Origin of the sequence: Rhizobium sp. CG5 (assembly GCF_023701945.1) — a bacterium.
Lineage (GTDB): Bacteria > Pseudomonadota > Alphaproteobacteria > Rhizobiales > Rhizobiaceae > Allorhizobium.
On sequence record NZ_JABAEF010000001.1, the window covers coordinates 1 to 113,844 of the forward strand.

At 63.0% G+C, this 113,844-nt stretch carries 101 protein-coding genes and 1 tRNA gene (1 of these 102 only partly in view); 39 read left to right on the forward strand and 63 right to left on the reverse strand.

Annotated features, from left to right (window positions below; all coding sequences use genetic code 11):
• Positions 1 to 332: 332 nt before the first annotated feature.
• Positions 333 to 1,238: a LysR family transcriptional regulator gene (locus HGO38_RS00005; protein ID WP_250953871.1), complete on the reverse strand. Its 906-nt coding sequence runs from the start codon at positions 1,236 to 1,238 to the stop codon at positions 333 to 335.
• Between the two features lie 94 nt (positions 1,239 to 1,332).
• Here HGO38_RS00005 and HGO38_RS00010 point away from each other — a divergent pair, with 94 nt between their 5' ends.
• Positions 1,333 to 2,373, forward strand: a complete 1,041-nt coding sequence (locus HGO38_RS00010) for an NAD-dependent epimerase/dehydratase family protein (protein ID WP_250953872.1) — start codon at positions 1,333 to 1,335, stop codon at positions 2,371 to 2,373.
• Positions 2,374 to 2,660: 287 nt separating this feature from the next.
• On the opposite strand, the gene HGO38_RS00015 is transcribed toward HGO38_RS00010, so the two are convergent.
• The 4 genes from HGO38_RS00015 to trxB all read right to left on the reverse strand — a co-directional run bounded on the left by HGO38_RS00015 (position 2,661) and on the right by trxB (position 6,582).
• Positions 2,661 to 3,761: an alkene reductase gene (locus HGO38_RS00015; protein ID WP_250953873.1), complete on the reverse strand. Its 1,101-nt coding sequence runs from the start codon at positions 3,759 to 3,761 to the stop codon at positions 2,661 to 2,663.
• A 77-nt stretch (positions 3,762 to 3,838) separates the two neighbouring features.
• Positions 3,839 to 4,132, reverse strand: a complete 294-nt coding sequence (locus HGO38_RS00020; protein WP_352230455.1) for an ArsR/SmtB family transcription factor — start codon at positions 4,130 to 4,132, stop codon at positions 3,839 to 3,841.
• Positions 4,133 to 4,691: 559 nt separating this feature from the next.
• Entirely contained in the window at positions 4,692 to 5,588 is an 897-nt protein-coding gene (locus HGO38_RS00025) for a LysR family transcriptional regulator VtlR (RefSeq protein WP_250954486.1), read from the reverse strand.
• 19 nt (positions 5,589 to 5,607) lie between these two features.
• Positions 5,608 to 6,582 carry a thioredoxin-disulfide reductase gene (gene trxB / locus HGO38_RS00030; RefSeq protein WP_250953875.1) on the reverse strand — a complete coding sequence of 325 codons (975 nt, stop codon included), beginning with the start codon at positions 6,580 to 6,582 and terminating at the stop codon, positions 5,608 to 5,610.
• A 244-nt stretch (positions 6,583 to 6,826) separates the two neighbouring features.
• Here trxB and HGO38_RS00035 point away from each other — a divergent pair, with 244 nt between their 5' ends.
• Positions 6,827 to 7,294 (forward strand): Lrp/AsnC family transcriptional regulator, encoded by a 468-nt coding sequence (locus tag HGO38_RS00035; RefSeq protein WP_250953876.1) that lies wholly within the window; start codon positions 6,827 to 6,829, stop codon positions 7,292 to 7,294.
• Between the two features lie 13 nt (positions 7,295 to 7,307).
• Here HGO38_RS00035 and HGO38_RS00040 read toward each other — a convergent pair whose 3' ends face one another.
• Both HGO38_RS00040 and HGO38_RS00045 read right to left on the reverse strand, forming a co-directional pair.
• Positions 7,308 to 8,285 carry a mitochondrial fission ELM1 family protein gene (locus HGO38_RS00040; protein ID WP_250953877.1) on the reverse strand — a complete coding sequence of 326 codons (978 nt, stop codon included), beginning with the start codon at positions 8,283 to 8,285 and terminating at the stop codon, positions 7,308 to 7,310.
• A gap of 1 nt (position 8,286) precedes the next feature.
• Positions 8,287 to 9,477, reverse strand: a complete 1,191-nt coding sequence (locus tag HGO38_RS00045; RefSeq protein WP_250953878.1) for a glycosyltransferase family 4 protein — start codon at positions 9,475 to 9,477, stop codon at positions 8,287 to 8,289.
• 246 nt (positions 9,478 to 9,723) lie between these two features.
• On the opposite strand from HGO38_RS00045, the gene HGO38_RS00050 reads away from it, so the two are divergent.
• Positions 9,724 to 10,455: a hypothetical protein gene (locus HGO38_RS00050; protein WP_250953879.1), complete on the forward strand. Its 732-nt coding sequence runs from the start codon at positions 9,724 to 9,726 to the stop codon at positions 10,453 to 10,455.
• 4 nt (positions 10,456 to 10,459) lie between these two features.
• Here the strand turns inward: HGO38_RS00050 and HGO38_RS00055 are convergent, their stop codons facing one another.
• The 3 genes from HGO38_RS00055 to HGO38_RS00065 all read right to left on the reverse strand — a co-directional run bounded on the left by HGO38_RS00055 (position 10,460) and on the right by HGO38_RS00065 (position 13,925).
• A complete protein-coding gene (locus tag HGO38_RS00055) occupies positions 10,460 to 11,566 on the reverse strand; it encodes a glycosyltransferase family 10 domain-containing protein (protein ID WP_250953880.1) in 1,107 nt (368 codons plus the stop codon).
• A gap of 143 nt (positions 11,567 to 11,709) precedes the next feature.
• A complete protein-coding gene (greA, locus tag HGO38_RS00060) occupies positions 11,710 to 12,186 on the reverse strand; it encodes a transcription elongation factor GreA (RefSeq protein ID WP_250953881.1) in 477 nt (158 codons plus the stop codon).
• Between the two features lie 182 nt (positions 12,187 to 12,368).
• Complete coding sequence (locus HGO38_RS00065) at positions 12,369 to 13,925, reverse strand: MFS transporter (protein ID WP_502941475.1); 1,557 nt, start codon at positions 13,923 to 13,925, stop codon at positions 12,369 to 12,371.
• Between the two features lie 164 nt (positions 13,926 to 14,089).
• Between HGO38_RS00065 and HGO38_RS00070 the strand changes: the two genes are divergently transcribed.
• Both HGO38_RS00070 and HGO38_RS00075 read left to right on the forward strand, forming a co-directional pair.
• Positions 14,090 to 15,325, forward strand: a complete 1,236-nt coding sequence (locus tag HGO38_RS00070; protein ID WP_250953882.1) for a putative DNA modification/repair radical SAM protein — start codon at positions 14,090 to 14,092, stop codon at positions 15,323 to 15,325.
• Positions 15,322 to 16,785: a UdgX family uracil-DNA binding protein gene (locus HGO38_RS00075; protein ID WP_250953883.1), complete on the forward strand. Its 1,464-nt coding sequence runs from the start codon at positions 15,322 to 15,324 to the stop codon at positions 16,783 to 16,785. Before HGO38_RS00070 ends, HGO38_RS00075 begins: the two co-directional genes overlap by 4 nt.
• Positions 16,786 to 16,859: 74 nt before the next feature.
• On the opposite strand, the gene HGO38_RS00080 is transcribed toward HGO38_RS00075, so the two are convergent.
• The 5 genes from HGO38_RS00080 to HGO38_RS00100 form a co-directional block, all read right to left on the reverse strand.
• Complete coding sequence (locus tag HGO38_RS00080) at positions 16,860 to 17,327, reverse strand: SRPBCC family protein (protein ID WP_250953884.1); 468 nt, start codon at positions 17,325 to 17,327, stop codon at positions 16,860 to 16,862.
• Positions 17,324 to 17,776, reverse strand: a complete 453-nt coding sequence (locus HGO38_RS00085; RefSeq protein ID WP_250953885.1) for an SRPBCC family protein — start codon at positions 17,774 to 17,776, stop codon at positions 17,324 to 17,326. The genes HGO38_RS00080 and HGO38_RS00085 overlap by 4 nt, the downstream gene beginning before the upstream one ends.
• Complete coding sequence (locus HGO38_RS00090; protein WP_250953886.1) at positions 17,769 to 18,122, reverse strand: ArsR/SmtB family transcription factor; 354 nt, start codon at positions 18,120 to 18,122, stop codon at positions 17,769 to 17,771. Before HGO38_RS00090 ends, HGO38_RS00085 begins: the two co-directional genes overlap by 8 nt.
• A gap of 530 nt (positions 18,123 to 18,652) precedes the next feature.
• Positions 18,653 to 22,141 carry a carbamoyl-phosphate synthase large subunit gene (carB, locus tag HGO38_RS00095; protein WP_250953887.1) on the reverse strand — a complete coding sequence of 1,163 codons (3,489 nt, stop codon included), beginning with the start codon at positions 22,139 to 22,141 and terminating at the stop codon, positions 18,653 to 18,655.
• 290 nt (positions 22,142 to 22,431) lie between these two features.
• Positions 22,432 to 22,620, reverse strand: coding sequence for a hypothetical protein (locus HGO38_RS00100; RefSeq protein ID WP_250953888.1), 189 nt, complete (start codon positions 22,618 to 22,620; stop codon positions 22,432 to 22,434).
• Between the two features lie 148 nt (positions 22,621 to 22,768).
• Between HGO38_RS00100 and HGO38_RS00105 the strand changes: the two genes are divergently transcribed.
• On the forward strand, positions 22,769 to 23,434 hold the full coding sequence (locus tag HGO38_RS00105; RefSeq protein ID WP_250953889.1) for a glutathione S-transferase: 666 nt from the start codon (positions 22,769 to 22,771) through the stop codon (positions 23,432 to 23,434).
• 124 nt (positions 23,435 to 23,558) lie between these two features.
• The gene (gene ypfJ / locus HGO38_RS00110) at positions 23,559 to 24,485 is read left to right on the forward strand and encodes a KPN_02809 family neutral zinc metallopeptidase (RefSeq protein ID WP_250953890.1); all 927 of its coding nucleotides are present in this window, start codon (positions 23,559 to 23,561) and stop codon (positions 24,483 to 24,485) included.
• 66 nt (positions 24,486 to 24,551) lie between these two features.
• Here the strand turns inward: ypfJ and HGO38_RS00115 are convergent, their stop codons facing one another.
• Positions 24,552 to 25,550: an aldo/keto reductase gene (locus HGO38_RS00115; protein WP_250953891.1), complete on the reverse strand. Its 999-nt coding sequence runs from the start codon at positions 25,548 to 25,550 to the stop codon at positions 24,552 to 24,554.
• Between the two features lie 117 nt (positions 25,551 to 25,667).
• On the opposite strand from HGO38_RS00115, the gene HGO38_RS00120 reads away from it, so the two are divergent.
• Both HGO38_RS00120 and HGO38_RS00125 read left to right on the forward strand, forming a co-directional pair.
• Positions 25,668 to 26,585, forward strand: a complete 918-nt coding sequence (locus HGO38_RS00120; protein WP_250953892.1) for a LysR family transcriptional regulator — start codon at positions 25,668 to 25,670, stop codon at positions 26,583 to 26,585.
• 167 nt (positions 26,586 to 26,752) lie between these two features.
• Positions 26,753 to 28,159 (forward strand): MATE family efflux transporter, encoded by a 1,407-nt coding sequence (locus HGO38_RS00125; protein ID WP_250953893.1) that lies wholly within the window; start codon positions 26,753 to 26,755, stop codon positions 28,157 to 28,159.
• 45 nt (positions 28,160 to 28,204) lie between these two features.
• On the opposite strand, the gene HGO38_RS00130 is transcribed toward HGO38_RS00125, so the two are convergent.
• Positions 28,205 to 28,939 (reverse strand): hypothetical protein, encoded by a 735-nt coding sequence (locus HGO38_RS00130; RefSeq protein WP_250953894.1) that lies wholly within the window; start codon positions 28,937 to 28,939, stop codon positions 28,205 to 28,207.
• A gap of 84 nt (positions 28,940 to 29,023) precedes the next feature.
• Complete coding sequence (gene carA, locus HGO38_RS00135; RefSeq protein WP_250953895.1) at positions 29,024 to 30,232, reverse strand: glutamine-hydrolyzing carbamoyl-phosphate synthase small subunit; 1,209 nt, start codon at positions 30,230 to 30,232, stop codon at positions 29,024 to 29,026.
• A 326-nt stretch (positions 30,233 to 30,558) separates the two neighbouring features.
• On the opposite strand from carA, the gene HGO38_RS00140 reads away from it, so the two are divergent.
• The gene (locus tag HGO38_RS00140; protein ID WP_250954488.1) at positions 30,559 to 31,008 is read left to right on the forward strand and encodes a GatB/YqeY domain-containing protein; all 450 of its coding nucleotides are present in this window, start codon (positions 30,559 to 30,561) and stop codon (positions 31,006 to 31,008) included.
• A gap of 55 nt (positions 31,009 to 31,063) precedes the next feature.
• On the opposite strand, the gene HGO38_RS00145 is transcribed toward HGO38_RS00140, so the two are convergent.
• Entirely contained in the window at positions 31,064 to 31,396 is a 333-nt protein-coding gene (locus HGO38_RS00145) for a BrnA antitoxin family protein (protein WP_250953896.1), read from the reverse strand.
• Positions 31,362 to 31,652 carry a BrnT family toxin gene (locus HGO38_RS00150; RefSeq protein ID WP_250953897.1) on the reverse strand — a complete coding sequence of 97 codons (291 nt, stop codon included), beginning with the start codon at positions 31,650 to 31,652 and terminating at the stop codon, positions 31,362 to 31,364. The genes HGO38_RS00145 and HGO38_RS00150 overlap by 35 nt, the downstream gene beginning before the upstream one ends.
• A gap of 240 nt (positions 31,653 to 31,892) precedes the next feature.
• On the opposite strand from HGO38_RS00150, the gene dnaG reads away from it, so the two are divergent.
• The 3 genes from dnaG (at position 31,893) to HGO38_RS00165 (ending at position 37,801) form a co-directional block, all read left to right on the forward strand.
• Positions 31,893 to 33,893 (forward strand): DNA primase, encoded by a 2,001-nt coding sequence (gene dnaG, locus HGO38_RS00155; RefSeq protein ID WP_250953898.1) that lies wholly within the window; start codon positions 31,893 to 31,895, stop codon positions 33,891 to 33,893.
• 563 nt (positions 33,894 to 34,456) lie between these two features.
• Complete coding sequence (gene rpoD / locus HGO38_RS00160) at positions 34,457 to 36,505, forward strand: RNA polymerase sigma factor RpoD (protein WP_250953899.1); 2,049 nt, start codon at positions 34,457 to 34,459, stop codon at positions 36,503 to 36,505.
• Positions 36,506 to 36,676: 171 nt separating this feature from the next.
• Positions 36,677 to 37,801 carry a DUF930 domain-containing protein gene (locus tag HGO38_RS00165; RefSeq protein ID WP_250953900.1) on the forward strand — a complete coding sequence of 375 codons (1,125 nt, stop codon included), beginning with the start codon at positions 36,677 to 36,679 and terminating at the stop codon, positions 37,799 to 37,801.
• Between the two features lies 1 nt (position 37,802).
• Here the strand turns inward: HGO38_RS00165 and HGO38_RS00170 are convergent, their stop codons facing one another.
• Together HGO38_RS00170 and HGO38_RS00175 are read right to left on the reverse strand one after the other, a co-directional pair.
• Entirely contained in the window at positions 37,803 to 38,951 is a 1,149-nt protein-coding gene (locus HGO38_RS00170; RefSeq protein ID WP_250953901.1) for an amidohydrolase, read from the reverse strand.
• A gap of 83 nt (positions 38,952 to 39,034) precedes the next feature.
• The gene (locus HGO38_RS00175; protein WP_250953902.1) at positions 39,035 to 39,637 is read right to left on the reverse strand and encodes a LysE/ArgO family amino acid transporter; all 603 of its coding nucleotides are present in this window, start codon (positions 39,635 to 39,637) and stop codon (positions 39,035 to 39,037) included.
• Positions 39,638 to 39,751: 114 nt separating this feature from the next.
• On the opposite strand from HGO38_RS00175, the gene HGO38_RS00180 reads away from it, so the two are divergent.
• Both HGO38_RS00180 and HGO38_RS00185 read left to right on the forward strand, forming a co-directional pair.
• On the forward strand, positions 39,752 to 40,645 hold the full coding sequence (locus HGO38_RS00180) for a LysR family transcriptional regulator ArgP (RefSeq protein ID WP_250953903.1): 894 nt from the start codon (positions 39,752 to 39,754) through the stop codon (positions 40,643 to 40,645).
• Between the two features lie 83 nt (positions 40,646 to 40,728).
• The gene (locus HGO38_RS00185) at positions 40,729 to 41,100 is read left to right on the forward strand and encodes a nuclear transport factor 2 family protein (RefSeq protein WP_250953904.1); all 372 of its coding nucleotides are present in this window, start codon (positions 40,729 to 40,731) and stop codon (positions 41,098 to 41,100) included.
• Positions 41,101 to 41,121: 21 nt separating this feature from the next.
• Here HGO38_RS00185 and HGO38_RS00190 read toward each other — a convergent pair whose 3' ends face one another.
• A complete protein-coding gene (locus tag HGO38_RS00190; protein ID WP_250953905.1) occupies positions 41,122 to 41,595 on the reverse strand; it encodes a heme-degrading domain-containing protein in 474 nt (157 codons plus the stop codon).
• A 207-nt stretch (positions 41,596 to 41,802) separates the two neighbouring features.
• Between HGO38_RS00190 and HGO38_RS00195 the strand changes: the two genes are divergently transcribed.
• The gene (locus tag HGO38_RS00195) at positions 41,803 to 42,225 is read left to right on the forward strand and encodes a secondary thiamine-phosphate synthase enzyme YjbQ (RefSeq protein WP_250953906.1); all 423 of its coding nucleotides are present in this window, start codon (positions 41,803 to 41,805) and stop codon (positions 42,223 to 42,225) included.
• 146 nt (positions 42,226 to 42,371) lie between these two features.
• The gene (locus HGO38_RS00200; RefSeq protein ID WP_250953907.1) at positions 42,372 to 42,764 is read left to right on the forward strand and encodes a hypothetical protein; all 393 of its coding nucleotides are present in this window, start codon (positions 42,372 to 42,374) and stop codon (positions 42,762 to 42,764) included.
• A gap of 120 nt (positions 42,765 to 42,884) precedes the next feature.
• Here HGO38_RS00200 and HGO38_RS00205 read toward each other — a convergent pair whose 3' ends face one another.
• Positions 42,885 to 43,622: an SIMPL domain-containing protein gene (locus HGO38_RS00205; RefSeq protein ID WP_250953908.1), complete on the reverse strand. Its 738-nt coding sequence runs from the start codon at positions 43,620 to 43,622 to the stop codon at positions 42,885 to 42,887.
• Positions 43,623 to 43,818: 196 nt separating this feature from the next.
• Between HGO38_RS00205 and HGO38_RS00210 the strand changes: the two genes are divergently transcribed.
• The 3 genes from HGO38_RS00210 to HGO38_RS00220 all read left to right on the forward strand — a co-directional run bounded on the left by HGO38_RS00210 (position 43,819) and on the right by HGO38_RS00220 (position 47,286).
• Positions 43,819 to 43,894 (forward strand) — tRNA-Ile (locus tag HGO38_RS00210).
• 155 nt (positions 43,895 to 44,049) lie between these two features.
• Positions 44,050 to 45,747 carry an O-linked N-acetylglucosamine transferase, SPINDLY family protein gene (locus HGO38_RS00215; protein ID WP_250953909.1) on the forward strand — a complete coding sequence of 566 codons (1,698 nt, stop codon included), beginning with the start codon at positions 44,050 to 44,052 and terminating at the stop codon, positions 45,745 to 45,747.
• Between the two features lie 360 nt (positions 45,748 to 46,107).
• The gene (locus tag HGO38_RS00220) at positions 46,108 to 47,286 is read left to right on the forward strand and encodes a hypothetical protein (protein ID WP_250953910.1); all 1,179 of its coding nucleotides are present in this window, start codon (positions 46,108 to 46,110) and stop codon (positions 47,284 to 47,286) included.
• A gap of 97 nt (positions 47,287 to 47,383) precedes the next feature.
• Here the strand turns inward: HGO38_RS00220 and HGO38_RS00225 are convergent, their stop codons facing one another.
• From HGO38_RS00225 to HGO38_RS00290, 14 genes are all read right to left on the reverse strand, one after another.
• Positions 47,384 to 48,910 (reverse strand): ABC-F family ATP-binding cassette domain-containing protein, encoded by a 1,527-nt coding sequence (locus HGO38_RS00225; protein WP_250953911.1) that lies wholly within the window; start codon positions 48,908 to 48,910, stop codon positions 47,384 to 47,386.
• A gap of 455 nt (positions 48,911 to 49,365) precedes the next feature.
• A complete protein-coding gene (locus tag HGO38_RS00230) occupies positions 49,366 to 49,536 on the reverse strand; it encodes a hypothetical protein (RefSeq protein ID WP_250953912.1) in 171 nt (56 codons plus the stop codon).
• Positions 49,537 to 49,688: 152 nt separating this feature from the next.
• Positions 49,689 to 51,206, reverse strand: coding sequence for a tripartite tricarboxylate transporter permease (locus HGO38_RS00235; RefSeq protein WP_250953913.1), 1,518 nt, complete (start codon positions 51,204 to 51,206; stop codon positions 49,689 to 49,691).
• 12 nt (positions 51,207 to 51,218) lie between these two features.
• On the reverse strand, positions 51,219 to 51,710 hold the full coding sequence (locus HGO38_RS00240; protein WP_250953914.1) for a tripartite tricarboxylate transporter TctB family protein: 492 nt from the start codon (positions 51,708 to 51,710) through the stop codon (positions 51,219 to 51,221).
• The gene (locus HGO38_RS00245; RefSeq protein ID WP_250953915.1) at positions 51,707 to 52,651 is read right to left on the reverse strand and encodes a Bug family tripartite tricarboxylate transporter substrate binding protein; all 945 of its coding nucleotides are present in this window, start codon (positions 52,649 to 52,651) and stop codon (positions 51,707 to 51,709) included. The genes HGO38_RS00240 and HGO38_RS00245 overlap by 4 nt, the downstream gene beginning before the upstream one ends.
• A 271-nt stretch (positions 52,652 to 52,922) precedes the next feature.
• Positions 52,923 to 53,771 (reverse strand): sulfite exporter TauE/SafE family protein, encoded by an 849-nt coding sequence (locus HGO38_RS00250; RefSeq protein WP_250953916.1) that lies wholly within the window; start codon positions 53,769 to 53,771, stop codon positions 52,923 to 52,925.
• A 177-nt stretch (positions 53,772 to 53,948) separates the two neighbouring features.
• A complete protein-coding gene (locus tag HGO38_RS00255; protein ID WP_250953917.1) occupies positions 53,949 to 54,755 on the reverse strand; it encodes an ABC transporter permease in 807 nt (268 codons plus the stop codon).
• Between the two features lie 13 nt (positions 54,756 to 54,768).
• Positions 54,769 to 55,704 (reverse strand): ABC transporter permease, encoded by a 936-nt coding sequence (locus tag HGO38_RS00260; protein WP_250953918.1) that lies wholly within the window; start codon positions 55,702 to 55,704, stop codon positions 54,769 to 54,771.
• A gap of 30 nt (positions 55,705 to 55,734) precedes the next feature.
• Positions 55,735 to 56,856 (reverse strand): ABC transporter ATP-binding protein, encoded by a 1,122-nt coding sequence (locus HGO38_RS00265; RefSeq protein WP_250953919.1) that lies wholly within the window; start codon positions 56,854 to 56,856, stop codon positions 55,735 to 55,737.
• Positions 56,857 to 56,929: 73 nt separating this feature from the next.
• Positions 56,930 to 58,108, reverse strand: a complete 1,179-nt coding sequence (locus tag HGO38_RS00270) for an ABC transporter substrate-binding protein (RefSeq protein WP_250953920.1) — start codon at positions 58,106 to 58,108, stop codon at positions 56,930 to 56,932.
• A 103-nt stretch (positions 58,109 to 58,211) separates the two neighbouring features.
• Entirely contained in the window at positions 58,212 to 60,197 is a 1,986-nt protein-coding gene (locus tag HGO38_RS00275; protein ID WP_250953921.1) for a primary-amine oxidase, read from the reverse strand.
• 254 nt (positions 60,198 to 60,451) lie between these two features.
• A complete protein-coding gene (locus HGO38_RS00280) occupies positions 60,452 to 61,147 on the reverse strand; it encodes a helix-turn-helix transcriptional regulator (RefSeq protein WP_250953922.1) in 696 nt (231 codons plus the stop codon).
• A gap of 17 nt (positions 61,148 to 61,164) precedes the next feature.
• Positions 61,165 to 61,521, reverse strand: coding sequence for a hypothetical protein (locus tag HGO38_RS00285; protein ID WP_250953923.1), 357 nt, complete (start codon positions 61,519 to 61,521; stop codon positions 61,165 to 61,167).
• A 49-nt stretch (positions 61,522 to 61,570) separates the two neighbouring features.
• Positions 61,571 to 62,248: a spermidine synthase gene (locus HGO38_RS00290; protein ID WP_250953924.1), complete on the reverse strand. Its 678-nt coding sequence runs from the start codon at positions 62,246 to 62,248 to the stop codon at positions 61,571 to 61,573.
• Between the two features lie 143 nt (positions 62,249 to 62,391).
• Between HGO38_RS00290 and HGO38_RS00295 the strand changes: the two genes are divergently transcribed.
• The 3 genes from HGO38_RS00295 to HGO38_RS00305 all read left to right on the forward strand — a co-directional run bounded on the left by HGO38_RS00295 (position 62,392) and on the right by HGO38_RS00305 (position 66,464).
• Entirely contained in the window at positions 62,392 to 62,808 is a 417-nt protein-coding gene (locus HGO38_RS00295; protein ID WP_250953925.1) for a hypothetical protein, read from the forward strand.
• 80 nt (positions 62,809 to 62,888) lie between these two features.
• Positions 62,889 to 65,405: a protein translocase subunit SecD gene (gene secD / locus HGO38_RS00300; RefSeq protein WP_250953926.1), complete on the forward strand. Its 2,517-nt coding sequence runs from the start codon at positions 62,889 to 62,891 to the stop codon at positions 65,403 to 65,405.
• A gap of 129 nt (positions 65,406 to 65,534) precedes the next feature.
• On the forward strand, positions 65,535 to 66,464 hold the full coding sequence (locus HGO38_RS00305) for an alpha/beta hydrolase (RefSeq protein ID WP_250953927.1): 930 nt from the start codon (positions 65,535 to 65,537) through the stop codon (positions 66,462 to 66,464).
• A gap of 16 nt (positions 66,465 to 66,480) precedes the next feature.
• On the opposite strand, the gene HGO38_RS00310 is transcribed toward HGO38_RS00305, so the two are convergent.
• From HGO38_RS00310 to HGO38_RS00360, 11 genes are all read right to left on the reverse strand, one after another.
• Positions 66,481 to 68,478 (reverse strand): CocE/NonD family hydrolase, encoded by a 1,998-nt coding sequence (locus tag HGO38_RS00310; protein WP_250953928.1) that lies wholly within the window; start codon positions 68,476 to 68,478, stop codon positions 66,481 to 66,483.
• A complete protein-coding gene (locus tag HGO38_RS00315) occupies positions 68,475 to 68,921 on the reverse strand; it encodes a PIN domain-containing protein (RefSeq protein WP_250953929.1) in 447 nt (148 codons plus the stop codon). Before HGO38_RS00315 ends, HGO38_RS00310 begins: the two co-directional genes overlap by 4 nt.
• A complete protein-coding gene (locus tag HGO38_RS00320; protein ID WP_250953930.1) occupies positions 68,921 to 69,169 on the reverse strand; it encodes a type II toxin-antitoxin system Phd/YefM family antitoxin in 249 nt (82 codons plus the stop codon). Before HGO38_RS00320 ends, HGO38_RS00315 begins: the two co-directional genes overlap by 1 nt.
• Before the next feature lie 55 nt (positions 69,170 to 69,224).
• Positions 69,225 to 70,856: an ABC transporter ATP-binding protein gene (locus HGO38_RS00325; protein ID WP_250953931.1), complete on the reverse strand. Its 1,632-nt coding sequence runs from the start codon at positions 70,854 to 70,856 to the stop codon at positions 69,225 to 69,227.
• Positions 70,849 to 71,676, reverse strand: coding sequence for an ABC transporter permease (locus HGO38_RS00330; protein ID WP_250953932.1), 828 nt, complete (start codon positions 71,674 to 71,676; stop codon positions 70,849 to 70,851). Before HGO38_RS00330 ends, HGO38_RS00325 begins: the two co-directional genes overlap by 8 nt.
• Positions 71,673 to 72,680, reverse strand: coding sequence for an ABC transporter permease (locus tag HGO38_RS00335; protein ID WP_168474917.1), 1,008 nt, complete (start codon positions 72,678 to 72,680; stop codon positions 71,673 to 71,675). The genes HGO38_RS00330 and HGO38_RS00335 overlap by 4 nt, the downstream gene beginning before the upstream one ends.
• Before the next feature lie 101 nt (positions 72,681 to 72,781).
• Positions 72,782 to 74,371 (reverse strand): ABC transporter substrate-binding protein, encoded by a 1,590-nt coding sequence (locus tag HGO38_RS00340; RefSeq protein ID WP_250953933.1) that lies wholly within the window; start codon positions 74,369 to 74,371, stop codon positions 72,782 to 72,784.
• 659 nt (positions 74,372 to 75,030) lie between these two features.
• On the reverse strand, positions 75,031 to 75,930 hold the full coding sequence (locus HGO38_RS00345; protein ID WP_250953934.1) for an amino acid ABC transporter substrate-binding protein: 900 nt from the start codon (positions 75,928 to 75,930) through the stop codon (positions 75,031 to 75,033).
• A gap of 40 nt (positions 75,931 to 75,970) precedes the next feature.
• Positions 75,971 to 76,867 carry an amino acid ABC transporter substrate-binding protein gene (locus HGO38_RS00350; protein ID WP_250953935.1) on the reverse strand — a complete coding sequence of 299 codons (897 nt, stop codon included), beginning with the start codon at positions 76,865 to 76,867 and terminating at the stop codon, positions 75,971 to 75,973.
• 89 nt (positions 76,868 to 76,956) lie between these two features.
• Positions 76,957 to 79,116 carry a putative bifunctional diguanylate cyclase/phosphodiesterase gene (locus HGO38_RS00355; RefSeq protein ID WP_250953936.1) on the reverse strand — a complete coding sequence of 720 codons (2,160 nt, stop codon included), beginning with the start codon at positions 79,114 to 79,116 and terminating at the stop codon, positions 76,957 to 76,959.
• A gap of 359 nt (positions 79,117 to 79,475) precedes the next feature.
• Entirely contained in the window at positions 79,476 to 80,039 is a 564-nt protein-coding gene (locus HGO38_RS00360) for a nucleoside 2-deoxyribosyltransferase (protein WP_250953937.1), read from the reverse strand.
• Positions 80,040 to 80,262: 223 nt separating this feature from the next.
• Between HGO38_RS00360 and HGO38_RS00365 the strand changes: the two genes are divergently transcribed.
• The 3 genes from HGO38_RS00365 to HGO38_RS00375 all read left to right on the forward strand — a co-directional run bounded on the left by HGO38_RS00365 (position 80,263) and on the right by HGO38_RS00375 (position 81,397).
• Complete coding sequence (locus tag HGO38_RS00365) at positions 80,263 to 80,499, forward strand: hypothetical protein (protein ID WP_250953938.1); 237 nt, start codon at positions 80,263 to 80,265, stop codon at positions 80,497 to 80,499.
• A gap of 109 nt (positions 80,500 to 80,608) precedes the next feature.
• Positions 80,609 to 80,827, forward strand: a complete 219-nt coding sequence (locus tag HGO38_RS00370; protein WP_250953939.1) for a hypothetical protein — start codon at positions 80,609 to 80,611, stop codon at positions 80,825 to 80,827.
• A 114-nt stretch (positions 80,828 to 80,941) separates the two neighbouring features.
• The gene (locus HGO38_RS00375; protein ID WP_250953940.1) at positions 80,942 to 81,397 is read left to right on the forward strand and encodes a hypothetical protein; all 456 of its coding nucleotides are present in this window, start codon (positions 80,942 to 80,944) and stop codon (positions 81,395 to 81,397) included.
• Positions 81,398 to 81,425: 28 nt separating this feature from the next.
• Here the strand turns inward: HGO38_RS00375 and HGO38_RS00380 are convergent, their stop codons facing one another.
• Positions 81,426 to 82,682, reverse strand: coding sequence for an AGE family epimerase/isomerase (locus tag HGO38_RS00380; protein ID WP_250953941.1), 1,257 nt, complete (start codon positions 82,680 to 82,682; stop codon positions 81,426 to 81,428).
• Between the two features lie 182 nt (positions 82,683 to 82,864).
• Between HGO38_RS00380 and metH the strand changes: the two genes are divergently transcribed.
• Positions 82,865 to 86,641, forward strand: coding sequence for a methionine synthase (metH, locus tag HGO38_RS00385; protein ID WP_250953942.1), 3,777 nt, complete (start codon positions 82,865 to 82,867; stop codon positions 86,639 to 86,641).
• Between the two features lie 350 nt (positions 86,642 to 86,991).
• On the opposite strand, the gene HGO38_RS00390 is transcribed toward metH, so the two are convergent.
• The 6 genes from HGO38_RS00390 to bcoG all read right to left on the reverse strand — a co-directional run bounded on the left by HGO38_RS00390 (position 86,992) and on the right by bcoG (position 95,263).
• Positions 86,992 to 87,879, reverse strand: coding sequence for a PP2C family serine/threonine-protein phosphatase (locus HGO38_RS00390; RefSeq protein ID WP_250953943.1), 888 nt, complete (start codon positions 87,877 to 87,879; stop codon positions 86,992 to 86,994).
• Between the two features lie 79 nt (positions 87,880 to 87,958).
• A complete protein-coding gene (locus HGO38_RS00395) occupies positions 87,959 to 88,744 on the reverse strand; it encodes a carnitinyl-CoA dehydratase (protein WP_250953944.1) in 786 nt (261 codons plus the stop codon).
• A gap of 250 nt (positions 88,745 to 88,994) precedes the next feature.
• Complete coding sequence (locus HGO38_RS00405) at positions 88,995 to 91,058, reverse strand: acetate--CoA ligase family protein (protein WP_250954489.1); 2,064 nt, start codon at positions 91,056 to 91,058, stop codon at positions 88,995 to 88,997.
• 250 nt (positions 91,059 to 91,308) lie between these two features.
• Complete coding sequence (locus HGO38_RS00410) at positions 91,309 to 92,469, reverse strand: acyl-CoA dehydrogenase family protein (protein WP_250953945.1); 1,161 nt, start codon at positions 92,467 to 92,469, stop codon at positions 91,309 to 91,311.
• Between the two features lie 201 nt (positions 92,470 to 92,670).
• Positions 92,671 to 94,161, reverse strand: coding sequence for a carnitine 3-dehydrogenase (locus tag HGO38_RS00415; protein WP_250953946.1), 1,491 nt, complete (start codon positions 94,159 to 94,161; stop codon positions 92,671 to 92,673).
• Positions 94,162 to 94,360: 199 nt separating this feature from the next.
• Positions 94,361 to 95,263 (reverse strand): 3-dehydrocarnitine:acetyl-CoA trimethylamine transferase BcoG, encoded by a 903-nt coding sequence (bcoG, locus tag HGO38_RS00420; RefSeq protein ID WP_250953947.1) that lies wholly within the window; start codon positions 95,261 to 95,263, stop codon positions 94,361 to 94,363.
• 115 nt (positions 95,264 to 95,378) lie between these two features.
• Between bcoG and HGO38_RS00425 the strand changes: the two genes are divergently transcribed.
• On the forward strand, positions 95,379 to 96,350 hold the full coding sequence (locus HGO38_RS00425) for a GlxA family transcriptional regulator (RefSeq protein ID WP_250953948.1): 972 nt from the start codon (positions 95,379 to 95,381) through the stop codon (positions 96,348 to 96,350).
• A gap of 9 nt (positions 96,351 to 96,359) precedes the next feature.
• On the opposite strand, the gene HGO38_RS00430 is transcribed toward HGO38_RS00425, so the two are convergent.
• From HGO38_RS00430 to HGO38_RS00450, 5 genes are all read right to left on the reverse strand, one after another.
• Complete coding sequence (locus tag HGO38_RS00430; protein WP_250953949.1) at positions 96,360 to 97,418, reverse strand: ABC transporter ATP-binding protein; 1,059 nt, start codon at positions 97,416 to 97,418, stop codon at positions 96,360 to 96,362.
• A gap of 13 nt (positions 97,419 to 97,431) precedes the next feature.
• Positions 97,432 to 98,214 (reverse strand): ABC transporter permease, encoded by a 783-nt coding sequence (locus tag HGO38_RS00435; protein WP_250953950.1) that lies wholly within the window; start codon positions 98,212 to 98,214, stop codon positions 97,432 to 97,434.
• The gene (locus HGO38_RS00440) at positions 98,211 to 99,104 is read right to left on the reverse strand and encodes an ABC transporter permease (protein ID WP_250953951.1); all 894 of its coding nucleotides are present in this window, start codon (positions 99,102 to 99,104) and stop codon (positions 98,211 to 98,213) included. Before HGO38_RS00440 ends, HGO38_RS00435 begins: the two co-directional genes overlap by 4 nt.
• A gap of 98 nt (positions 99,105 to 99,202) precedes the next feature.
• Positions 99,203 to 100,312 carry an ABC transporter substrate-binding protein gene (locus HGO38_RS00445; RefSeq protein WP_250953952.1) on the reverse strand — a complete coding sequence of 370 codons (1,110 nt, stop codon included), beginning with the start codon at positions 100,310 to 100,312 and terminating at the stop codon, positions 99,203 to 99,205.
• Between the two features lie 161 nt (positions 100,313 to 100,473).
• Positions 100,474 to 101,346 carry a MurR/RpiR family transcriptional regulator gene (locus tag HGO38_RS00450; protein ID WP_250953953.1) on the reverse strand — a complete coding sequence of 291 codons (873 nt, stop codon included), beginning with the start codon at positions 101,344 to 101,346 and terminating at the stop codon, positions 100,474 to 100,476.
• 175 nt (positions 101,347 to 101,521) lie between these two features.
• Here HGO38_RS00450 and HGO38_RS00455 point away from each other — a divergent pair, with 175 nt between their 5' ends.
• The 8 genes from HGO38_RS00455 (at position 101,522) to HGO38_RS00490 (ending at position 109,915) form a co-directional block, all read left to right on the forward strand.
• Positions 101,522 to 102,292: an N-formylglutamate amidohydrolase gene (locus HGO38_RS00455; protein ID WP_250953954.1), complete on the forward strand. Its 771-nt coding sequence runs from the start codon at positions 101,522 to 101,524 to the stop codon at positions 102,290 to 102,292.
• Positions 102,293 to 102,412: 120 nt separating this feature from the next.
• Positions 102,413 to 103,978, forward strand: coding sequence for an amino acid permease (locus HGO38_RS00460; RefSeq protein WP_250953955.1), 1,566 nt, complete (start codon positions 102,413 to 102,415; stop codon positions 103,976 to 103,978).
• A gap of 106 nt (positions 103,979 to 104,084) precedes the next feature.
• On the forward strand, positions 104,085 to 105,455 hold the full coding sequence (locus HGO38_RS00465; protein ID WP_250953956.1) for a glutamine synthetase family protein: 1,371 nt from the start codon (positions 104,085 to 104,087) through the stop codon (positions 105,453 to 105,455).
• An 82-nt stretch (positions 105,456 to 105,537) separates the two neighbouring features.
• Positions 105,538 to 106,020: a helix-turn-helix domain-containing protein gene (locus HGO38_RS00470; protein WP_250953957.1), complete on the forward strand. Its 483-nt coding sequence runs from the start codon at positions 105,538 to 105,540 to the stop codon at positions 106,018 to 106,020.
• Positions 106,013 to 106,429, forward strand: coding sequence for a type II toxin-antitoxin system VapC family toxin (locus HGO38_RS00475; protein WP_250953958.1), 417 nt, complete (start codon positions 106,013 to 106,015; stop codon positions 106,427 to 106,429). The genes HGO38_RS00470 and HGO38_RS00475 overlap by 8 nt, the downstream gene beginning before the upstream one ends.
• Before the next feature lie 17 nt (positions 106,430 to 106,446).
• Positions 106,447 to 107,832, forward strand: coding sequence for an aldehyde dehydrogenase family protein (locus tag HGO38_RS00480; protein ID WP_250953959.1), 1,386 nt, complete (start codon positions 106,447 to 106,449; stop codon positions 107,830 to 107,832).
• A complete protein-coding gene (locus HGO38_RS00485) occupies positions 107,829 to 108,974 on the forward strand; it encodes an iron-containing alcohol dehydrogenase (RefSeq protein WP_250953960.1) in 1,146 nt (381 codons plus the stop codon). The genes HGO38_RS00480 and HGO38_RS00485 overlap by 4 nt, the downstream gene beginning before the upstream one ends.
• Positions 108,975 to 109,195: 221 nt before the next feature.
• Positions 109,196 to 109,915: an AAA family ATPase gene (locus HGO38_RS00490; RefSeq protein WP_250953961.1), complete on the forward strand. Its 720-nt coding sequence runs from the start codon at positions 109,196 to 109,198 to the stop codon at positions 109,913 to 109,915.
• A gap of 107 nt (positions 109,916 to 110,022) precedes the next feature.
• Here the strand turns inward: HGO38_RS00490 and HGO38_RS00495 are convergent, their stop codons facing one another.
• Positions 110,023 to 111,375 (reverse strand): L,D-transpeptidase family protein, encoded by a 1,353-nt coding sequence (locus tag HGO38_RS00495; RefSeq protein ID WP_502941476.1) that lies wholly within the window; start codon positions 111,373 to 111,375, stop codon positions 110,023 to 110,025.
• 221 nt (positions 111,376 to 111,596) lie between these two features.
• On the opposite strand from HGO38_RS00495, the gene HGO38_RS00500 reads away from it, so the two are divergent.
• From HGO38_RS00500 to HGO38_RS00510, 3 genes are all read left to right on the forward strand, one after another.
• Positions 111,597 to 112,430, forward strand: a complete 834-nt coding sequence (locus HGO38_RS00500; RefSeq protein ID WP_250953962.1) for an aldose 1-epimerase family protein — start codon at positions 111,597 to 111,599, stop codon at positions 112,428 to 112,430.
• 78 nt (positions 112,431 to 112,508) lie between these two features.
• The gene (locus HGO38_RS00505; RefSeq protein WP_250953963.1) at positions 112,509 to 112,847 is read left to right on the forward strand and encodes a protein tyrosine phosphatase family protein; all 339 of its coding nucleotides are present in this window, start codon (positions 112,509 to 112,511) and stop codon (positions 112,845 to 112,847) included.
• Positions 112,848 to 112,940: 93 nt separating this feature from the next.
• Positions 112,941 to 113,282 carry a RidA family protein gene (locus HGO38_RS00510; protein WP_250953964.1) on the forward strand — a complete coding sequence of 114 codons (342 nt, stop codon included), beginning with the start codon at positions 112,941 to 112,943 and terminating at the stop codon, positions 113,280 to 113,282.
• A gap of 64 nt (positions 113,283 to 113,346) precedes the next feature.
• On the opposite strand, the gene HGO38_RS00515 is transcribed toward HGO38_RS00510, so the two are convergent.
• Positions 113,347 to 113,844, reverse strand: partial view of an SDR family oxidoreductase gene (locus tag HGO38_RS00515; protein ID WP_250953965.1) — the 3' portion only. It continues 327 nt past the right edge of the window; only the last 498 of its 825 coding nucleotides appear in the window; its start codon lies off the right edge, out of view — the gene reads right to left on this strand; the stop codon is at positions 113,347 to 113,349.

Consider the following 113,844-nt stretch of genomic DNA (forward strand, 5'->3'; position numbering starts at 1 on the left):
ATCCTCGTCGCCATCATGCGCAAGCTCATCGTCTTGGCCAATTGCCTGCTCGCCCAAAACCGCCTCTGGACACCAACTCCACCTTGACAGTAAACACAGATGCTCTGCCCTGCCGGGCATCTCCCCCTCAAGGGGGGAGATCGGATTGAGGGGCTACCCGCTCGATCCCAAAGCATTCAAGGACTTTGGCACATGAAAGGATGAGCGGTTTCGGCTGATCCGATCTCCCCCCTTGAGGGGGAGATGCCTGGCAAGGCAGAGGGGGGTAAACCGCACGCGCCTACGCAAGCCGCATACGGCGGTCCAAGGCGCAACGCCCCGGCCGGACCGGCCTATCCGTGGCTTGCCGATGCGACATAGGCGCCAAGGCCTTTTACCAGCGCATCGAAGGTGGCGCGGCAGCGGGGGGCGGTTTTCAGGGTTTCGTGCATCACCACGAAGGTTTCCAGCGACAGGTCGAGGGCGCCGGGCAGGACCTCGACCAGATCGGGATCGCGCCGGCCAAGCGACAGCTGGCACATGCCGATGCCGCCGCCGGCGCGGATGGCGGCCAATTGCGCCAGGTTGCTGTCGGTCCGGAACGAAAAGCGGATATCGGAGAGATCGGGGCGGTGCTTGAGGATGGCGCGCACATAGGTCAGCTGCCGGTCGAAGCCGATCAGCCGATGGGTGGCAAGCTCGCCCTGGATCTGCGGGGTGCCATGCTTTTCGAGGTAGCGCCGGTGGGCGAAGAAGCCCAAGGGGATGCGGCCGATGCGGCGGCTGATGAGAGCGCCCTGGGCCGGCTCGACCATGCGCACGGCAATGTCTGCCTCCTGCTGCAGCAGATCCTCCACGGCATCCGACAGGGACAGTTCGATGCTGAGATCGGGATGGGTATCCTGCAAGTCTGCCAGCATCGGCGGCAGGACCTCGATGCCGATCACTTCGCTGGCACTGATGCGCACCGTGCCGCTGACGGCGGTGGCCGAGCCCGAGGCCATGCGGGCAAGCGCGGCGACCGTGGCCGCCATGGTCTCGGCATGACCCCGCATCAGTTCGGCGGTTTCGGTCGGCAGCAGGCCCTGCTGGGTGCGCAGGAACAGGGACGCGCCGCTGATCCGTTCCAGCGCATCGATATGGCGGCCGACAGTCGGCTGGGTCAGGCCCAGATCGCGGGCGGCGGCCGAGAGCGATCCGTGCCGCAGCACGGCAAGCAGAGTGCGGTAGTGATCCCAGCTGGGTGCGGTGTCGTTCATCTATTTCCGTATAGCATGGATAGAATAATAGGCAATTCCGTATGATCCGCTTCGGGCGGATACTGGCTCCATCGCAACACGAAGGAGATCCGACATGACCCATTCCACCGAAGCCGCCCATCCCACTGCTCTCATTCTCGGCGCCACCGGCGGGATTGGCGGGGCGGTGGCCGCCAAGCTCCACGCGCGCGGCTATCGCATCCGCGCCCTGCATCGCAACGCTTCCGAAATGCAGACCCGCATGCCGGCTTATGACTGGGTTCCAGGCGATGCGATGCGCCGCGACGATGTGATGCGGGCGGCCAAGGGCGTCAGCCTGATCGTGCATGCCGTCAACCCGCCGGGTTATCGCAACTGGGGCCAGCTGGTTCTGCCGATGATCGACAATACGATCGCGGCGGCCAAGGCGAGCGGCGCGCGCATCCTGATGCCGGGCACGGTCTATAATTACGGGCCGGATGCCTTTCCTGTCCTGCGCGAGGACAGCCCGCAGAATGCCGTGACCCGCAAGGGCAGGATCCGCGTCGCGCTGGAGCGCCGGCTGGAGGCGGCAGCCGACGCGGGCGTGCCGGTCATCCTGGTTCGGGCCGGCGATTTCTTCGGGCCCAAGGCCGGCAATAACTGGTTTGCGCAGGGGCTGGTGACGCCGGGCAAGCCTGTGACCGCAGTCACCAATCCCGGTGCAAAAGGCGTCGGCCATCAATGGGCCTATCTGCCCGACGTGGCCGAGACCATGGTGCGGCTGGTGGAGCGCGTCGACGCGTTACCAACCTTTGCACGCTTTCATATGGACGGCGTGTTCGATGAAGACGGCCAGCAGATGATCGCGGCGATCCGCCGGGTGACGGGACGGGCCGATCTGAAGGTCAAGGCCTTTCCGTGGTGGCTGGTGCGGCTCGCGTCGCCCGTCGTGCCGTTGTTCCGGGAGTTGAGCGAAATGCGCTATCTGTGGCGCGAACCGCTGCGTTTGGACAATGGCCGGCTGGTGGCGGTGCTGGGCGAAGAACCGCGCACGCCACTCGATCAGGCGGTGCGTGCGACGCTGGAAGGCCTCGGCTGTATGGAGGTCAGGGATGCGGCCGTGGCACAGCCGGTGCGTCTGCTGACCGCGGCGTCTGGAAGGGCCGGGGCCTGAGCGCGCCCCAAGGGGGAGCCGAATAGCGGCCTGCACGTCGCTCTCCGTCATCCCAGCCTTGAGTCGGGATCCAGCGTGATCATGTCTTTGATCACGAAAGACTTTTTCACGGCGCAGACGCGCCGTGGCTGGATTCCCGCTTTCGCGGGAATGACGGAAGAACCACGGGAATGACGGAAGAGGGAGGTCGCTTGTGTCGAGGATGACTTTGCCGGCCGTAAAAAGATCCGCCGCAGTGTGATGAACTGCGGCGGGTTTCTGTCGTGTTCGGTCAGCCGATCAGCAAATCAGCCGAGGGTCGGGTAGTCCGTATAACCCGGCGCGCCGCCGCCGTAGTAGGTGTCGCGGTTGCCCTGGTTAAGGGGGGCGTCCTGCTTCAGGCGGGCGACCAGATCAGGGTTGGCGATGAAGGCGCGGCCGAAGGCCACCATGTCGGCCTTGCCGGAGGCGATGGCGTCCAGCGCCATGGCGCGGTCGTAGCCGTTGTTGACCATCCAGGCGGCCTTGCCGCCCTTGGCGCGGTAGGCCTCGCGTAGCGCATCCCAGTCGAAGGGCACGTTGTCGCGCGGGCCGCCGGTCGCACCTTCGATGACATGGATGAAGGCGAGATCGAGCGGTGCCAGCTTCTCGACGAGATAGGTGAACAGCGGCTGCGGATCGGGATCGGACACGTCGTTGGCGGGGGTGACCGGCGAAATGCGGATGCCGGTGCGGCCGCCGCCGATTTCCTTGGCGACGGTCTCGGCCACTTCGATGGCGAGGCGGGCGCGGTTCTCGATCGAGCCGCCATAGGCGTCGGTGCGCTGGTTGCTGCTTGAGCGCAGGAACTGGTCGATCAGATAGCCGTTGGCGGCGTGGATCTCGACGCCGTCGAAGCCGGCATCGATCGCGGCGCGGGCGGCCAGACGGTAATCTTCGAGAATGCCGGGGATCTCATCAAGCGTCAGGGCGCGCGGCTCCGAGGTTTCGGCAAAGGAGCCATGGCCTTCGGCATCGATCAGGTAGGTCTTGGTCTTGGCGGTGATCGGCGAGGGAGCGACAGGCTGGCCGTTGTCGGGCTGCAGGCTGGTATGCGAAATGCGGCCGACATGCCAGATCTGCGTGACGATCTTGCCGCCTGCCTTGTGCACGGCATCGGTGACGCGCTTCCAGCCGTCGAGCGATTCTTTTTTGTAGAGGCCGGGCACGTCGGCATAGCCTTGGCCCTGCTGGGTGATCGGCGTGCCTTCGGTGATCAGCAGGCCGGCGCTGGCGCGCTGTTCGTAGTAGGTGACGTTGAGGTCGTTGGGCACGGCCTTCGGCGAGCGGTTGCGGGTCAACGGCGCCATGGCGATGCGGCTCGAGAGCTGCATGTCACCAACGGTGATGGGATCGAACAGGGTTGTCATGAAATGTCCTTTCAAGGGGTCTTGGCGAGGTGTCGGGGAGGGAATGAAGGTGGGAATGGCGGGGGGCACGCGGCCGGTCAGAGGGCCGCGTTGAGCTTTTTGAGAAAGGCGTCGATGGTCTCTTCGTCGCGCTTGTAGAAAATCCACTGGCCGACACGGGACGATTTGATCAGGCCGGCGCGCTGCAGGGTGGCCAGATGGGACGACACCGTCGATTGCGACAGGCCGCAACGCTCGAACTGTCCGGCGCAGACGCCCATCTCCAGCGGATGGGCCTGCTCGCTGAAATGGTTTTGCGGTTCCTTCAGCCATTGCAGCATCTCGACGCGGGTCGGATGGGCCAAAGCTTTGAGGATCTCGTCGGTGTTCACGTCGGCTCTCTCGGGCTCATATCGTCCATAGCAGATATATGTATCGACGATCATCGATATTCAAGGCCAAGCCGAAAATTGGCGTCGCCCGAACGCTGACAAAAAGAACACTGGACAAAAAGAAAGGGCGACCAGCAGATGCCGGCGCCCTTGAGGGGTGAAGGTCAAGGACCTCCAGAGGGGAACAGCTAACGCGGCGTAAACGATAAGTATACGCAGGATGCATCAGCTGCACTCTCATATGGTGCAGGGCTTGGGAGATGCAAGGGCTTTCAATAGCGGCCTATGGATTTTTTTGTCGCAGGCACTGGAACTCGGGTGGAGGTTGCTCAGTCCCGGCCAAAAAAAAGGGCCACCGGATTTCTCCAGGGCCCATAAAGTGTGAAGGTCAAATAACCTCCAGAGGGGAACAGCTGCTGCGGTGGAACTGGGAGGAAAAAGCCACCATGTGCATCAGCTGAGTGCGATATGGTGGTTTTTTGTGCAGCGAACAATGCTTTTTTATGCATGTCTGGCATGCGCTGTCAGCAGGTCTGTGCGAAAGTCATGCTTTTCGCGCCTAAAAGTTCCAATTCCGGGCCTTTGCGACGATAAAGTCGCGGAAGACCTTCAGCTTGGCGGCGTTCTTCATCTCGTCCGGATAGCAGAAATAGGTGTCGAAGGACGGAACGTCGGCGCTGATGGCGAGCTGGATCAGGCCGGGATCGCGTCCGACGATGTAATCGGGCAGCAAAGCGACACCGATTCCCAGCAGGCAGGCGCGCTTGATCGAGGTCTGGCTGTTGATCTGCAGATGCGGCACGCGCGGATTGTCCGACGAGCGGCCGGCGCCTTCCAGCCAGTTGACGTCGAGAAGATAGTTGGGCGCCGGTTCGCCGAACGAGATGATGCGGTGCTGGTCGAGATCCTCGATCGACTGCGGCTCGCCATGGCGGTTGATATAGGAGGGTGCTGCATAGACATGCATATGCACCGTGAACAGCTTGCGCTGGATGAGGTCCGACTGCTGCGGCTGGCGCAGGCGGATGGCGCAGTCGGCATGGCGCATGTTGACGTCGAGTTCCTCGTTGTCGAGGATCAGCTGGATCGACATGTCGGGATAGAGCTGCAGGAATTCCTGCACCTTGTCGGTCAGCCAGCCCTGGCCGAGGCCGACCGTGGTGGTGACGCGCAGCTTGCCGCTCGGCTTTTCCGTGGTCTCGGTCAGCTGCATCTTGACGGTTTCAAGCTTCAGCAGCACGTCATGGGCGGTGCGATAGAGCAATTCGCCCTGTTCGGTGAGGATCAGGCCGCGGGCGTGGCGGTGAAAGAGTTTGACCCCCACGTCCTGTTCCAGCGAACTGACCTGCCGGCTGATGGCCGATTGCGAAAGATGCAGCTTGTCGGCTGCATGGGTGAAGGAGCCTGCTTCGGCCGCTGCGTGGAAAATGCGCAGCTTATCCCAGTCGAGCGGCATGCCTCCTCCTCTCATGATCTCACTCCGCGGCTTCGGCCGGAGCCAGTTGGGTCGCCATATAGCGTTCGGCTTCGAGCGCTGCCATGCAGCCCATGCCGGCCGCGGTGATCGCCTGCCGGTAGATGTCGTCGGTGACGTCGCCGGCGGCAAAGATGCCGGGCACGTCGGTGGCCGTCGAATCAGGCGCGGTCCACAGATAGCCGTTGGATTTGATCTTCAGCTTGCCCTTGAACAGTTCGACCGCCGGCGCATGGCCGATCGCCACGAAGACGCCGTGGATCGGCATTTCGGTGATCTGACCGGTCTGGGTATCGCGGATGCGCACGCCGGTGACCGAGGGCGGAATCGGCGGCTTGGCGGCATCGCCGATGATCTCGTCGACGGCCGAGTTCCACAGGACCTTGACATTGTCCTTGGCGAACAGCCGTTCCTGCAGGATCTTTTCCGAGCGGAAACTGTCGCGGCGATGCACGACGGTCACCGACTTGGCGATATTGGAGAGATAGAGCGCTTCCTCGACGGCCGAATTGCCGCCGCCGACCACCATCACATCGCGGTTGCGATAAAAGAAGCCGTCGCAGGTGGCGCAGGCCGAGACGCCGAAACCCTGAAAATGCTGTTCGCTCTCGATGCCAAGCCATTTGGCTTTGGCGCCGGTGGCGATGATCAGCGTGTCGGCCGTCCATATGGCGCCCGAATCGGTCTTGACCGTGAAGGGGCGGCGGGTCGTCTCAACTTCGGTGACGAGATCGTTGACCACTTGCGTGCCGACATGGATCGCCTGCTTGAGCATCTGCTCCATCAGGAACGGTCCCTGGATCGGATCGGCAAAGCCCGGATAATTTTCCACATCGGTGGTGATCATCAACTGGCCGCCCTGTTCCATTCCGGCGATCAGGACGGGTTCGAGCATGGCGCGGGCAGCATAGATCGCGGCGGTATAGCCGGCCGGGCCGGATCCGATGATCAGCACCTTGGCGTGACGGGCAGACATTGTTCTTCCTTTCAGGTCGGCAGCAAACAGACATGTTGCGTGGGTGAGCGCTATATAATGTGTCCACCCTGCCTGTACGCGGCTCCATTTATGATTGATGCATGCATTTATTCAAGGGCAGCCTTGCATTAACAACAGGGCAAATCGGCGCATGGCAATTTTCGGTCTTGGCCGGGACAGATTCTTGCGTATTCTACCGTCTCCTATACAAGACGCGCATCGAAATCCACGAAAGGCACATGCCGTGTTTCGCGCCGAGCTGGACGCTATCGACCTGAAGATTCTCCGGGAACTGCAACGGGACGGGAGAATGACCAATGTCGAGCTGTCCGACCGGGTCGGCATCTCGGCGCCGCCCTGCCTGCGGCGCATGCGCAAGCTGGAGGAGGCCGGCATCATCGAGGGCTATCACGCGCTCTTGAGCGCCCCGAAACTCGGCTTCGATCTGGTCGCCTTCTGCATGGTCGGGCTGAAGCACCAGTCGGAGGCCAATCTCAAGGCCTTTGCCGCGGCCACCAATGGCTGGCCGCTGGTGCGCCAGGCCTGGATGGTCAATGGCGACAGCGATTTCCTGCTGCATTGCGTGGCGGAAAACCTGACCTGCTTCCAGGACTTCGTCATCGAGACGCTGACCGCCTACGAGCATGTCGACACGGTGCGCACCATGCTGACCATCCGGCAGGTGAAGCGGCTCGGTCTGGTGGAAATCTGAGCCGGAGTGGCCGTTACCGTTCGATCCGCGCCCGCCAGGCGGACAGGATTGCCGCGGCAATGCCGGGCGTGCTGTTGACGGCCTCGTAGCCGTCGTGGGCTTCGCGATCCGGGAAAGTCCCGATGGCGGCCTGCTGGCCAAGCGATGCCAGGAAACGGCTGACCTTCGGGTGGCCGCCGGTCGGATGAAAGACCTGGACGGGCCTGCCGGTCGCCGCCGCCTCGCCGATCATATTGGTCGAGTCGGCCGTGACGATCACCGCATCGGCCAGCGCCAGATAGGCGACAAGCGGGTTGTCCCCGGTTCCATCCCAGAACACCGTGTTGGGTCGTTTCGACAGGTCGGTCAGGGCTGTTTTCAACGCATCGGGGGTGCGACGCGAGGCGGTGATCATCAGCGATGCGCCGGCGTCGAGCCGGTCGGCAAGTCCGGAGATCAGCCGGTCAATGTCTCCCGGCTCAAAGCGGTGATGACGGCTGTTGCCGCCGATCAGCACGGCCAGGCGCGGCGCGGGCAGGGCGGCAAGGCTTGTCGGCGGCGCCTGTCGAATGGCATCCAGTCGCGCCACCGAGATCCGGTTCGGTGCGGTCGTCACCACCATCACATCCCGGCCGGCCAGCCGATCATGGCTCTGCACGACGACCAGATCGGCGCCGTGCCGGCGGGTGCGGGGATCCTTGACGAAGACGGTCAGGGTGCCGGGCGACCTGCGCTTCAGGGCGCGCAGATAGGCGACGGCGCGGCGGCCGGTGGCAAGGCAGATGTCGGGGGCGGGGCCGGTCAGCGGCGAGCCGGGCTTTCCTGGGTGGTCTTTCGGGTCGATCGGCCCCCAGGGCATCAGCAGCGCGAAGGGCTTGCGCGGCGCCACATGCCGCAGGGACGGCACGACGCCCATCTGCTCGGCGATGCCGATCAGCGGCTGTTCGTCGCCGGCCTTGCCGTCGGTCAGGATCCAGACGGTCGGTCCGGGTAGGGTGACAGGGTCTGGCATGTCAGTGCGCGGTGTCCGGCGACAGGACACGCTGGTAGGCCGAGAACTCGTTGTCCAGCATGGTCGCCGTGGTGAACTTGTCCATGACATGGGCGCGGGCGGCCCGTCCCATGGCCCTGAGGCGCTCGCGGTCGGAAAACGCGTCGGTCATGGCGGCTGCCAGGGCCGGCGCATCGCCGGGCGGCACAAGCCAGCCGGTGACCCCCGGCATCACGGTTTCCAGGCTGCCGCCATGGGCGGTGGCGACCACCGGGACCTCCATGGCCTGGGCTTCGATGGCGGCGCGGCCGAAGGCTTCGGGGAGCGTCGATGCCGATATGGCGAGATCGCTGGCGGCCAGGATTGCCGGAATATCGCGGCGGCTGCCGGTCAGCATGACCCGGTCGCCAAGGTCGAGGGCGGCGATGCGCTGGCAGAGGTCGGCCACCGCCGTATCCACGCCGCCGCCGACAATGGCCAGACGGGCATTCTTGGCGGCGAGCCGGGCGAAAGCGTCGATCAGCACGGCATGGCCTTTCCAGCCGGTGATGCGGCCGACCATGACGACCAGCGGTCCGTCAGGCAGGCCACCGAGATCGGCGCGTATCGCGTCGCGGGACTGGCGAGAATAGAGAGCTGGATCGAACAGGGCAGGATCGATGCCGCGTGGCGCGACGATGATCCGGCTGTCGGGATAGCCGTAGACCTCGGCGATGTGATGGCGGATGAACTCAGAATTGGCAATCACCGCGCGGCCGCGCAGCATGGCGCTATTATAAAAGCGCTTCAGGGCGTTGCGGTGGCCATAGACGCCATGAAAGGTAGTCAGGAAGGCGGGTTTGCGACGCGCCAGGCGCAGGGCCAGCAGGGCGACCCAGGCGGGCATGCGGCTGCGGGCGTGGACGATATCGATCTTCTCGGCATCGATCAGCCGGGCCAGAGACCAGGCGGAGGACAGCAAGGCAACCGGCGATTTGCGGCCGACATCGAGGGTCACATGGCGGCCACCGGCCGCCTCGACATGGGGCACGAGCGGGCCGCCGGCGCTGACCACCCAATTGTCCAGCTGACGGGCCGACAGGTATTCCGCCATCTCGACGGCGCTGCGCTCGACGCCGCCGTCGCCCAGAGCCGGCAGCAGTTGCAGAATGCGGGGTGCCGACGGCCGGGAATTCCCGACATCCCCCAATGTGCCTGTCGCAGCCGCTACCATCTCACCATCCTTGTAGGGTGACACCCATTTTCTGGAAACCCTATATAGGATCGCCTATCAGGTGCAAATCCCGCGTGGGCAGCCGGCACTGCCGATTGTCCGGGTCGATTGTCCGGCGAGCCCTCTGCTTTTCGCGGGGACTGCAGTGCGGCCGGCTACCCATGGCCGGCGATCTGGTCTATGGACGAGCCACTTGGTGTCCGAGACGGTTTGACGGACATGGCCGGAATGACAGGAGCTTGATGAATGCAGACCATCGTGTGCATGAAATGGGGAACGCGCTATCCGAGCGATTTCGTGAACCGCTTGTGGTCGATGATCAAACGCCACACCCAGCGGCCGACCCGGCTGGTCTGCTTCACCGAAGACGGTGCCGGCATCGATCCGGAAGTGCAGATCTTTCCCCTGCCGCCGATCACCATTCCTGAAAGAGTGGCCTGGAAGCCGTGGCGGAAGATTTCGCTGTGGCAGGTGCCGCTCGGCGACCTCGAAGGCGATGTGCTGTTCGTCGATCTCGATGTGGTGATCACCGGCCCGCTCGACGATTTCTTCGACTATGCACCCGGTCAGTTCTGCATCGCGGAAAACTGGACGCAGCCGGGCATGGGCATCGGCAATACCTCGGTCTATCGCTGGCGGATCGGCACCTATACCCATATCTACGACGACTTCGTGCGCGACCCCGAAGTGCCGCTGGCGAAATATGGCATATCGCAGCGTTACGTGTCCGGCTCGATCGGCAACCTGACCTATTGGCCGGCCGAGTGGTGCGTCAGCTTCAAGCATACGCTGCTGCCGAAATGGCCGATGAATTTCTTCAAGGTGGCGCCGCTGCCGCCTGCCACCCGCATCGTCGCCTTCACCGGCAAGCCGGACCCGGACGAGGCAGTGATCGGACTATGGCCCGTCACCGCCTGGTGGAAGAAGCTTTACAAGCATGTTCGCCCGACCCCGTGGATCGACGAACACTGGCGCTAAACGGTCAAGAGACGAGATTTGCGAGGCGATTGCGCAGATGCAGCGCCTCGCGGAACAGGAAGTCGCCCAATGCTGCGAGCGGATGGGCGCGTTTGGCCGCTGCCTGGCTCATGATCGTACCGCGAGTGCCTGCGCCCGCACTTGAGCTGGCGATGACGCGCGCGACCAGCGGAAACAGGCTGTGTTCCTCAATCACCCGGCGGCGAGCCTCGCGGATGGCGGGCAATCGGCGTTCATATTCGTTGCCATCGATGGCCTCGCGCATGATGCGGATGGCCTCGTCCGGCTTGCGGATGTCGATGGCGATGAAGCTGTCGGCCGGGAAATAGTCCGCAGCATTCGGCGCGCCGAAATAGAAGGGCAGCGCCAGGCCCAGGAACGGATCGGCGAGCTTTTCGGTGAAATGGTGCGGGGCGACGTGGTTTTCGATCGCCAGGTGGTACTTGTAGGCGTCGACCGCCTCGGCCTTGTCGTCGAGCGGGCGGTGTCCCCGTCCGAACACGTCCATTTCCGGCAGGCGGGCTGCGGCAAGCTGGGTGAAATCGTAGCGCAGCCGGTGCAGGGTATGTCCCTGGCGCTTGGTCGAGCAGACGGTCGACAGGACCGCGGTCTTTTCCGGTTCATGGCCGGCGATTTCATCGGCCGTCATGGCATGGTCGGTGCCGTCGCCGTAGAACCAACGCAGGCCGGCCTGGCTCCAGATGCGGCCGGGATGGCGCAGCGCAAAGGGCTCCTGGCTGGTGACGACATGGCCGAACTGGCGGATATAGGCCCGGCCGTAAATCTTGATGGCGCTCGGCTCGGTGGTCAAAAGGACGGTGTTGGCCTGCGGGCAGTCGAGCTGCTCGATGCGCATCGGCCGCCGCTCGCCCTGTTCGGCCGGCAGGTTTTCATAGACCACCAGCCAATCATAGCCGCGCGCCGCCGGATCGAAGGTGAAGCGCAAGCCTTGTGCCTCCGCCCAGCCATCCAGCAGCTGGCGCGACAGGCGGCTGACGCCGTTGAGGTCGCCGCCCCGGCTCATCACCTTGACGAGCAAGGGAGGTCCCGGCGGGTGGTCGTTGGTCGAGCCCGCTGCGGGACTGGTCTTGTGATCAAGGTCTGCTGTCATGTCCGTCTCATTCCGGTCTCCGGTCCGCCGGGGCCCATTCAAGACAAAGCCGGCGTTCGGGGTAAACCAATCGCCGGCATGTCTGTTGTCTCAGCCGATCTGCGACACGCCCAAGGGCCTGGTCGCGGATCTATCGTCAGGGCTCAGCCCCAATTGACCGCGAGGATCTCGTAGGCCTTGGAGCCGCCGGGGGCGACGACCTCGATCGAATCGCCGACTTCCTTGCCGATCATCGCGCGGGCGATGGGCGAGGAGATCGAGATGCGGCCCTGCTTGACGTCGGCTTCCTGGTCGCCGACGATCTGATAGGTCTTTTCCTCTTCGGTGTCCTCGTCGATCAGCTTGACGGTTGCGCCGAACTTGATCTTGCTGCCGGACATTTTCGACAGGTCGATCACCTCGGCGCGGGCGATGAAATCTTCCAGCTCGCCGACGCGGCCCTCGTTGTGGCTCTGGGCTTCCTTGGCGGCGTGATATTCGGCATTTTCGGAAAGGTCACCATGGGCGCGCGCCTCGGCGATCGCCTCAATGATTCTCGGACGCTCTTCCTGCTGACGCCAACGCAGTTCTTCCTGCAGCCTGGCGAAGCCGTTCTGCGTCATCGGTACCTTTTCAACCATGTCCTCTTCCTTCACTCTCCCATGACCGCATCGGCGGGCACAAAGAAAAACAGGTTCCGAAGCAGAGCCCCGGAACCATGTTTCAAATCAGATCTGTGACGACTATAGCAGATAGGCTACGGCAATTTCCAGAAGTTTCGTGGAGGCTTTGATCCGGGCGGCAATCGCGGCCTTGTCTCGGGCTAATGGCCGGCATGATGGCCGGCGCTCGCCATGTCAGTGCGGCCATAGACACGGCCGGCAATCAGCGCCAGCGCCAGCAGCGTCACCGTGGCCAGGCCGCAGCAGATGGCAAAGCCGAGCGAAAAGCCGTCGCGGGCCTGCGCCAGCCACAGTTGCGACGTCTCGGACCCCAGCAGCTTGGCGGTATCGACGGCGCCGGCAAGTGTCGCGCGCACGCTTTCCACCGACGGCCCAGGCAAGACAGTCAGGTCGACATCCTGCATGGCGACACGATAGACGAGACTGCCGAGGCTGCCGAGCAGGGCGACGCCCAGCGCACCGCCGAATTCGGCGCTGGTCTCCGACATGGCGGAGGCGGCACCGGCGCGTTCCGGCGGGCTGGTGCCGACGATCAGGCCTGTCGTGGTGAGGATGCAGGGCACGAAGCCGATGGCGATCAGCATGCTGCCGGCCAGGATGCCGTAGAGGTTCTGACCATAGGCGGAAAGGCCCATCACCGTCGTGCCGGCGGCATAGATGAGCAGGCCGAACAGCACGGTGCGCACCGCGCCGAAGCGGTTGGTGATGCGATAGGCCTGCAGCGACATCACGGTAAAGACCAGGCCCGGCACGACCGACCAGAGCGCGGCATCGAGCGGCGACAGGCCCAGCACCAGCTGCAAAAACAGGTTCTGGTAGAGAAAGATGCCAAAGACGAAGAACACGCCGGCCAGGTTGACCAGCAGCGATGCGGAGAAGGCAGGAATGCGAAACAAAGCAAGGTCGATCAGCGGATCGGCAAGCCGCCGCTGCCGCCGGACAAACAGGGTGCCGACGGCTATTCCGAGCGCGATCGGCAGGCCGTGCACCGCCTGGAAGCCGTCGGTGGCGATCTGCTTGAATGCGTAGATCACCGGCAGGACGGTGGCGAGCGACAGGCCGACGCTGATGAGATCCAGGGGGCCGGATTTTTCGCTGCGATATTCCGGCAGCAGGAACGGGGCGAGCACGATGAGGATCAGCATGACCGGCACGTTGATCAGGAACACCGATCCCCAATGGAAATATTGTAGCAGCACACCGCCGATCAACGGGCCGACCAGGCCGCCCAGGGCAAAGGCCGTGCCCCAGATGCCGATGGCGCGATTGCGCTCGGCCTCGTTACGAAACAGATTGACGACCAGCGACAGGGTCGAAGGCGCGATGGTGGCGCCGGCCACACCCAGCAAAGCGCGCGCCACGATCAGCATCAGGGCCGATGTCGAGAAGGCGGCCAAGATCGAGGCCGCGCCAAAACCGGCGGCGCCGATCAGCAGGACCTTGCGCCTGCCGATGCGGTCGCCGAGCGTGCCCATGGTGACGAGGAAGCCGGCGACCATGAAGCCGTAGATATCGTTGATCCACAGCAGCTCGGCCGCACTCGGGTCGAGTTCGGAGACGATGGCCGGCATGGCGAGGAACAGCACCGACAGATCCATGGAATAGATCAGGCAGGCGATCGACAGGATCCCCAGCCCGATCCATTCGCGGCGGCCGGCCAGTTGCGGCGGTACGGGCGTTCCATCCTGCATGGTCATCTTCCGTGTCCGAGGCCTCGAGGTCGGCCCTCTGTTGTCACCCCACATGCCAAATTCCCGAGCGGCAGCCAAGCTGCGGCGGCGTCCCATGCTCGGCTCCGGATGCGCTTTGTTCCATCCTAGCGCAGCTTGACGAATTTGAAAAGAACATATAGTGAACAAATATGGCAGTAAAATCCCTTAAAGAACGCCTCGCCATTCTCTCGGATGCGGCGAAATACGATGCGTCCTGTGCCTCCAGCGGAACCACCAAGCGGCATTCCGGGACATCCGGCGGGCTCGGTTCGACGGAAGGATCGGGGATCTGCCACGCCTATGCGCCCGACGGACGGTGCATTTCGCTGTTGAAGATCCTGCTCACGAATTTCTGCATCTATGATTGCGTCTATTGCATCAACCGCTCGTCCAGCAATGTGGCGCGGGCCCGCTTCACGCCGGAGGAGGTGGTGTGGCTGACGCTGGAATTCTATCGGCGGAACTATATCGAGGGTCTGTTCCTGTCGTCGGGCATCATCCGCTCGTCCGACCACACGATGGAGGAGATGGTGCGGGTGGCGCGGGAACTCAGGACCACCCATAACTTTCGCGGCTATATCCATCTGAAGACGATTCCGGAGGCGTCCCAGGCGCTGATCGAGGAGGCGGGGCTTTATGCCGACCGGCTGTCGATCAATATCGAGCTGCCGACCGACAAGGGCATCTACGATTTTGCGCCGCAGAAGCGTCCCGAGGGCATTCGCCGCTCCATGGGCGCTCTGCGCCTGAAGATCGAGGAGATGGGCGACAAGACGCTGCAGACCAAACGGCGCCGGACCTTTGCGCCGGCGGGCCAGAGCACGCAGATGATCGTCGGGGCCGATGGCGCCAACGATGCGACGATTCTGGGCACCAGCGCCAGGCTTTACGGCAGCTACCAGCTGAAGCGGGTCTATTACTCCGCCTTCAGCCCGATCCCCGATGCCTCGCGGCATCTGCCGCTGGTCAAGCCGCCGCTGATGCGCGAACACCGGCTCTACCAGGCCGACTGGCTCTATCGCTTCTACGGTTTCGATATCGCCGAGATCACCTCGGCACAGACGAACGGCATGCTCGACCTCGACCTTGATCCGAAGCTTGCCTGGGCGCTGGCGCATCGGGAGAGCTTTCCCGTCGACGTCAACCGGGCCGACAAGGAGACGCTGCTGAGAGTGCCGGGGTTCGGGGTGAAGACGGTGCAATCGGTGCTGTCGGCGCGGCGCCATTGCCGGCTGCGGCTGGAGGATTTGAAGCGGCTCAATGTGTCGCTGAAGAAGGTTCGCGCCTTCATCGTCGCTGAGGGCTGGACGCCGATGAAACTGACCGACCGAAGCGATCTTAGAAGTGTCTTTGCGCCGCCGCCGGTGCAGCTCGCTTTGCTATGAGGCATTGCGTGGTTCTGAAGGGCCGGGGCGATTTTGAGGAATGGCGCGTCGCGGCGCGGGCCTTGCTGCTGGCCGGCGTCGAGCCGCAGCAGGTCGATTGGCTAATGGCCGGCGATGAGGATGGCCTGTTTGCCGCGACTCCCACGCCACCGCCCGATCCCTTGGCGAATGCCAAGCCGCCGCATGTGCCGGCCGAATTCGTCACGCTGGCCGAGGCGGTCCTCTGCCATGCCGAGCCGATGCGGTTCGGGTTGCTCTATCGCCTGCTGTGGCGTTTGTCGCGGGATCGCAACCTGCTGGAGATCCGCTCGGATGCCGATGTGGTGCAGGCGAGACGCTGGGCGCAGTCGGTGCGGCGAGAATATCACAAGATGACGGCCTTCGTGCGGTTCAAGGAAATACCGCTGCCGCCAGGAACAGCCGGACGGCGGCGGTTCATCGCCTGGTTCGAGCCGGATCATTTCATCATCGCGCGGGTGGCGCCGTTTTTCCAGCGCCGGTTCAACGACATGGACTGGCTGATCGCGACCCCGAAGGGGTCCGCCAGCTGGGATGGCGAGCAACTGCTGACGACCGATGGTCCGGCGGACAAACCCGATCTTTCCGATGAGACCGATGATCTCTGGCGTATCTATTACGCCTCGATCTTCAACCCGGCCCGGCTGAAGGTCAAAATGATGATGACGGAGATGCCGAAGAAATACTGGAAGAACCTGCCGGAAGCCGAACTCATCCCCGGCCTGATTGCCTCTGCCGAGGCGCGGGTGATCGAGATGGCGGAGCGGGCGCCGACCCTGCCGCCGGCCTTTCACCACCGGCTGCGGGTGGCGGAGCTTGTCGAGGAGCCGCTTGCGGAAGCGGGATCGCTCGATGCTCTGCGGCAACAGGCAGCGCGTTGCACACGCTGTCCCATCCATTGCCATGCCACGCAGACCGTGTTCGGCGAGGGGCCGGCGGATGCCCGGGTGATGATCGTCGGCGAGCAGCCAGGCGACGAGGAGGATCTGACCGGACGGCCGTTTGTCGGTCCGGCCGGACGCTTGCTGAACGGTGTGATGGCAAACGCCGGTCTCGATCGGCAAAGCATCTACCTGACCAATGCGGTCAAGCATTTCAAATATCAGCCGCGCGGCAAGCGCCGCATCCACCAGCGGGCCAGCAGCGGCGAAGTGGAAATCTGTCGCTGGTGGCTTGCCCAGGAGATCGCCCTGGTAAAACCCAGGCTGATCGTCGCCATGGGGGCGACGGCGCTGACAAGCCTGACGGGCGAGCGAGTAGCACTGTCCGACATGCGCGGCGAGCAGGCGATGGCGGACGGCACCAACCTGTTCGTCACGGTGCATCCCGCCTACCTGTTGCGCCTACCGGACGAGGCAAAGCGCGTGGAGGAGCTTGGCCGCTTCAAGGCTGATTTCCGGCAGATCGCCGCATCGATGGCCGGACGCCCGTCGTCAGCATGACTTCGCCCGCGAAAGGGACCATGCGGGAAACGGTCTCCGCATGGTCATGGTGAAGCGTGATGGCAGAGGGGCGGCTAGGACGCGACCTTGCCGGCCAGATAGGCGTCGAGCTTGGCCAGCGTCTGGTGGGCGCCGTCGATCGCGCCGAATTTCAGCGTCGCATTGCGCGCGTCCGCCGTCGGGAAGACCAGGGTCAGTGTCACGCGGGTCTTGTCGCCTTCCGCCTCGAAGCGGATCTCGCCCTCGAAAAGGGCGGGTTCGCCGAGCTCGCCGCCGTGATCGTAGAAAAGGTGGGTTGGCGGGCTGATCTCCCGGTAACGGATCCAGTTCGGCCAGGCTTTGCCGTCCGGACCGTGCATTGTGTAGTGCCACAGGCCGCCGACGGAAAAATCCATCGCATGGGTGTCGTTGGTGAAACCGTCCGGCCCCCACCAGGCATCGAGATGTTCGGCCGAGGAGAACATCCGGAAGACCAGGTCTGGTGGCGCATTGATCAGGCGGTTGACGGAAATGGTTCGGTTCGGATCGGCTGGGACTGTCATGGTCGGGGCTTTCCGGGTTGGTGATGGAGATGGTGTTCCAGGCGGTCGAAATTCTGCTCGTTGGCGGCGGCCAGGAATTTCTGCAATTGCCGGTTTTCGTACGTCGGCTCGAAGAGCATGCGCCAGGTGAGGCGGGTGCCGCCTGCTTCCTCGTCGAAGGTCATTTCCATCGAGAAGACATGCATCGGCAGATGATGGACGTAGCTGATGCGCTCGGGAACCACGACCTCCTCGAAGGTGCAGTGGTTGTCGAAATCCGTGCCGTCGGAGGCGGTCATGACGATCCGCCATTTGCCGCCGGGCCGCAGGTCGAATTCGGGAATGCTGTTGGTGAAGCCATCCGGCCCCCACCACAATTTCAGCTGTTCTGGCTCGGCGAAGGCGTCGAACACCGCCTGCCGGCTGGCTGCAAAGAGGCGCGTGTTGAGAATTTCCAGGTGCTCACTCATGGTCGTCGCTCTTGGTGTCGGTCTGGGTCCTGATGGTGTCGAGATAGGCTTCCAGCCGGTCGAAGCGCTTTTCCCAGAGGGTGCGATAATCGCCGAGCCAGGTGTCGAGCTGCTGCAGCGGCTCGGCTTCCAGGCGGCAGGGGCGCCATTGGGCGGTGCGGCCTCGCGAGATCAGCTTTGCCCGCTCCAGCACCTTCAGATGCTTGGAGACGGCCGGAAGGCTCATGGAGAAAGGCTCGGCCAGTTCGTTGACCGTCGCCTCGCCCAGCGAAAGCCGCGCCAGGATCGCCCGACGGGTGGGGTCGGCGAGCGCGGACAGGGTCTCGGACAGGGGGTCGACAGACATTAGTTAGCCATTCGGTTAATTAACTAAATGGCTAAATACACTGAAAGCCGAAGGCGGTCAACGGGCTCGATCGACTGGATGGTGCAAGGCGTTTCAACGCTTGACGGGCGGGAGAACAGGCGAGGCACGGCGTTCGGTGCGGCGGTTAGAGATAGCGCGTCACAAAGCGCAGCAATTCGGCAAACCCGGCAATCGCGGCAATCCATACGATGACCGAGAATACGATCGCTATCAGAAGGTATTTCATCCGGGTGGTCATGAGTGCGATCCGTTTTAGGCAGCGTTGACGATTGCAGTGATAATGCCTCGAGATTGACTTGCGCAATTAAACCTTTGTTAGCATTTACGCACCGTTAACGCTTTTTGCGGGTATGTCCCGAATGATCGCAGCACGGCACAGGCTGTGCCAACAGGGGACGCCGATCCGGCTGAAGGCCTGTGGATAACGTGGCGCAAGGGGAGAGACGGGCATAAAAAAAGCCCCGCCGGTTTCCCGGCAGGGCCTGTGAGACGTTGAATTTAAAGGCTTTTTATTCGAAGTAGCTCTGCAGCGGGCGGACTTCCAGCTGGCCCTTCTTCAGGGCCTGGATGGCCTGGGCGGCGGCCAGAGCGCCGGCCATGGTGGTGTAGTACGGCACCTTCTGCATCAGCGCGGCGCGGCGCAGCGATTTGCTGTCCGAGATCGCCTTATTGCCGTCGGTGGTGTTGATCACCAGCTGAACCTGCCGATTGCGGATGGCATCCTCGATATGCGGCCGGCCTTCAAGAACCTTGTTGATCTTGATGGCGGCGATGTTGTTTTCGGCGAGGAAGCGCTGCGTGCCGCCGGTTGCCATGACCTTGAAGCCGATCTCGGTCAGCAGCTGCACGGCCGGCAGGACGCGCTCCTTGTCCTCGTCGCGGATCGACACGAAGACCGTTCCGTCGCGCGGCAGTTCGACGCCGGCGCCGAGCTGGCTCTTGGCAAAGGCCAGCGCGAAATCGGTGTCGAGGCCAATCACCTCGCCGGTCGAGCGCATTTCGGGCCCAAGCAACGTATCGACGCCGGGGAAGCGGGCAAACGGGAAGACGGCTTCCTTGACGGCGATGTGCTTCAGGTTGCGCGGATCGGGCTTCTTGCCATAGGCGGCGATGGCCGCTTCGAGCTTTTCGCCGGCCATGATGCGGGCGGCGATCTTGGCGATCGGCGCGCCGATGGTTTTTGCGACGAAGGGCACGGTGCGCGAGGCGCGCGGGTTGACTTCCAGAACGTAGATCGTGCCGTCCTTGATGGCATATTGCACGTTCATCAGGCCGCCGACATTGAGCGCCTTGGCGAGCGCCGTGGTCTGGCGTTCCAGCTCGTCCAGCACCTCTTCGCTCAGCAGCCGCGACGGCAGCGAGCAGGCGCTGTCGCCGGAATGGATGCCGGCCTCTTCGATATGCTCCATGATGCCGGTGACGAAGACATCCGTGCCATCGCAGAGCGCATCGACGTCGACTTCGACGGCATTGGTCAGGTAGCTGTCGAACAGCAGCGGGTTCTTGCTGAGCAGGGTGTTGATCTGGCCGGTCTTGTCGTTGGGATAACGCTGCTTGATGTCTTCCGGCACGAGGCCCGGAACGGTGTCGAGCAGGTAGCTCTGCAGCATGGATTCCGAATGGATGATCTGCATAGCGCGGCCGCCGAGAACATAAGACGGGCGCACCACCAGCGGGAAGCCGATTTCGGCGGCGACAACGCGGGCCTGCTCGACGGAATAGGCGATGCCGTTGTTGGGCTGGTTGAGGTCGAGCTTCATCAGCAGCTTCTGGAAGCGGTCGCGGTCTTCGGCCAGATCGATCATGTCGGGTGCGGTGCCGAGGATCGGGATGCCGTTCTTTTCGAGCGCTTCGGCGAGCTTCAGCGGCGTCTGGCCACCGAACTGCACGATGACGCCGACCAGTTCACCGTTCTCCTGTTCGGCGCGCAGGATTTCGATGACGTCTTCGGCGGTCAGCGGCTCAAAATAGAGGCGGTCCGATGTGTCGTAGTCGGTCGAGACGGTTTCCGGGTTGCAGTTGACCATGATCGCCTCGAAGCCTGCATCCTTCAGCGCGAAGGCGGCATGGCAGCAGCAATAGTCGAACTCGATGCCCTGGCCGATGCGGTTCGGACCGCCGCCGAGGATGACGACCTTTTTGCGAGCGGAAACCTGGGCTTCGGAGCGGGCCTCACCGACGAAAGGCGTCTCATAGGTGGAGTACATATAGGCGGTCGGCGAGGCGAATTCGGCAGCGCAGGTGTCGATGCGCTTGAACACGGGCCGCACGTTCAAGGCATTGCGCAGCTCGGCCACTTCCTTCGGGCGCTTCTTGGTGAGGCTTGCCAGACGGGCATCGGAAAAGCCCATGGCTTTCAGCATGCGCAGGTTCTCGGCATCGTCCGGCAGGCCGTGCTCGCGGATGCGGGCTTCCATGTCGACGATCGCCTTGAACTGGGCGATGAACCAGGGGTCGATCTTGCAGCCTTCGTGGACTTCTTCCGGCGACATGCCGAGGCGCAGGGCCTGGGCGACCATGCGCAGGCGGTCCGGGGTCGGCGTGCCGATGGCGGCGCGGATGGCGTTCTTGTTGTCGCCATTGTCGTCGAGGCCGGGGATCTCGATCTCGTCGAGGCCGGTCAGGCCGGTTTCCAGGCCGCGCAGCGCCTTCTGCAGCGATTCGGCGAATGTGCGGCCGATGGCCATGACTTCGCCGACCGATTTCATCGCGGTGGTCAGCGTCGGCGAGGCGCCGGGGAATTTCTCAAAGGCAAAGCGCGGGATCTTGGTCACCACGTAATCGATGGACGGTTCGAACGAGGCCGGCGTCGCGCCGCCGGTGATGTCGTTGTCGAGTTCGTCCAAGGTGTAGCCGACGGCGAGCTTGGCGGCGATCTTGGCGATCGGGAAGCCGGTGGCCTTGGAGGCCAGAGCGGAAGAGCGCGAGACGCGCGGGTTCATCTCGATGACGACCAGGCGGCCGTCGGCCGGGTTGACGGCGAACTGCACGTTCGAGCCCCCGGTCTCCACGCCGATCTCGCGCAGCACCGCGATCGAGGCGTTGCGCATGATCTGGTATTCCTTGTCGGTCAAGGTCAGCGCCGGGGCGACGGTGATCGAGTCACCGGTATGGACGCCCATCGGGTCGATATTCTCGATCGAGCAGATGATGATGCAATTGTCCGCGTGGTCGCGGACGACTTCCATCTCGTATTCCTTCCAGCCGAGCACCGATTCCTCGATCAGCACTTCGGTGGTCGGCGAGGCGTCGAGGCCGGAGCCGATGATCTCGAAGAATTCCGAGCGGTTATAGGCAATGCCGCCGCCGGTGCCGCCCATGGTAAACGACGGGCGGATGATGGCCGGCAGGCCGACGACGTCGAGCGCCTGGGCAGCGATCGCCATGGCATGGTTCATGTAGCGCTGCTTGCGGTCGCTTTCGCCGAGATTCCAGTGGTTTTCCAGCGCGTCGAGTGCGGTATCGAGGTCAGCGCCGGACAGGGCTGCCTTGAGCTTGTCACGCTCGGCGACATGGGCCTTGCGGTCGAGATCCTTGATGTCGGTGGCATTGGCCAGCAAGGATTTCGGCGTTTCAAGGCCGATGCGGGCCATGGCTTCGCGAAACAGGGCGCGGTCTTCGGCCATGTCGATGGCAGCGGGCTTGGCGCCGATCATCTCGACATTATAGCGATCCAGCACGCCCATGCGCTTCAGGGACAGGGCGGTGTTGAGCGCGGTCTGGCCGCCCATGGTCGGCAGCAGCGCGTCGGGACGCTCCTTGGCAATGATCTTGGCGACCACTTCCGGGGTGATCGGCTCGACGTATGTTGCGTCGGCCAGGCCTGGATCGGTCATGATGGTGGCCGGGTTGGAGTTGACCAGGATGACCCGGTAGCCCTCTTCCTTCAGCGCCTTGACGGCCTGGGTGCCGGAATAGTCGAACTCGCATGCCTGGCCGATGACGATCGGCCCCGCGCCGATGATGAGGATGGACTTGATATCTTGGCGCTTGGGCATGGTGGCTAATCCGCTTTCTAGCTGCGCAGAAAACCGGCCAAGGTGATGAGGCTCACCGGCCGGGCGCATAGATGTGGTGTTTTCAGGCTAGAAGCGGCTTATAGGGAAATGTTTCCCCAAGCGGAACCCCGAAAATGGAGCCATCGACAGGAAATATGGTGTCATGGTTACGTCATGCGAACCATGGCTGTGGGGTGTTTGGGTTTGGCGGCAGGCCCGGTCGAGATCTGCTAACCGGTAAGGCTCAGGAAACGGCAATCGCCGGTGTGACGCAGCGATTGCCGTCGATATTACGATTCCTGCTTGGTGCCGGCGCTCCGGCCGTCGGAGCTTTTCGAGCGCTCCTCGAAGCGGTCGGCGCCCTTGGCGAGATCCGAACCCTTCTGGTGTTCCACTTTCTTTTCTTCCTTTGCAGCGCTCTTGCGCAGACCGCGCGCGGCCTGCCTGCCTTTTTCCGTCGGTGCCTGTTCGATACCCATGACAACTCCTCCTGTGCTTTGGGTTTCCGTCTGACCAGAACGGATTGCCGGGGCCGCTTGTTCCCTGCTAAGCCGCCGGGTGCCATCGACTTTTGGCCGCAGCGCGTTAGGTTCTGCCGATGTCGGCCGGTTGCGACAAGGAGCTCCCATGATCACCGTGCATTATCTCGAAAATTCCCGCGCCCATCGCATCCTCTGGCTGCTCGAAGAACTGGGTCTGGAGTATGAGGTCAAGACCTACAAGCGGGCACCGGATATGCGGGCGCCGGCAAGCCTCAAGACCGTTCATCCGCTTGGCAAGTCGCCGGTCATCGAGGACAAAGGCCGGGTGATCGCCGAGAGCGGCGCGATCATCGAATATCTGGTCGACGCCTATGGCGGGGAGGCTCTGCGTCCGGCCCTCCGCACCGACGAGCGGCGGCGCTATACCTACTGGCTGCATTATGCGGAAGGCTCGGCCATGCCGCTCCTGCTGCTGAAGCTGCTGTTCTCCAGGCTGCCGCAGCAGATGCCGCTTCTGCTGCGGCCGGTGGCCGGTCTGATCTCGAAAGGCGTCAGCGCCAAGCTGATCGATCCGCAGCTGGCCGATCACGTCGCCTTCTGGGAAAGCGAACTTGCACGGGACGGCTGGTTCGCCGGCAAGGCTTTTTCGGCGGCCGATATCGCCATGAGCTTTCCGGTCGAGGCGGGCATGACGCGCATCAAGGTGGGGGAGACTGCAGCGCTTCGGCGCTACATGGCGGCGATCCGCGCAAGGCCCGCCTACCAGCGCGCGCTGACGCGCGGCGGGGCCTATGTCTACGCCACCAGCTGAGCAGAGAGCGCGCCCGATTTTCGATCTTTAGCGCATGCTTATTTCGCTTGGTGGGCGGGAACGCTTTCCTTTATAGACTGTTACCAGCGGGGATATGGCAGGCGATCAGGAGAGGTTTTGCACCATGGAATGGAAGGGCCGACGTCAATCGGACAATATCGAGGATCGCCGGGGGGCATCTCCGGAGCGTAGCGGCATGGGCCGCAACCCGTTCGGACGCAGCGGCATCCAGCTTCCCGGCGGCGGCTCGCGGCGCGGCGGCGGTCTCAGCATCACCACCATCATCTTCCTGGTCGTCATCTATTTCGTCCTGAAGATGATGGGCATCGACATGCTGCAGCTGCTCGATGATGGCTCGACGACGAGTTCCAGCTATGAGCAATCGACCGGCCAGGGTCAGTCCTCGGCCGCCAGCGACGAGATGAAGGCCTTTGTGGCGACCGTGCTGGCCGAGACCGAAGACACCTGGAACGGCATTTTCCAGGCCGAGGGCGAGACCTATAAGGAGCCGAGCCTGGTGCTGTTCTCCGGACAGGTCAATTCGGCCTGCGGCCTGGCATCCTCGGCGACCGGACCGTTCTATTGCCCGGGCGACAGCAAGGTCTATCTCGACACGGCCTTCTTCCAGCAGCTGGAAACCCAGTTCGGCGCCTCGGGGGATTTTGCCGAGGCCTATGTGATAGCCCACGAGGTCGGCCATCACGTGCAGAACCTCACCGGCATCCTGCCGAAGTTCAACGAGATGCGCCAGTCGATGAGCGAGACGGAAGCCAACCAGATGTCGGTGCGGGTCGAGCTGCAGGCCGATTGCTTTGCCGGGATCTGGGGCAAATACACCGAGCAGAAGGGTCTGCTGGAAGCCGGCGACCTGGAAGAGGCGCTGAACGCCGCCCGCCAGATCGGCGACGATACGCTGCAGAAGCGCAGCCAGGGCTATGTGGTTCCGGAAAGCTTCAACCACGGCACCTCCGCCCAGCGGATGAAATGGTTCAAGCGCGGTTTTGACAGCGGCCAGATGAACTCCTGCGATACGTTTTCCGGGGCGATCTGAACCCTTGCATGATGAATATGATTGAGGGCCGAAGTCGCAAGCGTCTGCTTGCGACCTCGGCCTTTTTCATTTCTCGCTGTCGAGATGGGCCATCTGGGCTTCCTGATAGCGGCTGCCGGCGGCCGAGCCCTTTGGCACGGCGCGTTCAATCTCGGCCAGGTCATCGGCGGTCAGGACCAAGTCCAGGGCACCCAGCGCTTCGGCCAGCCGGTCGCGGCGGCGGGCGCCGATCAGCGGCATGATATCCTCGCCCTGGGCTGGCACCCAGGCGATGGCGGCCTGGGCGGTCGTCATGCCCTTGGCCTCGGCGACCTTGCCCAAGGCTCCCGCGAGCGCCAGGTTGCGGGCCTCGTTGTCGCCCTGGAAGCGCGGTCCTTCGGACCGGAAATCGCCGGCCACGCCGTTGGCGGCGGCCTGTTTCCAGTGGCCCGAGATCAGGCCGCGCGACAGCACGCCATAGGCGGTGATGCCGATGCCGAGTTCGCGGCAGGTGGGCAGAATCTTGTCTTCCAGGCTGCGCGACACCAGCGAATATTCGATCTGCAGGTCGGCAATCGGATGGACGGCGGCAGCGCGGCGGATGGTCTCGGCGCCGACTTCCGACAGGCCGATATGGCGGACATAGCCGGCCTTGACCATGTCGGCGATGGCGCCGACCGTCTCTTCGATCGGGACACGGGGGTCGAGGCGGGCCGGGCGGTAGATGTCGATATAGTCGGTGCCGAGGCGCTGCAGGGTATAGGACAGCGCGGTCTTTAGCGCGGCCGGGCTGCAGTCGATGCCGATCCAGTTGCCGGCCGGATCGCGCTGCGCACCGAACTTGACGCTGAGCAACGCCTTGTCGCGCCTGCCGCCCTTCAGCGCCTCGCCGATCAGCATCTCGTTATGGCCCATGCCGTAGAAATCGCCGGTGTCGAGCAGCGTCACGCCGGCCTCCAGTGCCGCATCGATGGTCGCCAGGCTTTCGGCGCGGTCCGATGGTCCGTACATGCCCGACATGCCCATGCAGCCGAGCCCGAAGCGCGAGACCTCTGGGCCGGTCTTTCCAAGTGTCATCCTCTGCATCGTCATTCTCCCGTTTCGACGGCCTCGTCTCGTGGCCGTCACTGGGGGGCTTTTACCGCGGCAGGGGCTGTGCGATAATCCGCTCACAACAGAACAGGTTGTTTGGATTTTCGTACAATGAATGATCTTCCCCTGGCCGAGCTCGAAGCTTTTGCTGCCGTCGCACGGCTGCGGAGCTTTCGGGCTGCCGGTAAGCTGCGTGGCGTGTCGGCGTCCTCGCTGAGCGAGGCGATGCGCAGGCTGGAGGATCGCCTCGGGCTTCGCCTGCTCAACCGGACGACCCGCAGCGTTACCCTGACCGATGCCGGCGCCAAACTGTTGGAGCGCCTGACGCCGGCTTTGGGCGAGATCGAGACGGCGCTGAGCGACATCAACAGTTTTCGCGATCGCCCCGCCGGGCGATTGCGGCTCAATGTGCCGGGTATCGTGGCGCGCTGCGTGCTGCCGGATATCGCCTGCCGCTTTCTGGCGCTCTATCCCGATATCAGCCTGGAGGTCGCGACGCAGGATGCGCTTGTGGACGTGCTCGGCGAGGGCTTTGATGCCGGCATTCGCTATGAAGAGATGTTGCAGCCCGACATGATCGCCCTGCCGATCGGTCCGCGCCAGCAGACCTATGTCGGGGTGGCTGCGCCGTCCTATCTCAAGCGCTACGGGGAGCCGCTTCATCCGCGCGAGCTCCTGCATCACCGCGCTGTCCTGCATCGTTTTGCCAGCGGCCGGATTGTCACCTGGCGGTTCGAGCGCGACGGGGAGGTGTTTGCCATTAACCCGCCGGCCGTGCTGATCGCCGACACGATCGACATGGAACTGGCAGTCGCCAAGGCAGGCCTCGGCATCATCTTCAGTTTCGAGGATTTCGTGCGCGACGCATTGCGATCGGGCGAACTGGTCAAGATCCTGCCCGAGTGGGAAGACACGTTTTCCGGACCGTTTCTGTACTACCAGAGCCGCAAATACATGCCGGCGCCGCTGCGCGCCTTTGTCGACTTCGTGCGCCAGGATCGGCCGGATCCGCCCGAAAACCCGGCTTGATCCGGAAATTTGCCTCAAGTTTCATCAGTTTTGGTGAAGTGTCGACCAATTCTTTTGCAGTCTTGCCATTTCTGCTTGCGGCGCGTGATGGATTCTCCTAATCGGGTGTGACGCGCCGCTCGCCAGTCTAGTCTGGAAGCGGCTTTTTTCGTCCTGGAAATGCTGCCATGTCCGCCTACGCACCGACCCGTCCGAGTTTTACCGCGACCAATAGCTGGGGCGCCCATGTCTGGGCGACGCTGACCCTCGGCATTCCGCTGATCGGCGCGCAACTGGCGCAGCTTGGCATTCATACGACCGACGTGGTGATCATCGGCCAGCTCGGGGCAACGCCCTTGGCCGCCATGGTCCTGGCCGGGCAGTTCTTCTTCACCATCTTCATTTTCGGCTCAGGCTTCTCGATTGCCGTGGTGCCGATGGTGGCGCAGGCCTTTGGCCGCCATGATGTGGTCTCGGTGCGCCGCTCGATCCGCATGGGCATGTGGGTATCGATCGCCTATTTCGTGCTGACGGCGCCGCTGTTCTACAATGCCGAGGCGATCCTTCTGGGGCTCGGGCAGGTGCCTGACGTGGCAAGGCTTGCGGCGAATTATGTGATGATCGTCCAGTTCGGGCTTCTGCCAGCCCTGCTGTTTGCCGTGCTGCGTTCGCTGGTCAGCGCGATCGGGCCGGCCGGCGTCATTCTCTATGTCACGGTGGCGACCCTGCTGCTCAACGCGCTTCTTGCCTATGCGCTGGTGCTCGGCCATTTCGGCCTGCCGGCGCTCGGCATGACGGGAGCGGCGATCGTTGCCGTCATTGTGCAATGGGCAAGCTTCCTGTTCATGGTCGTCTATATCCAGACCCGCGAGGATACGCGCCGCTACGAGCTGTTCGTGCGCTTCTGGCGGCCGGACTGGCATGCCTTTCGCGAGGTCCTCCATCTGGGTCTGCCGATCAGCATCACCGTGCTGGCCGAGGTCAGCCTGTTCAGCGCGGCCTCTCTGCTGATGGGGCGGATCGGAACGATCGAGCTTGCCGCCCATGGCATCGCGCTGCAGCTGGCCTCGATCGCCTTCATGATCCCGCTCGGCCTGTCGCAGACCGCCACGGTGCGGATCGGCATCGCCCATGGGCGCGGCGACTACGGCGAACTGGTGCGCGCGGCGATCACCGTCCTTGCCATAGCGAGCCTTTTCTCGGCGGGCGGCGGCATCGTGTTCTTCGTCATTCCGGAACTGCTCAGCAGTGCCTTCATCAATACCTCGACCGAGGATGCCGCGGCGGTTCTGGCCTATGCCGGACCGCTGGTGGCGATCGCCGGCGTGTTCCAGCTGGTCGACGGGCTGCAGTCCATTGCCAGCGGATTGCTGCGCGGCCTGAAAGATGCCCGCGTGCCGATGCTGCTGGCTCTGCTGTCCTATTGGCCGGTCGGTTTCCTGCTCGCCTGGTTCCTGGCTTTCCCGATGCAGATGGGCGGCATCGGCATCTGGATCGGCTTCCTGATCGGTCTGACGACCGCATCGGTGCTCCTCTGCGCCCGCTTCTTCCTGCGCATCACGCGCGAAATGCGGGCATCGGCAGCGTCCCTCTGATCGCTGGTTGCGGCCCGTCCCAACCGAGTGCCGGGTGCACGGCGTTTATCGGGCCGCCGCCCTATAGATGACCGTTCGGTAGGCATAGTTTGAAAGATAGGTATCCGATGGTGCCCATCCCTGGCCAATGACTTCGCCTTTTATGTCGGCCGCGGTCTGGAGGTCCACCGGCTCTCCCACCATGATCGGGAAATAGGCAACGTCGGGTTTTCGGCAGCCGACGGTGATCCGGTACTTGGTCGACCGACGCGCAAAGTCATCCGCGCGCAGCTTGGCGAGGTCAAAGCTTCGCTCCGATCCGACGATCACAGCGTAGGTCGGATTCTGCAGCTCGTTGTTGAAATAGGATTTTGCCGCCGCGTTGAATTGTTGCACAAAGCTGCCCTCGTTGCAGATCAGGCCCGGAGGATCGTTTGCCGCGTAGGCGGAGGAGATGATGCCGAAGCCTGATGTCGTTCCGCCCGTCGCAGGTCGCTCTGCGCGGACGTCGATCGCCGTGCTTGCAGGAATTCGTTCCGGCGCCGAAGCGGTCGATACCAGCGCCGGGAAGGCGGCGCAAAACACCAGAATGCGCCCGGGCTCCACCTCCTTCGCAAACACGCCGGAAATGCCACCCAGCATGATTGTGACGAAGGAAACCAGCGCGTAGAAAACGATTTCACCCTGATTTGCTGTCAGCACGAGCGCCTTGACGACTGCATTGTCAGGGCCGACGAATTTAACGCATATGACGGCCAGACCCGCCAGCAATCCCCAAAGGAAGCGATGGAATATCGTCATGTCGACCCCCGCTAAACATCACGGGGGTCACTCTATACTGGGCAGGGGCGAATTTAAACCCAATAGTTGCATTCGCTTTGGTGTTTACGCCCGTTCTGACAGAGCCGGTTCGCCCTTGCTGTCACGCACCAGGTTGATGAACCGGCGGAACAGGTAGTGGCTGTCCTGGGGGCCGGGCGAGGCTTCCGGGTGGTGCTGCACCGAGAAGACCGGCTTGCCGACCAGGCGCAGGCCGCAGTTGGAGCCGTCGAACAGCGAAATGTGAGTCTCTTCAACGCCTTCCGGCAGGGACTTGGAATCCACCGCGAAGCCGTGGTTCATCGAGACAATCTCGACCTTGCCGGTGGTGTAATCCTTGACCGGATGGTTGGCGCCGTGATGGCCCTGGTGCATCTTCTCGGTCTTGCCGCCAAGCGCCAGACCGAGCATCTGGTGACCGAGGCAGATGCCGAACAGCGGCAGGTTGCTGTCGACCAGTTTCTGGATCACCGGAACCGCATAGACGCCGGTTGCGGCCGGATCGCCCGGACCGTTCGACAGGAAGACGCCGTCCGGGTTCAGGGCAAGAATGTCCTCGGCGGCGGTGGTGGCCGGTACGACAGTGACCTTGCAGCCAAGGCCGGTAAATAAGCGCAGGATGTTGCGCTTCACGCCGTAGTCGATGCAGACGACATGGTATTTCACGTCGCTGGCGTCGAGATCGTGATAGTCTTCGTTCCAGACCCAGGGCTCCTGGGTCCAGGACGAGGACTGGCCCGACGAGGCGACCTTGGCGAGATCGAGACCTTCCAGTCCGCTCCAGGCCTTGGCTTCCGCCTTCAGCACGTCGATGTCGAAGACGCCGGCCGGATCATGGGCGATGACGGCATTGGGCGCGCCATGCTCGCGGATCCAGGCGGTCAGCGCCCGTGTGTCGATACCGCACAGGCCGATGACGCCGCGGGCCTTCAGCCAGGCGTCGAGATGCTTGACGGCGCGATAGTTGGACGGCTCGGTGATATCGGCCTTGAAGATCACGCCGACCGCGCCGTGGCGGGCCGCCGGCGTCAGGTCTTCGATATCGTCCTCGTTGGTGCCGACATTGCCGATATGCGGAAAGGTGAAGGTGACGATCTGGCCGAGATAGGAGGGATCGGTGAGGATTTCCTGGTAGCCGGTCAGTGCCGTGTTGAAGCAGACTTCGGCCTGCACCTTGCCGGTGGCGCCGATGCCATGGCCTTCGATGACGGTGCCGTCGGCCAGAACGAGCAGGGCGGTTGGCTTGCGGGTGGTCCATGGGGATGTGGCGGTCATGTCTTTTCCTTTTCCAGCCTGCCGCACCGGTCTTGCAAGACCGGGTGCCAAGGGCCATCTAAGTGCGTAAATCAGGGCGCGCGAAAGCGTTCGCGTAAATGGCCTCGATTGCGAATTCCGTGCAGGTGCCGGAAAATAGACAAAGCGGATCGCGCGGTCAATCGCTCCTTGTGGAAACTGTGGAATTTAATCCCATTGAATTCAATGGGTTGTCTAATTGATTTGATTGTCGGGCGATCGCTGGTTAATAGATCGTGACGATAGACAAGGAAAAGCCACAATTCAAACAGGCTCGAGGCCGGCTTTCCCAGGAGAAAATGATGATGATGCGCGACAAGCTCGCCACTGTGATGAAAGAGTCGCTGAAGGCCAAGGACGTGCGGCGGGTCTCGACCGTGCGGCTGATCCAGGCGGCGATCAAGGACCGCGATATCGCCAATCGCGGCAATGGCAAGGATCCGGTCAGCGATGACGAGATCATGCAGATCTTCGTCAAGATGATCAAGCAGCGCGACGAATCCGCCAAGATCTACGCGGACAATGCCCGGCCGGAGCTGGCGGCCCAGGAGCTTGAGGAAATCGCGATCATCAAGAGCTTCATGCCGGAGCAGCTGCCGGAGGAAAAGGTGCGGGCGCTCTGTGCGTCGGTGATCGACGAGACCGGTGCCCAGGGCCTGCGGGACATGGGCAAGTGCATCAATACGCTGAAGGAGCGCTATTCCGGCCAGATGGATTTCGCGAAAGCCTCCAGCGTGGTCAAGGATCTGCTGAAGTAAGCTCTTCGGTGCCAGATAGATGACGAAACGCCGCCTTCGGGCGGCGTTTTGCGTGTCAGCCCTTCGGCTGCTTCTGTTCGGTCATGAAATGGCGCAGCACGGCATTGATGCGGGTCTGGTAGCCCTTGCCGGTCGCCTGGAAGAAATCGACGATATCCTCGTCGAGCCGGATCGATATGGCTTTCTTCTTCTGCGGGATGACCAGGACCGCCTTGGACCAGTCGATGTCCATGAAATCCTGCCAATCGGGATCGTCGCGCATGGCGCGTTCGATATCCTCGTCGGTCAGGGCATCGACGCGGGCCCAGTCGGTCAGGCTTTTCTCGCCGTTTGCCCGCTTGCGCAACAGCTCTTCACGGGTAATGCGCGTAATATTCTCGTTGCTCATTTAATCGTGCGACGCGAGCGGAAATTATCCGGCAAACGTTGCCTCTCATCGTGTAGACCACGGCGATCAGGCGTAATTCATCCGGACAAATTGCAACCGTGCGCCTTTCTCCATCTCTATCGGAGGGATACTCGATCCGCGGCAATGCTAAAGCGAACACCGCGTCTTCGAAATCGATCCTGTGTTTCAGAATATTTGCTCGCCGCTTTGCTTCGTCCCATTCAAAGTTTTGAAGCTCTTGAAACTCGATAGGCATTCAGGTCGATCCTTAGAGACGTGAAATTCAGTGTAACGTTCTTCATTCTCGAGCTCCTGATCAGCCGCTGTTGGCCTAGTGTTTCGCTCCCACCTAATTGCGGTGAAAACTAATCGTCCGTATAATGTATATACATTCGTATTTTTGTCAAGGCCAGTGGATAACGGGTATGAATGCCGAGTTCTATGGCGTCTGCCGCTGGGTCGAACTATATGACATAATCGAACTGCCGGAGTGACGATGCGCTTTTCCAATGCCTTTCTCGATGAGATCCGCGACCGCGTGCCGATTTCGGCCGTGCTGGCCAGCCGTGTCTCGTGGGATCGCAAGAAGACCAATGTGTCGCGCGGCGATTACTGGGCCTGCTGCCCGTTTCATGGCGAGAAGAGCCCGAGCTTTCACTGCGAGGATCGCAAGGGGCGCTATCATTGTTTTGGCTGCGGCGTGTCGGGCGATCATTTCCGCTTTCTGACCGATCTCGAAGGTCTGAACTTTCCCGAGGCCGTGCAGCGCGTCGCCGATATGGCGGGCATCGCCATGCCCAAGGTCGATCCGCAGGAGGAGCGGCGCGAGAAGGAACGCACCACCCTTCAGGACGTCATGGAACTGGCAACGCTGTTCTTCCAGGACCAGCTGCAGACCGCCAATGGCGCCAAGGCGCGGGCTTATCTGCGCGAGCGGGGCCTGGCGGGGCGGACGATCGAGACCTTTCGTCTCGGCTATGCGCCGGAGAGCCGCAATGCCTTGAAGGAACATCTGGCGGCCAAGGGGATTCCGAAGGACCAGATCGAGGCCTGCGGCCTCGTGGTGCACGGACCGGAGATCCCGGTGTCCTACGACCGGTTCCGCGACCGGATCATGTTCCCGATCCTGTCGTCGCGCGAAAAGGTGATCGCCTTTGGCGGCCGGGCCATGTCGCCGGATGCGCCGGCCAAATATCTCAATTCGAACGAGACGGAGCTCTTTCACAAGGGCAGCGTGCTTTATAATTTTGCCCGCGCCCGGCGCTCGATGGGCGGGGCCGGCGGCAATGAGACGATCATCGCCGTCGAAGGCTATATGGACGTCATCGCGCTCTACCAGGCCGGCGTCGAGAATGCGGTGGCGCCGCTTGGCACCGCCTTGACCGAAAGCCAGCTGGACCTCTTGTGGAAGCTGACGCCCCAGCCGGTGCTATGCTTCGACGGTGACGGAGCCGGCCAGCGTGCCGCATTCAGGGCGGTCGATCTGGCGCTCCCGCATCTCAAGCCCGGCCGCTCGGTGCGGTTTGCCATGCTGCCGGACGGCAAGGACCCGGACGATCTGGTGCGCCACGAGGGGCGGGCGCCGTTCGACCAGGTGCTGAGCGATGCCCGTTCGCTGGACGACATGGTCTGGACCCGCGAGATCAGCCAGGGCCGGTTCGAGACGCCGGAAAAGCGCGCCGAACTGGAAGCGAGGCTGAAGCAGGTGGTGGCGGTGATCGCAGATGAAAGCGTGCGCCGGCATTATTCGCAGAATGTCCGCGACCGGCTTTATGCGTTCTTCAAGCCGGAAAGCGCGCAGCGGCCCGACCGCGGCAATTTCGAGCGGGGCGGCAACGCTGGCGGCGGGCGCGGCGGCAACGGGCAGGGAAGGGCCCCAGGCCCCAAGGCGGCCGGGCGCGGCAGCATCTCCGACCGGCTGGCGCGGTCGGGCATGGTCAAGCGCCACCACGACCAGATGAGCCTGCGCGAAAGCGTGCTGGCGCTGACCATCGTCAACCATCCGCAGCTGCTGCAGGAGGAGTATGACGAGGTGTCCGCCATCGATTACGAGAGCCGCGATCTGCAAAGGTTATGGTCGGCAGTGCTGACGGCGGCGGCCGAAGCCGGCACGCAGCTGTCGCGCGAGCGGCTCTATGAGCGGCTGATCGAACAGGGTTTCGAGCCTTTGCTGAAGGCGCTCGACCAGCAGATCCGCAATGCGCGGCTGTGGACCGCGACGACCGTGGCGGCACCCGAGGATGCGCGCGAAGGCTACCGCCAGGCGCTGTCGCTGCACAAGCGCGCCAAGGCGCTGCGCCGCCAGCGCATGGAACTGGAGCGCGAAGTGGCAGAAGCCACCGAGGCGGAGGACGGCGATCGGGTCGGCGGCCTGATCGCGGCGCTGCAGCAGGTACAGCTGGAAATCACCCGGATGGAAAACCAGGAGGCGATCATCGATGGCTTCGGCGTGATGTCGGGTCGGGTCAAGGGCGCTGCCACCAGCCACTCTTCGTAAGGCGTGACTGTGGACGGTTGGTTGCTGCAAGGCCAAGATGCGTCATTCTATGCCAAGCAGTGGAGCGGTGACGCTGATGAGACGGATCGGCAAAGACGCTGCAGAAATGCAGGAAGGCAAGCCAGACAATGCAGCGTGCAGTGGCCGATTGCAGCGGAATCGGACATTCGGGTGTGCTGCTTGTTGGTGTTACCCCTTGTTTGCCGGCTTTTACCGCCTACATTGGCATTCAGTCACAAGCGTGTGAGCGGCGCATGATAAGGTTTTTCCGGATTTTAACAGGCATTTATGCGGGAAAAGCTTGACGCCGGTAAAAATTGTGGGAATCACCATTGCAAGCAAAGAAAGATGACGAGTGCCGCGCTAGGCTGTACTAGCATGTCCGGTCATCAATATGCGCAAGGGTGCCGCAGTCTGCGGGAGCCGATTTGGTTAAGCGGGAATTAAACATCATTCCGTTAGGTCATTAACAGTGATTCGCAGCGGGCAGGGGGCGGCAACCCAGACCCGGTTCGCCCAGCATTGTGCGAAAAATTGAAGCGCCAGGGAAAGCGACGAAATACATGGCAACCAAAGTCAAAGAAAACGAAGAAGCCGAGAACGAACGCGACGGCGCTACGGACGGTCCGCTTCTCGATCTTTCGGATGACGCTGTAAAGAAGATGATCAAGGCCGCCAAAAAGCGCGGCTATGTGACCATGGACGAGCTGAATTCGGTTCTGCCGTCGGAGGAAGTCACCTCCGAGCAGATAGAAGATACGATGGCCATGCTCTCCGACATGGGCATCAACGTCATCGAGGACGAGGATGCCGACGAGCCGGCAAGCCCCGACGAGGACGATAGCGACAACGAGAGCGAAAGCGAGAGCGGCGAGCTTGCGCCTTCCGCCGGCACAGCGCTGGCGGCTGCCAAGAAGAAAGAGCCGACCGACCGAACCGACGACCCGGTGCGCATGTATCTGCGCGAAATGGGCTCGGTCGAACTGCTGTCGCGCGAAGGCGAAATCGCCATTGCCAAGCGCATCGAGGCCGGCCGCGAGACGATGATCGCCGGGCTTTGCGAAAGCCCGCTGACCTTCCAGGCGCTGATCATCTGGCGCGACGAACTGAACGAAGGCACGACGCTGCTGCGCGAGATCATCGATCTCGAAACCACCTATTCCGGTCCTGAAGCCAAGGCCGCGCCGCAGTTCCAGAGCCCGGAAAAGATCGAGGCCGACCGCAAGCTGGCCGAAGAGAAGGAAAAGACCCGCCGCGCCCGCACCAACGAAGACGACATCACCAATGTCGGCGGCGATGGGGGGCCTGCGGAAGAAGAGGAAGAGGACGACGACGAGTCCAACCTGTCGCTGGCCGCCATGGAAGCGGAACTGCGTCCGCAGGTCATGGAAACGCTCGACACCATTGCCGACACCTACAAGAAGCTGCGCAAGCTGCAGGACCAGCAGGTCGAAGCGCGTCTGGCCTGTACCGGCACGCTGTCCTCCGGCCAGGAGCGGCGCTACAAGGAGCTGAAGGATCAGCTGATCACGGCGGTCAAGTCGCTGTCGCTCAACCAGAACCGCATCGACAGCCTGGTCGAGCAGCTCTACGACATTTCCAAGCGCCTGATGCAGAACGAAGGCCGTCTGTTGCGCCTTGCCGAATCCTACGGCGTCAAGCGCGACAGCTTCCTGGAACAGTACCAGGGTGCCGAACTCGACCCGAACTGGATGAAGTCAATCGGCAATCTGGCCGCTCGCGGCTGGAAGGATTTTGCCCGCGAGGAAAATGCGACGATCCGCGATATCCGCCAGGAAATCCAGAATCTCGCCACGGAAACCGGCATTTCGATCGCCGAATTCCGTCGCATCGTGTCGATGGTGCAGAAGGGCGAGCGGGAAGCGCGCATCGCCAAGAAGGAAATGGTCGAGGCCAACCTGCGCCTCGTCATCTCGATCGCCAAGAAGTATACCAATCGCGGCCTGCAGTTCCTCGACCTGATCCAGGAAGGCAATATCGGCCTGATGAAGGCGGTCGACAAGTTCGAATACCGTCGCGGCTACAAGTTCTCGACCTATGCCACCTGGTGGATCCGCCAGGCGATCACCCGCTCGATCGCCGACCAGGCCCGCACGATCCGTATTCCGGTGCATATGATCGAGACGATCAACAAGATCGTCCGCACATCGCGCCAGATGCTGCACGAGATCGGCCGCGAGCCGACGCCGGAAGAACTGGCCGAAAAGCTGGCCATGCCGCTCGAAAAGGTCCGCAAGGTCCTGAAGATCGCCAAGGAGCCGATCTCGCTCGAAACCCCCGTGGGTGACGAAGAGGATTCGCATCTGGGTGACTTCATCGAGGACAAGAATGCGCTGCTGCCGATCGACGCGGCGATTCAGGCCAATCTTCGCGAAACGACGACCCGTGTTCTGGCTTCACTGACGCCGCGCGAAGAGCGCGTGCTGCGCATGCGCTTCGGCATCGGCATGAACACCGACCACACGCTTGAGGAGGTCGGCCAGCAGTTCTCGGTGACCCGCGAACGTATCCGCCAGATCGAGGCCAAGGCGCTGCGCAAGCTCAAGCACCCGAGCCGTTCGCGCAAGCTGCGCTCGTTCCTGGATAGCTGAGGCCTTCGCAGGCACTCGGATCAGAACAGCCAAAACCCGGTCGGATCCCTCCGATCGGGTTTTGTTTTGGATCATGATCATCCTAATACGGCGATCCGACGTTTAGCCCTTGATGGCGCCGCGATTGGGGACCACATCAGCCGAGACATCGACAAGGACCTGTTAACCGGTATGGAAAAGGCATCGGCAAAGCGCTGGGGAAAGCTGGGTGGGGGCCTGACCGTCTCGCTCGTGCTGCATGCCGTGCTGTTTGCGGCCTTCCTCGTGCATTTTTCGCCTGACCAGCCGGAACTGCCGGTCGAAGAAAGCGTCGCGGTCGAGCTGGTGCCGCCGCCGGAAGAGCCGGTGGTTGAGGAGCCTCAGCCAGAGGCCCCGGCGCCGGAGCAGAAGGCCGAACAGCCGCAGAAGCAGGAAGAGGCGGCGCCTGAGCCACCACCACCGCCGCCGGAAGAAAAGCCCGAGGAGAAACCGCCCGAGCCGCCGCCACCGCCTGCGGTCGAGGAACCGCCTGCCGAGCCGCCCCCGGTCGAGAAGCCTCCCGTCGAAGAGCCGGCCGCCGAGGAGCCGCCTGCTCCTCCTGAGGAGGAAGAGCCGCCGTCCGGCAATGAGGACGAGGGGCGGTTGCGGGTGCTCGATCCCGTCGTGCAGTTCGGGGAGAAGGACACAGGTCCGCGCCAGTCCGAAGAGGGCGAAGCCGTGACCGATGCCGGAACGCCACCGCCCGATGTACCCGACGTGCCCGAGGTACCCGAAGAAGAGCCGGCGGCCGCGACGCCGATGCCCGACGATATCGCTCTGCCGGAGGTAGAGCTCGGAGCAGACAGTTCGCAGGAGGCCGGACCCGAGGCGCTGTCGGAGGCGGCCAAGACCGAGATCATCGCGGCCGTGCCGAAGGAGAAGCCGACCGACAAGCCGCCGGTCGAGGCGCCGCCAAACCTGACGCAGGCCGAGACCCTATACTCCCGCAAGGACAGCGACGATCCCGTCGCCATGCGGGAAATGGCCAATCTGTCGCGTTCGGCGCGCGCCGACCGGTTATGCCTCACCGAACTGCGCGAGCAATTGCGCAATGGCTCGCCGCCCTACAACCCCGAACTGCTGCCGTCCTTCGGCCTGAAGAAGGGCACGGTGCTCGACGTGCGCAAGGCAGCCTTCCGGGCCAATACGCGATGGTTCAACCTGAACTTCCGCTGCGAGGTTGACGAGGAGGTGACCAAGGTCATGTCCTTCGGCTTCGAGGTCGGCGCCCAGGTGCCGCGCAGCGAATGGAAGAACCGTGGCTTTCCGGCTTTCTGATCTAGCCCAAGATATCCCGCACGACGCGGGTGAAGACGCGGGCGCCGATGTCGATCAGCGCGTCGGGGAAATCATAGTCCGGATTGTGCAGGTTGGGATGGCGCTCGCCGGCGCCGAGGAAGAACATGGCGGCGGGCGCGAAGCTGCGGAACCGGCCGAAATCTTCCGACGCCCGCATCGGCAGGTTGCCCTTGTCATAGGAGATACCCTCCGCATCCAGTGCCCGGCGCAGATGCTCGACGGCCTCGGGTGCGTTTTCACAATGCAGGAAGATGTCGTGATAGGTCCAGGCAAAGGCCAGGCCGTGGCTTTCGGCCGTGCCCCGTACCAGCGTTTCGGCCCGGTGGCAGAGCTCGGCCATGCGATCATCGGTCAGGGTTCGAAGCGTCACCCAGATCTCGCCGTCGGCCGGCGCGATGCCGAAGGCGGCTTCGCCCAGGGCGGCATGGGTGACGGTCGCCATGGTGAAATCGGCAGCCGGCGGCGCGCCGTGGCCAAGGGCGGTCAAAGCCGGCATCAGCTCGGCCATGGCCCGCATCGGCGACAGGCCGTGTTCGGGCGACGAAGCATGGGCGGTCTTGCCGGTTAGCATGATCTTGACGCCGCGCGAGGCGCAGTTGACCGGGCCTTCGGTGAGCGCCACATGGCCGAGCGGCAGGCCGGGCATATTGTGCAGCGAGATCGAAAGGTCCGGCGTGATCTGGCCAAACCGCGGATCGGCGATGACGGCAGCAGCCCCGGAGCCATCCTCTTCGGCCGGCTGGAACATCAAGACGACGCGGCCGCGCTTGGGTCGCTGGCGCGACAGGCCGAGGCCGACGGCGGTGAGGATGGCTGTGTGGCCGTCATGGCCACAGAGATGGCCCTTGCCGGGCACGGTCGAGCGATGGGCGATCTCGGTCTTTTCCTCGATCGGCAGGGCATCGAGCTCCGAGCGGATCAACAGGGTGGGGCCCGGTTCCGCCCCTTCGAACACCGCCGCCAGCCCATGGCCGCCGAGATCGGAGAGCACGCTGTCGGGCTGCATCGGCTGAAGAAAGGCATGGACGCGGGCGGCGGTCTGCTGCTCCTCGCCGGAAATCTCGGGATGGCGGTGCAGATCGTGGCGAAAGTCGATCAGGTCGACCATATCCTGGTTGGTCAGAAACATCAGCGAGATCCGATTGCTTTTGCATAAGGTGGACCAGACTTAGCATATCCCCGGCCGGGGGAAACAGCCCGTGGCTTTTCCGTCTAGAGCCACACCAGCCGGCCGGCGATCGTCCACATCACCACGGCAATCAGACCGTCGAGCAGGCGCCAGGACTGCGGGCGGGCAAAGAGCGGCCGGGCCAGGCGGGCGCCATAGCCGAGCGAGAAGAAGAACAGGAACGAGGCGCAGACTGCGCCAAGGCCGAAGGCCCATTCGCGACCGGGATACTGGGTCGAAATGGCGCCGAGCAGCATGACCGTGTCGAGATAGACATGCGGGTTCAGCCAGGTGAGGGCGGCGCAGGTGGCAAGGGTGGACGCCAGGCTCTGGGCCGGCATTTCGGCCGGCTGCAGCCCGGAATTGCCGGCCAATGCCGCTCGCAGGCTTCTCAGGCCATAGAGAGTCAGGAAGGTGGCGCCGCCGTATCGCAGCACCGGCTCCAGCCAGGGCAGAACCGTTGCCGTGCCGCGAAAGCCGCTGATGCCGACCGCAATCAGCACGGCATCGGAACCCGCGCAGACTAGGCAGACCCAGAAAACATGTTCGCGCTTCAGCCCCTGGCGCAGCACGAAGGCGTTCTGCGCGCCAATGGCGACGATCAGGCTGAGGCCGAGAAACAATCCGGCGATCGTGGCAGTCAACATGGGGGCTCCTTTGCCGGCACCCGGCGCGAATGATTGCTGTTCGCCGTTTGACTAGCAGTCTCGTCAGGGTTAGAGAAATTAACTTATCTTCATCCAGATTAGGAAAATTCATCCATGCTGGACAATGCGCAGATCGCCGCGGTGGCCGCCGTCATCCGGACCGGCAGTTTCGACAAGGCGGCCCAGCAACTGGGCCTGACGCCCTCGGCCATCTCGCAGCGGGTCAAGCAGATCGAGGAGCGGCTTGGCGCCGTGCTGATCGTGCGCGGCCAGCCCTGCGTGGCGACGCCGGCCGGCCAGCGGCTGTTTCGTCATGCCGAGGAGGTCGGCCTGCTGGAGCAGGCGCTGCGCCAGGAACTTGGCCTTGCCGATCCGCACGGGCCCTGGCCGAGCCTGCGCATCGCCGTCAATGCCGACAGTCTCGCCACATGGTTCGTGGCCGCCATCGCTGCCACAGAAGGCTGCCTGTTCGACCTCGTGCTGGATGACCAGGACCACAGTGCCGACTGGCTCAGGCGCGGCGAGGTGCGGGCGGCCGTCAGCGGTGATGGTGCCACGGTGCAGGGGTGCGACTGTCGTCCGCTTGGCGCGCTGCGCTACATCGCCACCGCCAGCCCGGATTATATGCGCCGCTGGTTTGATGGCGGCGTTTCGCGCGACGGGCTTTCTGTGGCGCCGTCGCTGACCTTCAACAACAAGGACAGGCTGCAGGAGCGCTGGATCGAACAGCATTTTGGCCGCGGCCTTGCGCCGCCGACCCATTGGCTGCCCTCGGCCCAGGCTTTCGTGGATGCGACGCTGGCCGGCATCGGTTGGGGCATGAATCCGCAAACGCTGGTGCAGCCGTTTATCGACGCGGGGCGGCTGGTGCCGCTTGTCGCCGACAGTCCGTTCGACGTGCCGCTCTACTGGCACTGGAGCCGCTCGGTGCAGACGGCGATGAGGACGGTGACGCCGGCGGTTTGTGCTGCGGCGGCTTCGGTGCTGCGGCCGATGCCGGCGGATTGATGCCGGCAAGCGGCGATGCCGGCCTTGCCGCGGCCAAGTCGAGCCCTAACTTAGCCGTAGGCTTGAAGCCGGAGGAGAATGAGATGACCGACAGTGCAATGACGACGCAGATCACAGCCGCTCTGGAGGCGCTCAACCAGCGCGACATGGAAAGCTTCATGGCGCTGGTTGACGAGGATGCGGCGCTCGACATGCCGGATGGCAGCCGGGTGATCGGCGCGCAATCGCTGCGCGATACCCTGTCGGCCTATCTGCTGCGCCATGACCTCAGCTTTGCCGATGCCGTCGTCATGACCGATGCGGCCGGCTTACGCGGTGCCGCCGACCTGACCGTCAAGGGCGAGACGGCCGGGGGCGATGCCGGCAAGGCGTTTTCCCTGCCGGCGGTCATCGTCTTCGAGCGCGAGGCGGAGGATTTTTCGCGGATCAGCCTCTATCTTTCGACGCCGCTCTGAATCGCTGGGGTTACCTGGGGCTCAGCTCTCGGCCAGGTAGTCCTCGATGACCGTGACGATCATGGCATGGTCCTCATGGGAGGCAAGGCCCGAGACGGTGATGGCGGCGACCACGCCGACGCCGGCGATACGGGCCGGAAAACTGCCGCCATGGCTGGCATAATCCAGCGGATCGAGACCGATCTCCGGCCCGATGCTGCGGCCCTTCAGCCGCAGCGTCTCGCCGACCCGCATCGACGACTTGTGGAAGCGCAGGGTGACATTGCTCTTGCGGCGCGCCCAGTGATCATTGTCGGGCGAGGAGCCGGGCAGGGCGGCATGAAACAGCAGCCGGTCGGGCGTGCGGATGTTGATGACCACAGGCGCATGCTGGTCGGTTGCCACCTCCACCAGCCGCTCGCCGATTTCGAGCGCCGTGTCCTCGTCGAAGGAGGAGAAGACCAGCGTCTCCTCCTGGCCGATCAGTGTTTCCATGGAAATGCTGTTGGCGGTCATGGATCTCGTCCTCCCTTGGGTTGTCGTGACCCTATCTGTCTCCGGGGGGAGAGAGAAGCGCTTGTTTTGCCAAAGCCGTATCTGCATCGTCCGGCAGGGCTTGCCGGCGCGCCGGTACGGTCTACATGCTTGCCGTGACTGCCATTGTTGAGCGGGAGGGATGCGCCGAGTGGCGCGCCCGCCCGCCCGAATTTTCCGGAGGGCTCTATGCCGCAAGCCGTTCTGTCGATCGAGACCCATGGCCAGGGGCTCTATGAATTTACCGATGCCGCCCGCCGCTTCGTGGCCGCCAACAGCTCCGGCGAGGGGCTGCTGACGGTGTTCGTGCGGCACACGTCCTGTTCGCTGCTGATCCAGGAAAATGCCGATCCGGATGTGCGCCACGATCTCGACGCGTTTTTCGCGCGGCTGGTGCCGCCGGCCGACCAAGCCTCGATGCACTGGATCACGCATCGCGACGAAGGGCCGGACGATATGCCGGCCCATATCAAGGCGGCGCTGACAGCGACATCGATCGGCATCCCGGTGACGGCGGGGGCGCCCGTTTTCGGCACCTGGCAGGGGCTCTATCTGTTCGAGCACCGCGACCGGCCGCACCGCCGCGAGATCGTGCTGCATCTGGGGCCGTGATCCGTCTCGGTGAAGAGGGCGGTTGTCCGTGAACGCTGGCTGAATGGCAGGTTCCAAAACCGTTCAGGCTGGCGGCGTTAACCTCTTCTCAATCGCTGATGTCGGCGGGACTTCCCAACCCAACGCATCCCTTGAGGAGAGAGACTATGACCAGCAAAATCGCAAAAGCCGGCATCGCCGCCCTGATCGCCCTTGGCGCCATCTCCGCCACGGCCGGTTCTGCCGCCGCCGGCCCGGATATCGGCCTCGGCATCGTTATCGGCGGCCCGGGCTACTATGACGGCCCCTTTTATGATGATGGTCCTCGCTATGATCGCGGCCCGCGTCACCACGGCCGGCACGAGGGGTGGCGGGCACCGCCGCGCCGCGTCGGCTGCGCACCGTTCCACGCCGTGGAAAAGGCCCGCTGGAACGGATTGCACCGTGCCCATGTGCAGGATGTCACGCCGCGCCGCGTGGTGATCGGCGGCTATCGCGATTACGGCTTCGACCGCATGGTGTTTGCCAATGCGCCGGGCTGCCCGATCATCCGCGACTGACGACTATTGCCAATCGGCGGGCATCAGGCCCGATCGGCCGGCCGTATCGGCCATCACACGCTTATCGAAAGTCCCTTCCGCCGCCCGCGTCGACCCCGACGCGGGCGGCGGGCTGTCGGCTTATTGCTCGATGGCGAAGGTGACGTTGACGGTCACCGAATAGCTGTTCTCGCCGCTGGCGACAGGGGCTGCATCGGCCATTTCCTTGGACATGGCGGCGCGATAGAGCGTCTGCGGCATGGGACGCGAATAATTCTCGCTGATCTCGATGATCCGGCCGAGCCGCACGCCGGCGGCCTCCGTCAGGGTGCGGGCTTTTGCCAGCGCATCGGCGACGGCCTCCTTGCGGGCCTCGGCAATCGCTGCTTCCGGCTCGTCATTGGTGAAGGCGATGTCACCGCCCTGGTTGACGCCGAGCTTGACCGAACGGTCGATCAGCGCGCCGAGCTTGGAGAGATCGCGCAGCCGCACCGTCAGGGTGTTCTGCACGGTATAGCCGACGATGTCAGGGAGTTTTTCGCCGGTGTCGCCGTCCGGGATCGGGCGATATTGCGGCATGACGGCAAAATTCGAGGTCTGCAGGTCGCGCTCGGCCAGGCCATCGGCCTTGAGGTCGGTGAGAACCTTGGCCATGGCGGCATTGTTGGCCGACAGCGCATCTGCCGCGGCCGGGGCCTGGCTGACGACGCCAAGGCTGAGCACCGCCATATCGGGGGCAAGCGTAGCCTCGCCTTCGCCGGAAACGATGATCGTCGCCTCGCGCGGCCTGGTGTCCTCGGCAAGCGCCGGCAGCGGCGCGAAGGCAGCGGTTGCAGCCAGCGCCAAGAGCGCAAAGGCGGGGCGGTTGTGAAGATGCATGGGTGTTGTCCTCCGATGAGATTGTCCCTTCGGATATCCTCTTGGCGTTTGATTGTGTAGCGAATACGGCAAGGCCTCAAGGCTTTTGACAAAGGCTGGTGGGTTTTGACAAAGGCTTGTGGGTTTTGACGAATTGGGCTAGAGCGAACCTCGCGACGCGGGTGCCATTGCCCGCCCGCCTGCCGGTCACCCGGCCGGGCCTGTAGCTCAATGGTTAGAGCCGGCGGCTCATAACCGCTTGGTTGGGGGTTCGAGTCCCTCCGGGCCCACCATTTCTTCCTTCGCCCTGCCTTGAAGGGCTTGAAGCGATCCGATCGGATCACATCGGCGCTGTAGAGCCGTACGCAAGCCACGTGCATCCTTGTTGTTTCATACCGCCATTTTAATGCACGCAATGATAGGCACTATTGAGATTTAGGGTCCGCTAATGATGAGCGTTTCCGCTTTGGCACTGGAGAAGCAGAAATCCGGCGACTTCCTTGGGGTGATCGAACTCTTGAAGCCTCTCGCTGACAAAGGTGACGATCTTGATGCGGCGGCTTTGGTACGACTGGCGCAGAGCTGCTACCGAATTGGTCACGTTGAGGATGCTGCCGCGTACTATCACCGAGCAGCAGGCATGGCCGGTGCGCCTCGCCAACAATTGCTGGAACTCGCGTTCACACTCTTCCGGCAAGCCAAGAGCAAGGAACTGGCATTTGGTGCGGCACGCGACGTCCTCGAATGCAATCCCGGCCATGAGGGCGCTGCGCGCTACTTCCGCCATCACGTTCACTATCGGCTCGATATGGAGGAGCTTGAGCGCTCCAATACGGAAGCGTTGGCGAAACTCCGTGCTGGCGACGCGTTTCAAATCCGAACCGAACTGCTGCTCGATCACATCGCCTGGTGCGGCGACGAGGCATTGAACGCTTTGATCCAGACCCAGAACGGCAAGACCTTCAGTCCGGAGGCGCGGACACGGCGCCGCAGCCGGCCGCATCACTTCGCCGACAAGATTCGGGTTGGCTATCTGTCCAACGATTGGTCGGACGGGCACGCAACCATGAAGCTCCTGCAGCGTGTGCTGGAGCTTCATGACGAAAACACATTCGAGATCACTCTGTTCTGCTACACCGAGGACAATCTGGTTGCCACCGATCAGGTTTTCAGGAAGCGATTTGGCGACAAAATCGTCAGGATCGGCCATCTGCCGACGGAAGACGCGGCGCAACAGATCCGAGCGCGCGGTATCGACATCCTGGTCGATTTGAAGGGGCATACCAACAAGGCCTGGATCGATCTCGTCAATGCCGGACCTGCACCCGTGCAGGTGGCCTATCTGGGCTATCCCGGATCGGGGGTCGGCATCGACTGCGACTACATTATCTGCGACCGTATCGTTTGCCCGGAGACAAGCGCGCCCTTTTTCCATGAAAAGTTCTGCTGGCTGCCGGATAGCTATCAGGCGAACGACGACAGCAATCGTGCTTTGCCTCCTGCACCGAGCAGAAGCCAGCTTGGTCTGCCGGAGGGGGCGACCGTGCTTGTCTCTGCCAACAATGTGCGCAAGATCTCGCCGGAAACCTTCCGTCTCTGGATGGCAGTCCTTGCCCGCGCACCCCGTACCGTCCTGTGGATGGTGTGCGACGATCCCCTGGCCCGAGACAATTTCAGCAGAGCTGTTGTAAAAGCCGGCATCGCGCCTGAGCGCATCATCTACGCGAACTCTACAGGCTATCCGGCCCACATCGCACGTTTGCGGGCGGCCGACATCGGGCTCGATACGTTTCCCTGCAACGGCCATACCACGACGTCGGACAAGCTCTGGGCCGGCCTGCCCGTCGTGACCAAGAAGGGCAGCAATTTTTCGTCGAGAGTGTCGGAAAGCCTGCTGCAAGCCATGCAACTGCCGGAGTTGATCGCCGAAGACGGGGATGGCTATGTGGATCTCTGCGTTGAACTCGCCTGCGATGCCGAAAGGCTGCGCGCACTCAAAGCGCGAATTGAAGCCGGCAGGACGACCGCCGCGCTGTTCGACAGCGGGCGATACACGCGCAACCTGGAGAGAGCATTCCAGCTGATCCATGAGCGGGCACGAAAAGGGCTGGAGCCGGTACATATCGAGATAGCAACGACAAGTTGACGGGTCTTCGATCCGTCGACACGGTGTACGGCTTGGAAGGTGATGATAGCCGGATCCGCGGCGCGGGTGATGATACGCTTGATGGGGGAGCGGCGCCGATGGGATTTTGGGCTGCGCCGGATTTGATGCCGTCACCTGTGGGAGTTCCACGGCAGCCGTTCGCGTCTTGGAGAAAATAGCCATCGACGGCGGCCGGGCAGGGCGATATGGAAGATTTGTCGCCGTGCCGGTGTCAAACGCCGAACTTTCTCCGCCTCCCTCATTGTGGCAAAAGCTGACGAAAGATAAGAGGATTTCGCCACATCCCGCCAAGTGCCGGAGAGTCCTCAATTTCCAGAGATAAGTCAGACAACAGCCGATATGAGTGAATGCGTGAAGAAGCGGGTTGTCGTGCACTTCCCTGGGTTTGAGCGGATGGATGCGCGGGCGCATCATGGGCGGTTCACACGGACCGTCGAGTTCTCCTCCAAGTTGTGGGATTTTTCTGCGGAGGCGGGAGCCTTCGATCCGGATGACACTCAGTCGGGTTTCGAGGTCGTGTGCCGGGGGCCGGACTGGGCGGTGTCGAACCGGATCCATATCCTGGACCACAATGTTCTTGTGGACGAGCTTAGCGACCGGCCGCTCGTGAAGCGGTTTGCGATGGGGTTTCTCAGTGCAGCGCGGGTCGTTGGCCAAGGCGGGCTGTTTGGCTATTTCCGGCATGCCTGGCGGTTCGGGCTGTTTTTTGTCTTTCCGTTCCTGCTGGTGGCGCTGGCTTTTGCGATCAGCCTGGCGCTGGCGGTGCTGCCGGTTTGGCTGGGGCTTTCCGCCTGGCATATTCTCTGGAGCGTGTCCCTGGCGGGGGTGTTCTTCCGGTCTGTGTTCCTGCCCTTTTCCGAGCGCTATCATACGCTGCATCTGTTTTCCGACTGGGAGCTGGCGGTTGCCGTCGGCGGGCTCACCAGTCCGTCGCTGAGCCGCTGGCTGGAGGAGAGCGCCGAGCGGATGATGCGGGCGCTGGACGACCCGGCGGACGAATATCTCATCACGTCGCACAGCATGGGTTCCAGTCTCGCCACCCAGGTGCTGGGCATGGTGCTGGAGAAACATCCGCAGGCGCTTGCCGGCAAGCGCGTCGTGTTCGTGACCCTGGGCAGCGCTATCCTGCAATGCGCCTTGCTGCGGCCGGCGGACGTGATGCGCCGGCGCATCGGCGCCATTGCCCGTGCCCCGGACGTCACCTTTCTGGAAGTGCACTGCCTGACCGACGTCATCCATTTCTACAAATCGCGGGTCGTCGCCCTGTCAGGGCACAAAGATGCGCCGCAGGCCGGACTGATCTTCATCCGGGTCCGCGCTCTTCTGTCGGAGGCCCGCTATAAAAAGATCAAGCGGGATTTCTTGCGGGTGCACCGGCAATATGTGCTGCATGCCGACCGGCGCGGGTCCTTCGATTTTGCCCTGCTGACAACGGGGCCATTTGCCGCCGATGGGCAGATGGATTATCTGAAAAGCAGCCTGGAGGCCCCGTCTGCGGAGTTTTCGACGGGCGCGTGAGTGCCGATGCGGCCACGCGTTGGAGCCCGATGCAAGGGGTGCATCGGGCTCGGGCGGGATGTCCGGGCTGTTGGCTTTGCCGCGCAGAAAAATCGGGTTACCGGCCGATGGCGGCCTCTTCCAGGAATTCTTCCGGGCTTTCCACCTCGACCAGCCGTTTGCGTTCGATCACCCAGAAACGATTGCCGACGGCGCGGATGAAGCTGCGATCATGGGAGACCAGCAGGCAGGTGGCCTGGTGGCCCAGCAACTCGCTTTCCAGCGCCTCCTGGCCTTCGATGTCGAGATGGTTGGTCGGCTCGTCGAGCAGATAGAAATTCGGCTCGGCCAGCCGCAGCACCAGCATGCCGAGGCGCGCCTTCTGGCCGCCGGACAGGCGGCCGATCGGCCGCGACTGCATGTCGATGCTCATGCCGGCGCCGGCCAGCAGCGTGCGGGCCCGCTGGTCGCCGACATCGAACCGGCGGATGACGGTCTGGAGCGGCGTTTCGGCGTCGCTGAGATCGGCCAGCGCCTGATCGCCATAGCCGAGCACCAGCGACGGCGTGGCCCTAATGCCGGCCCCGGCCTGTTCGGGCGTGTCGATCGCCTGGCGCAGCCGGCTGACCAGCCGTGATTTGCCGGCGCCGTTTGGACCTAGCAGGACGATGCGATCGCCCTGGCAGATGAATTGCGGACCGGTCTTGAACAGCAGGGTGCCGTCCGGGGTTCGGACCTCCGCATCCTCAAGCGTCACCAGAACCTTGGCATGGGTGCCGCGATTGGCAAGCTTGATGGCACCGGCCGAGCGTTCGAGATGGGCGGGTTTTGCCGCGTCCTCCAGCCGTTCGGCGCGCTCTTTCAACTGCTTGGTCTTGACCACCAGCAGGTCGCTGCCGGAATTGATGCCGATGTTCTTGAGCTTGGAGGCCTGCCGCCGCAGCTGGTCGGCGGTCTTGATGTCGCGTTCATAGCGCCGGGTGTCGGCGGCGTCTGCCTCGGCCAGGGCCAGACGCGCCCGCGAATAGGGCAGGGCGAAGACCGGCGATTGGTCCGGCCGCAGGAACAGCGTGCGCTGGGTGACGGCATCGAGGAAGGCGCGGTCGTGGCTGGCGACAATGACCGCCACGTCGCGCGGCAGCAGGGTCAGCCAATCCTCAAGCGCTGCAATCCGGCCAAGGTCGAGATGGTTGGTCGGCTCGTCCAGCAGCAGCACATCGGGCTCGGTGACCCAGGCGCGGGCCAGCATTGCCAGCCTCTGCCAGCCGCCGCTGAGCGCCTTCAGCGTACGCCGGCGAAATTCTTCGGGAACCTCAAGCGATTCCAGCACGACGTCGACCCGCCAGCCTTCCGCGCTTGCGGCCTCGGGCGACAGGGCGTCGAGCACGGCATCGTAGAAGGTGCGATCGACGAGGCTTAGTGGCACGTTCTGCTCGACATGGCCGAGGGTCAGGCCGCGCGCCCTGGTGATTTCGCCCTCGGTGGCGTCCAGCGTGCCGGCGATGCAGCGAAACAGCGAGGATTTGCCACGCCCGTTAGCCGCCACCAGACCGATACGGTCACCGGCGTTGACGACGAGGTTGAGGTTGGCAAAGAGCGGGCTCGACAGGGTGATGCCGAGAGAGCGGATATGGATGAGGCTCATGGGTGTTCTCTGGTCTTGACCGCGCGACTGTCCCGTGGCGGCCAATGGCCTGCATCGCGGAGACGATCGGGTGCGGATATCTCGATATGCAGCAACGCGATGCCATAGGCTCGGTGCTGCAGGCCACGAAGGGCAGACCAGAAGGAAAGGGTGCGAGAAACGCTCTTCGGTCAGCCCTGCAAACGCATTTGCAGGGCGTTGACGGGACCACGCTGCCGGTTGAACCGGAAATAATGATTGTGCACGTGATCCTCCTTTCTCGTTGAATGCAGTGCCAGAATACCATGCAGAGCGAGGTCTGCAAGAGGGCTTGTGGCGCATCTCATGGAAAGGGCGTGAGGGACGCCTATCGGGTCCCGAACAGTGTCTTATCTCTCGAAGAGATGTTTGGCGCTGCTCTTATCCGGCAGCGCCACGGTCTTCAGACGCGGTCGCTTGGGCGCGTCGCGACAGGCTTAGAGCCTGTCGGCGGACGGGAAATTGGCAGGGTCGATGCCGAGCGTGCGCAAGCTGCGGTCAGTCGGGCGACGATGGCCTTCGATGGCGGAGGCTGCAGCCGATGCTGCGCCCAGAATGGCAAAGGCCTGACCAACAAAGGCGAAACGGCTCTTGGTGCGGGTAGACATGGCGTATTCTCTTTCTCATACATTCGGACACGCTTAAAATGGGATTCCGTGCGGTTTTTTGCAATGCACAAGAGGGCAGGCCAGCCATGCAAATAGAAGGGGCCGGACTTTTGCCCGGCCTCTTTTGAATGTCGCGCAAGATGTGCGGTGCCCTAGTCTTCGTCGGAGGCCAGTTGCGACAGCACCTGGCCCTGGCCGCGGGCCCGCAGGATGAGCGGGATGATCAGGGCTGCGGCGGCGATGGTGAGCAGCACGGCGGCGATCGGCGAGGTGAAGAGCACGCTCCAGTCGCCCTGGCTGATCGCCAGCGCTCGGCGCAGCTGCTGCTCGGCCAGCGGCCCGAGGATCAGGCCGACCACGACCGGGGCGATCGGGTAGCCGAGAACCCGCATGCCATAGCCCATGATGCCGAAGACCAGCAGCATGCCGAGCTCGAACACCGACGGATTGGCGCCGATCGTGCCGAGCGTGGCAAACAGCAGGATGCCGGCATAGAGCCAGGGTTTCGGGATGGTCAGCAACCGCACCCACAGGCCGATCAGCGGCAGGTTCAGCACCAGCAGCATGAAATTGGCGATCAGCAGGCTGGCGATCAGCCCCCAGACGAGCTGCGGATTGGTGGCAAACAGCAGCGGGCCGGGCTGCAGGCCATATTGCTGGAAGCCGGCCAGCATGATGGCGGCGGTCGCCGTGGTCGGCAGGCCGAGCGTCAGCAGGGGCACCAGGGTGCCGGCGGCCGAGGCATTGTTGGCCGCTTCCGGTCCCGCCACGCCCTCGATGGCGCCATTGCCGAACTCTTCCGGGTGCTTGGTCAGGCGCTTTTCGGTGGCATAGGACAGGAAGGTGCCGATCTCCGCGCCGCCGGCCGGCATGGCGCCGATCGGGAAGCCGATCGCCGTGCCGCGCAGCCAGGGTTTCCAGGAACGCGCCCAGTCGGCGCGGGTCATCCACAGCGAGCCCTTGACGGCCTGAATGGTTTCCGGGCCGCGATTGCCCTGGGCGGCGATATAGAGCGTTTCGCCGATGGCAAACATCGCAACCGCCAGCGTCGTCACCTCGATGCCGTCCAAAAGGTCGGGCACGCCGAAGCTTAAGCGCGTCTGGCCGGTCAGCTGGTCGATGCCGATCATGGCGAGCGCAAAGCCGATGAACAGCGATGTCAGGCCGCGCAGGGTCGAATCGCCGAAGGCCGAGGAGACGGTGACGAAGGCCAGCACCATCAGCGCGAAATATTCGCGCGGGCCGAACACCAGCGCCAGCTTGACGATGAAGGGGGCGATGAAGGCCAGACCGACGGTGGCGATGAGGCCCGCGACAAAGGAGCCGATGGCAGCGGTTGCCAGCGCCGGCCCGCCGCGTCCGGCCCTGGCCATCTTGTTGCCCTCGAGCGCCGTGACGATCGAGGCGCTTTCGCCGGGTGTGTTCAGGAGGATCGAGGTGGTCGAGCCGCCATACATGCCGCCGTAATAGATACCGGCGAACATGATCAGCGAACCGGCCGGATCGAGCTTGTAGGTGACCGGCAGCAGCAGGGCGACGGTCAGCGCCGGGCCGATGCCGGGCAGGACGCCGACGGCGGTGCCGAGCGTCACGCCGATCAGCGCGTAGAACAGGTTGATCGGCTGGAGGGCGATCGTCAGGCCCTGCAGGAGAAATTCGAAAGTGCTCATGGCAGGTGCCCCTTACAGAACCAGTCGTTCCAGCGGTCCGGCCGGCAGCGACAGCTGCAGCAGGCGCGCGAAGACAACCCAGACGACGAAACAGAGCACGATGCCGACCGGCAACGAGATCCAGATTTTCCGCTTGCCGAAGGCATAGGCGGTCGCGGCGAAGAGCACGCCGGTGGCAATCGAGAAACCGGCGACCTTCAGGAGCAGCATCTGGGCGGCCAGACCGCCGATGATCCAGATGACTGGGCCGAATTCCTGATGGTCGCGGGACGGGAAATCGCCACGTATGGCTTCGAACACGGTCCAGGCGGCCAGAAACAGCAGGCCGAAGGCGACGACATAGGGCACGGTGGCGGGGCCGACCGGCGAATAGGCGGTGAGGGCGGCCAGATGGGAGGCATCCCAGAGGATGACGCCGGCAATGGCTGCCAGCACGGCGGCAACGGCCAGCGCCGCCCCATCGGGGCGGCGTGGCGATGCGTTGGGGCGCTTCGTCCCTGTCATTTCACCAACCCGATCTCTTTCAGGATCGTTTCGGTGGCGGAGATGTCCTTGGCGAGCTGTTCGTCGAAAGCCGCACCCGACAGATAGGTATTCTGCCAGCCCTTGGTCTTCAGCGTTTCCTGCCAGCTGGCCGATTTCACCAGCTTATCGACATCACCGGAGATCGCGGTCTTCTGCTCGTCGGTGAGGCCGGGAGCGGCAGCGACCATGCGCCAGTTCTGCACCACGACGTCGAGGCCGGCGTCCTTCAGGGTCGGGGCGTCGATGCCTTCGATCTTGTTGTCGCTGGAAATGGCCAGAATGCGCAGCGTACCGGCTTTGACCTGGGATTCGAATTCGCCATAGCCGGAAATGCCGGCCGAGACCTGGCTGCCGAGAATGGCGGCCAGAGCTTCGCCGCCGCCGGAAAAGGCGATGTAGTTGATCTTGGTCGGATCGACGCCGGCTGCCTTGGCAATCAGGCCGACGGCGATATGGTCCGTGCCGCCGGCCGAACCGCCGCCCCAGGAGACCGAGCCTGGATCTTTCTTCAGGGCCGCGACGAGGTCGCCCATGGTCTGGAACGGGGAAGAGGCGGGAACGACAATCGCTTCATACTCGCCGGTCAGGCGGGCGATCGGCGTGACGTCCTTCAGCGAGACGGGCGACTTATTGGTCAGGATGGCGCCGACCATGACATAGCCGCCGACGATCAGCGCATTGGGATTGCCGGCCGACTGGCTGGCAAACTGCGCCAAGCCGATCGTGCCGCCGGCGCCGGGTACGTTCTGCACCTGGACATTGCCGGCAATGCCTTCCTGCTGCAGCGATGTCTGCATCGAGCGGGCCGTCTGGTCCCAGCCGCCGCCGGGGGCTGCGGGAGCGATGATCGTGTAATCGGCAGCCAGGGCCGGCAGCGACAGGGCGCCGGCAATCAGGGATGCGAGAATGATTTTCTTCAAGGTTGTGTCCTCCGTTGTCGCGTCGGTGACGCGCGATTTTAACCATCGGGAGAGACTTGGCAGACAGGCCAGCGTGATCATGTCTTGGATTGGCTCCTCCCGAACCGTCTCGTCTGTCCGCCTCCACGGACCACGAGATGGCACTATGCACCACATCAACCTGTCAGCAACCTGTCATTTGATGATAATCAGTGGCGAGACCGCTGCTGAATACCGTTTTTCCCCGATCGTCTATTCGACGAACAGGCGGATCGGGGGAGAAACCGCCGGCTCAGAGCGAAAGGGCAAAGCGGATGCAGATCGCCAGCAGGAACAGGCCGAAGGCGAGTTCGAGGGTCTTGCGCGACAGCCGATGAGCAAGGTTTGCGCCATAGGAGGCGCAGAGCACGCTGGTCGGGATGAAAAGGGCGGCGCCGATCAGCGAGACGAAACCAAGCGCCAGCGGAAACTGCAGGGCGGCGACAGCGGGATAGGCCGCCGCACGGCCCCATCCGGCATAGATATAGCCCAACATGCCGGGAATGGAGACCAGCAGGCCGACGCCGGAGGACGTGGCTAATGCCTGGTGGATCGGCCGGCCGTAGAGGGTCAGGCAAAGCGTCGACAACTGTCCGCCGCCAATGCCCATCAGCGACGAGAGGATGCCGATGACGACGCCGTAGGCTTTCATCGCCCAGCCTTTCGGCACTTCGGCCCCCAGCCGCCAGCTGTCGCGGCCGAACAGCAGGCGGATCGCTGAAAACCCGGCCACCGCAATGAACACCATCTTGAACACTTCCGGTGGCGCATAACGGGCCACGACACTGCCGAGAAGGACGCCGATGACCACGAAGGGCCCCCAGATCCGCAGAACTTCACCATCGACAGCGCCCTTGCTGCGGTGGGTCAGATAGGATCGCAGCGAGGTCGGGATGATGACGGCCAGCGAGGTGCCGACGCAGAGGGGCATGCGCATCTCGTCGGGCACGCTGAGGATGCGAAACAGTTCGTAGAGGATCGGCACGATCACCGCGCCGCCGCCGACGCCGAACAGTCCGGCCAGAATACCGGTCAGGCAGCCTGCGGCCACAAGGGCGATGACGAGAAAAACGAGATCATAAATGGAGACGTCAGGAAACATGTGTCTATCGATTTCAACAAGCAGTGGAGGGAGAGCCAAACATTGGGAGATAGCCTGGAGGACGATCAGGCCATTGCGAGATTTTTGGCTTATCATCGCCAGCACCCTGGCAACAAGGTCAGATGGGTGCTGTTGTGATAGTATGAGAAGTGCGATTTTTGACCGGTGCTGCCTCGCTCAGTCCGCCTTGACGTGGCGGCGCTTCATGAAGGCGGAGATCTGGGAGCCGAGCCCCATGACCACGGCGGCGGCGAGGATCGTCAGGGTGCCGACGGCGGGCACCTGCGGCGTATAGCCGGATTGCAGCTTGGCGCTGACCCATTCGGGAATGGTCGAATCGGCGCCGGACGACAGCATGGACAGCGGGAAATTCGCCCAGGACAGCAGGAAGGCGAAGGTGAAGCCGGAAAAGATGCCCGGAGCCAGCAAGGGCAGGGTGATTTCACGCATCACCTGCCAGCGGCTCGCTCCCAGATCATAGGCGGCCTCCTCCACCGCCGGATCGAAGGAATAGACCTGGATGGCGATCACCAGCGTGGCGATCGGCGCGATCCAGACCAGATGGGCAAAGACGGTCGCCGGCCAGGAGGGCGTGATGCCGAGCGCCGTGAACCACAGCAGCAAAGCAAGGCCCAGCACGGCCTGCGGAAAGAGGATGGGCAAGAGAATGATCTTCTGGAACAGCCGCCGGCCCTTCCAGTCGTAGCGGGCAAAGGCGAGCGCCCCGAAGAAGGCCAGCACCGTCGACAGGCAGGCGACCGCCACGGCGACGACCGTCGAGGTCCAGAAGAAATCGCGGATCGACAGGGATTCAAAGACTTCGAGATACCATTTGTCGGAATAGTTGGGCACCGGGAAGCTGAAATATTTGGAGCGCGAGAACGATGCCAGCGCCATGGTGATCATCGGCAGATACATGAAGACGATGAGGGCGGCCATGGCACTGCCATAGGCGATGGTGGCGCGGCGGCTGAAATCGTTCATTAGCGTGTTCCTCTCATCCCTTGCGGCCGAAGATGGCGTCGAGATCGACGCGCTTGAACATGGCGAGCGCCAGGGAGCCGGCCAGCACGATCATCAGCATCGACAGGGCCGAGCCTTTCGGCCAGTTCTGCGCGAAGGTGAATTCCTTCTGGATGTCCTGGGCGATCATCACCACGGCCGTGCCGCCGAGCACCTTGGCCTCGGTGATGGCGCCGGCGGCGAGGATGAAGGTGATCAGCGCGCCGATCATGATGCCGGGCATGGCAAGCGGAATGTCGACTTCCTTCATCACCTGCCAGCGGCTGGCGCCAAGATCGAAGGCGGCTTCGCGCATCTGGGTCGGCACCATGGAGACGCCGAGGATCATCGGGAACAGCATCATCGGCAGGTTGATGTAGACGAGGCCAAACAGCGTGGCGCTGAAGGTGTAGAGCATGGAATCGACCGGAATGCCGAAATAGGTCTGCATTGTGCCGGAGACGACGCCGCCCTTGACCAAGAACAGCATCCAGCCCATCAGCCGCAGATTGTCGGCAACGAACAGCGGAGCGGCGAGCACCAGCGCCAGAATGCCGGCCCGGCGGGTAAACACCCGCACCATGGCGATCGCCAGGGGATAGCAGACCACCAGCAGGATGGCGACGGTGGAGGCGGCCAGCTGCAGGGAGGCGAGGAAGGACAGGTAATAGCTGTCGGCAAAGATCGTGCGGAAATTTTCAAGTGTCGGCATCTGCAGCACGGAAAAGGTCTGCGGCGGCATGAAGGCGAAGACGAAGACCAGCGTCAGGGGGCCGAGAAAACCCAAAAGCAGCAGAAGGCCGACCGGCAGCGCTGCCAGGAAACCGGGTTTCATCATGCCGCGGCCCAGCCGCACCGGCCAGGACTCGGCCCGCGAGACCCGGCGCGGCAGGGCGGCCTTGTGGCTGAGCGTTTCGCTTGCATCCGTCATACGCGACGTCCTTCGTCAATGCTGCTCATGTCAATTGGCAAAACGGGCGGTCGGGAAGATGGTCGAGTCCTTGGCGTCCCAGGCGATCGTCACGCGACCGCCGCGGGCGCTTGCCAGCTGCTGTTCGCGCAGTTTCTCGACCAGGAAGACCTGGGCATCGCCGACGCGCACCTGATACTGCACCCGCGATCCCAGCAGATATTCATTGTAGACCACGCCTTCGAGCTTGTTGGCGGCCGGGGCGGCGGGGTCGTCGAGAAAGCGGATGTCTTCGGGGCGGATGACCAGCGAACCGCCGGCAAAGGCGTCGGCCACCGGTGGCGCCAGATAGCTGGCGCCGGTGGCCTGATCGATCACGGTGCCGTCCGGGCCGGGTCCGACGTCGAGAATGTTGACCTCGCCCATGAATTCCGAGACGAAGCGGGTCGAAGGATTGCCGTAGATCTCGTTGGGCGTGCCGATCTGCACGAAGCGGCCCTTGTTCATCACGCCGATGCGGTCCGACATCACCATGGCTTCCTCGAGCGAATGGGTGATGTAGACGAAGGTCTTGCCGGTTTCGCGATGAATGTCCTTCAGTTCCTTTTCCAGGATCTTGCGCAGCTTGTAGTCGAGCGCCGACAGCGGCTCGTCGAAGAACAGGATTTCGGGATCAAACGCCAGCGCCCGGGCGAGCGCGACGCGCTGGCGTTCGCCGCCGGAGCATTGCAGCACGCCCTTGCCGTAATAGTGTTCCGGCAGGCGGAGCTGCGCCATCAGTTCCAGCGCCCGTTCCTTGCGGCTTGCCGCCTTCACACCGCGGATCTTCAAGGGGAATTCGATGTTCTGGCCGACGGTGCGATGGGGAAACAGCGCGAGCGACTGGAAGACCATGCAGGTCGGGCGCTTGTTGGCCGGCACGTCGTTGATGCGTTCGCCTCGCAAGAGGATATCGCCATTGGTCGGCTTGTCCATGCCGACCAGCATGCGCACCATGGTCGTCTTGCCGCTGCCGGACGGGCCGACGATGGTGAAGAACTCGCCCTCGCGGATATCCAGGCTGATGCGGTCGACGGCCGGGAATTCGCCGAAGAACTTGTCGACGGCGCGCAGCTGGAGAATGGGCAGGGGCGTTGCTGATGCCATATCGGTTTCGGCGGTGGCTGCTGTCATCATGCGGTCCCATCGGTCTGTTGAGCAGGGTCAGAACGGTGGGGAGGCCGGGAGTGCCGGCCTCCCGTCGTTGTCAGGCCTTTTCGCGCACGGCGGCGGAGAAGATCTCGTGCAGCTTGGTGTAGCTCGGGATGATGTCGAAGTCGGCGCATTTGGCCATGTCGGCGGCCAGCGTGTCGTACTGGAAGGCGTCGAGCTCTTCGGTGTTGTACAGCGCCATGACCTTGGGATCGCCCATCTGGCCGACCGGGTTGTAGGTGCCTTCGGCGAACGAGACGTTCTTGGCGGTTTCCGGGCGGAAGCAATATTGCAGGAAATCCTCGGCGCGCGGCGAGAGCTGCGGGTTGTTGACCAGCGAGGTCAGTTCCATCCAGCAGACGCCGGCCTTGCCGCCCAGTTCCTCCGGTCCCTTGTTGGGCACGATGCAGCGCAGGTTGGGGTTGCCGTCGTAGCGGGCCGCCGAGACCGAATAGACGCTGCCGGGGAAGGAGCCTTCGATCGAGCCGTTGATCATGCCAAGCGCAATGGCGTTCATGTCGTCGGAGAGGAAGGCGGCATTGTTGATCAGCTTGCGCATCACCACTTCGTACTTGGCGATTTCCTCGTCGGTCATTTCGCGGAACGGGCTGAAGCCGGCGGCGATCACTACATGCATGATGACCCAGTCGTCATACATCAGCACGGCATATTTGCCCTTGTAGTCATCCGACAGCATCAGGTCGTAGCCCTCGTCTTCAAGGGTGGCGGCCGAGACCTTGTCGGTGTTGATCAGCATGCCCGAAGGTCCATAGCGCTGGATCATGCCCAGCAATTGGTTACCGTCGTCGGAGGTCGACCATTTGTACGGCCATTTGAATTCGGGAATCATCATCTCCCAGAGCGGCTCGAACTTGGCCTTGTCGAGCGGCTTGATCAGGTTTTCCGGATAGAGCTGCCGACGGCCCCAGGCATTGTTGAGGTTGATGATGTCCCAGACCTTGGTGTCGCCGGCGCGCAGCTGGTTGACGGCTTCCGGGTCGGAGATCAGCCCCTGCGCCTTGACGTTGCAGTCGAATTCCTTGCGGAACGGGTCCAGCACCTTGTCGGAATTGTAGCCTTCCCAGCAGTAGATGTTCATTTCCTTTTCGCGGGCCGCAAAGGCGCCGCGCGGCATCATGGAGGCGGCGGCGATGCCGGCCGAAATCGAGACAGTGTCGCGCAGGAAGGCGCGCCGGGACTGGCTGAAGGATTGCAAGAGGTTTCTACGCTTCATGGATGGACCCTTTGGTTGGACATCGACATCATTGCGATTTTGCATTGCGAATGGGCATTTGCGAGATAGGCGGGAGGCACGGCGGGCAGGGCCCGCCACGCGCTCAGCTGTGGCAGCAGGCAGCGCCTTGGCTATTGGACTTGCTGGCCTTGTTGGTTTCGGGCGGCAGGTTGATCAGCGGATTGCCGTTGAAGAAGCCGACCGGCATCAGCTTGAAGCCGCACAGCACGCAGGGCTGGACCGGATGGTCTTCGACGCGGGGAATGTGGTGCAGGCCGAAGGAATGCCAGACGACGATATCGGTATTGTCGGTGGGCCGGTCCTTGGCCGTCCAGGTCGGCAGGCCATCATTGCCGCTGGAATGGTTCATGTATTCGCCGGCCGGGAAGCGTTCCTCGGGGTCATAGGGCGTCACCCAGAGATGGTTGTAGACGAAGCCGCCGCGCTTGCCGGAGGGACCGTCCGGATGGGTGTAGGACTGGATGGCCGAGGGGGTTTCCAGCTTGTAGGCGGTCGGCTTGCCAACCCAGTTCTTGACGTTGGGATTGGTGATCTTCCAGTAGCGCGACTTTTCGAAGTCGACCCGGCGGCGGGCCTTCAACTCGCTGGTGAGCGGCGTCTGCTCGACATAGAAGGCGTTGCCCATCGGATTGTCGGGGCCGATCGGCGGGGCCACCGTATCGCATTCGACGACGGTGTTGTCGGGGCCGTCGACCTCCATGTCGAGGCGCATGCAGAAGACGTGCTGGTGGATATGGCCGACCACGCCGGGGGCGACTTCGGTGCCGTATTTCTGATCGCTGCCGGGAATGCAGGCGGCGGTGTTGATGACGCCGGTCGCCTTCATCTCGAATTCGATGGCGCCGTCCTGGAACAGATACCAGTAGCAGCAGTATTCGTAATTGCCGACGGTGGTGATCGAGGAGATGACAAGGCGGCGCATGCGGCGGGTTTCGGTGCGCTCCGAGCGGAAGTCGAAATGCTTCCAGGCAAGGCCGGCATCCTCTTCATGGATGCAGATGGCGCTCGGGATGAGGCGCGGATTGCCCATCATGTCCGGCAGAACGACATCCATGTAGTGGATGTGGCCGAGGCAATCGCAGCCGAGCGCCAGGGAATTGACCAGCTTGCCAAAGCCGTATTCGCCGCTGTCGAAGACGTTCTTGCGGTAATGCACGCCGTCGGGATTGCCATAGGGCACGACCATTTCGGCCATCGACACCCGGTAGAGGATCGGCCGGCGCTGGCCGTCGACGGTATAGCCGACCTGCTGCAGGACGAGGCCCTCGCGGCCGTTGAAGCTGATGCGCACATCCCAGTTGTCCCAGGTCAGCTTGTTGCCTTCGATGGTGAAGCTCGGGCCTTCGCTCTGCACCACGTCCAGCGGCTTCAGGGGCTTGCGGAAATCGGTGAGCAGGTCGGCATCGTAGTTGATCAGGGTGTCTGGGACCGGAACGAAGGTGCCGGAGGCGGCCGAATGGTCGTCGACCCGCAGCACTTCGAGCTTGTCGACATCGACGACGACGTTCAGCCCCTCGACCGGGTGGGCGTAATAATTGTCGAGATCGGACATGCGCAGCCAGACGAAGGTATGCGCCAGCCGCTTGTTCTCCTCGCCGGGCACGGAGAAGTTGCCGGCCGACCAGGGGTCGACGCAGACATAGGCCATGTTCTCGATGCCGCGGCGGCGGATGGCCTCCTGGAAGCGGGGATCGGCTTTGGCGACATCCTCGATCATCATGAATTCTTCCGGCGAGATCATCGGCCGGGCATCGGCGAGGAACTCGACCTTGGTGACGGTGGCGAGCCCAAGATCCAGCCGGCCGCGCCAGACGCCGGTGCTGCCGCGCTTGTGCACGTTGAAGCGCGCCTTGCGCTCGATCGGCATGCCGGGAACGAAGGCGCGGACAACCTCCTTGGCCGGCTCGAGCAATTCGATCGTCTCGAACAGCAGGGCAGGGCCGAAATCGAAGTGGGTCCGCAGGATCGACGCGGCCTTGACCAGCTCTTCCGCCGTCAGCGGATCGAGGGGATGGTTGTAGGCGGGCGAGGCTTGCAGGGACAGGGAAACATTAGGCCTCTCGTTCATGGCCGATCCTCCATTCAGGTTTTTCACCGTCGACACGAGCAGTCGTCATGGCTGCGTTTCGTCAACTCTTGGAGGTCAATATTTGTGCATGCCTAAATAATGTCCATCCACCGAATGGTTGACATAAGTCAAAGAAAAGGAGGTTTCGTCTGCAACGGCAAGGCGATAGACCCGCACCCATCCACCCGGCCGCGAACTGCCATCGCTCGGTGCCGTGCCCTGGCCGGAATTCGATTGTCAGAGGGGTCGGAAGTTCAGCTGAACTGCATCATCCGCGATACCAGGCCGGCCCGGTTGTCGACGCCAGCCTTGTCGAAAATGTGGATGAGATGGGTCTTCACCGTGGAGAGCCCGATCCCCAGACATTGCGCGATATCGGCATTGGTGCGGCCGCAGCACAGCAGCCTGGCCACTTCGGCCTCGCGCTGGGTCAGGTGCAGCAGGGCATTGGCCTTCTGGGCATTGCCGGCTTTCGAGCGCGGCAGCACCTCTTGGAGATTGAAGGAAATGTAGGGATGCAGCGTATCGGCCAGATGAAACTGCGCTTCACTCGGCATGGCGTCATCGGCCGTCCACATCACGCAGATGCCGGCATAGATCTGGCTGTCGCGCTGGAAGATCAGTTCGATCGTGTTGCTGACCTGGAAGACGTCGAGGAACTGGCGGTAAAGCGCCACCTCGCTTTCCGGCGCATAGCGGCGGGCATCGTTCATCTTCAGAACCGGGCTCTGTTCGTGCTCGATCTGGCGCACATGCAGCGGATCATGGGCATGCATTTCGCGGATATAGATTTTGAGAAAATCGGAGGGCACCCGCGAACAGACGAAATTGTGGAGGTTCTTGTTGTCGTCGACCGAGTAGAAGACCAGCCGGCTCGCCCCCAAGGTGCTCGACAACAGCCGAAACGTCTCGTCGATAAATTCCCGCTTGCGTACCTCTGAGAAAGCCATGGCCATACTCCAGTGCGCTAAATCGCCGCGCCCCAATATGGGTGCGGTGCAGCAGCGGAGTCAAGCGGCTGGCGTGATTGTGGCGTGTCACGGAGACAGATTGCTGATGGACGGAGGCGCGACGGTTCCGGTGCCGCCAGCAGTTCATCACCCGCGTCAGGCGCGACATCGGGTGCCCGATCCAGGATGGCGAGCGCCGAATCGACATTTCCGCGTTCCGCCCGGTCTTTCAGGCTCATGATCGCACGCCGATGCCCAATGCCGTCTGCGATGAACGCCGACAGCAACTGGTTCAGGGATACATTGTCCTCCGCTGCGGCACGCCTGGCTTCCTCCATGACGTGATCTGCTATTTTGAGAGGGTAAGTGCTCATCCGGGACGTGTCCTGCTCGTTGGTTCTGCCGCCCGAGCGACTGCGCGCTTCAGGCGCCTTTCCGGGTGGCAAGCCAGATGGTGTGGCGGGCGCCGCTGCGTTTGTGGGCGCGGACGGTCCTGGCTTCAGCGTCGAAGCCGGCCTGCTTCAGCCGGCGGGTAAAGGCGTCGTCCGGGGCCGAGGACCACACGGCCAAAACACCGCCCGGCCGCAGCGCTGCCCTCGATGCGGCAAGGCCGGAGAGGCTGTAGAGCCCGTCATTTTCCGTGCGCGTCAGGCCGTCCGGGCCATTGTCGACATCGAGCAGGATGGCGTCGAAACGGGCGATCGATCCGCCGATCACCGCGCCGACATCGCCTTCGTGCACCGTGACGCGGCGATCATCGAGGCTGCCCTTGTAGATCCCGGCCATCGGGCCGCGCGCCCAGGCGATGACGGCCGGCACCAGTTCGGCAACAGTGACTTCGGCATCGGGGCCAAGGACTGCGAGGGCGGCGCGCAGGGTGAAACCCATGCCGAGCCCGCCGATCAGCAAACGCGGCTGACGGATGCCGGCGATGCGCTCGACGGCAAGGGTGGCAAGGGCTTCTTCGGAGCCGCTCAGCCGGCTGTTCATCAGCTCGTTGGCGCCGAGCATGATGGAGAATTCCTGGCCGCGCTGCTTCAGCCGCAACTCGCCGCCATCGCCGGGGATCGCCGTGCGGTCCAGTTCTATCCAGGGTATCATGTCGCGCCCTTTGCCAATGCGAGAGGCGCTGCCTATCATGGTGGAGGGTGCAATGCCAACCGGTCCCCCGCAGGAGCGCGCACGGCTAAAGGTCGACATTCCGACGCAAACCGTGATAGAGACCGGCGCAAAGAAGGATGACCGTGACAAAGACCCTGGGCCACACGAAGCAAGCAAACACCACGGATGCATCTGCGTCCGTGTCGCACCTGCATGCGCTCCTGGCTGTGGTCACGGTGCTTCTGGCCTATATTGGTCTGGCGATCGGCATGCCGGGCGACGATACGGCGTCGCGCTCGGGCGAGGTGGGTGCCCATGGTATCCGCCAGTCGGAACACCTGGCCGCGCGCGATGATGGCCGGCCGGTCGCGGCCGTGCATCGGGCAAATCCGAAAGGGGCCGCCCCGCCATCTGCGACCGTTCTCGTCGAGACGGCCTTCAGGCCGCTTGGTCTTTTCCCATCATTGCCGGCCATCGGACCCGGTCGCCAAGACCGGCTGCCTGCCTCGATCCTGCGCGACACCAACCAGCCCCGCGCCCCGCCCGGCCCAATGGCCTGAGCCTGCTTTTCATATCAATATGACACTGCGAGGCCCGATGTCCCAATCGGAGTCTTCGCGGCATTTTCACGGATAACATCATGAGAAACTCCCCCTGGATGGTGGCCACCTATGTGGTCATCGTCATCCTCGGCCTGCTGACGGCGCTGCCGAACGTGCTTCCGCAAACGGTACTCGACCGTATGCCGTCCTTCCTGCCCCATGACCGGGTCGAGCTCGGCCTCGACCTGCGCGGCGGTGCCCATCTGGTGCTTGAGGTCGATGCGGCCGATCTCGTCAAGGAACGCCTGCTGACAATGACGCAGGATGCCCGGCGTGTGCTCAGCGATGCCAGCATCGGCACGACGTCGGTGCGCCGCTCGACCGACCGCGTCACGGTCGTCCTGGCCGATCCGGCCAAGCGCGACGCGGCCGTCGAAACCCTGGCCAAGCTTGGAACGCCGGTCGGCCTGACGGGCGCCAGCGATATCACGCTGGGTGGAACGGGCAGCGAGATTTCCGTTGCCCTCACCGAGGCCGGCCTGACCGATCGTATCAGCGCGGCCGTCGAGCAGAGCCTCGAGATCATCCGTCAGCGTATCGACCAGGTGGGCGTCGCCGAGCCGACCATCCAGCGGGTCGGAGCGGATCGGATCCTGGTGCAGTTGCCGGGCGTTCAGGACCCCAAGCGCATTCGCGACCTGCTGGGCTCGACCGCCAAGATGAGTTTTCATCTGCTGGCACCGACGAGCGCCGATGGCCGCCCAGTGGCCGGCACATCGGTGCTGAAGGATGACGAGGGCCAGTCCTACACGGTGCAGGATCGCGTCGAACTGAGCGGCGACCACCTGACCGATGCGCGCGTCGGCTTCAACCAGACCAATAACGAGCCGATCGTCTCGTTCCGCTTCGACAATTTCGGCGCGACGCGCTTTGCCGACATCACCAAGGCCAATGTCGGGCGGCCTTTCGCCATCGTGCTCGACCAGAAGGTGCTGAGCGCGCCTGTCATCAACGAGCCGATTACCGGCGGTGCCGGCCAGATTTCCGGCAGTTTCACCGTGCAGCAGGCCAATGACCTGTCGGCGCTGCTGCGCGCCGGCGCTCTGCCGGCCAAGCTCACCGTGATCGAGGAACGCACCGTCGGCGCCGACCTTGGCAGCGATGCCATCACCATGGGCATCTTCACCGGCCTGATCGGCTTTGCCCTGGTGGTCGGCTTCATGATCGTGCTTTACGGTGCCTGGGGCCTGCTGGCCAACCTGGCGCTCGGCCTCAACGTCATCCTGACCTTTGCCGGCCTCACCCTGCTGGGAGCCACGCTGACCCTGCCGGGCATTGCCGGTATCGTGCTCGGCATCGGTCTCGCCGTCGACGCCAACGTGCTGATCAACGAGCGTATCCGCGAGGAGACGCGCAAGGGCAAGGGCGCCATGGCGGCCCTCGACGCCGGCTTTGCGCGGGCCTATTCCACCATCGTCGACAGTAACGTGACGGCGCTGATCGCCACCGTTCTGCTGTTCTGGTTCGGCAGCGGTCCGGTGCGCGGCTTTGCCGTCACCATGGGCCTCGGCATCGCCATCTCGATGTTCACGGCGGTGTCGATCGTGCGCGTCATCATGCTGACGATCGTTCGGCGCTACAAGCTGAAGACGCTGACCATCAAACCGCTGCTGCCGATCCAGCTGATCCCGGAAGGCACGCGCATCCAGTTCATGAAGGCGCGGTTCTTCGGCATCGGCTTCTCGGCCTTCCTGTCGATCGCCTCGATCATCCTGTTCATCACGCCCGGCCTCAACTACGGCGTCGATTTCCGTGGCGGCATCCAGATGGAGGTGGTGACCAAGGAGCCGGCGGATCTCGCTTCGATGCGCTCCGGTCTCGACGAGTTGGGGCTCGGCGAAGTGGCTCTGCAGCAGTTCGGCGATGCCCAGCATATGCTGATCCGCGTCGAGCGGCAGCCGGGCGGCGAAGAAGCGCAGACGGCGGCGGTCGAGACGCTGAAGGGCGAGATCGTCAAGATCGCCCCGACAGCCTCGGTCGAGCGCACCGAAGTGGTCGGACCGAAGGTCAGCGGCGAACTGGCCACAGCCGGCATCCTGTCGGTGGTCCTCGCCAGCCTTGCGATGCTCATCTATATCTGGGTGCGGTTCGAATGGCCGTTTGCCGTCGGCGCCATCGCCACGCTGGTGCTCGACGTCACCAAGACCATCGGCTTCTTCGCGCTGACCGGCCTCGACTTCAACCTGACGGCCGTGGCCGCCCTGCTGACCCTGGTCGGCTATTCGGTCAACGACAAGGTGGTGGTCTATGACCGGATGCGCGAGAACATGCGGCTCTACAAGTCGATGCCGTTCCGCGACCTGATCGACCTGTCGATCAACGAGACGCTGGCCCGAAGCCTCTATACCTCGGTCACGGCCTTCCTCGCCCTGCTGCCGATGGCGATCTGGGGCGGCAGTGCGGTCGAGAGCTTTGCCGTGCCGATGATCTTCGGCATCCTCATCGCCGCCTCGTCCTCGGTCTTCATCGCCGCGCCGATCCTGCTGTTCCTCGGCGACTGGCGCAAGCGCCGCGCCGATGCGGCACCGGCGGCTGCCGAAGTCAAAGGCGCCTGAGGCTGCAAACATTGTCGTATCAAGCAAAGGGGCCGTCATCGACGGCCCCTTCGTCGTTGCGCCATCTTGAAATCCGGGCCGGTATCCGGTGATATCGGGACAGTGCAGCCGCCATTTCCGAGGAATTTCATGCCTGACGCGTCGATCTCCCATGCCGGTCCCATGCCTCGCGAAGCGGGCATTCTGGCGTTTCTGAACCTCTGCGGCAGCTTCTATCCGGCCGATGCCGTCAACGCCTCGATCGAGCAGCAGCGGCAATGGTATGATGCGCTCTGCGCGCAGTTCGACCGGCCGCTGCCGGCCGGAATGGCGACGCAGGACGCAGTTGTCGGCGCTGTTCCGATAAGGCGGTACAGGCCGCTTGAGGTGGCGACCGAGACCGTGCTTCTCTATCTGCATGGCGGCGGCTATGTGGTCGGCTCGCTGGACAGCCACCATGCGATCTGCGCCGAGCTTTCCGCATTCTGCCGGGCCGAACTGGTCTCGGTCGATTATCGGCTGGCACCGGAGCATGTCTGGCCGGCGCAGAGCGACGATGCCTTCGCGGTGCTTTCGGATCTCGTCGGTACGGGCAGACCGGTGGTGCTGATCGGCGACAGCGCCGGCGGAAACCTGGCGGCCGGGCTTGCCCTTCGCGCCAATGCGGCCGGGCTTGCCGGCATTCGCGGCCAGGCGCTGATCTATCCGGCGCTGGGCGGCGATCTGACATCGGGCTCCTATCGCGAGATGGCAGAGGCGCCGGGCCTTTCCACCGCCGATGTCGGCTATTACCGCGACATCCTTCAGGCGCCGGACGGCGATGCCATTGCCTTTCCGCTGCTGGCAGAAACGGTTGCCGGCCTGCCGCCGGCCTTCATCTCGGTGGCGCATTTCGATCCGCTGCGCGACGATGGCCGGCGCTATGCGGCGCGGCTTGCCGAGGCCGGCGTCGAGGTGTGGTTCCGCGAGGAACCGCAGATGGTGCATGCCTGGCTGCGCGCCCGCCACATGAGCGAGGGCGCTGCGCAGGGTTTTCAGGCGCTGTGCCTTGCCGTCGCCCGGTTTGCCGGAACGCCCTGAACAGGGGCGCCATCGATCACATGAAGTCGCGCGGGACAGATTTTTCGAAGGTCTTGTCAAAAATCTGCGTCTCGCCCTCGAAGGCCATGACCTGCGCGTCGATCAGCCATGATGTGGCCGTGCAGGCGATCGACGAGGTGGAGACCGTGCGCACCGACCAGCCCGGCCGCTTCATGTCGCAGGTCCAGGTGGACGTGCCGGTCATCGACAGGGGATCGCCTGGGGTGATCGACCAGACTTCCTCGCGGATCTGGCGGGTCGACAGGCCGGTGTCGGGATGCTCGAAAAGGCCGGTATCCTCCAGGATATAGTAGCTGGTGCCATTGCCGGAGAGGTCGCGCAGCACCTGGCGCTGCGTCTCGCCGGGCATATGCTCGATGTATTTGGGTAGCGGATCGGGATTGTCCGGCTGCTTCATGTCGAGCGCCTGATGGGCGCCGAGACGCGGCAGATCGAGTTTGAGCGAGGCGGTGTCGATGGTCAGGCCCGGATCGGTGGGGGTGGGCAGCACCATCGGCCAATAGGCGGTGGACAGCGACAGGCGGATGCGGTGGCCGGCGCGCAGGCGATAGCCGCAGGCATCGAGCGTCAGGGTGATCTCGACCTTCTCACCCTTCGGCATGGGTTTGGGCGCGGCATTGCTGTTGCGGTGGGCGAGGTTGAGCACGCCGAAGGAGACGCGGGTGGCGGTGCCATCCGGGTGGACATCGACCAGCCGCGCGCAGAGATTGGCAAAATCCGCGTCGCAGGCAAGCGTTAAAGTCAGGACCGGGCGTCCGAGGCAGTCGAGATCGGCGATCAGCGGTTCGGTCTCGAAGCACAGCGATCCGGCATCGTCGCCGCGCTGGTCGAGCGCCATTTCCGCGTCGGGCTTCAGGGTGAACCATTCGCCGGCGGCGGTTCCGGTATCGAGCGGCGATTTGAGATAGACGTCGCGAACCGCGTTGCCGGTCGGCGCGCCCGCCACAAGCTGGCCGGCGCCATTGACGGCAAAGGGCTCGAGCTCCGGCGGGTTCCAGTGCTGTTTGGCGATCCAGCGGCCGGGATCGATATCGCGGCGCGGTGCCGGGCGGATCGCGTCAAGGATATAGGCGCGCACCTGCGGCAGGTCCTCGACGCCGTTCGGCTCGTCGCGCAGCCAGCGGTTCCACCAGCGGATGGCTTCGCCGAGGAAATCGGCGCGCGGCTTCGGCCAGGCGAAATGCGGATACTTGTGCACCCAGGGGCCGATCAGCGCCTTGGCCTTGTCGCCCAGGCCCTCGACGGCCTTCAACGGCGTGTTGCGATAGCCGTCCGCCCAGCCGGCAATGACCAGGGCCGGGATCTTGAAACCGTCGAAATCCTCGCAGATCGAGCCGTGCTGCCAGAAGGCATCGCGCCGCTGGTGCGACAGCCATTCCTCCAGGAAGAAGGGTTCGTTTTCCAGCCGCTCCAGCCACATGTCGCGCCAGCGCTCGCCGACAAGGGCCGGGTCGGGCGAGCGGGACTGATAGCCGAGCATGGTCGCTGCCCAGGACAGCTGCGCCGAGAGATGGCAGCCGTTCTTGTAATGGATATCGTCATTGTAGCGGTCGACCGTCGAGGCAATCGAGATGACGGCTTTCAGCGCCGGCGGGTTCATGGCGGCGACCTGCAGGCAGTTGAAGCCGCCCCAGGAAATGCCCATCATGCCGACAGAGCCGTTCGACCAGGGCTGGGCGGCGATCCAGGCGATCAGTTCGCAGGCATTGTCCAATTCCAGGGCGGTGTATTCGCCATCGATGACGCCGTCGGATTCGCCCGATCCGCGGATATCCACCCGCACGCCGGCAATGCCCGCCGCGGCAAAGGCGGGATAGGTGGATTCGTCGCGCGGGCTCGTCCCGTCGCGCTTCCTGTAGGGCAGGAATTCAAAGACCGCCGGGACGGGATCGGCCGTGGCTCCCTCCGGCATCCAGATGCGGGCGGCAAGGCGGGTGCCGTCGGCGAGGTGGATCCATTCGTTTTCGATGACGGTGAAGGGGCGGTCAGTCATGCAGCAGATATTCCATCGTAAGGATTGATAAAAGGAATGGAAAAATGAGAGAAGTGGACCGCGTTTCGAGTGATGACCGTCATATTTCGGATCTGCGCGGTTGCCGCGATTGCCGCATCCTGGAATAGCGGCGTGTGTCCGTTTCCGACCGCGTGGTCATATAGCCGACCGGCCAGCCTTGCCGTTTCAATATCAAGGGGATGAATACGGAATGCGTACAGCTCAACGAGGTCCTCCAGCCACGCAGCGAGGGCCGAAGCCTTTGCCGTGGCCCCAGCACGATTGAGCTGTGCAATACCGCTCTCGATTTCCGACGTCGTCACGACAGACAAGTGCAGCTGGTCGGACAGGTGTACGAGCCATTCGGCGATCTGGACCTCCGCAGCACCACGTCGTCGGCCGGGCGCGACGAGCGAAATGATGTTGGTGTCCAGCAGGTACATCAGATGAAATCTTTGCCGAAGCTGGGCGAAGCGCCACGCTCGGGCAGGTCGCCGTCTTCCAAGGGCGCATGGGTCAGCAGCCACCCGAAGCTCGGGATAGCTTTGGTAAGCCGCTCATACTCCTTTAACGAGATAATCACCGCTTCGCCCCTGCCGTGCCGGGTAATGATCGCTCCATCACCGTTCTTCGCGTCGTCGATGACAGCGGAAAGCTTCGCTTTGGCATCCTTCAACTGGATTTCGCGCATCATCTCACCTCAAATGACCATAGTAGTCATAATGTGCCCCGGTATCGCCTTGACGTCAATTCCCGGCGCTCTCCATCTTCCGTGTGGCGATGGCTTTTTCGAGCCAGCCGATCTGCATTTCGGGCACGGATTTCAACAGCAGGTCGGTATAGTCGTCGAAGGGCGGCGACAGGACCTTCGATTTCGGGCCGAAGCGCACCAGCCGGCCCTTGTGCATCACGGCGACGCTGTCGGCGATGGCGCGCACGATGGCGATGTCGTGGGTGATGAACATGTAGGACACTTGGGTCTCGGCCTGCAGCCGCATTAAGAGGCTCAGGATACCCTCGGCGACCAGCGGGTCGAGCGCCGAGGTCGGCTCGTCGCAGAGGATCAGTTCAGGCTTGGCGGCCAGCGCCCGGGCGATGGCGACGCGCTGCTTCTGGCCGCCGGACAGTTCGGCCGGATAACGGTCGACGAAGCCCGATGCCATCTCGATCTGCTCCAGAAGCTCCTTGACGCGGGCGGTTTTCGCCGCGCCATGCAGGCCGAAATAGAAGCTGAGCGGCCGGCCGATGATGTCGCGCACCGTCTGGCGCGGGTTCATCGCCGTATCGGCCATCTGGTAGATCAGCTGGATGCGGCGCAGGTCGTCGCGCGAGCGGCTCTTGAGGGCTGGCGTCAGGGCTCTGCCGTCGAATGTCACCTGGCCGGACAGGGGCGGCAGGAGGCCGGTGATGACGCGGGCCAGGGTCGACTTGCCGGAGCCGCTTTCGCCGACCACCGCCAGCGTCTGGCCCTTCGGCAGATGCAGCGAGACGTCGTGCAGGACCTTGAAGCCGTTCGAGTAGCCGGCGGTGATATGCTCGACCTTCAGCAGCGTATTGCTCTGGTCCATGGCCTCGGTGCGCTTTTCCTGGCGGACATTGACCAGGGCGCGGGTGTAGTCCTCGCGCGGCGCCTCGATGATCTGCTGGGCGGTGCCGTATTCCACTGTCTTGCCGTGGCGCAGCACCATGATGTCGTCGGAGATCTGCGCGACGACGGCCAGATCATGGGTGATGTAGAGCGCCGCCGTGCCGGTTTCCTCGATGGCATGCTTGATGGCGGCCAGCACGTCGATCTGGGTGGTCACGTCAAGGGCGGTGGTCGGTTCGTCGAAGACGATCAGCTCCGGATGGGAGCAGAGCGCCATGGCCGTCATGGCGCGTTGCAGCTGGCCGCCGGAGACCTGGTGGGGAAAGCGGTCGCCGAACTGGTCGGGGTTCGGCAGGCCGAGTACGCCGAACAGGTAGGTGGCGCGCTTGCGGGCTTCCTCCCGGCTCATCAGACCATGGGCCAGCGTCGCCTCGATCACCTGGTCGCCGAGCTTGTGGGCCGGGTTGAAGGCGGCGGCGGCCGATTGCGCGACATAGCAGACCCTGGCGCCGCGGATTTTACGGATGCCGCCCTTGCCGAGTGTTAGCAGGTCCTCGCCATCGAGCAGCACCTCGCCGCCGGTGATCCTGACGCCGCCGCGGCCATAGGCCAGCGCCGACAGGCCGATGGTCGACTTGCCGGCGCCGGATTCGCCGATCAGTCCGAGCACCTTGCCCTTCTTCAGATCGAAGGACACGCCCTCGACTATGGTGACGTTTTTCGGCGGTTCGCCGGGCGGATAGGAGGTCGCTTCGATCTTCAGGTTACGAACGGAGAGAAGCTCAGGCATCGCCGCGTCCTCCTTTGAGGCTAGATGTGCGTTTCAACAGCCAGTCGACGACGAGATTGACGCAGACCGCCAGCGCTGCGATGGCGGCGCCGGGCACCAGCGCTGCCGATATGCCGAAGATGATGCCGTCCTTGTTGTCCTTGACCATGCCGCCCCAGTCGGCGGCGGGCGGCTGGATGCCGAGGCCGAGGAAGGAGAGGGTCGACAGGAAGAGGATCGAGAAGGCGAAGCGCAGGCCGAATTCGGCAATCAGCGGCGTCAGCGTGTTGGGCAGGATCTCGCGGAAGATGATCCACAGCTTGCCTTCGCCGCGCAGCTTGGCCGCCTCGACGAATTCCATCACCGCCACATCAAGCGCCACGGCCCGGCCGAGGCGATAGACGCGGGTGCTGTCGAGTATGGCCATGACGAGGACCAGCACGAAGAGGTTCTGCGGCAGCACGGACAGCACCACCAGCGCGAAGATTAGCGTCGGGATCGACATCATCAGGTCGTTGAAGCGTGAGAAGACCTGGTCGATCAGTCCGCGCGACACGGCGGCGGTGAAGCTGAGCGCAATGCCCAGCGAGAAGGAGATGACGGTGGCGGCGAGCGCGACGGCAAGCGTCGTGCGGGCGCCGTAGATCATCCGCGAGAGGATGTCGCGGCCGAGATTGTCGGTGCCGAGCGGAAAGGCGCCGCCCATCGGCTCCCAGACGCCGCCGACGATCTCGCGTTCGCCGAACGGCGCGATCCAGGGGGCGAAGATGGCACAGAAAAAGGCAAGCGCGATGCCGAACAGGCCGATCCAGGCGGACAGGGTCAGGTCTCTCAGTCTCATCGCGGATGCCTCAGCCGGGGATTGGCGACGATGGCGATGATGTCAGCCACCATGTTGAGCAGGATATAGACCGCGGCGAAGATCAGGCCGCAGGCCTGCACCACCGGCATGTCGCGCACGGTCACGGCATCGACCATGTACTGGCCCATGCCGGGATAGACGAAGACCACTTCGACCACCACGACGCCGACGACCAGGTAGGCGAGATTGAGGGCGACGACATTGACGATCGGGGCGATCGCATTGGGGGCGGCATGCTTGACGATGGCGCGGAAGGCGGACAGGCCCTTGAGTTCGGCCGTTTCCATATAGGCCGAGGCCATGACCGAGAGAATGGCGGCCCGCGTCATGCGCATCATATGGGCCAGCACGACGAGCACGAGGGTTGCGGTCGGCAGGGCAATGGTCTTCAGGCGCTCGGCAAGGCCCATGCTGTCATAGACCGTGGCCGGGAAGGTGGCGACGCCCATCTGGACGGCAAAGAACAGGATCAGCAGATAGCCGATGAAGAATTCCGGCAGGGAGATCGCCGCCAGCGACAGCACGTTGATGATCTTGTCGGGCACGCGCTCGCGAAAGTGCACGGCGACCATGCCGAGCCCGACGGCCAGCGGCACGGAGATTGCGGCGGCAAACAGCGCCAGGAACAGCGAATTGCCGAGGCGCTTGCCGATCTGTTCGCTGACCGAATTGCGACTGGCCCAGGACGTGCCGAAATCGCCCTGTAGCGCGTTGCCCAGCCATTCGAAATAGCGGGTGGCGATCGGCCGGTCGAGGCCGAGATCGGCCCGGATATTGGCGACCGCCTGCGGGGTTGCCGACTGGCCGAGATAGGTGGTGGCGAAATCGCCGGGCAGGGCCTCGACGCCGCCGAAGATCAGCACGGAAACGGCCAGCAGCAACAAAGCGCTGAGGCCGAGGCGCTGCAGGATGAGGGTGAGCAGCGGATAGCGGGCAAAGAGCGATGGCCGCTCCGGCCCGCCGCTGTCGGCGATGTTCGTCATGACATTCGTGCCCCTGGTGAAACGGCCCAATACGGGGCCGGAGAGGTCGGTCTCCGGTCCCGTGCGAAGGTTCGGCGGACGGTGTGCCGTCCGGTTTCAGCTCAGGCGTCGAGCCAGACGCGGGTGGCGACGTAGCCGTTCGACATGTCGTTGCCGATGTCGTGGACGTAGCCCTTGACCGCCTTGGTCGAGGCATTCACGAAATCGTTGAACATCGGCAGGATCAGGCCGCCTTCGTCGCGCACCATCATCGCCATGTCGCGATACATTTCCTTGCGCTTGGCCTCGTCGAGTTCGGAGCGGGCTTCGAGCAGGATCTTGTCGAAGTCCGGACGCAGGAAGCGGGTGTCGTTCCAGTCGGCGGTCGACAGGTAGGCGGTCGAATACATCTGGTCCTGGGTCGGACGGCCGCCCCAGTAGGAGGTCGAAAACGGCTGGACGTTCCAGACATTCGACCAGTAGCCGTCGCCGGGCTCGCGCTTGACCTCGATCTCGATGCCGGCCTTCTTGGCGCTTTCCTGGTAGAGGACCGCTGCATCGACGGCGCCGGGGAAGGCGACTTCCGAGGTGCGCAGCAGGACGGAGCCGGAATGGCCGGACTTCTTGAAGTGGAAGGCGGCCTTGTCGGGATCGTAGGCGCGCTGCTCGATGCCTTCGGGGAAGAGCGCATAGGTTTCGTTGATCGGGAAGTCGTTGCCGACCTTGCCGTAGCCGCCGAGGATTTTTTCGACCATGGTCTCGCGGTCCATGGCATATTTCAGTGCCAGCCGCAGGTCGACATTGTCGAACGGTGCGGTGTTGCAATGCATGATGAAGACGTAGTGGCCGCGGCCGGACGTGTTGAGGATCTCCACCGTCGGCGCGCGCTTCAGCAGCGAGACGGTCTTCGGGTCGACGCGGTTGATGAAATGCACCTGGCCGGACGAGAGGGCGGCGATGCGGGCCGTCGCATCGTTCATGCCGATGATCTCGATCGTGTCGACATAGCCGCGGTCGGTGCGCCAGTCGTTGGGGTTCTTCTCCAGCGTGGCCCGCACGCCAGGCTCGAAGCTGGTCAGCTTGTAGGGACCGGTGCCGATCGAGGCGAGCACATCGTCATTGCCGCCGTTCGGCTGGATGACCAGGTGATAGTCTGTCAGCAGCAGCGGCAGGTCGGCATTGCCTTCGGTGAGCGTCAGGACCAAGTCGCCGCCGCTCGTGCTGATCTCCTTGATGGATTTCATCACGCCGAGCGCGCCGGATTCGGACTTTTCGTCGGTATGGCGCTTCAGGGTGGCGACGACGTCCTCGACGGTCAGTTCCTTGCCGTCATGGAACTGGACGCCCTTGCGGATCTTGAAGGTCCAGGTGGAGGCGTCGGCCGACGGCGCCCAGCTTTCGGCGAGGGCCGGCACGGCAGCGCCGGTCAGCGGGTCGCTTTCGACCAGCATGTCGCCCCAGCAGCGGCCGAGGCAGAACATGAACTGCGACAGGAATTTCGCCGGGTCCTTGCTGTCGGTCGCCGAGCCACCTTCGAGGCCGAGCTTCAGATGGCCGCCGCGCTTGGGTTCCTGGGCGGACGCACTTGTGGCATAGAGCGTGCTGGCCGCCGTCAAGGTCAGGCCGGCCGCCATGGCACGTCCCATGAATTCGCGACGGCTCATGCCGCCTGACGCGACGCGGCGCGTCAGATGTCTGGTGTAATCGGTCATTCCCTGTTCCTTCTCTGGTTATCTGTCGCCCGAATTCTTGTTTTGCGTTCGGTGCGTGGTGGCAAATCGATCTGTGGCTGGAATTCCTGTTTTATTCAAAATGTTAATCAAAATTCGTCATCGGCCGTGTCACAGGCCGATGACGCGTATCCGCTCTCCTTGCCCCGAATGGGCAGGCGGTCTCGTGCGGCACACGAACGCGGTCCGTCCCGGCACTTTCCCTGCGATGATAAGACAGATGTGGAGATCCTGTCTGCAGAATTGGGTGTCCTGCAGGCGCATGAGGAGTGCTTTTCCAAAGCCTCCCGACTTGGTTTGTTTGGGGTCGCTCAACGCAGATGATCTCCTTCGGCAAGTGAACGTGCGCTGCGACGGCATGATAGCCCTCGCATGGAACCCTGCCTGAAATAATGTCTGCTTCCTGCGTTATTGCAGTGTTCACAGCGACATAATTTGCCGCTGATACGACGCTGCCATGGACTCCGACAGCAATTGCACGGGGGAGGGGCGCCATTGGCCGGCTGCAATTGCCTGCCTTGTCGATCGAGGTCGGTTATCGACCGCCGCTCGGATGCACCAGGGGCGGAGGCTCATGACGTGCCAGGGGCCGTCGAGCAGCGGAAAAGGCCGGCGATGACGGATGGCACCGGATTGGCCTTTCAATCCTTGGGGATGCTCGGGTTTGAAAAGGCCTGTCGCAATTCCTCCGACATCGGCAGGTGCATGTTGATGCCGTTGGGCGGAATGGGCTGGGTGAACCACTTGTCGTAGATGCTGTTGATTTCGCCGCTGCTGTAGATCTGCAGCAGGGCCGCATTCACCGCGTCGAGGAACTCCGTGTCCTCCCGGCGGACCATCAGACCGTAGGGCTCCGGCCAGCCGAGCGAATCGCTGGACAGGACATAGTCCCCAGGCTGGTCCGAACTGGCGACCATGGCGGCCAGAAGAATACCGTCCATCACGAAGGCCGAGGCCCGGCCTTCTGTCACCAGCTTGAAGGCGTCCTTGTGGGTTTCCACCGGCATGACGGCGATATGCAGGCCACGCTCGCGGTTGGCGGTGGCCAACTGACCGATATTGGTGGTGCCCGACGTGGCCACGACCGTATGGCCCGTCAGGTCTGCCATGGTTCGCAGATTGTTTTTCGTCAGCGACACGAATTTGGTGCCGGTGACGAAGTGGCTATAGGAAAATGCGACGCTTTTTCGACGCTCGGCATTGTTGGTGCTGGCGACGCATTCGATATCCAGGGCACCGTCGCGCAGCATGGCGACGCGGTTGCGCGGCGTTCGTTCGACATAGTCGATCGCCAGGGCGGCAAGCCCGAGCCGCTCTTTCAGATGATCCACGACGCGCAGGCAGAGATCCGTCGAGTAGCCGGTGACCGTGCCGTCCGGCAGCTTATAGGAAAAGGGAATGTCCTCGGGGCTGTAGCCGAGCCGAATGGTGCCGGTCTCGGCGATTTTGGCAAGTGTCGAACTCGGCGCCTGCGCCCATCCTGCCGCCGCAGAAAGGCCAAGCGTCAAGGCGGTCAAAGCGGATACAACACGTCCTGACATTGTCATTCTCCCGTTTCTCTATCGCTTCAGCCTGTCGTTGCTATTCCATGTATTCCGTCGGCGCGGCGAAGGTCTGCTTCAGCCCCTGTGACATCGGCAGGTTCAGGTTCATGCCGTCTGGTGGGATCGGCGAGGTGAACCATCTGGCATAGAGCGTATCGATTTCCGGACTGGTGAAGATCTTCTCCAGCGTGGCATTGACGACCGTCTTGAACTCATCGTCGCCATGGCGCAGCAGCAGGCCGTAGGGTTCGAGCTTGCTCAGCAACTCATCCGACAGCGCGAATTTCGACGGATCGGGCGCCTGGGCGATCATCGCGGCGAGCAGGATGCCGTCCCAGACGAAAGCCGAGGCGCGGCCGCTGGCGACGAGTTCGAAGGCTTCGTTGTTGGTCTTGGTCGGCATGACACCGATATTGAGCTGCTTTTCCCGATTGATGGTGTTCAACTGGTCGATATTCACCGTCCCGGATGCCGCGGCGACCGAACGCCCGGCGAGGTCATCGATCGTCTTGATGTTGTCCTCGCGTCGCGTCATGAACTGGGTGGCGGTGGCAAAATGCGGGTAGGAGAAGGCGACCACCTTGCGTCTCTCGGCATTGTTGGTGGTTGCCGCGCATTCCACGTCGATCTTGCCGCTCTTGACCAGGACAAAACGGGTGGCCGAAGTCGCCGCGACATAGTCCGTCTTGAGCGTGTCGAGCTTGAGGTGGGTTTTGATGCCTTCCACGACGCGGTCGCACAGATCCATCGAGAAGCCGATGATCTTGCCATCCGGCGTCTTGTAGGAAAAGGGCGGTTCCGCCTCGCGATAGCCGAGGGTGACCGTTCCGGTGCGGGCGATTTTCGCCAGCGTGCTTTCCGGCGATTGCGCCCTGGCGGCGAACGGCAGCAAAAGGGTGGGAAGGATGCACACAGTCAAAGTCAGATTACGCATTTCGCTTCTCCGATCGTTGCCCGCGCGTGGCGGACGGGTATCGTCCTAAAGCCCGCTGCGTGCTGGTGGGTCTCTGTTTCATGGGCACGTCATGTCGCATAACCGAGGGCCGAACACGCTTGTCCGTCATCGGGTCCGCAATCCGTCTCGGCAAAGGGTTTTGGCCGGGCAAAATAATAGCCTTGCGCATTGGTGCAGCCGGCGGCTTTCAAGATCAGCAATTGCTCTTCGGTCTCGACGCCTTCGGCGGTGACCTCCATGTCCAGTTCGCGGGCCAGATTGGTGATAGCCCCGACAATGGCGCGCGAGGTGGCATGGGTCGGCATGTCGGCGACGAAGCCGCGGTCGATCTTGATCTTGCTGAAAGACATGTCGGCAAGGTAGCTGAGCGAGGCATAACCGGTGCCAAAATCATCCAGCACGATCGATATGCCCATGGCGCGCAGGGTTTCCAGGGCCTGGCGGCTTTCGACGCCGGCCAGCATGACCGACTCGGTGACCTCCAGCTCCAGCCGCGAGGCTGGTAGGCCGGTGGCCTCCAGGGCGTCGGCCACGGTTTTGATGATCGAGCCGTGGCGAAGCTGGACGGGCGAGAGATTGACGGCCAGCCGGATGCGCGGCGGCCAGGCGACGGCATCCTCGGTGGCGCGTCGCAGGACCCATTCTCCGAGCGCGACAATCACGCCGGTTTCTTCGGCCAGCGGAATGAAGCGATCGGGCGAGATCAGCCCGAGTTGCGGATGGCGCCAGCGTACCAGCGCCTCGAAACCGCAGACGGTGTTGCTGGCGATGTTGACGAAGGGTTGGTAGTGAACTTCGAATTCATCGCGCTGCAGGGCAAATTTCAGATCCATTTCCAGGGCATGCTGGTCCTGCACGACCATATCCATGCCTTCCTCGAAAACGATGGACGTGCCGCGACCGGCCGCCTTGGCGCGGTAAAGCGCCAGGTCGGCATTCTGCAGCAACTGGCTTGCCGTGGTGCCGTGCTCCGGCGCGCAGGCGATGCCGATGCTGGTGCCGACCACCACTTCGTGGTCCTCCAGCAGGAAACCGGAGGATATGGTTTCCAGCAGCCGTGCCGCGAGCCCGCGGGCTTCGTGTTCGGCGTCGCGGGCGACCCGCTGAACGATGGCGAACTCGTCGCCGCCGAGGCGTGCCGCAAGGTCGCCTGGGCCGAGCACGGTGGTGATGCGCTCCGCCGTCGTGGTCAGGAGCAGGTCGCCGCAGGCATGGCCAAGGGTGTCGTTGACGACCTTGAAACGATCGAGATCGAGCAGCAGCACATTGAAACCGGCCGATGTGTCAATGGTTTCCAGGGCCTGGTTGAGCGTGTTCATCAGCAGCGTGCGGTTGCCGAGGCCGGTCAGCGCGTCGTGATGGGCCATGTGCTCCAGCTTGACGGCCATGTCGCGGATTTCGCGCAATCGGGCGCGTTCGACCACGGCTTCGCGCAGCGCCTCGATGGCGCGTGCCATGTCGCCGATCTCGTCGCTGCGGCCTTGAAAGGGCGTGACCTTGTCGGTGACTTCGCTGGCGATCTGCAGCGTCGCCTGGACAAGGGCCGGCACGGGCTTGAACAGCCGCTTGGCCATGAAGGTCGCCAGCCCGCCGGTCAGGGCGAGTATGGCCAGCAGCATGACCAGCGAGTTGCGAATGAGTTGGTCCTGGGCGCGATTGAGGCTGGAGGCTTTGCCAATGCTGACGGCCACGACACCGAGCAGGTCGCTATCGGGGCTGATGATCGGCAGAAGGCCGATATAGTGCTTGAGGCCGCCGATCGTCGCAAAACCTGTCGCAAAGCGCCCGAGCGTGCCGGCTTCCGCAAACAGCGGATCGTCCGGTGCCACGAAGGGCTTGTCCTCAGACGGCATGCCCGAGGAAGCCGCGACATCGATGAACCTGCCGGTTTCGCGATCGTAGCGCAGCAGCCAGGTGTCGTTCTTGGTCTGGGCGCTGACCAGCGCCAGCACGTCGGTCGGGTTGAAGCCGGTGTAGAGGATGGAATCGTCGTCGCCGATCGGCTGGGTCGTGACGATGTGTTCGACCTGGCCGCTGCGGTCCGTCTCGATGACGACATAGGTATAGATGTTGCGCAAGGTGGCGCTGGCAATCTGGGTATTGACCCGCGCCTGGTTGGTCCACTGTTCCTTGGCCGCATCAACGAACATCAGCCAACCGACCAGTGCGCCAACGCTATAGGACAGCATGATGCCGCCCAGAAAGACGATGATGATCTTGAACAGCAACGACTTTTTCCAGGCCGTCGCAAGCGTGAAAACGGATGCCCGTCCGACCGACGCGGTTTGGCTTGCACCGAGCGACCTGCCTGGTGCTACAACGCGGTTTGCTTCGGGCTGTTCATCCATCATCCAGGGTGCGGCCTTCAAAGTCCAACGTGAAATATCGCGCAGAGTATGGGCAGACTGACATCAATGCTCACAGTATTGGGTGGCAAGGTTTCCAAATGGTTCGAAACGATGCATCGACCATCAATAATTACCTGTAATAGTTGATGCTTCCTTAAGTTGCAGTCCCATGAAAACACGGTGCCCAAGACTTTGCGGCCGGACAGGACCAGGGCGATCGGTTGTCCCTGTGGTCGTCTTCAGGGTTGCGATATCGCCTTCAGGCAGGCTTCGAACGCGGTCAGGTCGCTGTAGAGCCGGTCGGGTGCAGCGCGATGGACCATCACGGCGCCGCCGCGACGTTCGACGCCGCCTTGCAGCATGAGATTGTCGGCCATGTCGAAATTCTCGAGCGACAGGCCGTCGGGGCCACGCTTGCGGCCATCCTCACCCTCCCGCACATCGCCGTTATAATAGGCCAGCAAGCGCTGGTGATGGTCGTCGGCGACATTGGTGTAGGCGTAGACGCGTTTGCCCTGGGCACACATATAGCCCAGCTCGAAGGCGGTGCCGGTATCGGCCGCCAGGCCGCGAAACGGCGTGAGATTGGCGATGATGGCGTCTGCCGTGTTCATCATATGCTCGTCGATGGCGCTGATCGCCTGGCCCATGCCGCGCCTGGTGTCGGAAGGCGGAATTTCCAGGTCGCCCGGGCAGAGCGGCGTGAAGCCATAAGCGCGCGTTAGCGCCGCCTTGGCATCCAGCACCTGGCGGGCGTCGCGCAGGAAGACTTCGGGGCCGGCAAGGTAGATTTTGAGCGTCATCGGGAGATCCAGTCGAGGCGGGGTGGGCGGAGCAGCACAGATACCAGCCTGGAGGGCAGAGAGAACAGGGGGAGCTCCCAAATCCGTTCGATTTCCCCCGTGGGTTCATCGGCCTGTCTCGGTAAGGCCAGCAAGCGAGCCCCGATGCGGTGTCGCAAACAGCTTGACTTCCAGGTCGAAATCGAACAAAAAGAGAACATAGCAACGTGAATCGGAAATGACCATGTCCCTGGCTGAAAAATACATCGTGCTGTCGTTCAAGAAGGTTCGCGGTGGCATTGCGCCGGGCGAGATGCGTCAGGCTTCCAATCCGGTGTCCGCCGAGAAGATCGCCACAGCCATGGCCGACCGGCATGCCGGCGTGGCGGCCTATGCGGTGCAGGTCGACATGGAAAGCGGCGACATGACCAGCCCGCGCATTCTCTGCCAGTTCGGCGAGATTGCCGATATCGCGGCCTGATCGGCGTCCGCGGCGCGATTTTTTCCGTCTCGCCACGTTTTCGCCATCGCCACGACATCTGGGCGTTACACCCTGTTGCTACTGTCTGAGTGTGACGGAGAACAAGCCGATGACGAATGACATGACAATGGCGGAAGTGCTGAGGGATCCCCTGATCCGGCAGATGCTGCGTGCTGATGGCATCTCGCTCAGCGATTTTGCATCCCTGCTCCAGGACGTGGCGCGGCAGAAAAGTGCCAACCGCAACGCGGCTTTGGTGACCGCGGACAAGATGCCCTATTTCGTTCCGGCCCGGCCGGATGGCTGCTGCGTCGCCTTGGCGCGGTAGGCGGCAGGACGCGTCGATACCGTCTGCCGCCTTGCTTTGAGAGCAGGCCGGGGGCATGTTCCGCGGCATGGACAAGCGGAGGCCGGTGCGATTCTTGCGACCCTGAAATCAGTTTTGGCAATGGTCTTCCTGCTGGTGTTGCAGGCGAGCCTGGTTGCTGCCCAAGATGCTTCCACGCCACCGATCATGATGCTGAGCGGCAAATGTCTCAGGATGGTGGTCGGCGACCAGGACATGACGGCGGCCTGTTCCGGTAAGCTCGGCCGCACGGTGCTGACCGACGGTCGGTCCGGCTTCTATTTCCTGCTCGGGCAGAACCATATCCTGACCTTCAGCGGCACCGATGTCGCGCGAAAGAACGCCAAGGGCGCGTCGATCAAGATCGACCGGCTGATCTTCAACGAAGGGCTGGAAACCAACAAGCCGAAGGTGCTGTCGGCACGTGGCCAATGCACCTATGGCAATCCGTCCAAGGGACAGATTACCGTCCGCTGTTCCGGCTCGCTGCGCCAGGGCACGAAATTTTCCGCATCCTTCCAGTCCGACGGAATGCCGCCGCAACAGCCCTGACGGCCGGCGGCAGCGTAACTTGGTCCGGTCAGAGCGTGCCGCCGGTCTCCGTGATCATCTTGGTCAGGCTGCCCTCGGCCGGGAAAAGCGGGATCAGGCAGGCCTGCAGGGCATGGTACAGATCGCCCTTGCCGGGAAACAGGCTGTTGGCGGGCTGCAGATCCTCGGTCAGTTCTTCATGCCAGCCGCCGAAGGTCTGATCGAGGCTGTGACCCGCGATAAAATTCCAGATGCGGCGGTAGCTCTCTTCGTGGAAATCGCTGGGGCTGTGGGCATTGAGTACATGGGCGGCGGCTGCCCCTTCGCAGAGCGGCCACCAGAGTTTTGATTTTTTGTCGGGCACATTGGCCCAGTCGAGCGTGTAGAAGAAGCCGCCTTTGTCCTTGTCCCAGCCGAGCACCATAGACTGGAAGAAAAGGCCGCGGGCGGCCTCCGGCATCCAGTCGTGGCGCTTGCCGCCCAGCACCCAGAGCTGCAGCACGAGGCGCGCCCATTCCAGCCAATGGCCGGGCGTGGTGCCGGCCGGGCGGAACATTTCGTTGGCGTGGTAATAGCTCCGGTCGACCGTCCACTGCTCGTCGAAATGTTCGGCAACGCGGAAGGCCTCTTCACGAGCGCGGCGGTTGATCAGGAGGTCGGCAATGCTTTCCGCCTTGTCCAGATAATGACGCTCGCCGGTCGCCTCGAAGGCGGCCATCAGCGCCTCGGTCAGGTGCATGTTGGAGTTCTGGCCGCGATAGCCGGCGACCGGCTGCCAGTCGGCGGAAAATTCTTCCGCGATGGCACCATGGGCGGCTTCCCAGAATTTCGTGTCTAGCACCTCGGTGATATCGGCCAGCATGGCATCTGCCAGGGGATGGCCGATCACCTTGGCGGAGGAGGCGGCCAGCAGCACGAAGGCATGGCCATAGCCCTGCTTGGAACTGTCGGCGGCGCCGGTGTCGTCGACCTGCCAGAAATAGCCGCCGTTCTGCTGGTCGCGGTGGCGGTTCCACAGGAAGGACATGCCGTGGTCGACCATATCGGCGGCACCCGGCCGGCCGAGCAGGTCGCCGATCGCGAAGCAATGCACCATGCGGGCGCTGGCATGGATGCCGCGCACTGGATTGTCCGTGGCAAGCGGCGCGCCTTCGCGGTTGAGATCGTAGAAGCCGCCCTTGGGATTGAGGCTCGGGCCTTGGAAGAAATCGAACAGGCCATTCGCCTGGGCCAGCAGCCATTTGCGGTGATAGGCGCGGTTGCTCCACAGCGCCGGCAAGGGGCTCGTGGTTGGCGTCTCGGTCATGCTGTCCTCCCGGCATGGTCTTGTGATCGGTTGAAATCCTATATCGCCCGAGGTCCCGCTTGTCACCGCTCAACTTGGCTCCAGGTGAGGCTATGACTTGATGTTTCGCAAATGATATATTGACATAAAGATATCTTTATGTGAATTCGATGCTGTCGCATTTGGAATAAAGGATTTCGCCCATGCTCGACGGTCTGTTCGGTTGTCCCGATGCGAAGCGGGATGGCGCGGAGGTTTTTGCGGCGCTGACAAAAGCGGCGCGCGAGCGCATCCTCATTCTCGACGGTGCCATGGGCACGCAGATCCAGGGCTTGGGCTTTGACGAGGACCATTTCCGCGGCACCCGCTTTCTCGGCTGTGCCTGTCACCAGCAGGGCAATAACGACCTCCTGATCCTCAGCCAGCCCGATGCGATCGAAGAGATCCATTATCGCTACGCGATGGCCGGCGCCGATATTCTCGAGACCAATACCTTTTCCTCGACCCGCATTGCCCAGGCCGATTACCAGATGGAAGCGGCGGTCTATGATCTGAACCGTGACGGCGCACTGCTGGTGCGACGGGCGGCCATGCGCGCCGAGCGGGAGGACGGCAAGCGCCGCTTCGTGGCCGGCGCCATCGGCCCGACCAACCGCACCGCCTCGATGTCGCCGGACGTTAACAATCCCGGCTACCGCGCCGTCTCCTTCGACGATTTGCGGCTGGCCTATGCCGAGCAGATCGACGGCCTGATCGACGGCGGCGCCGATATCATCCTGATCGAGACGATTTTTGACACGCTGAACGCCAAGGCGGCGATCTTTGCCTGCGAGGAGCGGTTTGTCGCAAAGGGCATCCGCCTGCCGGTGATGATTTCGGGCACGATCACCGATCTCTCCGGCCGCACCCTGTCCGGCCAGACGCCGTCGGCCTTCTGGAACTCGGTGCGCCATGCCCGGCCGTTCACCATCGGGCTGAACTGCGCGCTCGGTGCCAATGCCATGCGGCCGCATCTGCAGGAACTGTCCGGCACCGCCGACACCTTCCTCTGCGCCTATCCGAACGCCGGCCTGCCGAACGAGTTCGGCCAGTATGACGAAAGCCCCGAGGACATGGCCCGGCAGATCGAGGGTTTTGCCCGCGATGGCCTGGTCAATGTGGTCGGCGGCTGTTGCGGCTCGACGCCCGAGCATATCAGGGCGATTGCCGAAGCGGTGGCTCCGTTCAAGCCGCGCCAGGTGCCGGAGCACCGGCCGTTTATGTCGCTGTCGGGCCTGGAGCCCTTCGTGCTGACCAAGGACATTCCGTTCGTCAATGTCGGCGAGCGCACCAATGTCACGGGATCTGCCAAGTTCCGTAAGCTGATCACCGCCGGCGACTATTCGGCGGCCCTCGTCGTTGCCCGCGACCAGGTGGAAAACGGCGCGCAGATCATCGACATCAACATGGACGAAGGCCTGATCGACAGTGAAAAGGCCATGGTCGAATTCCTCAACCTGATCGCCGCCGAGCCGGATATCGCCCGCGTTCCCGTGATGATCGACAGCTCGAAGTTCCAGATCATCGAGGCGGGGCTGAAATGCGTGCAGGGCAAGGCGATCGTCAATTCGATCTCCATGAAGGAGGGTGAGGAGGCTTTTGTCAAACAGGCCAAGCTGGTGCGCAATTATGGTGCGGCAGTGGTCGTCATGGCCTTCGACGAGAAGGGCCAGGCCGATACCTACGCGCGCAAGGTGGAGATCTGTACGCGGGCCTATGAGCTGCTGACCGAGGAGGCGGGGTTCGCGCCGGAAGACATCATCTTCGACCCCAATGTCTTTGCGGTGGCGACCGGCATCGAGGAGCACAACAATTACGGCGTCGACTTCATCGAGGCGACCCGGACGATCCGCGAAAAAATGCCGCTGGTGCATATTTCCGGCGGCGTCTCCAACCTGTCCTTCTCGTTCCGCGGCAATGAGCCGGTGCGCGAGGCCATGCATGCGGTGTTCCTCTACCACGCCATCCAGGCCGGCATGGACATGGGCATCGTCAATGCCGGGCAGCTGGCGGTCTATGAGAGCATCGATGCGGAGCTGCGCGAGGCCTGCGAGGACGTGGTGCTCAACCGCCGCGACGATTCCACCGAACGGCTGCTGGAGATTGCCGAGCGGTACCGCGGCACCGGCGAAAAGCAGGTCCGCGCCCAGGACATGAGCTGGCGGGAGCTGCCGGTCGCCAAGCGGCTGGAGCATGCGCTGGTCAACGGCATCACCGAATTCATCGATGCGGACACCGAAGAGGCGCGGCTCTCGGTCGAGCGGCCGCTGCATGTCATCGAAGGGCCGCTGATGGCCGGCATGAATGTGGTCGGCGACCTGTTCGGCGCAGGAAAAATGTTCCTGCCGCAGGTGGTCAAATCGGCGCGCGTCATGAAGCAGGCCGTGGCCGTTCTGCTGCCCTATATGGAAGCGGAAAAACTGGCGAATGGCGGCAGCGGCGAGCGCGAGGCGGCCGGCAAGGTGCTGATGGCGACCGTCAAGGGCGACGTGCACGATATCGGCAAGAACATCGTCGGCGTGGTTCTGGCCTGCAACAACTACGACATCATCGATCTGGGCGTCATGGTGCCAGCCACCAAGATTTTCGAGACGGCGATCCGCGAGAAGGTCGACATCATCGGCCTGTCCGGCCTGATCACCCCGTCGCTCGATGAAATGGTGCATGTCGCAGCCGAGATGGAGCGGCAGGGCTTTTCCATTCCGCTGCTGATCGGCGGCGCGACGACCAGCCGCGTGCACACGGCGGTGAAGATCAGCCCGCAATACAAAGCAGGCCAGGCGGTCTATGTGACCGATGCCAGCCGCGCCGTCGGCGTGGTCTCGGCGCTGCTGTCGCCGGACACTAAGCACAGCTACGTCGAGACGATCCGCGCCGAATATGCCAAGGTCGCGGAGGCCCACGCGCGCAACGAGCGCGACAAGCAGCGCCTGCCGCTGGCCAAGGCGCGCGCCAATGCCGCCCGGCTGGACTGGTCGGCCTACCAGCCGGTCAAGCCATCGTTCTTCGGCACAAAAGTGTTCGACGATTACGATCTGGCCGATCTGGCGCAATATATCGACTGGACGCCGTTCTTCCAGACCTGGGAGCTGAAGGGCCGTTATCCAGCCATTCTTGAGGATGAGGCGCAGGGCGAGGCGGCGCGCCAGCTGTTTGCCGATGCGCAGGCCATGCTGTCGAAAATCATAGCGGAAAAATGGTTCCGGCCGCGCGCCGTGGTCGGCTTCTGGCCGGCCAATACCAGCGGCGACGATATCCATCTCTACACAAACGACGACCGCGACGAGGCGCTGGCCACCTTCTATACGCTGCGCCAGCAGCTGTCGAAACGCGACGGTCGGCCAAATGTGGCGCTGAGCGATTTTGTGGCGCCGAAAGACAGCGGCGTGGCCGATTATATCGGCGGTTTCGTGGTGACGGCCGGCTTTGAGGAAATCGCCATTGCCGAACGTTTCGAGCGGGCCAATGACGATTACTCCTCGATCCTCGTCAAGGCGCTGGCCGACCGCTTTGCCGAAGCCTTTGCCGAGGCCATGCACCAGCGGGTGCGGCGCGAGTTCTGGGGCTATGCAGTCGACGAGACGCTTTTGCCGGAGGAACTGATCGGCGAGACCTATGCCGGCATCCGCCCGGCGCCGGGCTATCCGGCCCAGCCCGACCATACCGAGAAGGCGACGCTGTTTGCGCTGCTCGATGCGGAGGCTGCCACCGGCGTGACTCTTACCGAAAGCTACGCCATGTGGCCCGGCTCCTCGGTCTCCGGCCTCTATATCGGCCATCCCGACAGCTACTATTTCGGTGTCGCCAAGGTCGAGCGCGACCAGGTGGAGGAATATGCCGCCCGCAAGGGCATGCCGGTCGGCGAGGTCGAGCGCTGGCTCGGGCCGGTGCTGAACTATGTGCCGACGCCGGCGGGGGACGTGGTGGAGGATGCGGCGTGATTGGGGGATGATGGCCTGGCGGCTGCCCCTCATCCGGCTGCCGCCACCTTCTCCCCGCAAGCTGGGAGAAGGGAGATGCCGCACCGTTGCACGACAAATACCGAGGCGTCGAGAGAGTCCCAAAACTCTAGATGGCTACCGAAAATGTTTGATTTCCAAAACCCACACCTTGCAGTTCGTCACAGCGAACCGGGGCATTGCCTCATTCGGCCTTCTCCCCGCTTGCGGGGAGAAGGTGGCGGCAGCCGGATGAGGGGCTTTTCAGCTTAAGAGATTGATTCAACGACCTTGGCATCTGAATCATCATTTTCGTCCAAGACCTTGTTCAGAAAAGAAAATCCCAAAACGGACTATTCGCCTTCCACGGTCAGCCGCAACAAAATCGCCGTCGTATCGTCGCTCTGCTTGAAGCGCGGATAGTGCAATCCGTCCTGGTCGACCTCGCGTTCGAAATGGCGGAGTTCCGTGACCAGCGCGGCAAGGCCTTGGTCCATGGCGGCGCGAACCAGCGAACCGGCATCATAGGCTTTGTAGAGGGCGACGAGATCGGCCAGGCCGTCCGAGCAGAGCAGGGCGGTGGCGCCTCCGCCCGACACGGGCACGTCGACCATGGCCAGGTGATCGGCGGCGTCCGGCACGATGCCGAAGGTCCAGGTGAAACCGTCCGGCGTGTTCTGCAGGGCGCGGCCGCGGCGCAGGTCTTCGAGGGTGAGCGGATCGCTGTTGGCGCTGCCCGATGCGCCGATGCCGCCGAGGCGGGCGATGTGTTCGGCGGCGCGGTGCTGTTCCCATTCATAGGCGCCGGGAATGGGAATGACGAAGTCGCTCGTGCCATCATCGTGCAGCAGATAGAGGCAGCTGTCCCCGAGGCCAAAATACTGGAAACCACTCGGCGTGGCGCGCAGCGCCGTCAGGCTGCAGAGCGGCCAGGCATAGCGTGGCTGATCGCCGGCGACGCCCTGGAAGGTGTCGCGCGCCTCTGCGGAGATGGCGCGCAGGATGGCTCGGGGATCGGCATGGGCATCCAGCCGCTGCTTCAGCTGCTCGGTGCCGAACTCGGCGATCCAGGCGGCATCCGAGCCATAGCCGTCAATGAACTGGCGGTCGCCCAGCCCCGTCGCGCCATCCAGCACGAAGGCGGCATCCTTGTTATAACCGAAACGGTCCTCATTCGGCCGACCTTGTTTGCCGGCGTCGGTGATGGCGTCGAGAACGGTGAGGCGGCATGTGTGGGGCATGAATGGGACTCGCTGGCAGGGTTAGGGCCTCAGACTAGCGACCCGCTCCCTGTCGGCAAAGTGCCTTACCCCTCAAAGCTCATTTGCCCTTCCACACAGGATCGCGCTTTTCCGTAAAGGCGCGGGCGCCTTCCAACTGGTCCTCGCTGGAATAGAGCACGTCGACGGTCTTTAATTGCCGGCGGGTGACCTTGTTCATGGTGTCCTGGAATTTGGACCCTTCCGCCTCACGCACCACTTCCTTGATGGCCGCATAGACCAGCGGCGGGCCGCTTTCGAGCAGGCGGGCCAAAGCCCAGGCGCGGTCCATGAGCTTGTCGGCTGGCAAGATTTCGTTGACGAAGCCCCAGCGGTGGCCTTCCTGAACGTCGAGCCAGCGGCCGGTCAGCAGCATGTCCATGGCGATATGATAGGGGATGCGCTTCGGCAGCTTGATCGAGGCGGCATCGGCGACCGTGCCGGAGCGGATTTCCGGCAGCGCGAAGGTGGCGTGCTCAGTGGCCAGGATGAGATCGGCCGACAAAGCGATCTCGAAGCCGCCGCCGCAGCAGATGCCGTTGATGGCGGCAATCACCGGCTTGTTGAGGTCGCGCAGTTCCTGCAGGCCGCCAAAGCCGCCGACGCCATAATCGCCATCGACCGCATCGCCGCCGGCGGCGGCCTTCAGGTCCCAGCCGGCACAGAAGAACTTTTCGCCGGCGGCGGTGAGGATTGCGACGCGCAGCGTGTCGTCATCGCGAAACTCCCGAAAGATCTCGCCCATCTGCCGGCTGGTGACGAGATCGATGGCATTGGCCTTCGGCCGATCAATGGTGACCTCGAGAATGCCGCCCTCGCGGCGGGTTTTGATGGGGGTGGCTGTCATGATTGTCTCCCTCGTCTTTTGTCGTTGCGTTGTGTGCGGGGACACCCCCCTCTGTCCTGCCGGACATCTCCCCCTCAAGGGGGGAGATTACTCTGCTGCTGATGTCCTGCCCAATCTCAGGGATGGGGAAAGGCTTTGGCCACTGCTGAGCAAAGCGGCCACTCCATCCGATCTCCCCCCTTGAGGGGGAGATGTCCGGCAGGACAGAGGGGGGTAAACCGCTGCCGCCGCCGTTGCCGTGACCGCAATCCTACACGCGCATCCTCACCAGCGCATCCACCGCGACGACGCCCTGTCCCTCGGGCAATACCATCAGTGGGTTGATGTCGAGTTCCTCGATCTCGGCGGCGTGGGCGATGACGAAATCGGCGGCGGCGGAGATCGCGTCGATGAGGGCCGCTAGGTCGCCCTTCGGCTGGCCGCGATAGCCGTTCAGCAGTTTCGCGATCTTCAGGCCGGCGATTGTGCTCTCGATCTCGGCTTTGGTGGTCGGCAGGGTGATGACGGCGGAATCGTCGAGCAGTTCGACCAGAATGCCGCCGGCACCGATGGTCAGTACCGGGCCTGCGACCGGATCGCGCAGCGCACCGAGGATCAGTTCGGCGACCGGTCTGGCGGCCATGCGCTCGACGAGGTAGCCGTCAGCGACCGCGGCCATGGCGCGGGCGGCGGCGGTGACCTCGGCTTCTGAGGACAGGTTGAGCCGGACGGCGCCGGCTTCGGTCTTGTGGGCGACGCCCGAGCCTTTCAGCGCCACCGGGAAACCGATCGCCGTTGCGGCCGTGGCTGCCTCTTCCGGTGTCTCGGCAAAGCGTCCTGGTGGCACTGGCAGACCGAAGGGGGCAAGCGCCCGTTTGCTGGCATATTCGCTGAGCGTCACCGCTTCGCCGGAGGAGGTGCCGACACGCAGGAGCGGGGCGGGCAGCGGTGCGGCCCAGGCTATATGGATGCCATGGGCGATCTCGGCGGCGGCGAGCGCCTCGTCGATGCCGGAAAACGGCGTCACGCCGGCGGCCACCAGCCGTTCGGCAATCGCTTCCGGCATGTTTTCCGCCATGCTGGCCACCACCCCGGCATTGGCACCGGTCGTTTGCGCTGCGGCAATCACCGCGTCGACGGTGGTCACCCAGTCGGCGGGGTCGCAGCGGTCGGCGCGGGGAAAGTCGAGCACGACAAGGTTCAGCGCATAATCGCCCTGCATCATGGTGGTGAAGGCGGCGGTCTGGCGTTCGAGATTGCCCCAGACGAAGGTGTGGTAATCGAGCGGATTGGAGATCGTCACCATTTCACCCAAGATGTCGCGCAGCGGCTGGCGTTGCTCATCCTTCAGGTCGCGGAAGTCGATGCGGCGGCCGGTGCCGGCATCGGCAATCAGCGAGGCCTCGCCGCCCGAACAGCTCATCGAGGAGATGGCATTGCTCATCAGCGGGCCTGCGACATGCAGCAGTTTCAGGGTTTCCAGCAGTTCGGGAAGGGTCTCGACCTGGCCGATGCCGAAACGGGCGAGCACCGCCGAGGAGACCTGGTGATTGCCGGCGAGCGACGCGGTATGGGACACCGTCGCTTTGCGGGCGGCTTCCGATTTGCCGACTTTGAGGGCGATGACGGGCTTTTTCAGCTCGCGGGCGCGGCTGCCCAGCTTTTCGAGCGTGGCGAGGTCGTCAAACCCTTCGATATGCAGGCCGACCGCCGTGACGCGCGGGTCTTCCAATGCTGCCAGCGCCAGCGCCGACAGGCCCGTCTGGGCCTGGTTGCCGGCGGTCATCAGATAGGCGAGAGGCAGGCCGCGCTGCTGCATGGAAATGTTACAGGCGATGTTGGAGCTCTGGGTCAGCACCGCCACGCCGCGGCTCTGGCGCTGCATGCCGTGCTGGTCGGGCCAGAGCAGGGCGCCGTCCAGCATGTTGATGAAGCCGTAGCAATTGGGACCGACGACCGGCATGTCGCCGGCGGCCTCGATCAACCGTGCTTGCAAGGCATCGCCATCGGGCAGTTCCTTGACCGCTTCGGAAAAGCCCGAGGCGTAGCAGATCGCCCCGCCGGCGCCGATTTTTGCCAGCGCGCCGATGATCTCGATGGTCAGCAGGCGGTTGACGCCGACGAAGCTGGCATCGGGAGCGGCGGGCAGGTCGGCGACAGAGCGATAACATCTGCGGCCGAGGATCTCGTCGAGTTTCGGATGCACCGGCCAGATGGCGCCGGCAAAGCCCATCTTGTCGCATTGCTCGATGACGCGGCGCGCCTCCTTGCCGCCGAACACGGCGATGGAGGTGGGTCGGATGAGGCGGGAGAGGTCGCGGGGGGCGGTCATGATGGGCGGCCTGCCAATACTACGGAGTCTTTGGCTACCCCCCTCTGCCCTGCCGGGCATCTCCCCCTCAAGGGGGGAGATCGATCCGTGGAAACGCGGCGCCCAAAGAGAGGTCGAGACAGTGGCCGAAAATTCGGGATGTCGTTATCCTGGGTGGCCAGCCCCAGCCGATCTCCCCCCTTGAGGGGGAGATGCCCGGCAGGGCAGAGGGGGGTAAGGCTTGAACGAGTGTCCATGACGATCCTCATGCCGCTCACGCTCCAAACGGCCGCAGCAGGTCGCGGCTGATGATGTGGCGCTGGATTTCGGAGGTGCCGTCCCAGATGCGCTCGACGCGGGCGTCGCGCCAGAAGCGGGCGAGCGGCAGGTCGTCCATCAGGCCCATGCCGCCATAGATCTGGATCGCCTCGTCGGTGACGCGGGCCAGCATTTCCGACGCATAGAGTTTGGCCGAGGCGATCTCGCGATTGGCCGGCAGTTTCTGGTCCAGCCGCCAGGCGGCGGCCAGCGTCAGCCAGTCGGCGGCGTCGATTTCGGTGATCATGTCGGCCAGTTTGAAGGAGACGCCCTGGTTGGCGCCGATCGGCTTTCCAAACTGTTTGCGCTCGGCGGCATAGGGCAAAGCCAGATCGAAGACGCGGCGCGCCCGGCCGACGCAGGTGGCGGCCACCGTGATGCGGGTGGCGTAGAGCCAGTCATTGGCGATATCGAAGCCCTTGTGCACTTCGCCCAGGATCTGCGCCGAGGGCAGGCGGCAATCGTCGAAGGTGAGGATGCAGTTCTTGTAGCCGCGATGGGAGACGGAGGAATAACCTTCGCGGATCTCGAAGCCCGGCGTACCGCGATCGACCAGGAAACAGGTGATCTTCTTTTTGGGGCCGCGCGGCGTGTCCTCCTCGCCGGTGGCGATGAAGACGATGACGAAATCGGCAATGTTGGCATGGCTGATGAAATGTTTTGTGCCGTTGACGATCCAGTCACCGCCATCGGGCCTGGCGAAACACTTCATGCCGCGCACGTCGGAACCGGCATCCGGCTCGGTCATCGCCAAAGCATCGAATTTCTCGCCGCTGACGGCGGGCAGAAGATAGCGTTGGCGCTGCTCGTCATTGCAGGCCATCAGGATGCCCGAGGGGCGGCCGAAGAACACGGTAAGGCCCATCGAGGCGCGGCCGAGTTCGCGTTCGACCAAAGTGAAGGTCAGGTGATCGAGACCGGCGCCGCCGACCTCTTCGGGGAAATTGCAGCCGAAGAAGCCGATCTCCTTGCATTTGCGGGCGATCTCCTGGCCGAGTTCCGGGGGCACGATGCCGGTGCGCTCGACTTCGTCCTCATGGGGATAGATCTCCGTCTCGACGAAATCGCGGACCGTCTTGACGATCATCTCCTGCTCGTCGGTCAGTGCGAAATTCATGGCGTTCTCCTCCTCATTTTTATGGTCTGCTGCCCCTCATCCCCGGAGCAACGCGTTGCGCCTGACCTGCCGGCACCTTCTCCCCGTAAACGGGGAGAAGGAATCCGCGGCTCCCCGATGCACAATAGCTCTGCTCGAGGCAGGTTCCCTCTCCCCGTTTACGGGGAGAGGGCTAGGGTGAGGGGCAGCCTTGCCGTCCGCTTACCGCTTCTGCCCCACGCTCCGTCCGACACCGTCAGGCCTCGCCAAGCCGGCATGGGCTTCGGCGATGGCGGTGACGCGCTCCAGCACGTCGGGCAGAGCGGGCACCGATTTGCCGACCTTGCTGTCGACATGCAGCATCATCTGTTCGGCGGTGGCAATGGCCACGTTGGTGTCGGCATTGTAGATCGTCGAGAAGATCTGCAGGCGTTTCTCATCGACGGACAGGATCTGGCAGGTCGAATAGAGCGCCTCGCCGAGCCGCGCTTCGCCGAGATGGCGGATATGGGTCTCGACGGTGTAGTAGCTGTGGCCGTTCTTGACATAGTCGAGATCGACGCCGATCAGCCGCAGCAGGCCATCCGAGGTGTCGCCGAACACTTGCAGATAACGATGCTCGGTCATGTGGCCGTTATAGTCGACCCAGGCGGCATTGACGCGGGTGTCGATGATGCGCAGCGGTTGGGCCTTGCCGAGATCGGCCTCGGGCTTTTCGGCATCGGCCCAGAGGCGGGCCTCGAAATCGGCCAGCAGCTTGCCGGCACCCCAGCCGGCGCCGCCATTGCCGCCTTTCAGCGCCTGCATGATGCCGACCAGGTTCTCGTCGCGGATGCGCTCCAGCTCGCGGATCGAGCGGCCGGCGGCCTGGGCATCCGACTGCGCGCCGATCTTTTCCACCAGTTCGTCGGTGAGATCGACGACATCGGTGAACTTGGTCCAGGGCCATTTCAGGCAGGGGCCGAACTGTGCCAGAAAATGGCGCATGCCGGCCTCGCCACCGGCGATGCGGTAGGTCTCGAACAGGCCCATCTGCGCCCAGCGCATGCCGAAGGAATAGCGCATGACATTGTCGAGGGTCTCGGTGTCGCAGATATCGTCCTGGATGAGCCACAGCGCTTCGCGCCACAGGGCCTCCAGCAGGCGGTCGCCGACAAAGGCCTCGATCTCCTTCTGGATGACGACGCCCTTCATGCCGATCTGCTCGACGGCGGTCATGGCGCGAGCAATGGTCTCCGGCGTCGTCTGCTTTCCGCCGACCAGTTCGACCAGTGGCAGCAGGTAGACCGGGTTATAGGGATGGGCGACGAACAGGCGGTCCGGATGGGCCATGTCACGCTGCAAATCGCTCGGCAGCAGGCCCGAGGTCGAGGAGCCGATCAGCGCATGGGGATGGGCTGCGGCGTCGATCTGGGTGATGACGTTGCGCTTCAGGTCGAGGCGCTCGGGCACGCTTTCCTGAATCCACTCAGCGCCTTCGACGGCTTCGTGAATGCTGTTGCGAAAGGTGAGGGTGCCCTTTTTCGGCAGGGGCGCCATGGTCAGCAGTTTGGAGGCGCGCGCGGCATTGGCGAGCACTTCGCCCACGATGCGGGCCGCCTCCGGATGCGGATCGAACATGTTGACGTCGATGCCGGCCAGCAGAAACCGCGCCGCCCAGGCCCCGCCGATAACCCCGCCGCCGATGCAGGCGGCCTTTGTGATCTTGGTCATTGTCAAATCCATCCTAGCTAAAAGTCCCCTCCCAAACCCTCCCCACAAGGGGGAGGGCTTAACCTGCCGCGCCTTCGGTGGCTGAGGCCGACACCGTTCCGCGTGTGGTCTCCCCCCTTGTGGGGGAGATGGCCGGCAGGCCAGAGGGGGTTTGTCTGTTCCCAAACTTCCCGTCCCTTTGTTTTGGGATGGGCGGCTTTTACCGCTTCGTCAGCTTCAGTTTTTCCCGCACCGCGGCCGGCCCGATGATTTTCGCGCCCATGCCTTCGATGACGGTGACGGCTTTTTCGACCAGTTGCGCATTGGTGGCGAGCTGGCCCTTGCCGATATAGAGATTGTCCTCCAGCCCGACGCGCACATTGCCGCCGGCCAGCACCGCTGCGGCCGGGTAGGCCAGCGCATTGCGGCCAATCGAGAAGGCCGAGAAGGTCCAGTTTGCCGGTACGTTGTTGACCATGGCCATGAAGGTGTTCAGATCGTCGGGTGCGCCCCAGGGAATGCCCATGCAGAGCTGGATCAGCACCGGATCCTCGATCAGGCCTTCCTCGACCAATTGCTTGGCGAACCACAGATGGCCGGTGTCAAAGGCCTCGATCTCCGGGCGCACGCCGAGGTCGGTCATCAACTTCGCCATGGCGCGCAGCATGGACGGCGTGTTGGTCATCACGTAATCGCCGAGCGAAAAGTTCATGGTGCCGCAATCGAGCGTGCAGATTTCCGGCAGGCATTCGGCAACATGGCTGACGCGCTCGGTGGCGCCGGCCATGTCTGTGCCCTTCGGGTTCAAGGGCAGGGGATTTTCGACATTGCCGAAGATCAGGTCGCCGCCCATGCCGGCGGTCAGGTTGAGGACGACATCGACATCGGCGGCGCGGATGCGGTCGGTCACTTCCCGGTAGAGGTCATTGCGCCGGGAGGCGGCGCCGGTCTCCGGGTCGCGGACATGGCAGTGCACCACGGCAGCACCGGCCTTGGCGGCATCGATGGCGCTGTCGGCGATCTGCTTCGGGGTGATCGGCACATGGCTCGATTTCGAGACCGTGTCGCCGGCGCCGGTGACGGCACAGGTGATGAAAACGTCGCGGTTCATGGTCAAAGGCACGGAGTAAGCTCTCCCTAATTTATGAGGGCATTACGGGCCAAAATTTTTGCGCATGCTTTGCAGATTTGGTACTATACTGTACATTATCGGAAATTTCTGAGGAGGCGGAGCGTCTATGAACGGCCCATCAGGGGAAACGCTCGGCGTCGATATCCTGGTTCTGCCGGAGACCAACCTGATCCTGGTCGCCTCCGTCATCGAGCCGATGCGCGCCGCCAACCGGATCTCCGGGCTCGATCTCTACGACTGGCGGATCTTCAGCCCGGATGGTGCGGCGATCGAGACGCGCAGCCATATTCCGATTCCCGTCGATGGGCCGTTCCGGCCGGGGCGCGAGACGGGGCCGCTGTTCGTGCTGTCGAGCTATCACTGGCAGCGTAGCGCCACGCCGCAGCTGAAAATGCTGCTGTCACAGACGGCGCGGCATCGCTCTGTGATGGCCGGCATCGAATCCGGCACCTGGCTGCTGGCAGAGGCGTCGCTGCTGGACGGCTTTGCCGCGACCACCCATTGGGAGGATTTCGACGAATTCGCCGCCGCCTATCCGCAGATCGCGGCGGTGCGCGAGCGCTACGTGATCGACGGCAAGCGGATCACCACGGGCGGGTCGCTGCCGACGCTCGACCTGATGCTGGAGCTGATCCGGCGGCGGCATGGCTATTCGCTGGCGCTCGAGGTGTCGCGGCTGTTCATTTACGAACAGGCCAGCGTCTCCGGCGAGACCTCGGCGCGTCCGTCAACCGGCAGCATGCGCATGGCGGACCCGCGGGTGGGCCTCGCGGTGCGGCTGATGGAGGAGACCATCGAACAGCCGCTGACGCTGGCCAGGCTCGCAAAACGTGTCGGCATCAGTGCGCGGCATCTGCAGACGCTGTTCCTGGAGACGATCGGCGTGCCGCCGCATGTGCATTACCTGGCGCTCAGGCTCAATGCGGCGCGGCGCAAGGTGATCGAGACGCGGCTGGCCTTTGCCGATATCGCAGCCCTTTGCGGCTTCAACTCGGCCTCGGCCTTTGCCCGCAGCTATCGCGAGCATTATCACGAAAGCGCCTCGGAGACCCGGCGGCGGCTGCGCGCCGGGGCTTAGAGCGCTCGGCTATTCGGCCAGGACCAGCAGGTCCTCGGCGGCAAAACGCAGGCTGACGGTTTCGCCGATGGCGGGCGGCTGAGCGCCTGGATCGTTGAACATGTCGAAGGAAACCGAATGGCCCGTGACATCGAGCTTGGTGCGGATGACCGAGCCGAGGAAATGGCTGGACACGACCTTGCCGTTTAGAACCGTATCGCCATTGGCCGCTTCGCCAAGCGAGCCGGCCTCGGGACGCAGGGCCAGCTGGATGGTCTGGCCGGATCCTTGCGTCACGGGGGCTGCCAGGCGCACGGTCTGCTCGCCGATCTTGACGGTGCCGCTCGACGGCTCGACGACGACCGCGTCGATCAGGTTGAGCGTGCCGACGAAGGAGGCGACGAAGCGGGTGGAAGGCGTGTTGTAGATCTCGAACGGCGTGCCGATCTGGTCGGCCTTGCCGGCATTCATCACGACGATGCGGTCGGAGATCGACAGGGCCTCTTCCTGGTCATGGGTAACGAAGACGGTGGTGATGCCGAGCTGGCGCTGGATGGCGCGGATTTCCTCGCGCAGCGAGACGCGGATCTTGGCGTCGAGCGCCGAGAGCGGCTCGTCGAGCAGCAGCACCTGCGGCTTGGGCGCCAAGGCGCGGGCCAGCGCCACGCGCTGCTGCTGGCCGCCGGACATCTGGTAGGGATAACGGTCGGCGAGATGATCGAGCTTGATCAGGCCGAGCATTTCCCTGACGCGGGTGTCGATCTCGGCCTTGGGCTTGCCGGCCACCTTCAGGCCGAAGGCGACATTTTCAAAAACGGTCATGTTGGGAAACAGCGCATAGGCCTGGAATACCATGCCGATATTGCGCTGGTTGGGTCTGAGATCCGTCTGGTTCTTGCCATTGATCGTCACGGTGCCGCCGGTCGGCGTCTCGAAACCGGCGATCATCCGCAGCACCGTGGTCTTGCCACAGCCGGAGGGTCCGAGAAAGGACACGAACTCGCCTTTCTCGATGGTCATGTTGAAATCCTTGACGACCTGGATCGGTCCGTAGGATTTCTGGATGCTGCTGAGGGTTAGAAATGTCATCGGGCAAATGTCCTCAGGCCTTGGCGGGCGCGGTTTTCTGGAGGCGGGAGACGAGCTGGATCAGTCCGAGGCAGCCCCAGGTGATGCCGAAGGCGATCACGGCAAGGGCGGCCGGCTCATAGGCGCGGTTGGCGCCCAGAAGCTGCATATAGGGACCGAAGGCGGGGCGGTTGAGCAGGGCGGCCATGGTGAATTCGCCGATGACGATGGCGAAGGTCAGGAAGGCCCCCGACAACACGGCCACCAGCACATTCGGCAGGATGATGCGCGACAGGATGGTGACCCAGCCGGCGCCAAGACTCTGGGCAGCTTCGGTCAGCGTCGCCACGTCGATGGTGCGAAGCCCTGTGTCGACGGCGCGGTACATATAGGGAAGAGCGAGCGTCGCATAGCCGAACATCAGCAGGATATTGGTGCCCATGATCGTGCCGGTCAGCGGCAGCCAGCTCGACGTATTGTAGAGCCGGATATAGCCGAAGACGATGACGATGGCCGGGATGACCAGCGGCAGCAGGGTGATGAATTCGATATAGGGCCTGAGCCACGGCATTTTCAGTCGCACCCAATAGGCGGTCGGCACGATCAGGGCCACACCGAAGATGATGGTGACCAGCGCCATGATCACTGAAAAGCTGAAGGTCTGCTGGAATTGCGGGTCGCCGAGCACCTTGGCATAGGCGTCGAAGGAATATTCGCCGCGCCGCATCTTCAGTGAGAAATTGGTCATGCCGATCAGCGGCAGGAAGAAATACAGAAGCCCGAACAAAAGGGCTCCCCAGGACCAGATGCGGGTCATTTCAACCACCTTTCGCTGCGGGCGCGCAGCCAGATGTAAATGGCATTGGCAATGCCGGTGATGACGATCATGCCGAAGGCGAGCGCATAGCCGAGATGGGGATCGCCGAGCACGTCGCCGCGGATCTGCGCAAACAGCAGGATCGGCACGATGTTGAGCGAGGAGCCGGTCAGGGCAATCGCCGTTGCTACCGCGCCAAAAGCATTGGCAAACAGCAGGGCCAGGGTGCCGAGCAACGACGGAAACAGGATCGGGAAGGCGACCATGCGCCAATATTGCAGGCCGGTGGCGCCGAGAATGGAGGCGGCTTCCTTCCACTCGCGCTTCAGACCGTCAAGGGCCGGCGTGATGATCAGGATCATCAGCGGGATCTGGAAGAACAGATAGGTGAGCGTCAGGCCCCAGAAGGACAGAAGATTGAAGCCGAGCATCCGCAGATCAAGGCCGAACTGGGTCCTGAGAAAGACCGTCAGCAGACCGACCGGGCCGAGCGTGGCCAGAAAGGCGAAGGCCAGCGGCACGCCGGCAAAGTTCGAGGCGACGCCGGAAAAGGTCAGCAAAGGGCCACGGATGACGCGCGGCAGGCCGCCGAGGACGACCGCTGCCGAGACGGCAAAGCCGATGGCGCAGCCGAGTAGCGCGGAGGCAAGGCTGATCTTGATGGAGATCCAGTAGGCGGCGATGATCGACGGCTTGAACAGGCCGCGGATATTGTCCAGCGTCAGGCCGCCATCCGGGGTCTGGAAGGCACCGAGCACGATGCGCATGGTCGGCATGATCAGGAAAAGCGTCACGAAAATCAAAAACGGCAGCACGCCCAGCCAATGCATGGGCAGTTTGCGCTTCGGCGGTATCGCGACCGCGTGGGAGCTCTGTTGGTCCGATGGCATTCTGCTTGTTCCCCGCCAAGTCTTTATGCTGCTGGCTCATTCATAAGGCAAAAACCGCCCCGGCCAAAGGGGCCGGAGCGGGCAATCGTCAGAGCTGATTACTGGACGTTGGCGCCAACGACAGCGTCCCAGCCGCCGGTGACGGCAGCCTTGTTGGCATCGACTTCTGCAAGCGTCGGGAAGTAGGCCTTTTCATAGGAAGCAGCCGGCGGCAGGGCCTTCAGCAGGTCTTCCGGAACCTTGCCGGCCTTGACCAGCGCGTTGAAGCGGGCCGGGTGGCAATAGCCCTTCAGCCAGGCCAGCTGACCTTCGTCCGAATAGAGGTATTCCATCCAGAGCTTGGCAGCGTTCGGGTGGGGCGCGTAAGCGGAGATCGCCTGCACGTAGACACCGGCCAGAACGCCGGAAGCCGGAACAACGACTTCAACCGGCGGGTTGCCGGCCAGCGTGTCCTTGGCAGCAAGGGCGTTATAGTCCCACATCACGACGATCGGGGTTGCACCCTGGGCGAGCGTGCCGGACTTGCCGATAACCGGTACGAAGTTGCCAGCCTTGTTCAGTTCGCCGAAATACTTGAGGCCAGCTTCGCCAGCTTCCTTGCCAGCCTTGGCGCCGGAGGCGAGGCCAGCGGCCAGAACGCCGAGGATGGCCTGGTTGGAGGCGCGCGGGTCACCGGCAAGAGCGACCTGACCGGCATAGTCCTTCTTCAGAAGATCCGACCAGTCGGCCGGGGTATCCTTGACGAGGTCCTTGTTCACCAGCAGCGACATGACGCCGTAGTAATCGCCATACCAGTGGCCGTCGGCATCCTTGACGCCTTCCGGAATTTCGTCCCAGGTGGAGACCTTGTACGGCATGGTCAGGCCTTCGGCCTTCATCTGCGGGCCGAAGGCGAGACCGACGTCGACAACGTCAGGCGCCTGCGGCCCCTTGTTGTCCTTGTTGGCCTTGATGGCTTCGACTTCGTCGGCAGAACCGGCATCCGGGTTGAGTTCGTTGACCGTGATCTCGGGATACTTCTTCTTGAAGCCATCGATAACGGCGCCATAGCCGCACCAGTCGTGGGGCAGGGCGATGGTGGTCAGCGCGCCTTCAGCCTTTGCTGCGGCGATCAGGTCGGCGCTTGGCTCGGCGGCGGAGGCCAAAGCGGTGGAGGCGACGACCATGGCGGTCGTCAGCGAAAGTAGGCGGCGGGTGTTGGAAATCACTGGTTCTCTCCTTGTTGGATTTCAGCGTCGCGCGACTGTTAGTCGGCTTGCATGATAGTTGTATGACGGTTGCTCCGCTCCCAATCGGCATCCGTCAGCGCCGGCGGTTCCTTGAATTGACAAACGTTTTTTCTCCTTCCCTCCCTCTGTCTTTTTGAGCGTCAGCGCGGCTTGCGAAACAGGCGCGCCTGCTCGAACAGGCCTTCCAGCGTGTTCATGCGCTCGCGGGTTTCGTCCCAGGCGGTGTTCTGGACGGCTTCGATCAGCGCCTCGACGACGAACAGCGTCACAACCGAGGAATCCCAGGCGGAGGGCGCTTCGATCTGGACCTTGAAGGCATGCCGGGCAAGCTTTGCGACCGGTGACGTCCACTGGTCGGTAAATAAGATGATCTCGATGCCGGCCCGGCTGGCAACCTCGGCCAGCGTCACCATGTCGGCCTCGTAGCGGCGGATGTCGAAGATCACCAGCACGTCGCCGGCGCTCATGTTCAGCACATGCTGCGGCCAGGAGGAGCTGTTGGACGACATCAGCGTGGTCTTCGGCCGGATGACCTGCATATGGGTGAAGAAATATTCGGCGAGCGCCCCGGTGATGCGTCCGCCGACGAAGTAGAGGCTGCGCTTGCGATCCGACAGCAGGCCGGCGGCATCGTCGAAGGTCACGGTGTCCAACTCGCTTAGCGTCTGGCGCATGTTGCTCATCACGGCTTCGGCAAAGCGGTTGAGAATATGGGTGCCCGGCGCGTTGGCCGCCCAGCGGTCGTGCTTGGCGATCGGGTTGGAAATCGTCGCTTCCAGCTCCTGGTGCAGGTGGGCCTGGAATTCCGGGTAGCCTTTGTAGCCGAGCTTCTGCACCATGCGGGCAACCGTTGGCGTCGAGACGCGGGCGTTCTCGGCCACGGTCGTCATACTGCCAAGGCCCGACACCGGATAATTGTCCAGCAGGCTTTCGGCCAGTTGCCGCTCGGCACGGGTGAGCCCGCCGAAATGGGCATGAATGACGTCCGATACGGTCCTTGATGAATTGGACACGTTTCATTTCCCCCTGACCGATCTTCTGCCGGCTGTCACAAATCTATCAGGGGCAAAGGGCAGCGTGTCAATCCGGCACGATGAAGAGAATTTTTCAGTTTGCCGATTGACACTGCCTCAAACCTGAAGAATTCTCTTCGGCGGGTGGAGTTAAGGTTTCCGAAAGGTTTGTGGCATGCTCTTGAGGTCGGATATTTTGACCAAGGCGGACGGCGATGCCGTTGCCGTGGAAAATATCGACGGCACCGGCCAGGTGGTTCTGGTGTGCGAGCATGCATCGCGCACCCTGCCGCTTCAGGCCGGCGATCTGGGCTTGAGCGAAGAGGCGCTTTGGAGCCACATCGCCTGGGATCCGGGCGCGTTGGCGCTGTCGCGGCTGTTATCCCTGCGGCTCGATGCCGTGCTGGTGTTCCAGCGTTTTTCGCGGCTGATCTACGATTGCAACCGCCCGCCGGAATCGCCGGCCGCCATGCCGGAGAGCAGCGAGATCTACGAGATTCCCGGCAACCGGGACCTGAGCGCGGCGGAGCGGTTTGCCCGTACCGCAGCGCTTTACGTGCCATTTCACGATCGGGTGGCGGCCGTTTTGGCCGACCGGCAGGCCAAATCGCGGCCAAGCGTTGTCGTGACCGTGCACAGCTTTACGCCGGTCTACATGGGCGAGCGCCGGGCGGTCGAGATCGGCATCCTGCATGACGAGGACAGCCGGCTGGCCGACGGCATGCTGGCGGAGGCGGCGAAGGGTTCGGATTTCCGCGTCGAGCGCAACGCCCCTTACGGTCCGGCCGATGGCGTGACGCATAGCCTGAAGTTGCATGCGCTGCCGAATGGATTGATGAATGTGATGATCGAGGTCCGCAACGACCTGATCGCAGACGACGTTGGCCAAGGGGTCATGGCCGAATATCTGGCGGGATTGATCAAGGCGTCTCTGGACGCCCGCTAGACACAATAACTGACCCCAGGGAGCAGTTGAACTGCAATCCGGCCGATCGGCAAAGCCGACGGCAAAAGATGGAGCCATTTCGCCCGCAATTCCGTGGGCGATCGGAAAACGGGGGACGTCATGTCGGACTATTCGGAAACAGATAAAAAGCAGGATATGCATGTCCTGCATTCCATGGGCTATGCCCAGGAACTTGAGCGAAGCATGAGCTCGTTCTCGAACTTCGCGATTTCATTTTCGATTATTTGCATTCTATCCGGCGGCATCAATTCGCTGGCCCAGGCGACATCCGGCGTGGGCGGTGCTGCCATCGGCATCGGTTGGCCGGTCGGCTGCATCATTTCCGCCTTTTTCGCCCTTGGAATGGCGCAGATTGCGTCTGCCTATCCAACGGCCGGCGGCCTCTATCACTGGTCTTCGATCCTCGGCAACCGCTTCACCGGTTGGCTGACGGCGTGGCTGAACCTTCTCGGCCTCATCACCGTGCTGGGCGCGATCAACATCGGCACGGCGCTGTTTCTCGGCGGCACTTTCGGCGCACAGCTTGGCCTTTTGGGCGAGGACGGCCTGGTATCGCCTGCAACCCAAGTCCTGCTGGTGGCCGGTTTCACGGTCGTTCAGGTGCTGATCAACCATTTCGGCATCAGCCTGACCGCCAAGCTGACCGACTTCTCGGGCTCGCTCATCCTGGTGACGGCTGCCGTGCTGACGATCGCCTGCCTGCTTTTTGCACCGACCTGGGAGATCAGCCGCCTTTGGACCTTCACCAACAATTCCGGTGAAATCGGCGGCAATGTTTGGCCGCAGTCCGACAGCATGTGGTATATTTTCGGTCTGGGTCTGCTTTTGCCGATCTATACGATTACCGGTTACGATGCCTCGGCCCATACGTCAGAAGAAACGAAGAAGGCTGCCCATTCGGTGCCGCGCTCGATCGTATTATCTGTCCTGTGGTCGTCGCTTGCCGGCTGGATCATGCTCAGCGCGTTCGTGATTGCCATCCCGGATATGGCGGAAGGCGCAAAACAAGGCTGGAACGTCTTCTTCTACACGGTCAACACGATCATGCCGGCATGGCTGGTCACTGTTCTGTATGTTGCCATCTTCGTCGCGCAATTTCTGTGCGGCCTTGCCACGGTGACCTCAGCCTCCCGTATGATCTTCGCCTTCTCCCGCGACAAGGGTCTTCCGGTCGGCTCCAAGGCGCTGTCGTCGGTCAGCCCCAAATATCGCACGCCGGTCACCGCGATCTGGACGGCTGGCGTTCTTGAAGTGCTTTTCGTCTGGGGCGCGCTGTTCGTCTCCGTCGGCGAGGCCAGCCTCTACGTCACCGTTGTCAACGCGACCCTGATCTTTCTGTTTCTGTCGTTCCTGTCGCCGATCGTTCTTGGCATTTTCGCCTTCGGGACATCGAAATGGCCGGCGGCGGGCCCGTGGGATCTGGGCGCCGGCTTGTATAAATTGGTCGCTGTCCTGGCCACCATCGGCATGCTGATCATCATCTACATCGCCATTCAGCCGCCGAACGACAAGGTCTTTGCCATCACCGTCGGCTTCATCGTTCTGGCCGTCATCATCTGGTTTGCTTTCGAGGCGAAGCGTTTCCAGGGGCCGCCGATCGGCGACATGATCGAAAAGCGCAAAGCCGAGATTCTCGCTGCTGAAAAGGCGGTCGGCGAAATCTGATCGCGCATTCCGGGCGGGGGCCGCTTGCGCGGTCGCCGCCTGCCACGTTTTCCATAGGATTACGGACTGAACCTGCATTCTCGGCCAATCACGGGACCCAAGCGTTATGAGCACCAGTTACACATTCGACGATCTGAAGAGAGATGTTGCCGAAGGCCGCATCGATACGGTTCTGGCAGCCCAAGTCGATATGCAGGGCCGGTTGATGGGTAAGCGCTTCCAGGCGGAGTTCTTCGTGGAAAGCGCCTACAAGGAAACCCACAGCTGTAACTATCTGCTGGCGACCGACATGGAGATGGAAACCGTTTCCGGTTACGCGGCCACCAGCTGGGAAAAGGGCTATGGCGACTATACGATGAAGCCGGACCTTTCGACGCTGCGCCGCGTGCCGTGGCTGGAGGGCACCGCCCTCGTGCTCTGCGACATGCAGGATCACGCCACCCATGAAGACGTGCCCCATTCGCCGCGCGCCATCCTGAAAAAGCAGGTGGCCCGGCTGGAGGCCATGGGCCTGAAGGCCTTCATGGCGACGGAGCTGGAATTTTTCCTGTTCGACCAGACCTATGAACAGGCCCATGCGTCGGGCTATCGCGACCTGAAGCTCGCCAGCCCCTATAACGAGGACTACCATATCTTCCAGACCACCAAGGAAGAGGATGTGATGCGGGCGATCCGCAAGGGTCTGCAGGGCGCCGGCATCCCGGTTGAAAACTCCAAGGGCGAGGCGTCCGCCGGCCAGGAGGAAATCAACGTGCGCTATGCCGAAGTGCTGGATATGGCCGACCGGCATGTGATCATCAAGAATGCCTGCAAGGAAATCGCCTGGTCGAAGGGCAAGGCGATCACCTTCCTCGCCAAGTGGCACTACAATGCGGCAGGCTCCTCGTCGCATATCCACCAGTCGCTGTGGAGCATCGATGGCAAGGTGCCGATGTTCTTCGACGAGAACGGCACCTACGGCATGTCCTCGACCATGAAGCATTACATGGCCGGCCTTTTGGCCCATGCCAGCGAGATCACCTACTTTCTGGCGCCCTATATCAATTCCTACAAGCGCTTCATGGCCGGCACCTTTGCGCCGACCAAGGCGATCTGGTCGAAGGACAACCGCACCGCCGGCTATCGCCTCTGCGGCGAGGGCTCCAAGGGCATCCGCGTCGAATGCCGGGTCGGTGGCTCCGATCTCAACCCCTATCTCGCCATGGCGGCCCTTCTGGCGGCCGGCATCGACGGCATCGAGAAGGCGATGGAACTGGAGCCGGCCTTTACCGGAGATGCCTATGGCGCTGCGGAAGCCCGCGAAATCCCGCGCACCTTGCGCTCGGCGACCGAGGCGCTGTCCGGCTCCGCCATGCTGCGCGCGGCCTTTGGCGATGCCGTGATCGATCACTACGTCCGCGCTGCCGAATGGGAGCAGGAGGAATACGACCGCAAGATCACCGACTGGGAGGTGGCGAGAGGGTTCGAGCGGGCTTGAGATAATCGCAATTATGGGCCGGACGATTGTCGAAAAATCAATATCGTGCTACGTTTCCGCATAGTGAGTTGGAGGTATTGCGATGGCGATCGACAGTGAATGGTTTTACCGCGAGCTTGAGCGCAAGGGGGCGTCGGCTCGGGAACTGGCCGCCTTTCTTGGCCTCGACCCGAGTTCCGTTTCGCGCATGCTGAAGGGCGACCGCAAAATGAGCGCCGAGGAGCAGGATGCCATTTCCGTCTTTCTGGGTGTGCCGCTGGAGACGGTGGCGATTCACCGCCGCGGCGAGAGCGTGGTCACCGGTTTCGAGGAGGAGAAGCAGAAGCCTTACGATCTCTATCCCGGCAGCCCGCCCGGCTGGATGCCGACCGGCAAGATGTTCGGGCCGGACGACATCATCTACAAGGACGGCAAGCGCTGGATGGAGAAGGACGACGGCACGCTGATAGAGCTTCCTCCCATATTCGGATGCATGGCGGGAACGATCACGATCATGCCGGGCGTCGATTTGACCGCGCCCATGGATTGGGATGTGGAATGGGGTGAGAAGCTCTACAATGAGTAGCGGCCTCCTGCTGGATACCTGTGCTGTCATCTGGATGACTCACAAGGAGTTCGTTGCAGCAGAGGCGCGCGACGCCGTAATTGACTGCCAAACGACAGGAGTTCCGGTCTTCGTCTCGGTAGCAACCGCCTGGGAAATGGCTATGTTGGTGTCAAGAGGGCGTATCCGGGAGACGAAGGATGCGAAGCGTTGGTATGATGGATTCCGGCAGGACGCCGCGGTCGCTGAGCAACCGGTAACAGCCGATACATTCATCGCGTCCTGTTTCCTGCCGCAGCCGATCCACAAGGATCCGATCGACCGCATCCTGATCGCGACCGCGCGCGAGCATGATCTGACCATTATAACCCGCGATCGCGCCATTCTGTCCTATGGCGCGGCCGGACATGTGAGAGTACTGGCCTGCTAGGCTGTTTGGAGACGACAATGACAATGATCCAATGCATTTCGCCGATCGACGGATCGGTTTATGCCGAACGTCCCGCCCTGTCGCTGGAGGCGGCGAGCGCTGCCGTGGCGCGGGCCCGCAAGGCGCAGAAGAGCTGGGCGCGCCGTCCTCTCGAAGAGCGCGTACAGCTCGTGCTGAAGGGCGTCGCGCGGCTCAACGAGATGGTCGACGAGGTGGTGCCGGAACTGGCCCATATGATGGGCCGGCCGGTGCGCTATGGCGGCGAATTCAAGGGCTTCAACGAGCGTTCCAACTACGTGGCGACGATTGCCGCCGATGCATTGGCGCCGCTGGTGATCGAGGCGAGCGCCAGCTTCGAGCGCCGCATCGAGCGCGAGCCGCAGGGCGTGGTCTTCGTCATCGCGCCGTGGAACTATCCCTATATGACGGCGATCAATACGGTGGCGCCGGCGCTTATGGCCGGCAATACCGTCGTCATCAAGCATGCCACCCAGACATTGCTGGTCGGCGAGCGCATGGTGCGGGCCTTTGTCGAGGCGGGTGTGCCGGAAGACGTGTTCATCAACCTGTTCCTCGATCATGCGACCACATCAGCGCTGATTGCCGCCGGCAGTTTCAATTTCATCAATTTCACCGGTTCCGTCGAGGGCGGCCGGTCGATCGAGCGAGCTGCTGCCGGCACCTTCGCCGGGCTCGGCCTCGAACTCGGCGGCAAAGATCCGGGCTATGTGATGGAGGATGCCGATCTGGAGGCGGCCGTCGATACGCTGATGGACGGCGCCACCTTTAATTCCGGCCAGTGCTGCTGCGGCATTGAACGCATCTATGTGCATGAATCACTGTTCGACAGCTTTGTCGAGAAGTCGGTTGCCTGGGTGTCGAATTACAAGCTCGGCAATCCGCTCGATCCGGACACCTCGCTCGGTCCGATGGCCAACAAGCGTTTTGCCAAGGTGGTGCGCGAGCAGATCACTGACGCGGTGGCCAAGGGCGCCAAGGCGCTGGTCGATCCAAAGCTGTTTCCGGCCGATGACGGTGGCGCCTATATCATGCCGCAGGTTCTGGTCGACGTAGACCACTCAATGGCCTTCATGAAGGACGAGACTTTCGGTCCGGCGGTTGGTATCATGAAGGTCAAAAGTGACGAGGAGGCCCTGGCGCTGATGAACGACAGCCCCTATGGCCTGACGGCGTCCCTGTGGACCCAGGATCCGGAGCGTGCCGCCCGCATCGGCCGCGATATCGAGACCGGTACCGTCTTCATGAACCGTGCCGACTATCTCGATCCGGCGCTGTGCTGGACCGGCTGCAAGGAAACCGGCAAGGGCGGCTCGCTCTCGGTCATCGGCTTCCAGAACCTGACCCGTCCGAAATCCTACCACTTGAAGAAAGTCACGAAATGAACATCGTCGCCAACTGGAGCTATCCCACCGCCATCAAGATGGGCCGCGGCCGGATCAAGGAACTGGCCGATGCCTGCAAGACGCTCGGCATCAAAAATCCGCTGCTGGTGACCGACCGAGGCCTGGCCTCGATGCAGATCACCCAGGCCGCCCTCGACATCCTCGAAGAAGGGGGGCTTGGCCGGGCGATCTTCGCCGATGTCGATCCGAACCCGAACGAGAAGAACCTCGAGGCCGGCGTCAAGGCCTTCAAGGATGGCGGCCATGATGGCGTCGTTGCCTTTGGCGGCGGCTCGGGCCTCGATCTCGGCAAATGCGTGGCCTTCATGGCCGGCCAGACCCGGCCGGTCTGGGATTTCGAGGATATCGGCGACTGGTGGACGCGGGCCAATTCCGAAGGCATCGCGCCGATCGTCGCCGTGCCGACCACGGCCGGCACCGGATCGGAAGTCGGCCGCGCCTCGGTCATCACCAATTCGCAGACCCATGTGAAGAAGATCATCTTCCATCCGAAATTCCTGCCGGGCGTCGTGATCTGCGATCCGGAACTGACCATGGGCATGCCGAAGGTGATCACCGCCGGCACCGGCATGGATGCCTTTGCCCATTGCCTGGAGGCCTATTCCTCGCCCTTCTATCATCCGATGAGCCAGGGTATTGCGCTCGAAGGCATGCGGCTGGTCAAGGAATTCCTGCCGCGCGCCTATAAGGACGGCGCCGATCTCGAAGCGCGCACCAACATGATGTCGGCGGCCGCCATGGGCGCCACCGCCTTCCAGAAGGGGCTAGGCGCCATCCATGCGCTGTCCCATCCGATCGGCGCGGTCTACAATACCCATCACGGCATGACCAATGCCGTCGTGATGCCGCCGGTGCTGCGCTTCAACCGCGCCGTCATCGAGGACAAGATCGAGCGGGCGGCCGCCTATCTCGGAATTTCCGGCGGGTTCGACGGGTTCTACGACTACGTGCTGGCGCTGCGTTCCGAGCTGCATGTTCCGCAAAACCTGACGGCGATGGGCATTGCCCCCGACCGCATCGATGAACTCTCGGCCATGGCGATCGAGGACCCGAGCGCCGGCGGCAATCCGGTGGCGATGACGCTGGAAAACACCAAGGCGCTGTTTGCCGACTGCTTCTGACGCCCCGAAGTCTTTTCGACGACAAGGCCCGCGACCCCGTCGCGGGCTTTTGTCGTTTTGCGGCAGGACCTTAGTTCTCCCCCACAAGAAATGGGGTGGGGGATTTTGCTCTGATCTTTGGGGAAAATTAACTAATTTTAGAAAGACTGCATTAACCGGGCCCTATGATGCAGGAAGCCTTTAGAGCGATGAATGGCTCTTTCATACCGACGAGGAATTCCATGCCAGTCATCTCATTTGCCAATGCCAAAGGCGGAGCCGGCAAAACGACAGCTGCCCTTCTGCTTGCCACCGAACTTGCTCATCAAGGCTACCGCATCACCATCCTCGATGCCGATCCGCAGCACTGGATCACGCAATGGCACGAGATTTCCGGCCCGCAGTTCAATATCGAGGTGATCTCGGAAGTGTCTGTGGCATCGCTGCAGGGACATATCCGCGAAGCCAGCCGCGACTCCGACTATGTCGTCATCGACCTGGCCGGCGCCCGTGATGCGCTGGTGACCATGGCGATCGGCCTGTCCGACCATGTGATGATTCCGGTGCAGGGCTGTGCCATGGATGCCCGTGGCGCCGCCCAGATCATCGACCTGATCAAGCTGATGGAAGACACCGGCAAGATGACCATCGCCCATTCCGTCGTGCTGACCCGCGTTGCCTCGATGGTGACGACGCGGGCGCTTTTGACGATCAAGGGCCTTCTGGCCGCCCGCGGCGTCAATGTCATCAATACGCCGATTGCCGAGCGCAATGCGTTTCGCGACATCTTCGACTGTGGCGGCACGCTCTATTCGATGGATCCGGCCCGCGTCAGCAATCTCGACAAGGCGCGCGAGAATTCGCAAGGCTTTGCCAGCGAAGTGATGCGCCTGCTGCCGGTCAAGGTGATCCGCTCGATGCGGCCGCGCCGCTTCCTGCGCCTGGTCGGCAAGGCTGCCTGATTACCCACCTTCTGCCCATCGTCACCTCCCAGGACGATCCATGAAAAATGCCCGCTTTCTCAAAAAAGAAGGCGGGCATTTTTTGCGTTCTGTAACAGGGTCTGCGATCAGTCGACGAACTCGACGGTGACGCCGGGTTGCACCATCTTGGCCAGTTCAGTCGCATCCCAATTGGTCAGGCGGATGCAGCCGTGGCTCTGGGTGCGGCCGATCTTGGAAGGCTCCGGCGTGCCATGGATGCCATAGGTCGGCTTGGAGAGCGCCATCCACACCGTTCCGACCGGACCGTTCGGCCCTGGCGGAATGTTGAGCACCTTGTCATTGGCGCCCTGCTGGAAATTGATCTTCGGATTGTAGGTATAGCCGGGATTGAGCGCGACGCGCTCGACATTGACCAGGCCCGACGGTGACGGCGTGTCGGACGAGCCAATGCTGGCGGGATAGGCCGAAATCAGGGTGTTGAATTCGTCATAGGCAAAGACCTGCTTGCGGCCCTTGTCGGCGACGATGCGGGCCACCTTGCCGGTCATCGGCTCGCCGGGATTGACGACCTTGATCGTCGTGCCGGGAATGGTGAAATCGGCTTCGGGATTGAGCTCTTTCAGATAGGCCTCATCCATGTGGAAGCGTTCGGCCAGCATTTCGATGGTCGAGGTATAGGCCAGAGACGGCAAGAGCGCCTTCTGGCTATAGTCCTCGGGAATTTCCGCGACAAAGGGACCAGCGGCATCGCCTGGTGTAATGGTATAGCTGGTGATCGCCAGTCCGCCGGAAAAGCGCAGGCGTTCGATGATGTCGTCTGTGTTGTTGGGATCCAGCGTCTCGCCGGTCTTTTCCTGCCAGGCGGCAATCGACTTGTCGACATTGCTGCCCATCTTGCCGTCGATGACGCCGGGCGACATGCCTTCACGGTCGAGGAAGACCTGCAGCGCGGTGATCTCCGGCCGGGAACGGGTCTTGACGGCAATGGTCGGCTTCATGTCGTGGCGCGGCACGGCTTCCGACTGCGGCAGAGTTTCCGACTGCGGCTCGATGGAGGTCATCTCGGTCGTCACGTCATCGGGAAAGGACTGGTCAAGCGGCTGGCGCTCGACGGGCGCGATGGTTCCGGTGGTGACCTGTTCGTTGCCCCAGGCGTCGGTCGGCGGCGCATCCTGGTATTCCACCGGATAGCGGTTGCGGCGGACCTGCGGAAAGTAGGTTTCGGCCGGCACTTCGGTGGCCACCACATTGCCGAAATTGTCGATCAGCACGGTTCTGCCCATGCGGTCGCGGCTGATGATCACGGCGCCGCGTTCCGGCACGTAGTCGAGAAGATCGCCATTCGGCGCGACCAGAACTGTTTCGCCCATCGGAGCGCCATAGGGAGCCTGCGCATAAGCGGCTGAGCCCAGCAAGGCCGGCTCGCTTGCCAGTGCGGTCAAAACCAGGCCGGCTTTCCACATGTCATTCACGCTCATGATTCTTCCCGTTAATTTCTGATGCGACAAACACGGTAATTTTGACCCTAATGTGGAAAAGGTGAATTCGCAGTGAACAATCGGTAAATTTCCTTTGGCCCGTTGCCTGCGGCCTTGCGACCACGCCTGCTTCGGCGCGTCTTGAAGAACCGGCCTTTGTCCTTTAGGTCTTGCTGGGGATCACAGCGGGCGGTGCTGCACCGGTAGATAGGAGTAACACTATGGAATTCAAGGCCAAATCGGGTCCGGTTCTGGCGCTTGATGCAGGCTCGGTCCTCGATATCGGCGCGTGTGTGGTGAACGGCGTCGATCTGGCACCGGGCAGGGCCATTCCCGACGACGGCGATCCGCGCATCGACCATTCGCTGCAGGGTTTTCTGTTCACCTGCGGCCCGGATCATATCCGCCATCCCGAACCGATCGGCCAAGGTCATACCGGCCGCTATCCGCTGCATGGTTCGTTCTCGTCTCATCCGGCAGAGATCCTCACATCGGTCACTGACAGCGGCAATGCGCAATGCACGGCTTTGGTTCCGGTTGATCTGGCCGATGGCGGCACGGCGCGGCTGGAGCGGTCCTGGTCGATCGATGGCGACAGCGGCGAGGTGTTTCTGGCCGACCGGGTGGTCAATACCGGCGACACGCCGTTCCCCGCCATGCTGATGTATCACATGAATATCGGTGCCCGGCTGTTCGACGATGCGGTGCGGCTTCAAGGCGCCATGCTGGAGGGCGGCGGATTTGCCTGGACCTTCGGCGAAGCGGATGGCGGCATATTCTGCGTTCCGGCGAGGGCCGGCGATCACGGATGGGCGGAATTGCGGCTCGGGCCGATCGCTGCCATCGGTGGACTGACGCTGCGGGTCCGGTTCAAGACCGACACGCTGCCCTTCCTGCAGGTCTGGCGCAACCAGCGCGCTCCGGCCCATGTGCTGGGCATCGAGCCGGTGTCGCATCGCTGGGAGGGCCGGGCGCAGCTTGCCGAACGGGGCGAACTTGATCTTTTGACGCCCGGGGAGGCGCGCGCATACGCGCTGTCCTTCGCGTTTGTGTGAGCAGCTTCTAGCAGCGATTGACGGTTCGGGCGTGCCATCGTAGATGTGTCACCCGTTATCGAAAAGAGGGATCAGGCGATGAACATCCGAGAGATCAACGACGAATATTCCGTCAGCGGGCAGATCGCCATCGAGGACCTCGACACCATCAAGGCGCTCGGCTTCAAGTCGATCGTCTGCCATCGTCCGGACCATGAAGAGGCCGATCAGCCGACCTTTGCGGCCATTGCCGAGCGCGCCGAAGAGCTGGGCCTGAAGATTGCCCATGTGCCGGTCGGCCCGATGGGCGTGACCGCCGAGGCGGTGGCCGGCATGGTCGATGCGCTCGACGATTTCGACCGGCCGATGCTCGGCTATTGCCGTTCCGGCGCGCGCTCGACCGCCATCTATGAAAAAAGCCAGCATCTGCGCGGCTGAGTGTTTCAGAAGGCTCGGGCCTTTGCCTGGGCCTGCTCTCGTGCCGTCAGCCTAGGGCACGGCGTTTTCCCCCAAACCATCAGGAGTTTATCCATGACCATCAAGCGTATCGAGCCCGGCGCCCGCATGAGCGGCGCAGTCGTCCACGGCAACACCGTTTACCTGGCCGGCCAGGTCGGCGAGGGCACCACGGTGACCGAACAGTCGACATCGGCGCTCGCCGAAGTCGATCGCCTGCTGGCGCTCGCCGGCACCGACAAGTCGAAGATCCTGCAGACCCTCATCTATCTCTCCGACATGTCGACCTTCGGCGAAATGAACGCCGTCTGGGAAGGCTGGGTCGACCCGGCAAACCCGCCGGCCCGCGCAACATCCGGTGCCCCGCTGGCGACCCCGGACTACAAGGTCGAGTTCATCGTGACCGCTGCTCTCTGATATCGCGGTCCGTTCAGATCAAAAAGCCGGCGCGTCCAATCGGATGCGCCGGCTTTTTCCTATGTCAGGCAAAGTTGGCGCGCATGTAGGCGATGTAGTCGTCCTCGCTCAATTCACGCCGCGCCTTGAGCCAACCGCTGGTTTCGTCGCCAACGAAATACCGCAGCCGATCTGTGCCGTCGGTTGCGGCTCCATGCACAACCTTGGCGACATCGGCCGAGGTCATGGTCAGGGCGCCACCGAGGCGGGCAAATGTCTCGACGCTGCGGTTCAGGAAGGGCAGGTAGGCTTCGGGCGTGTTTTCGTTGGCGAAATCCTGTGCCGCGCGCTGCTGGAAGGCGGTTTCGCCGACGCCGCCATGCGGGATGACCAGCTTGACGCCGATGTTGACGGCCTGCAGTTCATAGGCCAGCGCCTCAGAAAAACCCTCCAGAGCGAATTTGCTGGCGCAATAGGCCGAGATCATCGGCAGGGTAAAATGTCCCGCGCCGGAACTGACATTGACAATGGTGCCGGATCCGTTCGCCCGGAAATGCGGCAGGATCGCCCGTGTTGCGTTCAT

Bases quoted from the DNA above. Each gene is read 5' to 3' on its own strand.
- HGO38_RS00005 (WP_250953871.1), bottom strand. From the start codon at position 1,238: ATGAACGACACCGCACCCAGCTGGGATCACTACCGCACTCTGCTTGCC.
- HGO38_RS00010 (WP_250953872.1), top strand. From the start codon at position 1,333: ATGACCCATTCCACCGAAGCCGCCCATCCCACTGCTCTCATTCTCGGC.
- HGO38_RS00015 (WP_250953873.1), bottom strand. From the start codon at position 3,761: ATGACAACCCTGTTCGATCCCATCACCGTTGGTGACATGCAGCTCTCG.
- HGO38_RS00025 (WP_250954486.1), bottom strand. From the start codon at position 5,588: ATGCCGCTCGACTGGGATAAGCTGCGCATTTTCCACGCAGCGGCCGAA.
- trxB (WP_250953875.1), bottom strand. From the start codon at position 6,582: ATGTCTGCCCGTCACGCCAAGGTGCTGATCATCGGATCCGGCCCGGCC.
- HGO38_RS00040 (WP_250953877.1), bottom strand. From the start codon at position 8,285: ATGCCAGACCCTGTCACCCTACCCGGACCGACCGTCTGGATCCTGACC.
- HGO38_RS00045 (WP_250953878.1), bottom strand. From the start codon at position 9,477: ATGGTAGCGGCTGCGACAGGCACATTGGGGGATGTCGGGAATTCCCGG.
- HGO38_RS00050 (WP_250953879.1), top strand. From the start codon at position 9,724: ATGCAGACCATCGTGTGCATGAAATGGGGAACGCGCTATCCGAGCGAT.
- HGO38_RS00055 (WP_250953880.1), bottom strand. From the start codon at position 11,566: ATGACAGCAGACCTTGATCACAAGACCAGTCCCGCAGCGGGCTCGACC.
- greA (WP_250953881.1), bottom strand. From the start codon at position 12,186: ATGGTTGAAAAGGTACCGATGACGCAGAACGGCTTCGCCAGGCTGCAG.
- HGO38_RS00065 (WP_502941475.1), bottom strand. From the start codon at position 13,925: ATGACCATGCAGGATGGAACGCCCGTACCGCCGCAACTGGCCGGCCGC.
- HGO38_RS00070 (WP_250953882.1), top strand. From the start codon at position 14,090: ATGGCAGTAAAATCCCTTAAAGAACGCCTCGCCATTCTCTCGGATGCG.
- HGO38_RS00075 (WP_250953883.1), top strand. From the start codon at position 15,322: ATGAGGCATTGCGTGGTTCTGAAGGGCCGGGGCGATTTTGAGGAATGG.
- HGO38_RS00080 (WP_250953884.1), bottom strand. From the start codon at position 17,327: ATGACAGTCCCAGCCGATCCGAACCGAACCATTTCCGTCAACCGCCTG.
- HGO38_RS00085 (WP_250953885.1), bottom strand. From the start codon at position 17,776: ATGAGTGAGCACCTGGAAATTCTCAACACGCGCCTCTTTGCAGCCAGC.
- HGO38_RS00090 (WP_250953886.1), bottom strand. From the start codon at position 18,122: ATGTCTGTCGACCCCCTGTCCGAGACCCTGTCCGCGCTCGCCGACCCC.
- carB (WP_250953887.1), bottom strand. From the start codon at position 22,141: ATGCCCAAGCGCCAAGATATCAAGTCCATCCTCATCATCGGCGCGGGG.
- HGO38_RS00100 (WP_250953888.1), bottom strand. From the start codon at position 22,620: ATGGGTATCGAACAGGCACCGACGGAAAAAGGCAGGCAGGCCGCGCGC.
- HGO38_RS00105 (WP_250953889.1), top strand. From the start codon at position 22,769: ATGATCACCGTGCATTATCTCGAAAATTCCCGCGCCCATCGCATCCTC.
- ypfJ (WP_250953890.1), top strand. From the start codon at position 23,559: ATGGAATGGAAGGGCCGACGTCAATCGGACAATATCGAGGATCGCCGG.
- HGO38_RS00115 (WP_250953891.1), bottom strand. From the start codon at position 25,550: ATGCAGAGGATGACACTTGGAAAGACCGGCCCAGAGGTCTCGCGCTTC.
- HGO38_RS00120 (WP_250953892.1), top strand. From the start codon at position 25,668: ATGAATGATCTTCCCCTGGCCGAGCTCGAAGCTTTTGCTGCCGTCGCA.
- HGO38_RS00125 (WP_250953893.1), top strand. From the start codon at position 26,753: ATGTCCGCCTACGCACCGACCCGTCCGAGTTTTACCGCGACCAATAGC.
- HGO38_RS00130 (WP_250953894.1), bottom strand. From the start codon at position 28,939: ATGACGATATTCCATCGCTTCCTTTGGGGATTGCTGGCGGGTCTGGCC.
- carA (WP_250953895.1), bottom strand. From the start codon at position 30,232: ATGACCGCCACATCCCCATGGACCACCCGCAAGCCAACCGCCCTGCTC.
- HGO38_RS00140 (WP_250954488.1), top strand. From the start codon at position 30,559: ATGCGCGACAAGCTCGCCACTGTGATGAAAGAGTCGCTGAAGGCCAAG.
- HGO38_RS00145 (WP_250953896.1), bottom strand. From the start codon at position 31,396: ATGAGCAACGAGAATATTACGCGCATTACCCGTGAAGAGCTGTTGCGC.
- HGO38_RS00150 (WP_250953897.1), bottom strand. From the start codon at position 31,652: ATGCCTATCGAGTTTCAAGAGCTTCAAAACTTTGAATGGGACGAAGCA.
- dnaG (WP_250953898.1), top strand. From the start codon at position 31,893: ATGCGCTTTTCCAATGCCTTTCTCGATGAGATCCGCGACCGCGTGCCG.
- rpoD (WP_250953899.1), top strand. From the start codon at position 34,457: ATGGCAACCAAAGTCAAAGAAAACGAAGAAGCCGAGAACGAACGCGAC.
- HGO38_RS00165 (WP_250953900.1), top strand. From the start codon at position 36,677: ATGGAAAAGGCATCGGCAAAGCGCTGGGGAAAGCTGGGTGGGGGCCTG.
- HGO38_RS00170 (WP_250953901.1), bottom strand. From the start codon at position 38,951: ATGTTTCTGACCAACCAGGATATGGTCGACCTGATCGACTTTCGCCAC.
- HGO38_RS00175 (WP_250953902.1), bottom strand. From the start codon at position 39,637: ATGTTGACTGCCACGATCGCCGGATTGTTTCTCGGCCTCAGCCTGATC.
- HGO38_RS00180 (WP_250953903.1), top strand. From the start codon at position 39,752: ATGCTGGACAATGCGCAGATCGCCGCGGTGGCCGCCGTCATCCGGACC.
- HGO38_RS00185 (WP_250953904.1), top strand. From the start codon at position 40,729: ATGACCGACAGTGCAATGACGACGCAGATCACAGCCGCTCTGGAGGCG.
- HGO38_RS00190 (WP_250953905.1), bottom strand. From the start codon at position 41,595: ATGACCGCCAACAGCATTTCCATGGAAACACTGATCGGCCAGGAGGAG.
- HGO38_RS00195 (WP_250953906.1), top strand. From the start codon at position 41,803: ATGCCGCAAGCCGTTCTGTCGATCGAGACCCATGGCCAGGGGCTCTAT.
- HGO38_RS00200 (WP_250953907.1), top strand. From the start codon at position 42,372: ATGACCAGCAAAATCGCAAAAGCCGGCATCGCCGCCCTGATCGCCCTT.
- HGO38_RS00205 (WP_250953908.1), bottom strand. From the start codon at position 43,622: ATGCATCTTCACAACCGCCCCGCCTTTGCGCTCTTGGCGCTGGCTGCA.
- HGO38_RS00215 (WP_250953909.1), top strand. From the start codon at position 44,050: ATGATGAGCGTTTCCGCTTTGGCACTGGAGAAGCAGAAATCCGGCGAC.
- HGO38_RS00220 (WP_250953910.1), top strand. From the start codon at position 46,108: ATGAGTGAATGCGTGAAGAAGCGGGTTGTCGTGCACTTCCCTGGGTTT.
- HGO38_RS00225 (WP_250953911.1), bottom strand. From the start codon at position 48,910: ATGAGCCTCATCCATATCCGCTCTCTCGGCATCACCCTGTCGAGCCCG.
- HGO38_RS00230 (WP_250953912.1), bottom strand. From the start codon at position 49,536: ATGTCTACCCGCACCAAGAGCCGTTTCGCCTTTGTTGGTCAGGCCTTT.
- HGO38_RS00235 (WP_250953913.1), bottom strand. From the start codon at position 51,206: ATGAGCACTTTCGAATTTCTCCTGCAGGGCCTGACGATCGCCCTCCAG.
- HGO38_RS00240 (WP_250953914.1), bottom strand. From the start codon at position 51,710: ATGACAGGGACGAAGCGCCCCAACGCATCGCCACGCCGCCCCGATGGG.
- HGO38_RS00250 (WP_250953916.1), bottom strand. From the start codon at position 53,771: ATGTTTCCTGACGTCTCCATTTATGATCTCGTTTTTCTCGTCATCGCC.
- HGO38_RS00255 (WP_250953917.1), bottom strand. From the start codon at position 54,755: ATGAACGATTTCAGCCGCCGCGCCACCATCGCCTATGGCAGTGCCATG.
- HGO38_RS00260 (WP_250953918.1), bottom strand. From the start codon at position 55,704: ATGACGGATGCAAGCGAAACGCTCAGCCACAAGGCCGCCCTGCCGCGC.
- HGO38_RS00265 (WP_250953919.1), bottom strand. From the start codon at position 56,856: ATGACAGCAGCCACCGCCGAAACCGATATGGCATCAGCAACGCCCCTG.
- HGO38_RS00270 (WP_250953920.1), bottom strand. From the start codon at position 58,108: ATGAAGCGTAGAAACCTCTTGCAATCCTTCAGCCAGTCCCGGCGCGCC.
- HGO38_RS00275 (WP_250953921.1), bottom strand. From the start codon at position 60,197: ATGAACGAGAGGCCTAATGTTTCCCTGTCCCTGCAAGCCTCGCCCGCC.
- HGO38_RS00280 (WP_250953922.1), bottom strand. From the start codon at position 61,147: ATGGCTTTCTCAGAGGTACGCAAGCGGGAATTTATCGACGAGACGTTT.
- HGO38_RS00285 (WP_250953923.1), bottom strand. From the start codon at position 61,521: ATGAGCACTTACCCTCTCAAAATAGCAGATCACGTCATGGAGGAAGCC.
- HGO38_RS00290 (WP_250953924.1), bottom strand. From the start codon at position 62,248: ATGATACCCTGGATAGAACTGGACCGCACGGCGATCCCCGGCGATGGC.
- secD (WP_250953926.1), top strand. From the start codon at position 62,889: ATGAGAAACTCCCCCTGGATGGTGGCCACCTATGTGGTCATCGTCATC.
- HGO38_RS00305 (WP_250953927.1), top strand. From the start codon at position 65,535: ATGCCTGACGCGTCGATCTCCCATGCCGGTCCCATGCCTCGCGAAGCG.
- HGO38_RS00310 (WP_250953928.1), bottom strand. From the start codon at position 68,478: ATGACTGACCGCCCCTTCACCGTCATCGAAAACGAATGGATCCACCTC.
- HGO38_RS00315 (WP_250953929.1), bottom strand. From the start codon at position 68,921: ATGTACCTGCTGGACACCAACATCATTTCGCTCGTCGCGCCCGGCCGA.
- HGO38_RS00320 (WP_250953930.1), bottom strand. From the start codon at position 69,169: ATGCGCGAAATCCAGTTGAAGGATGCCAAAGCGAAGCTTTCCGCTGTC.
- HGO38_RS00325 (WP_250953931.1), bottom strand. From the start codon at position 70,856: ATGCCTGAGCTTCTCTCCGTTCGTAACCTGAAGATCGAAGCGACCTCC.
- HGO38_RS00330 (WP_250953932.1), bottom strand. From the start codon at position 71,676: ATGAGACTGAGAGACCTGACCCTGTCCGCCTGGATCGGCCTGTTCGGC.
- HGO38_RS00335 (WP_168474917.1), bottom strand. From the start codon at position 72,680: ATGACGAACATCGCCGACAGCGGCGGGCCGGAGCGGCCATCGCTCTTT.
- HGO38_RS00340 (WP_250953933.1), bottom strand. From the start codon at position 74,371: ATGACCGATTACACCAGACATCTGACGCGCCGCGTCGCGTCAGGCGGC.
- HGO38_RS00345 (WP_250953934.1), bottom strand. From the start codon at position 75,930: ATGTCAGGACGTGTTGTATCCGCTTTGACCGCCTTGACGCTTGGCCTT.
- HGO38_RS00350 (WP_250953935.1), bottom strand. From the start codon at position 76,867: ATGCGTAATCTGACTTTGACTGTGTGCATCCTTCCCACCCTTTTGCTG.
- HGO38_RS00360 (WP_250953937.1), bottom strand. From the start codon at position 80,039: ATGACGCTCAAAATCTACCTTGCCGGCCCCGAAGTCTTCCTGCGCGAC.
- HGO38_RS00365 (WP_250953938.1), top strand. From the start codon at position 80,263: ATGTCCCTGGCTGAAAAATACATCGTGCTGTCGTTCAAGAAGGTTCGC.
- HGO38_RS00370 (WP_250953939.1), top strand. From the start codon at position 80,609: ATGACGAATGACATGACAATGGCGGAAGTGCTGAGGGATCCCCTGATC.
- HGO38_RS00380 (WP_250953941.1), bottom strand. From the start codon at position 82,682: ATGACCGAGACGCCAACCACGAGCCCCTTGCCGGCGCTGTGGAGCAAC.
- metH (WP_250953942.1), top strand. From the start codon at position 82,865: ATGCTCGACGGTCTGTTCGGTTGTCCCGATGCGAAGCGGGATGGCGCG.
- HGO38_RS00390 (WP_250953943.1), bottom strand. From the start codon at position 87,879: ATGCCCCACACATGCCGCCTCACCGTTCTCGACGCCATCACCGACGCC.
- HGO38_RS00395 (WP_250953944.1), bottom strand. From the start codon at position 88,744: ATGACAGCCACCCCCATCAAAACCCGCCGCGAGGGCGGCATTCTCGAG.
- HGO38_RS00410 (WP_250953945.1), bottom strand. From the start codon at position 92,469: ATGAATTTCGCACTGACCGACGAGCAGGAGATGATCGTCAAGACGGTC.
- HGO38_RS00415 (WP_250953946.1), bottom strand. From the start codon at position 94,161: ATGACCAAGATCACAAAGGCCGCCTGCATCGGCGGCGGGGTTATCGGC.
- HGO38_RS00425 (WP_250953948.1), top strand. From the start codon at position 95,379: ATGAACGGCCCATCAGGGGAAACGCTCGGCGTCGATATCCTGGTTCTG.
- HGO38_RS00430 (WP_250953949.1), bottom strand. From the start codon at position 97,418: ATGACATTTCTAACCCTCAGCAGCATCCAGAAATCCTACGGACCGATC.
- HGO38_RS00435 (WP_250953950.1), bottom strand. From the start codon at position 98,214: ATGACCCGCATCTGGTCCTGGGGAGCCCTTTTGTTCGGGCTTCTGTAT.
- HGO38_RS00440 (WP_250953951.1), bottom strand. From the start codon at position 99,104: ATGCCATCGGACCAACAGAGCTCCCACGCGGTCGCGATACCGCCGAAG.
- HGO38_RS00455 (WP_250953954.1), top strand. From the start codon at position 101,522: ATGCTCTTGAGGTCGGATATTTTGACCAAGGCGGACGGCGATGCCGTT.
- HGO38_RS00460 (WP_250953955.1), top strand. From the start codon at position 102,413: ATGTCGGACTATTCGGAAACAGATAAAAAGCAGGATATGCATGTCCTG.
- HGO38_RS00465 (WP_250953956.1), top strand. From the start codon at position 104,085: ATGAGCACCAGTTACACATTCGACGATCTGAAGAGAGATGTTGCCGAA.
- HGO38_RS00470 (WP_250953957.1), top strand. From the start codon at position 105,538: ATGGCGATCGACAGTGAATGGTTTTACCGCGAGCTTGAGCGCAAGGGG.
- HGO38_RS00475 (WP_250953958.1), top strand. From the start codon at position 106,013: ATGAGTAGCGGCCTCCTGCTGGATACCTGTGCTGTCATCTGGATGACT.
- HGO38_RS00480 (WP_250953959.1), top strand. From the start codon at position 106,447: ATGACAATGATCCAATGCATTTCGCCGATCGACGGATCGGTTTATGCC.
- HGO38_RS00485 (WP_250953960.1), top strand. From the start codon at position 107,829: ATGAACATCGTCGCCAACTGGAGCTATCCCACCGCCATCAAGATGGGC.
- HGO38_RS00490 (WP_250953961.1), top strand. From the start codon at position 109,196: ATGCCAGTCATCTCATTTGCCAATGCCAAAGGCGGAGCCGGCAAAACG.
- HGO38_RS00495 (WP_502941476.1), bottom strand. From the start codon at position 111,375: ATGAGCGTGAATGACATGTGGAAAGCCGGCCTGGTTTTGACCGCACTG.
- HGO38_RS00500 (WP_250953962.1), top strand. From the start codon at position 111,597: ATGGAATTCAAGGCCAAATCGGGTCCGGTTCTGGCGCTTGATGCAGGC.
- HGO38_RS00505 (WP_250953963.1), top strand. From the start codon at position 112,509: ATGAACATCCGAGAGATCAACGACGAATATTCCGTCAGCGGGCAGATC.
- HGO38_RS00510 (WP_250953964.1), top strand. From the start codon at position 112,941: ATGACCATCAAGCGTATCGAGCCCGGCGCCCGCATGAGCGGCGCAGTC.